This window comes from Aidingimonas lacisalsi, from assembly GCF_008079445.1.
In the GTDB taxonomy this organism is placed as follows: Bacteria; Pseudomonadota; Gammaproteobacteria; order Pseudomonadales; family Halomonadaceae; genus Aidingimonas; species Aidingimonas lacisalsi.
On the sequence record NZ_VRYH01000001.1, the window covers coordinates 115344 to 230686 of the forward strand.

The 115343-nt window shown below is 60.0% G+C and carries 111 protein-coding genes and 1 CRISPR repeat array (2 of these 112 cut by a window edge); of the genes, 56 read left to right on the forward strand and 55 right to left on the reverse strand.

Annotated features, from left to right (window positions below):
* Positions 1–862 carry the 3' portion of a C45 family autoproteolytic acyltransferase/hydolase gene (locus FVV99_RS00515; protein ID WP_148252056.1) on the forward strand. It extends 188 nt beyond the left edge of the window, so the window shows 862 of its 1050 coding nt (coding positions 189–1050); its start codon lies beyond the left edge, outside the window; it ends in the stop codon at positions 860–862.
* On the opposite strand, the gene FVV99_RS00520 is transcribed toward FVV99_RS00515, so the two are convergent.
* Positions 837–1088 (reverse strand): hypothetical protein, encoded by a 252-nt coding sequence (locus tag FVV99_RS00520; RefSeq protein ID WP_148252057.1) that lies wholly within the window; start codon positions 1086–1088, stop codon positions 837–839. The two genes, FVV99_RS00515 and FVV99_RS00520, sit on opposite strands and share 26 nt — an antisense overlap.
* A 153-nt stretch (positions 1089–1241) precedes the next feature.
* Here FVV99_RS00520 and FVV99_RS00525 point away from each other — a divergent pair, with 153 nt between their 5' ends.
* Genes FVV99_RS00525 through FVV99_RS00545 form a run of 5 tightly spaced genes read left to right on the forward strand, consistent with a single transcriptional unit; the run spans position 1242 to position 5466 of the window.
* Positions 1242–1982, forward strand: coding sequence for a YdcF family protein (locus tag FVV99_RS00525; RefSeq protein ID WP_201744993.1), 741 nt, complete (start codon positions 1242–1244; stop codon positions 1980–1982).
* Positions 1983–2022: 40 nt separating this feature from the next.
* Complete coding sequence (locus FVV99_RS00530; protein ID WP_161598938.1) at positions 2023–2466, forward strand: GtrA family protein; 444 nt, start codon at positions 2023–2025, stop codon at positions 2464–2466.
* Entirely contained in the window at positions 2463–3641 is a 1179-nt protein-coding gene (locus FVV99_RS00535) for a sulfotransferase (protein WP_148252059.1), read from the forward strand. Before FVV99_RS00530 ends, FVV99_RS00535 begins: the two co-directional genes overlap by 4 nt.
* The gene (locus FVV99_RS00540) at positions 3638–4771 is read left to right on the forward strand and encodes a glycosyltransferase (RefSeq protein ID WP_148252060.1); all 1134 of its coding nucleotides are present in this window, start codon (positions 3638–3640) and stop codon (positions 4769–4771) included. The genes FVV99_RS00535 and FVV99_RS00540 overlap by 4 nt, the downstream gene beginning before the upstream one ends.
* Positions 4768–5466: a polysaccharide deacetylase family protein gene (locus FVV99_RS00545; protein WP_201744994.1), complete on the forward strand. Its 699-nt coding sequence runs from the start codon at positions 4768–4770 to the stop codon at positions 5464–5466. The genes FVV99_RS00540 and FVV99_RS00545 overlap by 4 nt, the downstream gene beginning before the upstream one ends.
* Here the strand turns inward: FVV99_RS00545 and FVV99_RS00550 are convergent.
* The 10 genes from FVV99_RS00550 to cas3 all read right to left on the reverse strand — a co-directional run bounded on the left by FVV99_RS00550 (position 5459) and on the right by cas3 (position 19615).
* Complete coding sequence (locus FVV99_RS00550; protein ID WP_148252062.1) at positions 5459–5932, reverse strand: TspO/MBR family protein; 474 nt, start codon at positions 5930–5932, stop codon at positions 5459–5461. The genes FVV99_RS00545 and FVV99_RS00550 overlap by 8 nt on opposite strands.
* Positions 5933–6008: 76 nt before the next feature.
* Positions 6009–7433 carry an APC family permease gene (locus FVV99_RS00555; protein WP_148252063.1) on the reverse strand — a complete coding sequence of 475 codons (1425 nt, stop codon included), beginning with the start codon at positions 7431–7433 and terminating at the stop codon, positions 6009–6011.
* A gap of 287 nt (positions 7434–7720) precedes the next feature.
* A CRISPR array of direct repeats spans positions 7721–10678; the repeat unit is 29 nt; unit sequence CGGTTGAGCCCCGCGTCTGCGGGGATCAG.
* A gap of 110 nt (positions 10679–10788) precedes the next feature.
* Positions 10789–11082, reverse strand: a complete 294-nt coding sequence (cas2e, locus tag FVV99_RS00560) for a type I-E CRISPR-associated endoribonuclease Cas2e (protein ID WP_148252064.1) — start codon at positions 11080–11082, stop codon at positions 10789–10791.
* 2 nt (positions 11083–11084) lie between these two features.
* Positions 11085–12005: a type I-E CRISPR-associated endonuclease Cas1e gene (gene cas1e / locus FVV99_RS00565; protein WP_148252065.1), complete on the reverse strand. Its 921-nt coding sequence runs from the start codon at positions 12003–12005 to the stop codon at positions 11085–11087.
* Positions 12006–12013: 8 nt separating this feature from the next.
* Positions 12014–12706, reverse strand: coding sequence for a type I-E CRISPR-associated protein Cas6/Cse3/CasE (cas6e, locus tag FVV99_RS00570; protein WP_148252066.1), 693 nt, complete (start codon positions 12704–12706; stop codon positions 12014–12016).
* Positions 12706–13458, reverse strand: coding sequence for a type I-E CRISPR-associated protein Cas5/CasD (cas5e, locus tag FVV99_RS00575; RefSeq protein WP_148252067.1), 753 nt, complete (start codon positions 13456–13458; stop codon positions 12706–12708). Before cas5e ends, cas6e begins: the two co-directional genes overlap by 1 nt.
* A 13-nt stretch (positions 13459–13471) precedes the next feature.
* Positions 13472–14542, reverse strand: coding sequence for a type I-E CRISPR-associated protein Cas7/Cse4/CasC (gene cas7e, locus FVV99_RS00580; RefSeq protein WP_148252068.1), 1071 nt, complete (start codon positions 14540–14542; stop codon positions 13472–13474).
* Positions 14543–14574: 32 nt separating this feature from the next.
* A complete protein-coding gene (gene casB / locus FVV99_RS00585; protein WP_148252069.1) occupies positions 14575–15234 on the reverse strand; it encodes a type I-E CRISPR-associated protein Cse2/CasB in 660 nt (219 codons plus the stop codon).
* Positions 15231–16919 carry a type I-E CRISPR-associated protein Cse1/CasA gene (gene casA / locus FVV99_RS00590; protein ID WP_148252070.1) on the reverse strand — a complete coding sequence of 563 codons (1689 nt, stop codon included), beginning with the start codon at positions 16917–16919 and terminating at the stop codon, positions 15231–15233. Before casA ends, casB begins: the two co-directional genes overlap by 4 nt.
* Positions 16920–16930: 11 nt before the next feature.
* Positions 16931–19615, reverse strand: coding sequence for a CRISPR-associated helicase Cas3' (cas3, locus tag FVV99_RS00595; RefSeq protein ID WP_148252071.1), 2685 nt, complete (start codon positions 19613–19615; stop codon positions 16931–16933).
* 145 nt (positions 19616–19760) lie between these two features.
* On the opposite strand from cas3, the gene FVV99_RS00600 reads away from it, so the two are divergent.
* The 3 genes from FVV99_RS00600 (at position 19761) to FVV99_RS00610 (ending at position 22408) form a co-directional block, all read left to right on the forward strand.
* On the forward strand, positions 19761–20627 hold the full coding sequence (locus FVV99_RS00600; RefSeq protein ID WP_148252072.1) for a WYL domain-containing protein: 867 nt from the start codon (positions 19761–19763) through the stop codon (positions 20625–20627).
* A 94-nt stretch (positions 20628–20721) separates the two neighbouring features.
* A complete protein-coding gene (locus FVV99_RS00605) occupies positions 20722–21669 on the forward strand; it encodes a glycerophosphodiester phosphodiesterase (protein ID WP_148252571.1) in 948 nt (315 codons plus the stop codon).
* A gap of 55 nt (positions 21670–21724) precedes the next feature.
* A complete protein-coding gene (locus tag FVV99_RS00610) occupies positions 21725–22408 on the forward strand; it encodes a hypothetical protein (protein WP_148252073.1) in 684 nt (227 codons plus the stop codon).
* A 79-nt stretch (positions 22409–22487) separates the two neighbouring features.
* Here the strand turns inward: FVV99_RS00610 and FVV99_RS00615 are convergent, their stop codons facing one another.
* Genes FVV99_RS00615 through FVV99_RS00625 form a run of 3 tightly spaced genes read right to left on the reverse strand, consistent with a single transcriptional unit; the run spans position 22488 to position 25085 of the window.
* Positions 22488–23441, reverse strand: a complete 954-nt coding sequence (locus tag FVV99_RS00615; protein WP_148252074.1) for a phosphoglycerate dehydrogenase — start codon at positions 23439–23441, stop codon at positions 22488–22490.
* A 41-nt stretch (positions 23442–23482) separates the two neighbouring features.
* Complete coding sequence (locus FVV99_RS00620; RefSeq protein WP_148252075.1) at positions 23483–24121, reverse strand: GntR family transcriptional regulator; 639 nt, start codon at positions 24119–24121, stop codon at positions 23483–23485.
* A 28-nt stretch (positions 24122–24149) separates the two neighbouring features.
* Complete coding sequence (locus FVV99_RS00625; protein WP_161598939.1) at positions 24150–25085, reverse strand: dihydrodipicolinate synthase family protein; 936 nt, start codon at positions 25083–25085, stop codon at positions 24150–24152.
* A 143-nt stretch (positions 25086–25228) separates the two neighbouring features.
* On the opposite strand from FVV99_RS00625, the gene FVV99_RS00630 reads away from it, so the two are divergent.
* From FVV99_RS00630 to FVV99_RS00675, 11 genes are all read left to right on the forward strand, one after another.
* Positions 25229–25750 (forward strand): TRAP transporter small permease, encoded by a 522-nt coding sequence (locus FVV99_RS00630; RefSeq protein WP_161598940.1) that lies wholly within the window; start codon positions 25229–25231, stop codon positions 25748–25750.
* Between the two features lie 12 nt (positions 25751–25762).
* Positions 25763–27040 (forward strand): TRAP transporter large permease, encoded by a 1278-nt coding sequence (locus FVV99_RS00635; RefSeq protein ID WP_148252078.1) that lies wholly within the window; start codon positions 25763–25765, stop codon positions 27038–27040.
* Positions 27041–27082: 42 nt separating this feature from the next.
* Positions 27083–28090 carry a TRAP transporter substrate-binding protein gene (locus tag FVV99_RS00640; protein WP_161598941.1) on the forward strand — a complete coding sequence of 336 codons (1008 nt, stop codon included), beginning with the start codon at positions 27083–27085 and terminating at the stop codon, positions 28088–28090.
* Between the two features lie 259 nt (positions 28091–28349).
* A complete protein-coding gene (locus FVV99_RS18610) occupies positions 28350–28499 on the forward strand; it encodes a hypothetical protein (protein WP_201744995.1) in 150 nt (49 codons plus the stop codon).
* Entirely contained in the window at positions 28499–29224 is a 726-nt protein-coding gene (locus FVV99_RS00645) for a metal ABC transporter ATP-binding protein (protein ID WP_148252080.1), read from the forward strand. Before FVV99_RS18610 ends, FVV99_RS00645 begins: the two co-directional genes overlap by 1 nt.
* The gene (locus FVV99_RS00650) at positions 29224–30114 is read left to right on the forward strand and encodes a metal ABC transporter permease (RefSeq protein WP_148252081.1); all 891 of its coding nucleotides are present in this window, start codon (positions 29224–29226) and stop codon (positions 30112–30114) included. Before FVV99_RS00645 ends, FVV99_RS00650 begins: the two co-directional genes overlap by 1 nt.
* Before the next feature lie 44 nt (positions 30115–30158).
* Positions 30159–31178, forward strand: coding sequence for a metal ABC transporter solute-binding protein, Zn/Mn family (locus FVV99_RS00655; protein ID WP_148252082.1), 1020 nt, complete (start codon positions 30159–30161; stop codon positions 31176–31178).
* A 130-nt stretch (positions 31179–31308) separates the two neighbouring features.
* Positions 31309–32415 (forward strand): SMP-30/gluconolactonase/LRE family protein, encoded by a 1107-nt coding sequence (locus FVV99_RS00660; protein ID WP_201744996.1) that lies wholly within the window; start codon positions 31309–31311, stop codon positions 32413–32415.
* A 112-nt stretch (positions 32416–32527) separates the two neighbouring features.
* Positions 32528–33193 (forward strand): ABC transporter ATP-binding protein, encoded by a 666-nt coding sequence (locus FVV99_RS00665; protein ID WP_148252083.1) that lies wholly within the window; start codon positions 32528–32530, stop codon positions 33191–33193.
* Positions 33190–35679 (forward strand): FtsX-like permease family protein, encoded by a 2490-nt coding sequence (locus FVV99_RS00670; protein ID WP_236645247.1) that lies wholly within the window; start codon positions 33190–33192, stop codon positions 35677–35679. The genes FVV99_RS00665 and FVV99_RS00670 overlap by 4 nt, the downstream gene beginning before the upstream one ends.
* A complete protein-coding gene (locus FVV99_RS00675) occupies positions 35676–36851 on the forward strand; it encodes a lipocalin-like domain-containing protein (RefSeq protein WP_236645248.1) in 1176 nt (391 codons plus the stop codon). Before FVV99_RS00670 ends, FVV99_RS00675 begins: the two co-directional genes overlap by 4 nt.
* A gap of 35 nt (positions 36852–36886) precedes the next feature.
* Here the strand turns inward: FVV99_RS00675 and FVV99_RS00680 are convergent, their stop codons facing one another.
* The 5 genes from FVV99_RS00680 to FVV99_RS00700 are packed head-to-tail and all read right to left on the reverse strand — an operon-like array spanning position 36887 to position 41386.
* On the reverse strand, positions 36887–37660 hold the full coding sequence (locus tag FVV99_RS00680; RefSeq protein WP_201744997.1) for an IucA/IucC family C-terminal-domain containing protein: 774 nt from the start codon (positions 37658–37660) through the stop codon (positions 36887–36889).
* Positions 37657–38448: an ABC transporter ATP-binding protein gene (locus tag FVV99_RS00685; protein WP_148252084.1), complete on the reverse strand. Its 792-nt coding sequence runs from the start codon at positions 38446–38448 to the stop codon at positions 37657–37659. Before FVV99_RS00685 ends, FVV99_RS00680 begins: the two co-directional genes overlap by 4 nt.
* Before the next feature lie 7 nt (positions 38449–38455).
* Positions 38456–39484: a FecCD family ABC transporter permease gene (locus tag FVV99_RS00690; RefSeq protein WP_148252085.1), complete on the reverse strand. Its 1029-nt coding sequence runs from the start codon at positions 39482–39484 to the stop codon at positions 38456–38458.
* Positions 39477–40463 carry a FecCD family ABC transporter permease gene (locus tag FVV99_RS00695; RefSeq protein WP_148252086.1) on the reverse strand — a complete coding sequence of 329 codons (987 nt, stop codon included), beginning with the start codon at positions 40461–40463 and terminating at the stop codon, positions 39477–39479. Before FVV99_RS00695 ends, FVV99_RS00690 begins: the two co-directional genes overlap by 8 nt.
* Positions 40460–41386: an ABC transporter substrate-binding protein gene (locus FVV99_RS00700; RefSeq protein WP_148252087.1), complete on the reverse strand. Its 927-nt coding sequence runs from the start codon at positions 41384–41386 to the stop codon at positions 40460–40462. Before FVV99_RS00700 ends, FVV99_RS00695 begins: the two co-directional genes overlap by 4 nt.
* Positions 41387–41602: 216 nt before the next feature.
* On the opposite strand from FVV99_RS00700, the gene FVV99_RS00705 reads away from it, so the two are divergent.
* Positions 41603–43741, forward strand: coding sequence for a TonB-dependent receptor (locus tag FVV99_RS00705; RefSeq protein WP_148252088.1), 2139 nt, complete (start codon positions 41603–41605; stop codon positions 43739–43741).
* Positions 43742–43915: 174 nt separating this feature from the next.
* Here the strand turns inward: FVV99_RS00705 and FVV99_RS00710 are convergent, their stop codons facing one another.
* Positions 43916–44722: a helix-turn-helix domain-containing protein gene (locus FVV99_RS00710; RefSeq protein ID WP_148252089.1), complete on the reverse strand. Its 807-nt coding sequence runs from the start codon at positions 44720–44722 to the stop codon at positions 43916–43918.
* A gap of 161 nt (positions 44723–44883) precedes the next feature.
* Between FVV99_RS00710 and FVV99_RS00715 the strand changes: the two genes are divergently transcribed.
* From FVV99_RS00715 to FVV99_RS00725, 3 genes are all read left to right on the forward strand, one after another.
* A complete protein-coding gene (locus FVV99_RS00715; RefSeq protein ID WP_148252090.1) occupies positions 44884–46359 on the forward strand; it encodes an alanine/glycine:cation symporter family protein in 1476 nt (491 codons plus the stop codon).
* Between the two features lie 79 nt (positions 46360–46438).
* Positions 46439–47839, forward strand: a complete 1401-nt coding sequence (locus tag FVV99_RS00720) for an aspartate ammonia-lyase (RefSeq protein WP_148252091.1) — start codon at positions 46439–46441, stop codon at positions 47837–47839.
* A gap of 2 nt (positions 47840–47841) precedes the next feature.
* Positions 47842–48873, forward strand: coding sequence for an asparaginase domain-containing protein (locus tag FVV99_RS00725; protein WP_148252092.1), 1032 nt, complete (start codon positions 47842–47844; stop codon positions 48871–48873).
* Positions 48874–48885: 12 nt separating this feature from the next.
* On the opposite strand, the gene gloA is transcribed toward FVV99_RS00725, so the two are convergent.
* The 3 genes from gloA to FVV99_RS00740 form a co-directional block, all read right to left on the reverse strand.
* Complete coding sequence (gloA, locus tag FVV99_RS00730) at positions 48886–49419, reverse strand: lactoylglutathione lyase (RefSeq protein WP_148252093.1); 534 nt, start codon at positions 49417–49419, stop codon at positions 48886–48888.
* A gap of 106 nt (positions 49420–49525) precedes the next feature.
* On the reverse strand, positions 49526–51106 hold the full coding sequence (locus tag FVV99_RS00735; protein WP_148252094.1) for a GMC family oxidoreductase: 1581 nt from the start codon (positions 51104–51106) through the stop codon (positions 49526–49528).
* Positions 51107–51135: 29 nt separating this feature from the next.
* Entirely contained in the window at positions 51136–51702 is a 567-nt protein-coding gene (locus FVV99_RS00740; protein WP_148252095.1) for a gluconate 2-dehydrogenase subunit 3 family protein, read from the reverse strand.
* Positions 51703–51958: 256 nt separating this feature from the next.
* Between FVV99_RS00740 and FVV99_RS00745 the strand changes: the two genes are divergently transcribed.
* On the forward strand, positions 51959–52279 hold the full coding sequence (locus tag FVV99_RS00745) for a ribbon-helix-helix domain-containing protein (RefSeq protein ID WP_148252096.1): 321 nt from the start codon (positions 51959–51961) through the stop codon (positions 52277–52279).
* The gene (locus FVV99_RS00750; RefSeq protein WP_236645249.1) at positions 52279–52791 is read left to right on the forward strand and encodes a C40 family peptidase; all 513 of its coding nucleotides are present in this window, start codon (positions 52279–52281) and stop codon (positions 52789–52791) included. Before FVV99_RS00745 ends, FVV99_RS00750 begins: the two co-directional genes overlap by 1 nt.
* A 6-nt stretch (positions 52792–52797) precedes the next feature.
* Here FVV99_RS00750 and FVV99_RS00755 read toward each other — a convergent pair whose 3' ends face one another.
* The 3 genes from FVV99_RS00755 to FVV99_RS00760 all read right to left on the reverse strand — a co-directional run bounded on the left by FVV99_RS00755 (position 52798) and on the right by FVV99_RS00760 (position 55308).
* Positions 52798–53673 (reverse strand): DMT family transporter, encoded by an 876-nt coding sequence (locus tag FVV99_RS00755; RefSeq protein WP_148252097.1) that lies wholly within the window; start codon positions 53671–53673, stop codon positions 52798–52800.
* Positions 53674–53793: 120 nt separating this feature from the next.
* Entirely contained in the window at positions 53794–53943 is a 150-nt protein-coding gene (locus FVV99_RS18485) for a hypothetical protein (protein ID WP_161598942.1), read from the reverse strand.
* A gap of 45 nt (positions 53944–53988) precedes the next feature.
* The gene (locus FVV99_RS00760; RefSeq protein WP_236645250.1) at positions 53989–55308 is read right to left on the reverse strand and encodes a D-alanyl-D-alanine carboxypeptidase; all 1320 of its coding nucleotides are present in this window, start codon (positions 55306–55308) and stop codon (positions 53989–53991) included.
* A 142-nt stretch (positions 55309–55450) separates the two neighbouring features.
* On the opposite strand from FVV99_RS00760, the gene FVV99_RS00765 reads away from it, so the two are divergent.
* Entirely contained in the window at positions 55451–56035 is a 585-nt protein-coding gene (locus FVV99_RS00765; RefSeq protein WP_148252098.1) for an NADPH-dependent FMN reductase, read from the forward strand.
* A 67-nt stretch (positions 56036–56102) separates the two neighbouring features.
* Here FVV99_RS00765 and FVV99_RS00770 read toward each other — a convergent pair whose 3' ends face one another.
* Together FVV99_RS00770 and rmuC are read right to left on the reverse strand one after the other, a co-directional pair.
* Entirely contained in the window at positions 56103–56576 is a 474-nt protein-coding gene (locus FVV99_RS00770; protein ID WP_148252099.1) for a hypothetical protein, read from the reverse strand.
* Between the two features lie 214 nt (positions 56577–56790).
* Positions 56791–58266: a DNA recombination protein RmuC gene (rmuC, locus tag FVV99_RS00775; protein WP_148252100.1), complete on the reverse strand. Its 1476-nt coding sequence runs from the start codon at positions 58264–58266 to the stop codon at positions 56791–56793.
* A 106-nt stretch (positions 58267–58372) separates the two neighbouring features.
* Between rmuC and FVV99_RS00780 the strand changes: the two genes are divergently transcribed.
* The 3 genes from FVV99_RS00780 to FVV99_RS00790 all read left to right on the forward strand — a co-directional run bounded on the left by FVV99_RS00780 (position 58373) and on the right by FVV99_RS00790 (position 60248).
* Positions 58373–58579, forward strand: a complete 207-nt coding sequence (locus tag FVV99_RS00780) for a hypothetical protein (protein ID WP_148252101.1) — start codon at positions 58373–58375, stop codon at positions 58577–58579.
* A 189-nt stretch (positions 58580–58768) separates the two neighbouring features.
* Positions 58769–59527: an ABC transporter ATP-binding protein gene (locus FVV99_RS00785; RefSeq protein WP_148252102.1), complete on the forward strand. Its 759-nt coding sequence runs from the start codon at positions 58769–58771 to the stop codon at positions 59525–59527.
* Positions 59520–60248: an ABC transporter ATP-binding protein gene (locus tag FVV99_RS00790; protein WP_148252103.1), complete on the forward strand. Its 729-nt coding sequence runs from the start codon at positions 59520–59522 to the stop codon at positions 60246–60248. The genes FVV99_RS00785 and FVV99_RS00790 overlap by 8 nt, the downstream gene beginning before the upstream one ends.
* 15 nt (positions 60249–60263) lie before the next feature.
* Here the strand turns inward: FVV99_RS00790 and FVV99_RS00795 are convergent, their stop codons facing one another.
* A complete protein-coding gene (locus FVV99_RS00795) occupies positions 60264–61109 on the reverse strand; it encodes a helix-turn-helix transcriptional regulator (protein ID WP_148252104.1) in 846 nt (281 codons plus the stop codon).
* 105 nt (positions 61110–61214) lie between these two features.
* On the opposite strand from FVV99_RS00795, the gene FVV99_RS00800 reads away from it, so the two are divergent.
* The 6 genes from FVV99_RS00800 (at position 61215) to FVV99_RS00825 (ending at position 66986) form a co-directional block, all read left to right on the forward strand.
* Entirely contained in the window at positions 61215–62444 is a 1230-nt protein-coding gene (locus FVV99_RS00800; protein WP_148252105.1) for an ABC transporter substrate-binding protein, read from the forward strand.
* Positions 62445–62525: 81 nt separating this feature from the next.
* Positions 62526–63413, forward strand: coding sequence for a branched-chain amino acid ABC transporter permease (locus FVV99_RS00805; RefSeq protein ID WP_148252106.1), 888 nt, complete (start codon positions 62526–62528; stop codon positions 63411–63413).
* A 2-nt stretch (positions 63414–63415) separates the two neighbouring features.
* Positions 63416–64396, forward strand: coding sequence for a branched-chain amino acid ABC transporter permease (locus FVV99_RS00810; protein ID WP_148252578.1), 981 nt, complete (start codon positions 63416–63418; stop codon positions 64394–64396).
* Between the two features lie 33 nt (positions 64397–64429).
* Complete coding sequence (locus FVV99_RS00815) at positions 64430–65257, forward strand: phosphoenolpyruvate hydrolase family protein (RefSeq protein WP_148252107.1); 828 nt, start codon at positions 64430–64432, stop codon at positions 65255–65257.
* Between the two features lie 19 nt (positions 65258–65276).
* Entirely contained in the window at positions 65277–65711 is a 435-nt protein-coding gene (locus FVV99_RS00820) for an SRPBCC family protein (RefSeq protein ID WP_148252108.1), read from the forward strand.
* A gap of 69 nt (positions 65712–65780) precedes the next feature.
* Positions 65781–66986, forward strand: coding sequence for a Tm-1-like ATP-binding domain-containing protein (locus FVV99_RS00825; protein ID WP_148252109.1), 1206 nt, complete (start codon positions 65781–65783; stop codon positions 66984–66986).
* A gap of 73 nt (positions 66987–67059) precedes the next feature.
* Here the strand turns inward: FVV99_RS00825 and FVV99_RS00830 are convergent, their stop codons facing one another.
* The 13 genes from FVV99_RS00830 to FVV99_RS00890 form a co-directional block, all read right to left on the reverse strand.
* Positions 67060–67470 carry a hypothetical protein gene (locus FVV99_RS00830; protein ID WP_148252110.1) on the reverse strand — a complete coding sequence of 137 codons (411 nt, stop codon included), beginning with the start codon at positions 67468–67470 and terminating at the stop codon, positions 67060–67062.
* Positions 67471–67782: 312 nt separating this feature from the next.
* Positions 67783–68676 (reverse strand): CopD family protein, encoded by an 894-nt coding sequence (locus tag FVV99_RS00835; protein ID WP_148252111.1) that lies wholly within the window; start codon positions 68674–68676, stop codon positions 67783–67785.
* 3 nt (positions 68677–68679) lie between these two features.
* Positions 68680–69075 carry a copper resistance CopC family protein gene (locus tag FVV99_RS00840; protein WP_148252112.1) on the reverse strand — a complete coding sequence of 132 codons (396 nt, stop codon included), beginning with the start codon at positions 69073–69075 and terminating at the stop codon, positions 68680–68682.
* Positions 69072–70337: a M20/M25/M40 family metallo-hydrolase gene (locus tag FVV99_RS00845; RefSeq protein ID WP_148252113.1), complete on the reverse strand. Its 1266-nt coding sequence runs from the start codon at positions 70335–70337 to the stop codon at positions 69072–69074. Before FVV99_RS00845 ends, FVV99_RS00840 begins: the two co-directional genes overlap by 4 nt.
* Before the next feature lie 71 nt (positions 70338–70408).
* Positions 70409–70756: a hypothetical protein gene (locus FVV99_RS00850; protein ID WP_148252579.1), complete on the reverse strand. Its 348-nt coding sequence runs from the start codon at positions 70754–70756 to the stop codon at positions 70409–70411.
* Positions 70757–70844: 88 nt separating this feature from the next.
* Positions 70845–71471, reverse strand: a complete 627-nt coding sequence (locus tag FVV99_RS00855) for a hypothetical protein (protein ID WP_148252114.1) — start codon at positions 71469–71471, stop codon at positions 70845–70847.
* A gap of 165 nt (positions 71472–71636) precedes the next feature.
* Positions 71637–72410 carry a M15 family metallopeptidase gene (locus FVV99_RS00860; RefSeq protein WP_148252115.1) on the reverse strand — a complete coding sequence of 258 codons (774 nt, stop codon included), beginning with the start codon at positions 72408–72410 and terminating at the stop codon, positions 71637–71639.
* A 23-nt stretch (positions 72411–72433) separates the two neighbouring features.
* On the reverse strand, positions 72434–73711 hold the full coding sequence (locus FVV99_RS00865) for a TRAP transporter large permease (protein WP_148252116.1): 1278 nt from the start codon (positions 73709–73711) through the stop codon (positions 72434–72436).
* Positions 73708–74196, reverse strand: a complete 489-nt coding sequence (locus FVV99_RS00870; RefSeq protein ID WP_148252117.1) for a TRAP transporter small permease — start codon at positions 74194–74196, stop codon at positions 73708–73710. The genes FVV99_RS00865 and FVV99_RS00870 overlap by 4 nt, the downstream gene beginning before the upstream one ends.
* A gap of 71 nt (positions 74197–74267) precedes the next feature.
* Positions 74268–75311, reverse strand: coding sequence for a TRAP transporter substrate-binding protein (locus FVV99_RS00875; protein ID WP_148252118.1), 1044 nt, complete (start codon positions 75309–75311; stop codon positions 74268–74270).
* 110 nt (positions 75312–75421) lie between these two features.
* A complete protein-coding gene (locus FVV99_RS00880) occupies positions 75422–76408 on the reverse strand; it encodes a LysR family transcriptional regulator (protein WP_148252119.1) in 987 nt (328 codons plus the stop codon).
* Between the two features lie 7 nt (positions 76409–76415).
* Complete coding sequence (locus tag FVV99_RS00885) at positions 76416–77156, reverse strand: ribonucleoside-diphosphate reductase (protein WP_148252120.1); 741 nt, start codon at positions 77154–77156, stop codon at positions 76416–76418.
* A gap of 18 nt (positions 77157–77174) precedes the next feature.
* Positions 77175–79286, reverse strand: coding sequence for an adenosylcobalamin-dependent ribonucleoside-diphosphate reductase (locus FVV99_RS00890; protein WP_148252121.1), 2112 nt, complete (start codon positions 79284–79286; stop codon positions 77175–77177).
* A 454-nt stretch (positions 79287–79740) separates the two neighbouring features.
* On the opposite strand from FVV99_RS00890, the gene FVV99_RS00895 reads away from it, so the two are divergent.
* The 7 genes from FVV99_RS00895 to FVV99_RS00925 all read left to right on the forward strand — a co-directional run bounded on the left by FVV99_RS00895 (position 79741) and on the right by FVV99_RS00925 (position 86469).
* Positions 79741–80769 carry an amino acid ABC transporter substrate-binding protein gene (locus FVV99_RS00895; RefSeq protein ID WP_148252122.1) on the forward strand — a complete coding sequence of 343 codons (1029 nt, stop codon included), beginning with the start codon at positions 79741–79743 and terminating at the stop codon, positions 80767–80769.
* A 121-nt stretch (positions 80770–80890) separates the two neighbouring features.
* Positions 80891–82081 carry an amino acid ABC transporter permease gene (locus tag FVV99_RS00900; protein WP_148252123.1) on the forward strand — a complete coding sequence of 397 codons (1191 nt, stop codon included), beginning with the start codon at positions 80891–80893 and terminating at the stop codon, positions 82079–82081.
* Between the two features lie 10 nt (positions 82082–82091).
* A complete protein-coding gene (locus FVV99_RS00905; RefSeq protein ID WP_148252124.1) occupies positions 82092–83186 on the forward strand; it encodes an amino acid ABC transporter permease in 1095 nt (364 codons plus the stop codon).
* 113 nt (positions 83187–83299) lie between these two features.
* Entirely contained in the window at positions 83300–84028 is a 729-nt protein-coding gene (locus FVV99_RS00910; protein WP_148252580.1) for an amino acid ABC transporter ATP-binding protein, read from the forward strand.
* Between the two features lie 234 nt (positions 84029–84262).
* Positions 84263–85021, forward strand: a complete 759-nt coding sequence (locus tag FVV99_RS00915) for an amino acid ABC transporter substrate-binding protein (RefSeq protein ID WP_148252125.1) — start codon at positions 84263–84265, stop codon at positions 85019–85021.
* 18 nt (positions 85022–85039) lie between these two features.
* On the forward strand, positions 85040–85714 hold the full coding sequence (locus tag FVV99_RS00920) for an amino acid ABC transporter permease (protein ID WP_148252126.1): 675 nt from the start codon (positions 85040–85042) through the stop codon (positions 85712–85714).
* Positions 85711–86469: an amino acid ABC transporter ATP-binding protein gene (locus FVV99_RS00925; protein ID WP_148252127.1), complete on the forward strand. Its 759-nt coding sequence runs from the start codon at positions 85711–85713 to the stop codon at positions 86467–86469. The genes FVV99_RS00920 and FVV99_RS00925 overlap by 4 nt, the downstream gene beginning before the upstream one ends.
* Before the next feature lie 13 nt (positions 86470–86482).
* On the opposite strand, the gene FVV99_RS00930 is transcribed toward FVV99_RS00925, so the two are convergent.
* Complete coding sequence (locus FVV99_RS00930; protein ID WP_148252128.1) at positions 86483–87235, reverse strand: 5-oxoprolinase subunit PxpA; 753 nt, start codon at positions 87233–87235, stop codon at positions 86483–86485.
* A gap of 238 nt (positions 87236–87473) precedes the next feature.
* Between FVV99_RS00930 and FVV99_RS00935 the strand changes: the two genes are divergently transcribed.
* From FVV99_RS00935 to FVV99_RS00945, 3 genes are read left to right on the forward strand one after another with little or no spacing between them, the layout of a single operon-like run.
* Positions 87474–88460: a TRAP transporter substrate-binding protein gene (locus FVV99_RS00935; RefSeq protein ID WP_148252129.1), complete on the forward strand. Its 987-nt coding sequence runs from the start codon at positions 87474–87476 to the stop codon at positions 88458–88460.
* A 30-nt stretch (positions 88461–88490) separates the two neighbouring features.
* Complete coding sequence (locus tag FVV99_RS00940; protein ID WP_148252130.1) at positions 88491–89060, forward strand: TRAP transporter small permease; 570 nt, start codon at positions 88491–88493, stop codon at positions 89058–89060.
* Positions 89061–89093: 33 nt separating this feature from the next.
* The gene (locus FVV99_RS00945; protein ID WP_148252131.1) at positions 89094–90392 is read left to right on the forward strand and encodes a TRAP transporter large permease; all 1299 of its coding nucleotides are present in this window, start codon (positions 89094–89096) and stop codon (positions 90390–90392) included.
* A gap of 40 nt (positions 90393–90432) precedes the next feature.
* Here the strand turns inward: FVV99_RS00945 and mntR are convergent, their stop codons facing one another.
* Positions 90433–90909: a manganese-binding transcriptional regulator MntR gene (gene mntR, locus FVV99_RS00950; protein ID WP_148252132.1), complete on the reverse strand. Its 477-nt coding sequence runs from the start codon at positions 90907–90909 to the stop codon at positions 90433–90435.
* Positions 90910–91282: 373 nt separating this feature from the next.
* On the opposite strand from mntR, the gene FVV99_RS00955 reads away from it, so the two are divergent.
* The 4 genes from FVV99_RS00955 to FVV99_RS00970 are packed head-to-tail and all read left to right on the forward strand — an operon-like array spanning position 91283 to position 94796.
* Positions 91283–92098: a metal ABC transporter substrate-binding protein gene (locus FVV99_RS00955; protein ID WP_407921327.1), complete on the forward strand. Its 816-nt coding sequence runs from the start codon at positions 91283–91285 to the stop codon at positions 92096–92098.
* A 38-nt stretch (positions 92099–92136) separates the two neighbouring features.
* The gene (locus FVV99_RS00960) at positions 92137–93042 is read left to right on the forward strand and encodes a manganese/iron ABC transporter ATP-binding protein (protein WP_148252134.1); all 906 of its coding nucleotides are present in this window, start codon (positions 92137–92139) and stop codon (positions 93040–93042) included.
* Positions 93039–93929 carry a metal ABC transporter permease gene (locus FVV99_RS00965; RefSeq protein ID WP_201744999.1) on the forward strand — a complete coding sequence of 297 codons (891 nt, stop codon included), beginning with the start codon at positions 93039–93041 and terminating at the stop codon, positions 93927–93929. Before FVV99_RS00960 ends, FVV99_RS00965 begins: the two co-directional genes overlap by 4 nt.
* An 18-nt stretch (positions 93930–93947) precedes the next feature.
* Positions 93948–94796 (forward strand): metal ABC transporter permease, encoded by an 849-nt coding sequence (locus FVV99_RS00970; protein WP_148252135.1) that lies wholly within the window; start codon positions 93948–93950, stop codon positions 94794–94796.
* A gap of 36 nt (positions 94797–94832) precedes the next feature.
* Here the strand turns inward: FVV99_RS00970 and hglS are convergent, their stop codons facing one another.
* The 3 genes from hglS to gcvA all read right to left on the reverse strand — a co-directional run bounded on the left by hglS (position 94833) and on the right by gcvA (position 98596).
* Positions 94833–96188, reverse strand: a complete 1356-nt coding sequence (hglS, locus tag FVV99_RS00975; protein ID WP_148252136.1) for a 2-oxoadipate dioxygenase/decarboxylase HglS — start codon at positions 96186–96188, stop codon at positions 94833–94835.
* The gene (locus tag FVV99_RS00980) at positions 96185–97483 is read right to left on the reverse strand and encodes a 2-aminoadipate transaminase (protein ID WP_092568629.1); all 1299 of its coding nucleotides are present in this window, start codon (positions 97481–97483) and stop codon (positions 96185–96187) included. The genes hglS and FVV99_RS00980 overlap by 4 nt, the downstream gene beginning before the upstream one ends.
* 183 nt (positions 97484–97666) lie before the next feature.
* The gene (gene gcvA, locus FVV99_RS00985) at positions 97667–98596 is read right to left on the reverse strand and encodes a transcriptional regulator GcvA (RefSeq protein ID WP_148252137.1); all 930 of its coding nucleotides are present in this window, start codon (positions 98594–98596) and stop codon (positions 97667–97669) included.
* A 124-nt stretch (positions 98597–98720) separates the two neighbouring features.
* Between gcvA and amaB the strand changes: the two genes are divergently transcribed.
* The 4 genes from amaB (at position 98721) to amaA (ending at position 103380) form a co-directional block, all read left to right on the forward strand.
* A complete protein-coding gene (gene amaB, locus FVV99_RS00990) occupies positions 98721–100214 on the forward strand; it encodes an L-piperidine-6-carboxylate dehydrogenase (protein WP_148252138.1) in 1494 nt (497 codons plus the stop codon).
* Between the two features lie 77 nt (positions 100215–100291).
* Entirely contained in the window at positions 100292–101743 is a 1452-nt protein-coding gene (locus tag FVV99_RS00995; protein ID WP_148252139.1) for a sodium-dependent transporter, read from the forward strand.
* Positions 101740–102042 (forward strand): hypothetical protein, encoded by a 303-nt coding sequence (locus FVV99_RS01000; RefSeq protein ID WP_148252140.1) that lies wholly within the window; start codon positions 101740–101742, stop codon positions 102040–102042. The genes FVV99_RS00995 and FVV99_RS01000 overlap by 4 nt, the downstream gene beginning before the upstream one ends.
* Before the next feature lie 57 nt (positions 102043–102099).
* Positions 102100–103380 carry an L-pipecolate oxidase gene (amaA, locus tag FVV99_RS01005; protein ID WP_148252141.1) on the forward strand — a complete coding sequence of 427 codons (1281 nt, stop codon included), beginning with the start codon at positions 102100–102102 and terminating at the stop codon, positions 103378–103380.
* A gap of 46 nt (positions 103381–103426) precedes the next feature.
* On the opposite strand, the gene FVV99_RS01010 is transcribed toward amaA, so the two are convergent.
* From FVV99_RS01010 to FVV99_RS01045, 8 genes are all read right to left on the reverse strand, one after another.
* Entirely contained in the window at positions 103427–103978 is a 552-nt protein-coding gene (locus FVV99_RS01010) for a gamma-glutamylcyclotransferase (protein ID WP_092568639.1), read from the reverse strand.
* Between the two features lie 91 nt (positions 103979–104069).
* Complete coding sequence (locus FVV99_RS01015; protein WP_148252142.1) at positions 104070–104891, reverse strand: peptidylprolyl isomerase; 822 nt, start codon at positions 104889–104891, stop codon at positions 104070–104072.
* Between the two features lie 162 nt (positions 104892–105053).
* Complete coding sequence (gene narI, locus FVV99_RS01020) at positions 105054–105737, reverse strand: respiratory nitrate reductase subunit gamma (RefSeq protein ID WP_148252143.1); 684 nt, start codon at positions 105735–105737, stop codon at positions 105054–105056.
* Between the two features lie 13 nt (positions 105738–105750).
* Positions 105751–106524: a nitrate reductase molybdenum cofactor assembly chaperone gene (gene narJ / locus FVV99_RS01025; protein WP_236645252.1), complete on the reverse strand. Its 774-nt coding sequence runs from the start codon at positions 106522–106524 to the stop codon at positions 105751–105753.
* The gene (gene narH, locus FVV99_RS01030; RefSeq protein WP_148252144.1) at positions 106517–108082 is read right to left on the reverse strand and encodes a nitrate reductase subunit beta; all 1566 of its coding nucleotides are present in this window, start codon (positions 108080–108082) and stop codon (positions 106517–106519) included. Before narH ends, narJ begins: the two co-directional genes overlap by 8 nt.
* Positions 108079–111846: a nitrate reductase subunit alpha gene (locus FVV99_RS01035; RefSeq protein ID WP_148252145.1), complete on the reverse strand. Its 3768-nt coding sequence runs from the start codon at positions 111844–111846 to the stop codon at positions 108079–108081. Before FVV99_RS01035 ends, narH begins: the two co-directional genes overlap by 4 nt.
* Positions 111847–112016: 170 nt before the next feature.
* The gene (locus FVV99_RS01040; RefSeq protein ID WP_148252146.1) at positions 112017–112619 is read right to left on the reverse strand and encodes a glutathione S-transferase N-terminal domain-containing protein; all 603 of its coding nucleotides are present in this window, start codon (positions 112617–112619) and stop codon (positions 112017–112019) included.
* Entirely contained in the window at positions 112619–113782 is a 1164-nt protein-coding gene (locus FVV99_RS01045) for a YbfB/YjiJ family MFS transporter (RefSeq protein ID WP_236645253.1), read from the reverse strand. The genes FVV99_RS01040 and FVV99_RS01045 overlap by 1 nt, the downstream gene beginning before the upstream one ends.
* Positions 113783–113985: 203 nt before the next feature.
* On the opposite strand from FVV99_RS01045, the gene FVV99_RS01050 reads away from it, so the two are divergent.
* Entirely contained in the window at positions 113986–114849 is an 864-nt protein-coding gene (locus FVV99_RS01050) for a LysR family transcriptional regulator (RefSeq protein ID WP_148252148.1), read from the forward strand.
* Between the two features lie 131 nt (positions 114850–114980).
* Positions 114981–115343: the 5' portion of a type IV pili methyl-accepting chemotaxis transducer N-terminal domain-containing protein gene (locus tag FVV99_RS01055; protein WP_148252149.1), read on the forward strand. The gene runs 1536 nt beyond the window's last position; 363 of the gene's 1899 nt are visible here — the first part of the coding sequence; its start codon is at positions 114981–114983; the stop codon falls past the right edge of the window.

The window sequence follows — 115343 nt, forward strand, 5'->3', positions numbered from 1 at the left end:
AGCCATTCTCGACGAAATCGTGGGGCTGGCGCATGGAGCCGGCGTCGACTTCGACGACATCCTGACGCTCAACTGCCGTAGCGAGATATCGTTGACCCAGGCCAATGGCGGCTGCTCGGCCTTCTCGCTTGCGCGCGGCAATCAGTGGCTTGCTCAGAACTGGGACTGGCGCGCCGACCAGCAGCACAATGTGGTCGCCTTGCGAATCGCGACCAATGACGCTCCGGCGCTGATCAGCCTTGGCGAGGCAGGCATGCTCGCCAAGATCGGCCTCAACGAGGTTGGCGTCGGTGTCGGGCTCAATGCCATTCGCTCACGAACCTGCGGCACCGGCCTCCCGATTCACGTGGCACTACGCAAGATACTGGAAAGTCCGGACTTTGCCGCTGCCAAGCGTGTGGCAACCGACGACAGGGTTGCCTCGCCTGCCCATTTCCTGCTCGCCGGGAGCGGCGGCGACGCTGTTGGCCTCGAAGTTCAGCCTGATCCCCCCGGAGAAATCTCACCGCACGACGGCATCGTGACCCACACCAACCACTTGTGCGCATCCCCTGGGCTAGCCGACTTCCCTCGCGCCGATTCCCATAGCCGTCTTGATCGACTGCAACGATGTCTAGATAACGCGTGCCTCAAGGACATGCGTACCGAGCCGGACGAGATCAACGTCGAGACTCTGTTTGCGATCCTGAGTGATCATGACAACTCGCCCGTCTCCATCTGCCGTCATCACAATCCGGCACAGCCCGAGTCCGAGCGCATGGAAACGCTGTTCTCGGTGGTCATGAATCTCGATCGACGCGAACTTCACGTCAGACTGGGCAAACCCTGCCGCCCCCTCAGCGCTCTTCGGGTATCGCTGTGACTTCGCCTTTCAGGTACTGCTCCGTCGTCAGCAAGAACAGCCGACGGAACAGTTCGTGGACCGCCTCGTCCTTGCGCAACGCCAGCAAGGCCTCATCGTCTGCGGACGAGAGCTCCGGTGATGCGCGTGGATATTCCCATGCCAGACGCACCGACCCCGAGGAGGCATCGCAGATTTGCACCACCGGGTTCCCCCCCTTGAGACGCGTTTCGATCTGATAAGACATCGTGACCTCCTTCGTGATAATGCCCAAGCCAAGACAATAAATAATAATAATTGTTATTTACATATGAGAAATTAGGCTGCATGCGACAATTTGTCAAGGCCACAAGCAACGCGTGATGTGGTCAGCCATCTCATGCATGCTGGAGACATGGATGTGACCTGGCTGAAATACCTCGCGTTACCGCCACTGGCCAATGTCTGTCTGACGCTGCTGGGCATGGCCCTATGGCGGGTACACCACGGGCTGGGAGGCTCTCTGGCCGCCTTGGCACTGGGCAGTCTGCTACTGCTGTCGACACCGATCGGCAGCCATTGGGTGCGCTCGGGCCTCGAAACCTACTCGCCCCCCGATGACGAGATCATCGCATCGGCGCAAGCCATCGTGATCCTGGGGGGAGGTCGCGATTACCGCGCTGCCGAATTCGACTGGGGCGATGCTCCCGCCAACCCTACCTGGCGCCGACTGGCCTATGGTGCCCTGCTCGCCCGCCACGCCGAACTGCCAATCCTGGTCAGTGGCGGCCGACCCCATGGAGAAACCCTCAGTGAAGCAACGTTGATGGCTAACGCCCTGAATGATGCGTTCGGACTCACCGCGACATGGCAGGAAGGCGACAGCCACAACACCATCGAGAATGCCATCAACAGTGCTGCGCTGCTCGAAGAGAACAATATCGAACGTATCCTGCTCGTTACCCAGGCATGGCACATGCCACGCGCTGTCGCCGCATTCGAGCGCACCAGCCTGACCGTCATTCCCGCCCCGACGGACATGGCGAGTCCGCCGCCCAAGGGCCCGTCAGGCTGGCTACCCCGAGCCTATTTCCTGCGACAGAGCACCCAGGCGCTGCATGAATGGCTGGGGCTACTGGTCAACGACGTCCAGGGTCGGTAGAGTGCCTCTGCATCGTTGCATCAACGGACAGCCTATCCTCATGTTGAGACGGTTTTTGCATTCCACCAGCCAACGTGCCACGTTCCTGCGCTTCGCTCTGGTCGGCGGCACGATCGCCTTGATCGATGCAGGTAGCCTTTATGGCCTGCACGACGGCTTCGATCTCAACCTCTATCTCTCGCGTGTGTTCTCGTACGGCTTGGCGATAACCGCAGGTTATTTCCTGAACCGCCATTTCACGTTCCACTATCACCAGCGGTTTCGCAGCATTCTCAGTGAGTTGATGCGTTTTTACGCCGTCCATGCGACCGGCGGCATGATCAATTACGGTCTCTTCGCGTTGGTGCTGTTGGCCGGCGGTGCCATCGGGTTGACGCCGGGAGCCGTCTACTGGCTGCCGTTGCTGGGGATCTGGTTAGGCGGCGTGGCCGGCATGTGCTTCAACTTCTTCGTGTCCCACAAACTGGTCTTCCACCGCCCATGACGACACTGCTCACGCTGCTGGAAAGCCTGGCTCTCTACCTTGGCTGGTGGGCACGCTCACTGCTGGCATGGCGAGACCCACGTGCTCCCATGCGCCCTCGCCGAGCCCTGCTACTGCTCTGTGGCATGCCGCTATTCCTGTTGATACAGGGCATCCATGCGATTTGCCTGTTGCTGGATGACGTACTGTTCCCGCGCTACCGGCGTGTCGATATCGGCAAGGCGGTATTCATCACCGGCATTCCGCGTAGCGGTACCACCTTCCTCCATCGCACCCTGGCCGTGGACAGGCAACGCTACACCACCCTGACCACCTGGGAAGCGCTACTGGCTCCCTCGATCACCCAACGCAAGCTCCTGAACGGGCTCGGCAAGCTCGACCGAGCCCTGGGCGGATGGGGACGACGCAACCTGGACGCCCTGACACGACGGATGACCGGCGACTTCGCCGCCATCCACGATGTCGGCCTCAACGCCGCGGAAGAGGATTACCTGACCCTGTTGCCCGCCGGTGGCTGCTTCATCCTGATGCTGGTTTTTCCCGGTAGCCCGGGCGTCCAGGACCTGGGGCATTTCGATCGCCGAATGCGCCCTGCCCGCCGACGACGGCTACTGCATTTCTATCGTGGCTGCCTGCAGCGTCATCTCTATGCCGACGGTGGCCACCGCCAGCTACTGTCGAAGAACGCCGCCTTCGGTTCCTGGCTAGCCGGGCTTCACAGCCAGTTTCCCGAAGCCCGGTTCATGATCTGCGTGCGCGACCCCGCCACCGCTCTCAGTTCACAGCTCAGTTCCGTCGCCAGTGCCGGGCCGTTGTTCGGTACCTCCGTGGATAACATCAAATTTCAACAATGTTTCCTTAATTTGTTCGCCGAGACGCTCGACCACCTGGGAGAAACCATGGCTAACTGGTCACTGTCGCAGGGGGTAGTCATCGACATGGACGACATGCGAGAGCAACCGTCCGTGATTATCATGCGAGCACTGGCTCGCATCGAGGAGCCCATGGGCCCCGAACTGGCGGATCACATCCAGCAGTTGCCGGCCGGCACCACCAGTCAGCACCGGCACACGGTCGAGTCACTGGCGATACCGCGTGATACGATGGAAGCCACCATGCGGCCGGGTTATCAACAAGTCATCGCACTACCACAGCGAATCAGGATCACCGAGTGAACGATATCGCCACACTAGTCCAGTCTGAACCGTCCATCGCCACTCATCGACTGCGCGTCGCGTTCTTCTCCGACTCCTTGGCCGAACGCAATGGCACCGGCGCCTACTATCACGACTTGATCGATCAGTTACGCTCGCGCATCGCCTGTGCCGGCATCATACAGCCACAACACCGAACCGGGTTTCATCCGTTGAGTTTCCCGTTACCGGGCGACACCACCCAGAAACTCTCGGCGCCCAATCTGCTCCATGTCCGCCGCGAGTTGGCACGCATTCGGCCTCATGTCATCGTCAGCGCCACACCGGGCCCCTTCGGACTGCTAGGCCCGTGGATGGCGCGTCGCTACCAATGCGGGTTCATCTCCGCCTATCACACCCACTTCGAAGGGCTTGCCGATATCTACTGGCGGCCGTTCAAGCGGCACCTCATTTCCGGCTGCCTGAATTCCGCCAACCGCTTCCTGTGCCAGCGCAGCGCCACCGTGCTGGTGAACAACCCCACCCTGGGCGATACCGTGATGGGGTTAGGCGCCAAACAGTATGACGTCATGGGCACGCCGCTGGAGCGCGGCTTTGTGGAAGCGGCGCCGCCACCGTTACCCGAGACGGTGACACAGATCTGCTTTGCCGGACGCCTGGCCGCCGAAAAAAACATCGACGCCATCCTGCAAGCCGCCCAGGACTGGCCGACACTTCGCTTCGTCATCGGCGGCGATGGCCCGCTGAAAGCCAAGGTCGAATCCTATGCCGCACGCTATGCCAATATCGACTACCGGGGCTGGCTGGACCGCCACACTCTGCGCGACCTGATCGATGAGTCGAGCCTGCTGGTGCTTCCTTCGCACCAGGAAACCTTCGGCTCCATCGCCCTGGAAGCGATGGCACGCGGGCGACCGGCACTGGTTTCCGAAAACGCCGGCATCCATGACTGGACACAACTGGCGGCCGGGCTTTACAAGATCAGAAGCCAGGAGTCGCTGAGTGATGCCATCGCCCGTCTGCAAGCCGACCCACCGGGCGCTCTGACCGCCGTTGCCGCGAAGGCGCGAACCGCCGCCTTGCAGCTCAATGAACATACGCTCGATCAATGGTTGACCGTACTGGCCGAACAAGCCAAAGGCGCACCATGAACGCCCTGGTGTCGATACATGATGTCATGCCGCACACCATGCCCCGAGTGGCGGCGCTCATCGACAGCCTGCGACACCAGGGACACGACGCCATTACCCTGTTGGTGGTCCCCGGGCTCGCATGGCAGGACGAACACATCGACACGCTCGCCCACTGGCAGCAATCGGGCATCGAACTGGCGGCCCATGGCTGGCGCCACCATGCCCCGCGCCTGGGCGGGCCCTATCACCGCCTGCATGCCGCCTTGATATCACGCCGGGCCGCCGAACACCTGGCCCTGGACGGCCGCGGCATCGACATGCTCATGCGACGCTCCGCCGCCTGGTTCAGCAAACAAGGGCTCGGGGCACCGAGCACCTATGTACCGCCCGCCTGGGCGTTGGGTGCGATTCCCAAGACCAAGCTCCAGACTCAGCCCTATCGACGCATCGAAGTGACCCGAGGCTTGCTCGATCCGCAGAGCGGGCGTCTCGACAGCCTGCCGTTGGTCGGATTCGAAGCCGATACCGCCTGGCGCGAACGCGTACTGCGGCAATGGAATCGGACACAGGTATGGCAAGCGCGACGCCGCAACCGCCCGCTACGCATTGGCATTCATCCCTACGACCCGGAGCTACGGCTCGCCGAGGACATGCAGCGGCTACTGGCAGGCGACTGGCAATCCCGGCGTTACGATCAACGACACCTCAATTGAGCCACCAGATCGCCGCGTTGAGATAACTCGCGAACACCACCCACAGCAGATACGGCACTAACAGCCAGAACGCCGTCACCGAGACGCGATGGAAACGCCGCAACGTCAGCACGAGCAGCCCCAGCAGCACGCCCAGGTCCAGTAGCGCCACCAGCATCCAGTGCAGGCCGAAGAACAGCAACGACCACAGGCCGTTGGCTGCCAACTGCGCGACGAAGGGCCACAGGAAATGCACACGCCCACCCGGCGGCGCCAGGCACGTCACCCGCCACGCCGCCACCGCCATCAGCAGATAGAGTAGTGTCCACGCCACCGGAAACAACAGATTCGGCGGCGTGAACGGCGGCTTCGTCAGGCCGGCATACCACTCACCCGGCGGTGTCGCGACCCCGCTCAGCGAGACCAACGCCACCAACAGCAACCAGCCCAGGAAGAACGTCAGCGATTGGCGAGCCGATACCGTCATGAGACCTCATCATCGTCAATGTCCTTCAGGGTGCCGCCAGTATGACAGCAACGCGATGACGATGACTTGTCAGGAATCAATTCTTGCCCGCCAGTTCGCGATTCATCATGCGATCGCTGAACTCGACACCGTAGCGATTGCGCGACCACGCATACATCGCCAGCCCCAGCAGCATCCAACCGGCGAACATGCCCCACTCCAGCGGCGCCAGTGCCGACGGGCTGCCCGGCATGTACAGCCCTATCATCCCCAGCGACAACAGGATCGACACCCAGCCAACCAGCTTGCCGTTGGATACTCTGAACGGCCGTTCCAGCTCTGGCTCGCGATGGCGCAGCACCAGAAACGACAACGCCACGAACAGATAGGCGATGACGATCCCCAAGCCGCCGGCGACCACCAGCCAAACCAGTGCCGGACGCCCCAGGAACGGGGCCAGGCACGACAGCGCCCCCATCAGGAAGATCGCATTGGTCGGCGTCTTGTGCTTCGGATGCAGCTTGCCCAGGAACGCCGGCAACATGCCCGCATGGGCCAGCGCATAAATCGCCCGCGAGCCACCGACATAAAAGGCATTCCAGCTCGTCACGATGCCGGCGACCCCCGCCAGCACCATCAGGTTACCGGCCCAGGGCGCCTGGAACACCGCCTGCATGGCATCCGGTACTGCCAGCGAGCTTTCGCCCAGCGCCGCTGGATCGAGCATCAGCGACGTTCCCAGAATGATCAAGGCATACCAGAACACGGCCAGTAACACCGACGCCATCAGCACTCGGCCGATTTCCCGGAACGGCAGGTTGATCTCTTCCGCCGCCTGCGGAATGACATCGAACCCGACGAACATGAACGGCACCATGATGATCACCGTCATGATGCCGCCCATCACGCCTTCCGAGGTGTTGAACAGCGGCTCCATCGTCGCCTGTTCTCCTTCGAACAGCGCGCCGGTGATGAACATCACGCCCACGACCATGATCAGCAGAGTCACCAGCTTCTGGACCAGTGCCACGGTGCGGATACCGACGTAATTGATCCACGTCATGATCAGCGAACCGACCACGCCGACGGCCACCCAGGACGCATTCACCTCCCAACCGGCCATCGTCCAGAGATAGCCCACCGAATAATCGGGGAACAAATGCTCGACCACGGTCGGCAACGCCACCGCCTCGAACGCCACGACGCTGACATAGCCCAGCGCAATCGCCCAGGTACACAGAAACGACGCAAAATGGCCCAGCGCCCGATAACTGTACACATGCTCGCCGCCGACCTGCGGCATCGCCGACGCCAGCTCCGCATACGTCAACCCGACCAGCAGGATGGCAATGCCGCCCACCACGAACGCGGTTATCGCCCCCGCACTCCCTGCCGACTGGATCCACTCGCCCGTCATCACGATCCAGCCCCAACCGATCATCGCACCGAACGCCAGCGCGAGAACATCCTTTCTGGCCAGCACGCGGGTCAACTTCCCGCCCTGGGATACATCCGTTGTCATCGTCTCCGCCCCTATTGTTGGTTCACATCAGGCCATCACATCAGTGAGTTCAGCCGACGGCATCGGTTTTATCAACACGGCGAGCAATATAATTGACGGCTTCTCCAGCAACAACCGGGTGATACCAACGGATGACACGTGTCAGCTAAACGTTTACCAGTGATTTTGAGCTGCGTGTGCGTAAGATAAACGCGAACGAAAGGAAGCATCACAAATTGAAATGTGACGATAAAGCCCCGCACCTGCGGGGATCGGGACGTAGTATTAGCGATCGAGATATTCCAGTACGCTTGAGCCCCGCGCCTGCGGGGATCGGCAGACCAGCCGTCAGCGTCAGCGCGGTGAAGTCGGTTGAGCCCCGCGTCTGCGGGGATCAGCGTCGAGAACGGTTTTTATGATGGCTCTGGACCGGTTGAGCCCCGCGTCTGCGGGGATCAGCTCGCGTACACTGTCGATCATGGCTTCCGCGTCGGTTGAGCCCCGCGTCTGCGGGGATCAGGTACTGCAGGAAGACCAGCCCCTCGAAATGGGCGGTTGAGCCCCGCGTCTGCGGGGATCAGGCAGCCATTCGGCAAGGAGCTGCGCCTGATTGCGGTTGAGCCCCGCGTCTGCGGGGATCAGCGCAAGGACACGGCTAAGAAAATGGGCATCGACGGTTGAGCCCCGCGTCTGCGGGGATCAGCGCCGAAATGCCGCCAGATACAGGCATCCAGACGGTTGAGCCCCGCGTCTGCGGGGATCAGACCGGGGCGTGTTCGTGAAGCAACGCGGCAACCGGTTGAGCCCCGCGTCTGCGGGGATCAGGGAAAACACCGATAAGCCCGGTGCCTGCGCGGCGGTTGAGCCCCGCGTCTGCGGGGATCAGACAAAGTCGGTATATCAGGTAGGTTTCGTCTACGGTTGAGCCCCGCGTCTGCGGGGATCAGTTTTTGACGTATCCCGGTGCCACCTGCTCTACCGGTTGAGCCCCGCGTCTGCGGGGATCAGGTGCATCGCCCGCACCTGGTCGACGCTATAGCCGGTTGAGCCCCGCGTCTGCGGGGATCAGCGTCGAGAACGGTTTTTATGATGGCTCTGGACCGGTTGAGCCCCGCGTCTGCGGGGATCAGGAAGACATGATCCAGCAGGAGTACTACTGTAGCGGTTGAGCCCCGCGTCTGCGGGGATCAGCAGCCCCAGATAGGGGCGCGCCGGAATGGTCACGGTTGAGCCCCGCGTCTGCGGGGATCAGCCACCTAACGCTGTCGCCACCGCTGGCGCTACCGGTTGAGCCCCGCGTCTGCGGGGATCAGAGACAGCCTAGACAGGCGGTTATTTCACCTGCCGGTTGAGCCCCGCGTCTGCGGGGATCAGTCCGTTGTCGGTGTGGCCGTGCTGATCGGCATCGGTTGAGCCCCGCGTCTGCGGGGATCAGTTCGGGGCCTCCATATCTGTGGTGGATCCATACGGTTGAGCCCCGCGTCTGCGGGGATCAGATGCCTTCAGGAAGATCGGATCCATCCGGAAGCGGTTGAGCCCCGCGTCTGCGGGGATCAGTGCTGTTTGATCGCCAGCTTCTTCACCTCGTACGGTTGAGCCCCGCGTCTGCGGGGATCAGGTTATCGGCACCCTACGCTTGGCAGCCGAGCGCGGTTGAGCCCCGCGTCTGCGGGGATCAGGTGATGTGCTAGAGGCGTAAAGAGGGTAGCCACGGTTGAGCCCCGCGTCTGCGGGGATCAGTGGCTGCAGAGCAATCGTGGTGATGTCGAGGACGGTTGAGCCCCGCGTCTGCGGGGATCAGGAGGTCATCTTGCGCGTCGAGCGCTCGACGTCCGGTTGAGCCCCGCGTCTGCGGGGATCAGTCCGACAAGTTCCTCGGAGTGTCCAAATGAGCCGGTTGAGCCCCGCGTCTGCGGGGATCAGCCTCCACCACTCAGCTTGTACAGGGCAATGAACGGTTGAGCCCCGCGTCTGCGGGGATCAGGCTATAGCCATCCGGCCACACGAAAAGGTCATCGGTTGAGCCCCGCGTCTGCGGGGATCAGATTTTCACCGCATCGGGAAACCGGCTCCGTCGCGGTTGAGCCCCGCGTCTGCGGGGATCAGAATCCAGTTGAAGTTCGCGTTGGCGTTGCCACCGGTTGAGCCCCGCGTCTGCGGGGATCAGGACTGGCGGGGCTCTTTACCTGCGCCGCTGTGCGGTTGAGCCCCGCGTCTGCGGGGATCAGGAGAGACTGAGGCCGCCGAAGTTATAGGCCGGCGGTTGAGCCCCGCGTCTGCGGGGATCAGACCGCCTGTTGAACCTTCGTATCCTGCAGTAGCGGTTGAGCCCCGCGTCTGCGGGGATCAGCACCGCGATGCCTGCGCACTGGCTATGGTTGACCGGTTGAGCCCCGCGTCTGCGGGGATCAGTGTTGGGTGGTGGTTTTTAGCTGGACGGCCACCGGTTGAGCCCCGCGTCTGCGGGGATCAGGACATCCATCGCATTCGAGAGCGTAGCCAGACCGGTTGAGCCCCGCGTCTGCGGGGATCAGAGGATGAGTACACATGGCAGATTCAATTCAGCCGGTTGAGCCCCGCGTCTGCGGGGATCAGCCGTTACGGGCGTCTTCGAGGATCTTGGATCGCGGTTGAGCCCCGCGTCTGCGGGGATCAGAACTATCTGATTAACTCTGACGGAAATGCAGACGGTTGAGCCCCGCGTCTGCGGGGATCAGTTATCAGGAAGTCTTCCCGGCGAACGCACTAGCGGTTGAGCCCCGCGTCTGCGGGGATCAGTTGTAAACACTTTCGATGAACTCAGGAGGATACGGTTGAGCCCCGCGTCTGCGGGGATCAGTCTACGCGCGGTTGTCCAGCGTTAGCGCCGTGCGGTTGAGCCCCGCGTCTGCGGGGATCAGGTCGACTTGGCAGGGCCATTGCAAGGCACTGACGGTTGAGCCCCGCGTCTGCGGGGATCAGGATATGGAGATGCATCCGACTCGCAATGGTGGCGGTTGAGCCCCGCGTCTGCGGGGATCAGGTGGCCGGAAACCAGTGCGGCATGATCAACATCGGTTGAGCCCCGCGTCTGCGGGGATCAGCTTCGAGAGCGGAACAATCTCGGCGGTCGTGACGGTTGAGCCCCGCGTCTGCGGGGATCAGAGACCCATCATCGATATACGTCTCAACAAACACGGTTGAGCCCCGCGTCTGCGGGGATCAGAGCGCCGGACACCGTGACGCGCCAGTAACGGGCGGTTGAGCCCCGCGTCTGCGGGGATCAGACTAATTGTAGATTATTGTTTATAAAGAACAAAATCGCCAGCAGAATTTCCACCAGCGATTTTGATCAAATTTCAATCAGCTTGATTTTTTAAAGAGCCTTCAAAAACAACTAGATACTTTCTTGCGGTAAAAACCTCACCAAACGCAACCCATCATGGTCAATCGGCACACGGCGATTGTCTCCATAAGTCTGGAATTCGAAGCCTGATTCATGGTTACTGGCCCAAGCCATAGCGACATTCCCCTCCTCCGCCAAAACTTCCACTTGTTCCCAAACCATTTCGCGGATACGTTTGCTGACATCTCCGACGTAAACACCGGCTCTGATTTCCAACAACCATACCGCAAGCCGTCCTCGAAGGCGCGGAGGCACTGCTTCAGTTACCACAACGAGCATTGCCATGATCACTGACTCCTGTGGCCTGCGTCGCCTACCGATTCGGGTTCAGGTATTGCCGGGGGGACTGCTTCCGAAGCAGGCGGCGGAGGCTCAATATCGCCTGCCGCCAGAACGTCTTCGATCATTGGAATCAGACGCTGCAGTAAACGCGTTTGTTTAAAGGCATCGCGACAGGCGATACGCACTTCCCGCTCAGGCTTTGGTGGGTTACGCGCGGCTACTCGGAACGCTGCTGGCACGACTGTCTCGAATTTAACGATGTCGGCAATGTCATAGACAAAGCTCAACGGCTTGCCGGTATGCAAAAAACCAATCGCGGGGGCGTAGCCCGCTGCCAGGATTGCGGCTTCGGTAATACCGTAGAGGCAAGCCGTGGCGGCCGACAGACATTGGTTGGCCACGTCGGAAGCGTCCCATTGAGTAGGGTCATAGCGACGCCCCTTCCATTTAACGCCATATTGCTTGGCCAATAGCTGATAGGTCTTGCGTACCCGAGCCCCTTCCATGCCACGCAATTGATCGACACTACGCCGCGAAGGAGGTTCTTCGCCAAAGCGCATTTCGAACATCTTCCTGACAACCTTGAGGCGCAGCTTGTCATCCAACGCCAATTGCGCTTGATAAAGAAGTTTGTCCGAACGCGCCCCGCCAGGCTGTCCTGCGCTGTATAACCGTACGCCGGCATCACCCACCCATATCAATAACGTGCCAACCACAGCCGCTAACTTAACAGCGGCATGGGACACACGGGTGCCGGGCTCGAGTAGCAAACAGGCCACCGACCCGACGGGAATGTGCATGCGTTCACCGTTCACCTCGTCGATGACGACGAAGGCACCATCGCGCACGTCGATCTGGCCCATCCCGACGAAGATCATCGACATGCGATCTTTCTCTGGAATGGGCTTCAAAGGAATGAAACCCATGGCGCCTCCTATGGCCTTCGCAACATTATCAGGCCACAGCCGAAGGCCTTGGCACGCCCGATCCCATGTGCCAACGTTTCGGTCAGGCGCCCTGGGTCAGTCACTTCCAGTAAACCTTCATAGTCGACGCTGGAAAAGCGAATGGGACGGCCCTTGCTTTTTGGCAAGGCATGCTGACGATAGGCCCCGACTTCGGGCTCGACCGGCAAACGGAATCCACAAGACTCGGCGCGCTCGACCAACCACCCTCGGGCGGCCTCATCCATCGCCTCAATACAGGCCTGGCTGGTCCGTTCCTTACCCGCCTCGAAGGGATACTTGGCCGCCATCAACACGTCAGCACGCTGACCACGCTTACCCGCCACTGACTTCGCCACAGTGGGGTTGGCACGCAACCGGAAAGCGAGTTGATCGCCCACTTCGAGCACTGGTGTGAACGATTTGCACTGAGCCTCAAGCAATCCAGGAAGAGGAGCCGGCCCCCGATCGGAGAGCACATAGAACAACGGCAGGCCGCGCGGTGCCCCACCATTCTCGGGATCTTCCATTTCCTGGCGAAACAGAAACGGCCTCGGTCCCTGATACTCCGGAAATAAACGCCAGAGTAGTTGGTGGGCAGCATAAGCACCACCGCCCATGATCTCGAACAAGGCTTCACGAGAGAGGCCGTTGAGATCGACCTTGACGCGAGATAGATACATCAGCGGCCCTCCTCTTGACCAACAATACGCCGGAACTCGGCACGTGGCCCGAATTGCCAACGCCGGCGATGGAGCGGTTCATCCCACACATCATTGGATTCGTTACCTTCCAAGGAGCCATCCAAATGTTTTGGATCGCCCTCCCAGGCGTACAACGTTTCGTCGGGGAGATTAAGCACGCGGCGCTCCTCATCCGCCGTTCCGCACAACGGGGGAAACGACGTATCCAAGGCATCAAGCAAGCATCCACATATTTCTCGTCGGGGCGCCAAGGGCGCGGCAGGTGGGCATGCCTTGCGCCCTAGATAGAGCGGAAAATATGGCGTTTTCAATGCCTGCTCCATCTCGCTCAGAGTGAGCTTGGCCTGCGAAGTCAGCCACACGGCAACGGTCCACAAACCGTCGCCACGGTAGTCTCGACTGGAAAGAATGGTATTGATGACTTTGCGTGGAGCATTCAGCTCATCGCGCCGGGTATGGTATGTCACTTTCGACTGCGCCGCTGGCACCTGCACCGTGTGGTAGTCGCGTAACAATGCTCCCGGCGAGCGCTGTTTGACCGCGATACAAACGCTTTCGCGCAATTGGCGCTGTCGCTCATCGTCGTCGCGCCGCACACCTAGCGCCGCCCCAAGTAACCCGATAATCGCACCTCGTCCCGGATACGTGGCAGAGGGTCGCGACTCGCCCACCGCTGCCTCGCCCCAACTCGCGAGCGGCGCATAAAGCCGGAAGACTAGATATTCCGTCATGACGGCCCCCTTATCAGTCGTCGCCAAGGAAATCGACCAACGCCGAGAAGCTGCCCGTCGCTACGTTGCCCGTCAGTTGGGGGGCCGAATAATCAGGCTCTGCCGTGACAATGAAGCGACGATCGGCGCCGACATCATATGCTTCGTCGAAAGCCTTGGCCTGACGCTCTAGTCGATTGATGGCATCCAATGATTGATCCTGACCCATGACAGGACGCAGGAAAGCAGTCGAGAGCGAGCGGGGTTGCTGGTCGCCCTTCTCGACCAGCACATAGCTGGCATGTGCACGGGAGCCGAAGCTGTTCTGCTTGCCCTTGGGCGAGGTCTTGACCGAGGCCTCCACCAATGCCGCGATGGCGCGGTCGGCAAGCTCTTCGTTGCCCTGCAAGTTCTCGATCAATTGCTGACGGTCAATGCAGATATAGCTGTAAAACAACCCTGCGCCGAATCCTGCTTCACCAACGTGTGCCGCACCGCGGTGCTCATCGCCCGCGTTCAAGTCGTCTACCGCCGTAAAGTAGTCATCCTCGACCTCGGCGGCATGCACGGTGATCGCATGCGCGACTTGGCAAGCAGCCTCGACGTTGAATTTTGGTTCCGCCGCCAGCATGCGACCGAACAGCGCGATATCAACGGCCGTGGGCTTCTCACGAAGCAGGGTGAGATCTTCCTTCTCAGGCGCACGATTTTCAGCGGCCAGCGTCTCGACCAACGCATCGACCTTGGCCTGTTCTTCGGGGGCGATGTGAACCAACTGGCTGGTTTCCACTTCACCCTTGGCGACATCACCGAATACCTTGGCAATTTCAGTGGCCCACTCACGCGCTTTTTTATCGCCGATACCTTTTGCGATTAACTGCTTTTCAGCTTCGAGCCCCACACGCTTGGTACGTTGCCCACGGTGCTGGCCCACCGCTTCTTCGAATAGAGAAGACGTGCGCCAGGTACGCTTCAGGCTTTGAGACGAGACACGTAGGCGTTTGGCACCGCCCATCAAGGCGGTTTTGGGCCGGCCGAGATCATCGCGATTGAGATTGGCGGGTGGGTAAGAGGTCAACAAGTGCAGTTGGATGAAATGGCTCATGATTCGCTCCCTAGCGTTATAAAAAAGCGGTCTTAGTCGTTGTCGTTTCGATAACCGGCCGTGGCACCGAAGTAATCGTTTGCCCAGATAAAACCCAGCCGTTGTGATGGCTGCGCTGATAACGCGCCTTGATGTTCGCGCCACCACAACGCGATATTGTCGGCCAGGCATACGGCACTGACCTCGCGTTTGTCGATGAGCGCCAGTGCGCGGCGCAAGCGTTGAATCAATTCTTCCGGCGTGCGACATGCCATCAGCTGCTGAAAGCGCAACTCACTCATATGCGGCTTACCGGTTTCTCGCTTCTGCTCCCCGAGGCAAGCGCCCAGTGGCCTCTTCGGTTGTTCGTCGCGAAGCTCGGCCACGACCAGTGCGACGCAGGCCCAGACCTGGAGCGATCTATCGCGCTGCCACTGATTGCTTTCGCTGTTCGACGGAAGCTGGTTCCACAAATGGCGAAAAGCCTCGGTCAACATGGCCGTTTCGATGGTGTCGCAACGTCGTAGGGTGGCGCGTACGCCCTTGGGCCAAGGGGGCACATCGGTATGCGCCTTCAATGCCTCGGCCGGTAACGTCAAACGCTGCCACCAACGCCGCAGCGCATCGGCCTCAGGACGTGTGATGGCAAACAACCGCTCGGGAACGCGCGGGGGCGCTTCTTGTTGTGCGGCTGTAGTCTCCGTTTCTGTCATGACATGCCCTCTTTATTGGCGACCGCTTCAGCGGCTGGCTGCTTCAATGCGAAGCCACCGTCTGCGGCAAATTGACGAATGACCTTGCTCCCCTTGCTATGCCCGCCCAGAAAGTTCAACAACTGGCGGTGTGCCGCCGTGGCACGCTGTAAGTCCATAGCTTCAAGCGCACCACTCAAGGCTTGCGTTTCAAACTGAGCCAGCGCTTGGCGCCTGAGCGTTCGAAACCAACGCTCGGCAACGCCAGAAGGCATATGCGCGGTAGGTTCAGGGCTCTGAAGCGCCTGCTGAAGCCCCAACAGCGCCTGATAAAATGCGCTCTGCGTGGCGTCATAGAACTGTTGGTCGATATGACTCATATCACCCTTGGCCTCGGAAGGACGAGCGAACCAGGCGTTCTTGACCTGAGTACGCACCATCCAGGCGACCTGACGTGCTAGTTCGGTGAAGCGCTGCACCCAGTCACGCAGCCGCTCCTGTTGCGCGGGCGGTACGGCCACCAATGGCATCTCGACGCTGTACCAGCCCCGGGGTTTCATGTTGTCCATGTCATAGCCGAAGGCCCATAGCCGGGCATGTTTGAGTAGCGCGGACAGGTCCTCTCCTGCACGACGCTCCTCATCAACCAACATCACTTTTTTAGCGAAGTCCTGCACTACCCCGGCAGGGAGTGCACCACTGGTATCGGGATCGTGGAGTACCAGGTTCGGCCAATGCTGATATCCCAAACCGCCCGGCTGCCCCTTGGTGGACAGCGGTGGCTCATTGGGTTTCTTGGGGTCACGGCGATACGGAGTCAGCGGATGCAGCCAGGGGCCATCATAATTAGCCCCCTGCTTCTTGGCGCGAATGCGGCGTACGGCGTGTGTCGTCTCTCGCCCACAGATGTCGCAGTGACACGAGCCATCCTCAAACAACAGCCGGAAGCGTCGCGGCATTGACCAGTAAGGATGCAGTGGATGCATGTCATCAGGCAGGACTTCCGTGCCCTTCTTATCGCTGACCCGGGTCTGAGCCATCCAGAGAAACAGGCTTTCGTCATCGCTACGCGGTGCTTGCCAGGTCTGGCCTGACCGCGTCAGCGCCTTGGACGTCAACACATTCAGCCATAGACGAGACCACAGACTGGCATCAGCTGCCTCCGGCAATACCAGTGTGGTCAACGGGCCGCCGCCTCGCAGACCGACGCGAATGCCCGCCCCACCGGCCGGGGCATTGATCTGCATGGTGAACAGAGCCAAGGCTGCGCAGTCTTCGCACATGGCTTCGGCACGCCCACGTTTGACGAAAAAGTCCGTATTGTTCTTGATCCCGTTCGCGCCAGGCGCATCAATCAACAGACCACTGACCGTCGCCTCCTTAACGTCGTCGAGTGGGTCCATATCCTGCATGAAGCGTGGACCATCACCTTCCAGCTCAAAGGCATCCTTGAAAGGCTTGAAGGCGCCCTCCAGCTCCTCGAGGCTTGGCGGCTCGATAAAGCGATCCAGCCACTCACCATGGTCCTGCGGCGGTAATGCGGTTTGAATCAAACCAAGCAGGAACTGGTAGGCGGCGCCTTGGAAATCCGCCCGAGGCAGCGAGAGATCGACAACCTCAGGATCGGCCACCGCGCAAGGTGGTCGGTAAACGGTGGCGCCTTCCCGGGTCAGGAAAGGCAGCCATGGCGCGCTGATTAAATTCACGTTTGTTCCCCCTAGTTATCTGTTGTCTTCGACGCAAACCGTAGGCCCCATTGGGCGTCATAGGCGCAGACGGTATCGGCCTCGATCAGCCAAGGCTGGGTGAAGCGCAGCGCCTTGTAACGCTCCTGAAGAGTTTCCCACTGAGACTGAAAAGCACACGGTAGCTCCGCCAGCTTTTGCGCCTGGCTCTGGCGCAGTTTGACCTGGCTGAGCATGTCGGCGTGGCGCTCATCCTCGGCCCATAGCGATAGCTCATCATCGGGCGTGTGCTTGAGTAGAACGACATTGACCGTCGGCTCATCTATCAAGCGCGTGCCGATTTCCTGCTCTTCTTGCCATTGGTCGAACTCAGGGTGCCGAAGGTAGCCCTGCGCCAGATCGAGTGCATTGAAGTTGGCCATCGAGACCGCTACGCCTTGCATTCCACGCTGCTCCCAACGTGCCTCTTGCAAGTCATCCGGCACTAGGTCGGCGACCTTCCCGTAAACGCTTTCGATCAGGGCACGTGCCTCGTCGGGCATCCGAATCGCGCCCAACTCACGTAATACACGCTGGGTCAGCCACAGTAGAGATGTATCGCGGTACACAGCCTGCGTACCTGGTAGCACACGCTTGAGCCATTGAGCATCCGGCGTTTCGCACCACTCAGGGGCAAGGATGGAAACCTCTGGTGTACGACGCACGCCCCGCTCATGACGCTGCAAACGGCCAGCACGCTGGATCAGCAGGTCGATGGGCGCCAGGTCGCTGACCATATGGTCAACATCACAATCGAGCGATTCCTGGAAGACTTGCGTACTGATCAACACCTGCCCCTGGCGCTGGCCGGCGGTGGAAGGTTTGCCCAGCCGCTCAATAACACTCGATTCAATGCGCTGACGGTCCGCCATGGCGAATCGGCTATGAAACAATAGGCACCGCTCGGGATCGGGATGGCGCTGACAGAGCTGCTCGTAGGCTCGGATGGCGTCATCCACGGTGTTTCGTACCCAGGCGACGCACTCGCCTGCCTCGACCGCTGACATCACGGTATCGAGCGCCTGATCTTCCGTGGTCAGCCAGTCGATGCCGACCTCCCGCGTTACCTCCGGGCGCGTGGCAAGCGGGACTTCGCGCTGGCCTTCCGGGCCAACTTGAGTCAGCAACGGGAACTTATCCGCCTGAAGCGACGCCAGCCCTTGTCCCAGCCCCTGGCTCCATGCCGTCGCGAGCTCTTCGCGCATGCCGCGTGGCAAGGTCGCTGTCAGCAAAATAGCGCTACCGCCCTGCCGGGCATGATGCGCCAGCAGTTGGCTGAGCAGCGTCTGCATGTAATGGTCGTAGGCATGCACTTCATCGACGATTAACACCTTGCGCGCCAAGCCATAAAGACGCAGCGTCTGATGGCGAAAAGGCAATAGTCCCATCAATGCCTGATCGATGGTGCCTACTCCAACATCGGCCAGCAGTGATTTTTTACGTGAGTCAGCCAACCAGCGATTGCAGCGCGTGGTAGCCGTCATGTCATCGGCCGCGTAGTCCTGATCCCCCGGCTGCTCCGCTGCCACGGCCTTCACGAAGGTATCGTTCAGTTCACGGGCGCCATGGGCCAGCACGAAGGAAGGCCGAGATACCTCGGCATAGAAGCGTTGATGCAAATTCCCCAATCGTTCATACATGGCATTGGAGGTCGCCATGGTCGGCAAGGCGAAGTACAGCCCCTCACCGTGCCCCGCTGCCAGTAACCGCTGGGCGAGGATGCAAGCCGCCTCGGTCTTGCCAGCGCCAGTCACGTCCTCGAGGATGAACAACTGGGGGCCATCACCGATGGGCAAGGTTTCGGCTTCCCGCTGAAGCGGGGTCGGCGTAATCGACTTTCCGTCAAACCAACTGGATAGACCCGCATACGCTACCGGCTCGGGAGGCTGCGCAAAGCCACTCTCCTGGAGCGCTTGCTGCGCACGCTCCAAGGCCATTGGCCAGTAGTCACCCAGCGGCATCTCATCTTGGCAATACGCGAAATGATCGCGATTCGACCCCAGCCAATCGCTGAGGGTAGCCCATCCCGCAATGGTCCAACTCAAGGCACGCAGAGTGTCACACCACGCTTCGGATACCAGTTTTTCCACTGGCCATGACGGAGGCATGAAAGCCGCCCAATCGTTGACGAATTGACGTGCGGCCTCGATATCATCGGCAACACCGTCATGACCAAAAAATGCTCGCACCTCACTATTACCGGCTTCCACCGGCTGGCCATGGTGGCCGAACATCGGCGCCAGCAATACACGCAAGGTCTCACTCAACTGGTGACGTTCACGACGTGGAGGAATATCGCCAGGCCATTGCAGCGTGTCATCACGCAACCATTCCAACCAGTGGGCTTGCCATAGTACGGCCCCCAACTGGTCATGGCGCGCGGTATACGCGTAGCGCTCAAGTGCAGGCACCAGACTGACGCCCTCTGGGCTAGCCAAACCTTGAAATGCCCGCGAAAACTTGCCGATATCATGCAAGCCGAGCAGGAAAACGAACAAACGCCGAAGTGTTTCGGGAGACAAATCGAGGCGAGCCGCCAGCAATTGCGTCAGTGGGCGCTCCGGTGCCAGAAGCAGCCAGCCCACAGCAGCCACGTCCAGACTGTGGTAAGGCAGCAAATGGCATTGTGCTCCCTCGCCTCCTGGTTTGGCTTTTGCCCAATACCGATATTGCAACATTTCACTTCCCTGCGGTTATTATTGATTAGAAACATATAAGCACTCTGTGTTGGATCCTGCCAACGATGTATATCAAACCAGCACAGTTTTCAGCCCGGCTCATGGGTCCGAGAGTGAATAATTCAGGTACGACGGGGAATCATATATGACGGAAACGACGTCGTTGCCATGGGACATACTGGCACGTTATCGACTGATAGAAATTCTGGCGTTATGGGAAGGACGTATCACGGCATCACAACTGGGGACTGCCTTTGACATAGGGCGACAGCAAGCCCAGAAGATGCTTCGCCAATATCGTAAGGAAGTGCCCGCTAACCTGATATACGACAATTCACGTAAAGGATTTATTCCCCTCGATACTTTTCAACCCTATTACACACTCGGCAAAGTCGAAGAGTATTTACACTTCCTGGGTTCCGATACACAACTCGATTCACCTTTTGCAGGCTTGGGGATCGGAATAGTCAATACGGAATCGCTACCATTACCGAGTCGTCAGTTATCGCCGGCCGTGGTTCGAGAGCTGGTCAAGGCATCCCGGCAGAATGAACGCCTAGAAGTGAACTATGCCTCTTTTCGCTCTCCCGATGGCGAAGATCGCATCATAGTTCCCCATACTCTGGTGTTTGCTGCAGGAAGATGGCATGTCCGCGCGTTTTGCGAAAAACATCAGGACTACCGGGATTTCGTACTCAGCCGTTTTCGTGACGTCCCCGACGTCTGCGGAGGGATGTTGGGTACCCACGACAAGTTCCATGATAACGACTGGCAAACCTATGTCGATGTCCGCTTGATACCTGACCAACGCTTGCCCGAAGCGGAACGGCGGCTCATCGAAGCGGATTATGGAATGAAAAACGGCAGCCTGGTGCTGAATTGTCGGGGTCCACTGATACTTTATGCGTTGCTGGAATTAGGCGTTAACCCCAAACACTCCGAGCCCGAGCCCCGCGCACAGCAGATCGAGATCGCCAACCGAACCGAACTCAACCAGTGGATTCATTGGTGAGCCGCTGCTATGCCGAGCCCATCCCCCATTTGCGTCTCCTCGCCACCCCGCGTAGGTTGTTGTATATCCATTCAATAAAAAGGAGGGTGTCATGATGATCCGCAACCCGCGTTTGTGTGGTATGTCGTCACTGGCGTTGCTGGGCGGTGCGGTGCTTTCCGCGCCGGTGGCGGCGGAATCCGATTCGATTCAGCAGCATCTGGACGATCTGCAGTCGTTCCAGGTGATCGCTCACCGGGGCGCCAGCGGTCATGCGCCGGAGGCGACCTGGTCGGCGTTCGAGCAGGCCGAGGCGATGAATGCCGATTATCTGGAGATGGATGTCCAGATGACCGCCGATGGTGAGCTGGTGGTGTTCCACGACGAAACCGTCGACCGTTCCACCGATGGCGAAGGAAAACTAAAGGATTTCACGCTGGACGAACTCAAGGCACTGGATGCCGGTTCCTGGTTCAACGAGGCATTTCCCGACTATGCCGACGATGACTATGCAGGCGCCCAGATACTGACCCTGGATGAAGTCATCGAGCGTTTCGGCACCGATGAGCGCTATTACCTCGAGACCAAGTCGCCGGAGCTGTATCCGGATCTCGAGGAGGCTTTGGTCGAGGCACTGGAGGATCACGGCCTGGTGGAATCCGGCTCGGTGATCATCCAGTCGTTCAGTGATGAAAGCCTGAAAACGGTCCATGAACTGAATGCCGATATCCCGCTGGTACAGTTGGTGTGGTACTACCCCGAAGACGAGGGCAGCGACACGCTGGTCGAGTGGACCGACGTGACGCCGGGGCCGGGTGAGATCGCCGACGCAGACTTCCAGGCGATTGGCGAATACGCGGTCGGCGTGGGCACCAACATGACCTACGGTGAAGAAGAGAGGCAGGTCATCGATGCCGACTTCGTCGAGCAGGCCCAGGCCAACGATCTGTTGGTGCATGTCTACACCATCAATGACGAGGAAACCATGCAGACGCTGCTGGATTGGGGCGTGGACGGCATCTTCACCAACTTCCCGGACCGCCTCAACGAGTTGGTGGAGTGAATCGCCGCTCAGGTGCTATCTTTTAGCGGATTGCCAATGCCGACAGGACGCGCCCATGCTCACTCCCCGCGCTTCATGGATTGCTCTGGTCGCCAGTCTCACGCTGGCGATGACGCCTCTCGCCATGGCGCAATCCGCCGAGCAGGAGTGGAACGCCTATCGCGATGCGCTGGAGCACGGCGAGCGCCATGCCGACTATTGGCAGACCGGCTGGACGACGTTCTATGCCGGCAGCCTGGCCTACAACGCCTGGCAATCCAGCGAGGGTAGCAGCAGCGACGACCGCTTCGATGCCCGGGTGGGGGCGGTGAAATCCGCCCTCGCCCTGGGCGGCATGTTACTGGACCGCCAGCCTCATCCCGAAGCCAGGCGCAAGCTGGAGCAAGTCAGCGGCCAGGCCCCTGACGACCGGCTGGCACGCGCCCGTGAAGTGATTCGCGAAACCGCCGAGGAAGAGCGCCGCCGCCGCGGCTGGCGAGCACGGCTGGGTTCGCTGGCGGTCAACACGGTGGGGGGCCTGGTGATCGGCGTAGGCGACGATCGGCCGGACGATGGCGCCATCAGTTTCGCCACCGGCATGCTCGTCAGCGAGTTGCAGTTATGGAGCCAGCCCGGTCAAGCCGGCCATGCCGTCAATCGCTTCCAGCCGGCGCAACTGTCGATCGGTGACATGCAGATCGATTACGAATACGCCTGGGTAATGGGGCCGGATCAGTTGGGTATGCACATTCGTTATTGAACGGTTCACCTGCCCCGAACACCACCAAGCATGGCGGCCAGTATCGTCGGCCTGTTGCTATGGACCAGTGCCGGCCCGCCTACAGGCGATTGACGGGTTCGGATCCTGAAAACAGGTCGACGATTGCCTGGGCGGTAACGGCACCCACGGCCTCGAAGGTTTCCCAGGTCTCGGCTGCGGTATGGGGCGTGGTGATGATGCGCTCGGTCGAGAATAAAGGATTATCGGCCGAAGCGGGTTCAACCTCATAGACGTCGATCGCGGCGCCACCGAGGTGGCCATTGTCCAGTACCTGCTTGAGCGCCGTCTCCTGAACGAGAGCTCCGCGAGCGGTATTCACGAAAATGGCCCCCTCTTTCATCTGCGCGAAACGGTAGTCATCCATGATCCCTTTTGTCTCAGGCAGGCTCGGTAGCAGCATGCAGAGCACATCAGCGCTTGAGATCACTTCATCCATGTCCTTCAGCGTCACATCAAGTGCACGAGCGGCATCTTCATCTGGGAACTTGTCGTAGGCCATGAGCGAAACGTCCAGACCCGATAGCTTGCGCGCTACCTTCCGGGCAATGTTGCCAAAACCCAGCAGGCCGACCGTTCGGCCGGTCAGTTCGTGGCCTACGGTCCGGTCCCATTCGACGCGCCGGACGGCATTATGGAGCTTAGGGATCGAACGCATCGAAGAGAGGATCAGTCCCAGGGTGAGCTCCGCTACGGCATTGGCATTGGCGCCGGGGGCATTGGTCACAGCCACACCATGGCGCTTCGCCGCATCGATATCGATATTATCCACACCGACGCCGAAACGGGCGATGATCCTGAGCCGAGGGGCAATGGAAAACACCGTCTCGTCCCAGGTATCCACACCCGCAATCACGGCATCGACCTCGCCTACCCGTTGAGCCAGCTCATCGAAGGTCATCGGCCGCCCGAAAGGATTCTCGACCACCTCGAAGCCCTCGGCCTCAAGCTGCATCTTGGCATCGGGGCAGTTGCGGGAATAGTCCGTTGCGGTAACGAGCACACGCTTTGTCATAGGGTCTCTCCCTGATTTCTGGAACACGGGCAGGCCATAGCCTAAATCCTGAGGACACGTTGTCTGGCGCTATCGATATGCATATCGAGGGCGTGTACTGCCGCCTGCGGATCGCGATTCGCCAAGGCGTCGATAATGGCTAGATGCTCATCCATGACCGCGACAAGCAGCTCAGGTAGCATTCGAGTATCCTCGCTGCGGATCAGCCGTATCTTGATAAGATTCGTCCTGTAGATCCCCGAGACCAACTCGTTACCCAACGCATCGACCATCCGCTGATGCATCCGCCAATCCATATCCTGTGCATGAGCGAGTAGCTCAGGGGTGACGCCTTCTACCCCCTGGGCGCGCACCTCTTCATGCGCTTTCCTCAGGCTCTCGATCTCCTCGGCAGGCGCATTGACCGCAAATTCAGCCACCGCTTCACGCTCGAGCATATGCCGTAGCTGAAAAGCGTTGCGTATGAAGCCCATATCCACCGGAGCGACCTGCAGGCCTCGATGCGGCATGGTGCGGATCAACCCGTCGGCTTCCAGCCGGGGAATCATCTCGCGTACGGCCCCCAGGGGAACGTCAAGAATCTGTGTCAGTTCACGCTGGGAAATGAACTGTCCCGGCAGAATCCTGCGGGATAACAGATGGGTCGTGAAGCTGTCGTAAGCCTGTTCGCGCAGTGACATCTCGTGTCGCTCCTAATGAAAACTGGGCTTACCCTACGAAGGAACGAACATAGGCAGCAAGCCGTTTCACCTGTTGCGGATCGGCCGGATCCAGCGGTGGCCGAGTTCGCTCCCAGCCTGGTTCATCGAAGAGTTCCCCGACCAGTGCCTTCACTAGCGGCGTTACTGGTGCCTGAACGATCTCATCGACGAGCGTATCGAGCTGACTATCCGATTCGCCCTCATGGACCAGGCGGGAAACTCGCTCCGGCAGGATATTGGCAATGCCGCTGATTGCACCGGCACCACCCAGAGGAGCGGCACGCGCCAGCAGGCGCTCGTCACCGACAAGAATCGCCATATCGTCCATTTTCAATAACTGTTCGGTATTCTCCCACACCCCGGCGCTATCCTTGACGCCGAAGACAAGATCGCCATGCGCCTGCTTCAGGCGACGAATGAGTGCATGAGAAAACGATACTTGGGTCACCTGCGGTATGTGATAGAGGATCACTTGCGGATTCGCGTGCTTGATTCGTTCAAAAAGTGCTTCGCACCAAGAGAACAAGGCGTCATCGCTAATGCTTTTGAAATAGAAGGGGGGAGTCAGCAACAGCTTGCGGATACCACGATCGAGCGCAAGGCTTGCCTGGTGCGCCGCTTCATCGACTGATGTCGCACACACGCAGAAGGTCACCGAATCGGGACTTACTCCCTCACCCAAGACACCATCGAGTAGCCGGGTACGTTCTTCGATACCGATGGAGGCCCCTTCTCCGGTGGTGCCACACAGCGTCACCCCGTCCGCCCCCCTGGCGATCAAGCGCGACGCATGCGCCGTGGCCCGCTCTATATCAATACTGCCATCGTCACGGAACGGGGTCACCATCGCCGGAAAGACGCCAAACATATGTCCCTTTGCCCCTCGCATCCGGGCATTTTCCGACATCTCTCCAGAGTGACCCGGCTGAATACAATCATTCATGAAGTAATCCCTCGATGGCATGCAATTAGCAAAATGTTGCATTGATATCGGTTATTTTTCAACTAACATGTTAGTCGTCTCACAGCATGATAACAATCTCTTCGATTGCTCGCCGATGCCATGACCGAAAGGAGGGGCGACCCATGCGACTACTGCGTGGCCTTGAGCGTAATTTTGAAAGATATTTGGTAGCCGCCATTCTGCTTGTCCTGGTTGTCACTCTCATCGCGCAGGTGTTCTTCCGCTATATCATCGGAGCACCGCTGGTCTGGTCGGAAGAGCTGGCACGGTACCTGCTGATCTGGTGCACCTTCCTCGGTGTCAGTCTTGCGGTAAGAGAAGGGCGCAATATATCGGTCGACCTCGCCCCAGCGATGCTTGGCCCACGAACTGCGAAGTTCTTCGTCCTGGTCGCATTGGTTGGTTCCGCTATGTTCTTCATTCTCATGGTCTGGTACGGCATTCCGCTGACCCGGCGCATCGCCATGATCGGTCAGAGTTCCCCAGGTTTAGGGCTGCAAATGTGGATGGTCTATGCGGCTGTGCCCGTAGGATTAGGTCTGGCTCTACTGCGCTCGTTGCAGGCCGCTTGGCTGTTGCTGCGCAACTGGAACGATGAAGACACGGTCGGCCACATCGACCCAGTGGACAGCCGTCAGATCTAGGGAGATCATCCGATGCTCGCCGTTTATACGCTCATTTTCTTCCTCGTCATCTTGGCGCTGACAGTGCCGGTTGCCTTTGCTCTCGGTTATGCTGCGTTGCTGCCAGGCTGGCTCGGTGCCGCTACCAATCCAGGGCAAGTGGTACGCTCCATCGTCACCGCGCTGGACAGTTTTCCTCTGCTGGCAGTACCACTATTCATTCTTGCCGGCGAGATCATGACGCAAGGAGGGCTGGCACGGCGCCTGTTCTCCTTCGCAGACGCCGTGTTCGGACGATTCCGAGGCGGGCTCGCCATGTCATCGGTGGCTGCATGCATGCTGTTCGGCGCCATCTCGGGCAGTTCACCAGCCACTGTAGCAGCGATCGGTTCCATGGCGATTCCTCTACTCAACGATCGCGGCTACGACCTCCGTTTCTCGACCGCGCTAGTCACCGCAGCGGGGACTCTGGGCGTGATCGTTCCGCCCTCGATACCGATGATCATCTACGGCATGGCGGCGAACGTATCGGTATCCGCCTTATTCATTGGTGGCATCCTGCCGGCCATACTGGTGGGCGGTCTTCTGATGGTACATGCCCACATATATGGACGACGTCACGCCGACACGATCACCTCGACCGCAGGCACCATCAGCTTTTTCACAGCGCTGAAGGATAGTTTCTGGGCACTGCTCGCTCCGGTCTTCGTTCTCGGGGGGATCTACACCGGGGCATTCACACCCACTGAAGCTGCCGCCATTGCCTGTCTCTACGGGACCGTGATCTCGATGTTCGTATTCCGCGAATTAAACGTCAGCGGTCTGGGGAGGGTGCTGGTAAGAAGCGCGCTGACCATTGCGCCGATTCTGATCATAGCCGGCACCGGCGCAGCACTAGGACGAGTCCTGACCCTACTGCAGGTACCGGCAGCGATCGGCGATTTCATTGGTGGCGCCATCGACGAAAAGATCATGCTGCTTTTGCTGGTCAACGTCATTCTGATCGGCGTAGGCATGGTCATGGAAACATTGTCGGCAATCATCGTCCTAACCCCTATCCTGTTGCCGGTGCTTGCCCCCTATGGAATCGATCCCACCCACTTCGGCCTGATCATGGTCACGAACCTGGCGATCGGCTTCGCTACACCGCCGGTCGGCGTGAACATTTATGTGGCCAGCGGTATTACACGGCTTTCGGTCATGCAGATCTGCCGTGGTCTCGTCATCCCTGTCGCACTACTGATCGTGGGATTACTGATCATTACCTACTGGCCCGGGCTCACGCTCTGGCTACCGAGTCTCGGCGGATAGTCAACCCGCCGGACAACAACAAAAGGAAAGGGAGTAATGCAAATGAGCTTCAAGACATTGGCAACTGGGTCACTTCTGACGCTTTTGACTGCCACACCAGCAATGGCTCAAGAGTACACGATGATACTGGCCCATGGGCTTTCGGATACATCACACCCTCTGTATCAAACCTTTGAGAAAATCGCCGACGACATCGAATCCAATTCCGATGGTCGCATCGATGTACAACATCAACCAGGCGGTGCACTTGGTGGGGACCGGGAACTCATGGAGTCGCTGCTGCTGGGTGATATCCAATTCGTCCCGGTATCGACCTCCGGCGCGGTACAGTTCATTCCCGAATTCGCCGTCTTCGAAATTCCCTATATATTTCCTACCCAAAGCGAACCACTCCAGACGATTCTCAACGATAGCGAGTTCACCGACCGGATGAAGACCATCCTCACTGACCGGGGTCTAAAGTTCGGTGGCTTTTACAATGGTGGGTTCCGACAATTAACGACTTCAAATACGCCGGTACGCACGCTCGAGGATATTAGTGACAACGATCTCAGGATCCGTGTGCCGGAAAACCCTTATTCCGTTGCAATCTGGGAGGCTCTTGGCGCGGCTCCGACGCCAATCTCTTTCCCCGAACTGTATGGAGCTCTACAACAAGGCGTCGTCGATGGACAGGAAAACCCGTACGGCCATATCCTTTCCCAGCGATTCTATGAGGTACAGAACTACTTGACGACGACGAGCCACATCTTCCTGGCTAACGTCAATCTCCTCAACAAACAATGGTTCGATTCGTTGCCCGACGATCTCCAGCAGGTCGTCGACGATGCCCTTGCAGAGGCCGAAACATTCCAGTGGGACCTTCAGGATGAGATGTTGTCCCAACAGCGTGCCGAGTTGGAGGAATCCATGGAGTTTATTGATCTGGATACCGATGCGCTGGACGCCTTTCGCGAAGCCACGGCACCGATCGAGGATCAAGTGCGTGAAGACATCGGCGACGACATCGTCGACAGTCTCATGACATCCATCGAGAACACGACAAACTAAACGACGACCTTGTTCCCCATCTGTACAAGAGGCATGCCCGCTGCAAGGTAGCAGCGGTTATCGCACTCCGCCGTTGGCGGGTTGGCCCCCTTTGTCATGGCCGCTCTCATGAGCGGCCTTTGCTTGCCGGCGCCTATGCGTCGATGACGCCTCACTCGCCACCGGTACGACCGGAAGTTTCCAGCGAGGCGACAGACCCGCTTGGCGGCACCCATTTTGTTATGTTATAACTTAGCCGCTTTATCGGAGATTCATCACCATGGTGCACCACAATCACCGGCATCGCCCCGAGGGGCCCTGCCATTTTTCACTGATGTCCCTGTCGGCACGCCGCCGGCTGTTGCTGGTGCTGGCGCCACTGGCACTGCTGTGGCTGGCCGTGGCGTGGGCAGCGGGATGGTTAGCCTGATGTCACATTTGCAGCTTCACGACCTGCAGTTGGCGCAAGGCGGTCGCACGGTACTCGAACACCTTGAGGGCACCTTCGAGGATGGCGCGATCACGGCGCTGATCGGCGCCAATGGCGCCGGCAAGAGCACACTGATCCAGGCGATCATGGGCATGCTGACGCCCATTGCCGGCCGAATCGACTGCGATATCCCTCGCGAACGTCGCGCCTGGCTGCCTCAGGAGTTGCCGCTGGACCTGACCTTCCCGATGAGCGTGGAAGAGTTGATCATGACCGGCACCTGGCCGAGCCACGGCGCGCTGAAGGGCTATTGCGGTCCGCATTACCGACAGGCACGGGAGGTGATGAACCGGTTAGGCATCTCGTCGCTGGCCCACCGCCCGCTGGGCGAGCTCTCCGGCGGCCAGCGCCAACGCGCCCTGATGGGACGGACTCTGATGCAGGAAGCGGAATTGCTGCTGCTGGACGAGCCGTTCGCCAACGTCGACCGCGAGACCGTCGAGGTCATCACCCAGGTACTGCGCGACATGGCCGCCAATGGCACCACCATCATCGTGGTACTGCATGACCTGGAACAGCTCGCCCGTCTGGCCGACTGTGCGCTGGTGCTGGCCGACGGCCATGGTCGTTGGAGCACACCCGCGGAGCTTATCGAGCGCCAGCATGGCCATCCCATGCCGCAGACCAAACCCATTCTGCCCTTTGCCTTTCCGGATCCGTCTTGATGCTGGCTTTTCTCGATACTGTCTTCCTGGTTCCCTTCGACTACGGCTTCATGAAACGCGCGCTGATCGCCAGCCTCGCGTTATCCCTGGCGGCCCCTCCGCTGGGGGTGTTCCTGATGATGCGCGGCATGAGCCTGATCGGCGATGCCATGGCACACGCCATTCTGCCGGGTGTGGCACTGGGGTTTCTGCTGGCCGGTTTCTCGTTGCCGATGATGAGCCTCGGTGGCGTATTGTCCGGGCTGCTGGTCGCCGGCCTGGCCGGCAGTGTGTCGCAGATGACCGGCCACCGGGAGGATTCGGCCATGGCCAGCTTCTTCCTGATCTCATTGGCGGCCGGAGTCATGCTGGTCTCGGTCGGCGGCAGCAGCGTGGATCTCACCCATGTGCTGTTCGGCTCGATCCTTGCGGTCGATACCACCGCGCTGGTGCTGATCGCCGGTATGAGCAGTCTGATCGTGATGCTCATCGCGGTCATGTTCCGGGCGCTGGTGGTCGAGTGTCTCGATCCGTTGTTCCTGCGTGGCCAGGGCATCCGGAGCGGCTGGGTACATGGCCTTTTTCTCGGCCTGGTGGTACTCAACCTGACGGCCGGTTTCCAGACGTTGGGCACGCTGATGGCCGTCGGCCTGATGATGTTGCCCGCCACCACGGCGCGTTTCTGGAGCAAGCGGCTGGAAGGGCTGATCGGTATTGCCGTCATCCTGGCGCTCGCTGCCAGTGTGGGTGGGCTATTGCTCTCCTATCACCTGTCGCTGCCGTCCGGCCCCGCGATCATCCTGCTGGCCGGCGTCGGCTATGTCGTGTCGGCGCTGTTGGGACGTCACCACAGTCTACTGGCCAAGCACCGCCACACGGCCACCCCGCTCGATACCGGCGAGGCCGGTTGAGTCGTCACCCGCTTTGTCCAACACGCTTGCAAGGAGTCCCGATCATGTCGCACCGTTTCTCTCCAACCCAGCTTCTCGGCGCCGGGCTGCTTGCCATGACACCGGCACTGGCCCAGGCGGACATCAAGGTCACCGCCAGCTTCAGCATTCTGGCCGACATGGTCAGTAACGTCGGCGGCGAGCATGTCGAGGTCGACCCGCTGGTGGGCGCCAATGGCGATACCCACGTCTTCTCGCCCAGCCCCAAGCATGTCCAGGCGTTGGCCGACGCTGATCTGGTCGTGTTCAACGGCCTGCAATTCGAGGGCTGGATGGAGCGCCTGATCAAATCCAGCGATTACGATGGCGTATTGACCACGGCCACCGACGGCATCGAGGCGCTGGATTACAGCGACGGCGGTCACGATCACGACCATAGCCAGGGACATGACGATCATGATGGCCATGCCGCTCATGGCGATGCCGATCCTCACGCCTGGCAGGATCTATCGCTGGCGGTGACCTATGTCGAAAACATCCGGGATGGCTTGATCGAGGCCGATCCGGATCACGCCAGCGACTATCGCGATAACGCCGAACACTACATCGGCGAGATCAAAGCGCTGGACGACGAGCTCCAGACACGACTCGGCGACCTTCCCGCAGGCAGCAGCGTCGTTACCGGACACGACTCCTTCGGCTATTTCTCCGATGCCTACGGCATACGCTTCCTCTCCCCGTCAGGACTGTCCACCGAGGTCGATCCCTCCGCCTCGGACATGGCCGAGTTGATCGACCTCATTCGGGAACAGAACATCCAGGCCCTTTTTCACGAGAGCATGACCAACCCATCCACCCTGAACCAGGTCGCCGAAGAGGCCGACCTGACCATTGCCGGTACTCTCTACGCCGATGCCCTGGCCGAAACGGGAGACGCCAGCACCTATCTCGGCATGATGCGCCACAATGCCGACCTGCTGCATGCAGCCCTGGCCGATGCCGAGCCCGCCCCGGAGCATGCGGATCACCACGACGCTCATGACCACGGCGGCGACCACACACATGATCACGACCACGAACATTGAGCAAACCTCGCCGATTACAACTACGCTTCTAAACGGCTCGCATCACAAGCAGCCTAACTCGTCTCCTCGCATCAGCCGTGCCCGGCGTACCTCACCGGGCCATGACGACCAATGACAGGAGGAAATAATAATGACGGATGCACCTCGGCTCGCCATGCTCAAAGCCCATTTGAGTCGCCGTAACTTTCTCGGTGCCGCCGCAGCGACAGGCGCTGCCGCCGCGCTCAAGCCAACCGGCCTGCTCGCCCAGGACGACAGGCCGTGGGATGGCTCACTGGTCTCCTACCCCGATCCAGCCATCGAGGTGATCGATGACCGCTTTGCGCCCTACCGGCTGGCCAATGCGGCTGTCGAACGGCTCGCCACCGGTTTCCGCTGGGCGGAAGGGCCGGTCTATTTCGGCGACGGCGGTTACCTTGTCTGGAGCGATATCCCCAACAACCGTCAGATGCGCTGGCTCGAAGCCACTGGCGAGGTCAGTGTCTTCCGCGAACCGTCGAACTTCTCCAACGGCAACAACCGCGACCGCGAAGGCCGGTTGTTGACCTGTGAACACGATACTCGGCGCGTCACCCGTACCGAGCACGACGGTAGCGTCACGGTGATTGCCGACGAGTACGACGGCAAACCGTTCAATGCGCCCAACGATGTCATCGTCCACCCCGATGGCGGTATCTGGTTCACCGACCCGGGCTACGGCATCCTCATGAACTATGAAGGGCATGTCGACGAGTTCGAACTACCGGAAGCCGTCTACCGGATCGATCCGGACAGTGGCAAGGTGGAAAAAATGGCGGAAGTCGAAAAGCCCAACGGTATCGGCTTCTCCCCCGACTACTCCACGCTTTACGTCTCCGACACCGGCGGCACTCATACCGAGGGACATCCCCACCAGATCCTGATGTGGGACGTTGTCGACGATGGCACCCGCATCACGAATGAAAGGCAATTCACCGATGTCGGCGCCGGTTTCGTCGATGGGTTGGCCGTCGACGTGGATGGCAATCTCTGGTGCGGTGCCATCTTCGGTGGTCTGTTCGATGCCGACGATCACGATGGTGTGCACATCTACGCCCCCGACGGCGATCTGATCGGCAAGATTCACCTACCCGAGCCCTGCGCCAACCTGTGCTTCGGCGGCAAGCGCCGTAACCGGCTGTTCATCACCGGCAGCCAGTCGCTCTATTCGGTCTACGTCGAGACACAGGGCGTGGCAGTGTGGGCCAACGATAATTGAGCGGCCCCCTCACTCCTTGATCGACACGTGACAGGCGCCATCTTCGGATGGCGCCTATTTTATGGGACGATGCCTGGCATGATCGGAGCGCCTGGATACGCGAGGCAAGGCCATGCTCGAACTGTGTGATGTCAGCAAGTCTTACGCGACACCTCAGGGGCCGTTGTCGGTACTCGCCGGTATCAGCTTGCGCCTGCCCGCTGGAGATAGCCTGGCGTTGATGGGGGAATCCGGCTGTGGCAAGTCGACGCTACTGCACCTGGCAGCCGGCCTCGATGTACCGGACAGCGGCCGGGTGATACTGGCCGGCCAGGCCCTGGACACCCTGAGCGAGTCACGGCGTTCGGCGTTGCGTCGTCATCGCCTGGGGCTGGTATTCCAGGCATTCCATTTGGTGCCCAGCCTCTCGGTGAGCGACAACCTGCGCCTGCAAGCGCGTCTCGCCGACCGCGAAGATTCCGCCTGGACCGACGAATTGCTGGGCCGCCTGGGGCTTATCGGAATGCGCGACCGCTATCCCGAGCAACTCTCCGGCGGGCAGCAGCAACGTCTGGCCATCGGCCGGGCGCTGGCGGTACGTCCCGACTTGTTACTGGCCGATGAACCCACCGGCAATCTCGATGAACGCAGTGCCGACGAGGTGTTGACCTTGTTGCTGGCGCTGGTCGCCGACAGTGGTTGTGCGCTGCTGATGGTGACCCACAGCCCACGCGTGGCTGCACCGCTGAACCATTGCCTGCGCCTCAGTCACGGGCAATTGATGGAGGCCACACCGTGAGCCTGGCCGCCTATCGCACCGCTCTGCTCACGTTACTCTCGCACTATCGCCGTCATCCCGGGCAACTTGTCATGCTGCTCGTCGGCTTGTGGGTGGCAAGCGCGCTCTGGAGTGGCGTACAAGCGATCAATGCCTCGGCACGTGACAGCTATGCCCGGGCCGAAGCGCTGTTCAGCCAACAACTCGACCGTATCGAGCGGCGCGATGGGCAGCCATTGCGTTACGAGGACTTCCTGACATTGCGGCGCGACGGCGCGCCCGTTTCCCCGATGGTCGAAGGGGAGGTCGAACTGGCGGATGGCACCCGGCTGCCGGTACTGGGTATCGACCCGCTGACACTGCCCGAAGGCGGCGGCCTCGGTGCCGCGCAAGCGAGCGAAACGCTGCTCCGCTTCCTGCGTCCGCCCTACCGTACCCGTGTCGCCCCCGAAACCCTGGCGACGTTATCCGCCGAACCTGGTGCCACCCCGACACTCGCGTCTGGCGGCACGATGCCGCCACTGGCGACCGACCGGACGCTGCCCCCCGAGCTTGCCGTCATGGATATCGCCGCCGCCGTGGTGCTGCTCGAAGCGTCCGGACCGAGCCATCTCGTCATTGCGCCAGAGGCGACACTCAGCCTTCCCGATGAATGGATCCGGCACTCGGCCGACAACCTGACAGCCCCTGGCCAATTGACCGACAGCTTCCACCTGAACCTGACCGCCATGGGGCTACTGGCACTGGTCGTGGGCTTGTTCATCGTCCATGCGGCCCTCAGCCTGACCCTGGAACAGCGGCTGGGCTTGATGCGAACCCTTCGGGCCCTGGGGCTGCCGGGACGCCCCTTGGTCGCGCTACTCGCCACCGAATTGCTGATTCTGGGACTGGTCGGTGCGATGGCTGGGATTGCCAGCGGCGTCTGGCTGGCACAATGGCTGCTGCCCGATGTCGCCGCCAGTCTACAAGCCCTTTACGGGGAACGCCTGGGTGATGAACTGTCGCTGCCCTGGTATTACTGGGCAGGAGGACTGACCGTCACACTAGGCGGGCTCCTGACCGCCGGAGCCAGTTCACTGTGGCACGCGGCGCGGCTCGACATCCTGGCCATGGGACGCAGTCAGGCATGGCATGGGCGCTTCCAGCGGCAACTCACCGGCATGGCAGTGGCGGGTGGCCTGCTATGGTTGCTCGCCATAGGACTCGGGGGATGGCTTCACCAGCTGCCACCGCGGGCAGGGTTGACGCTGGGGTTCACCATGATCGCCGCCGCGCTGTTGGGTAGTGCGTTATGGCTGCCACCGTTGCTGGCCAGTCTCCTGGCTGTGCTGGCGAGAACCCTCCGGCACCGGCCCCTGGCACAGTGGGCATTCGCCGATGTGAACTTGCAGTTGCCGCGTTTGTCAGTCGCGATGATGGCGTTACTCATTGCACTGTCGGCAAACCTTGGCGTGAGCAGCATGGTCGACGGTTTCCGTTTGACGTTTCTTGACTGGCTGGATCAGCGCCTGGTGGCTGACCTGTACCTGCGCCCGCCCGCGGATCGCTACGAAGCAGTCGCCGATTGGCTGCGCGAACGCGACGGTATCGACGCCCTGTTACCGACACGAGACAGCGAGACCCGACTGATCGACACGCCAATGCAGTCAACCGCTCAGCCCGTCGGCCTATACGGTGTCACTCCCCATCCGCGTCTGCGGGAGCGTTGGCCGTTGCTCGACGCCATAAGCAACGACCCTTGGCCGGCCTTTCAGCAAGGCGCGGTGATGATCAACGAACAGTTGGCTTTGTCCTCTGCCCTGTCACCGGGTGAGACGCTGACTCTGCGTACGCCTCAGGGCCCCCGGGCCTTCCAGGTGGCCGCCGTGTATGCCGATTACGGTAACCCGCGTGGCGAGGTCATGCTGACGACAGAGCGATTGATCGAGCGATTCCAGGCGCCGCCAGGCTCGATCGGCCTCGTGCTTCCTCCTGGCCGGGCCACCGATATCAGCGCGCTACGTGACGAGCTGAGCCAGCATTTCGGCATCAGCCGCGACAGCCTGATCGACCAGGCAACACTCAAGCAGCAGTCGCGAACGATCTTCGAACGGACTTTCGCCATTACGCGTGCCCTGAATGGCCTCACACTGGGCGTCGCCGGTATCGCGCTGCTGACGAGCCTGCTGGCACAGGCACCACAGCGGCGCCGACAGTTGGCCCCACTCTGGGCTCAGGGGGTGTCACGCCGTCGCTTGACCGGTATCGGATTATGCCAGCTCGGCGGCACAGCTCTGATCACGGCGTGCCTGGCCGTTCCCCTCGGTTTGGCGCTAGCCTGGAGTTTAGTGGCCAAGATCAATGTCGCGGCTTTTGGTTGGCGTCTGCCGTTGCATGTATTCCCGGAACACATCGCCACGACCCTGGTCCTGGCAGTCGCTGTCACCCTGCTGGCGGCCCTGCTGCCGGCCTGGCGATTGTGGCGCCTGCCCCCCGGACATCTACTGAGAGAGTTCGACGCCTCATGAGGTTCACACGATTGCGCAGGCTGGTTACCTCGCGCCGGGTATGGCTCACGATCGGCTTGCTCGTCATGCTCGCATTGGTCCTGCTGCTCCAGCAGCGAAGTGATGATTCGCCCCCGGAAAGTTTCGCCGGTCTCGGGGAAGAAACGGAGACGTTCGCCAGGGCCGAGCCCAGTCATCAATTGCGTTTCCCGGACGATCACGGCCCGCATCCGAATTATCGAATCGAATGGTGGTATCTCACCGCCAACCTGCACGACACCCAGGGCGAGCCGCTGGGCATACAGTGGACGCTATTCCGCCAGGCACTGGCCTCCCCCAACGACGAGACGGCAGGCGATAACGGCGATTCACCATGGACGACCGACCAGCTATGGATGGCACATGCGGCTCTTTCCACCCCGGATTCGCATTGGCTCGACGAACGTTTCGCCCGCGGCAAGCCGGCCCCGGACCAGCAGGGCCAGGCAGGTGTCGAGGCCCAGCCGTTCGCGGCCTGGCTGGATAACTGGCAACTCAGAAGCCGCGCACCAAATGGCGATGGCCTCGATGCGCTGACCGTGTCCGCCCGCGGTATCGATGACGACAGTACCTTCGGCTACCGCCTTGATCTCACGGCAGAAGGTCCACTCGTGCTGCATGGCGACAATGGCTTCAGTCAAAAGACCGCCGATGGCCAGGGCTCCTTCTACTACAGCCAGCCTTTTTACCGAGTCGAGGGACAGGTGGAGATCGATGGCGAGATACGCAACGTCAGCGGGCAGGCGTGGCTCGATCGCGAATGGAGCAGCCAGATCATGGGACCGACTCAGCAAGGATGGGACTGGTTCTCGCTGCATCTGAACGATGGCCACAAGCTGATGGCCTTCCGTATGCGCGGAGGCGGCGACGACGGCGAGGATTATCTCTCCGGCAGTTGGATAAGCCCCGATGGCGATGTAACCGACCTGGCCAATGACACCATCGAACTGATCCCGACGGAACATAGTTCGGTAGCCAAACGCGAGATACCCACCCAATGGCAACTACGCCTGCCCGGCCAGGACCTGGACGTAACCGTGGAGGCACGCAACCCCGAGCGCTGGATGGACACCGTCTTCCCCTACTGGGAAGGCGATGTCACCGTGGAAGGGAGCCACTCGGGAGTCGGCTATCTCGAGATGACTGGCTACTGAATGGGCGCACAGACGTGAAACGGCTTACCCGTTGCTCAGGCGGATTGCTCGGTGCGAAGCAATGGGCAGGTTTGGCAGTATGAGGCTGGACAAGTGGCCTGGAAGTACAGGCAACACGTCCTTCGAAAACGTACGGCTCGCCCATCGCATAACCGGGTGCGTGGAAACAGGAAATCCTGTAACGGATTGAAGGCGAGTCCCAGTTGCGATGGCGCGGCCTCGACCAGGAAGGAAAAATCACTCTCGCATCGCGCCTGCGCTGCACGATCCTCGAGGGTCGTCAGACGTCGCTCATAGAGCGAGTAGACACGTACCGCGGTGTTTTCCCATAGCATGCGACGAGGCACACCGCTTACCTGGTGGAGGATGCTCCAAAGCGGCGCTAATAGGTCGGCAAACAGTGTGCGGACGATTGCCTGGCGGGCGCCCTCGCGATTCGCATCGCCCAATGGATAGCCCGTCGTATCGTGAAGCGGTAATACCGACGTCCAGCGAGTTCCATCATGTGAGCAATCTATCAGACAGTTCGCCGGCGACAGATCCAACCCTCGATTGCAGGCCGACAAAGCATACAAGCAGACTCCCGTCGTCAAAAAGGAAAGCCGCTTGCAGAGGAGCGAGGCGGTCACTCGGCGAGTCGGCGAGCCGATGAGAGGCCCCAGTTCATCCAACAATGACCGACAATATGCCGGTGTCGTAAAGGCCTCGACAGCCAAGGCACACCCATTGGAGGGAGCCTTATCTTGCAATCCCAGGGTTCCGGTCAGAAACGCCCACTGCGCCTCACTGAAGTGCATGACGTTACTCACCCCGGGACGTCCTTGCCGAAAGGAATGCATAGTGGCGTATTGAAAAACGGATCATCAATGATCCGACATGTCAGGTTGAATACCTCCTTGACCCGCTCTTTGGTAATCACCTCTTTAGGGGCTCCCTGGACATGTACGCCCCCCTGGCGCACGGCTACGATGTGATCGGCGTAGCGACATGCCAGGTTCAGATCATGCAGTACCATCACGATCGTTTTGCCTTCGCGACGGTTGAGATCCCGCAATAGATCCAGCACTTCCATTTGATGGGTCAGATCCAGGAAGGAGGTCGGTTCATCCAGGAGCATCAACGGTGTGTCCTGTGCAATGGCCATCGCAATCCAGGCACGCTGACGCTGACCGCCGGAGAGCGTATCGACTGCGCGTTCGGATAATGTGTTCAACCCCGTGTGTAACAGGGCTCGCTGCACCATGGCCTCATCCGCCTCGGACCACTGTTCGAACCAGTTCTGATGAGGGTGACGCCCGAGCCCGACCAATTGCCGGACGGTGATGCCTTCTGGAGCCTCGGGCTGCTGTGGCAACAGTGATAACGACTTCGCCACCGTGCGCGTTGGCTGACGATTGATCGCTTTCCCGTCAAGACAGACCCTGCCTTCCCACGGTTCGATCAGTCGAGCCAATGCCTTGAGCAAGGTGCTTTTGCCACAGCCATTACTGCCCACCAGAACCGAGATGGCACGCTCAGGCAGCGTCAACTCGAGTCGATCCAGAATCACCTGACGCTGGTACCCTAGCGTCAAGGCGTGTGCAGACACTGTCGTCATGTTCGGATTAACGCCTCTGCCGTATGAGTAATGTCAGGAAGAAAGGCGCACCGATGGCAGCGACGAAAATTCCTGCCGGTAAATCCAGCGGCAGAAACAAGGTACGCCCCAGCAGGTCCGCCAGCATGACCATGCACGCCCCGAACAGCACGGCCATCACAGCCTGTGCGGTGCCAGTGGTTCGCGAGATCATGCGCGCCATATGAGGAGCCACCAAACCAACGAACGCGAAGGCACCGCCCCAGGCGACAGCCACGCCAGCCAACATCGACGCCACCACCAGAAGCAGTGCTCGCGTCCACTGCACCCGAACACCGATCCCGGTCGCCAGGGCATCATCGAGCGGGGCCAGTAACGTCAGCCGCATCAGCGGTATCAACGCCGCTCCCAGCAACGCACACCAACCAGCCAACGCCGTCACTTCCGACCAGTTAGCGGCATAGACGCTGCCGGTCAACCACACATAGGCCGAAAGGGTCGTCGTCAACGGGCTAGCTACGAGGATGAATGTCGTCACGGCTCCCAACAATGCCGAGACGCCAATGCCGATCAATACGAGTCGTAACGGGGCCACTCCCCGCTGCCAGGCCAGCAGATAGATCGCGAATGCGGTGGATAGCGCGCCCAGGATCGCCGCCAGCGGTAACCAGGCCATGCCCCAGTTGGTCGCCAACAAGGAAAAATATCCTACGGCCGCAGCACTCGCCCCACTGGTGACGCCCACGATGTCAGGTGAAGCCAGGGGGTTACGCATCACTTGTTGAAACAGCCATCCCGACATCCCCAGAGCACCACCCACCAGCGCGCCCAAAAGAGCACGCGGCAATCGCAACTGTATGACGATCAACCCATTCTCGCTCGTGGGGGTGGTCAGTGCCACACCGAGCTGTGATAGCGAGAGAGGTACCCTGCCTACCGCAAGCGATACTCCCAGCACCACCAGTGACAGCAACAGGATGGCCCCCACCCTGCGCCAAGGCTCGGGTGTCACAATGCGTGAAAACCCCGGTAGCCTGATCACCCAATGCTCAGGCATGCCTCACTCCCTGACGACGAATCAACGCGACGAATACCGGCGCACCGATCAATGCCGTCATCACGCCGACGGGCACTTCGCCAGGCAGTATCACCACTCGACCGACGACATCGGCCAACAGCAACAGCGTTGCGCCCAGCAAGGCACAGCCCGGGATCCAGGCGCGATGATCGACCGGCAACCATCCTTTGGCGATATGCGGCACGATCAAACCCACGAAAGCGATATTTCCAGCCATTGCCACCGAAGTACCAGCCAGCAACACGATCAGGATCACCATCATCGCCTGCAGACGATACACTCGCAGCCCCACCCCTTTCGCCACGGCCTCTCCAGCAGCCAGTACATTCATACTGCGTGCCAGCGGCCAGACACAAAGCATGGCTATCAAAGCCAGCGATATGAGCGGCCAGATAGTGGCCAGAGGCCGACCGGCAACAGACCCGGCCAGCCAGAACAACACCGTATCCAGCCCCTGTTGATCGATGACGAGCAGTGCCTGACTAAACGCATTGCAAAGCGCCGTCAGGGCGGCACCCGCCAGCACCAGATGCAACGGACCTGACAGTGAACGCCCGCGCATTGCAACCCACCAGACGATCCCCGCTGCCAGAGTGGCTCCGAGCAATGCACCGGCATACCAAGCCCAGGGCGACATCACCGTCCACACCGACACCAACGAGACGATGACCAATAACGCCCCGGCATTGATCCCTAACAGCCCGGGAGACGCCAGCGGATTGCGTGTCAGGGTCTGGATCATGCAACCCGCCACTGCCAGACTCGCGCCGACGACCATGGCCACCAGGGTACGTGGTAGTCGGGTGGTACGAATCAGCAGATCCGCCACGTCGGTGGGTGATGGCGACCACAGCGCTTGCCAGATGGTCAAGGGGCCGAACCAGTACGCACCCGACATCAGGCTGAGCAGAGAGGCCCCCAGCATCGCCACCGCAAACAGCCATAACCGTCTTCTCATGACAGCGCCTCACGAGCATCCAGCCAGTGCTCGATATCATCGAGCATTCGCTGCGCTCCGAGGATGCCGCCTGCCAAGACCCAAGCAACAGGATCGACGTCAATGACCCGACCTTCACGAGGCGCGGCCATACGCTGCCATAACGGATGACGTGTCAATCGCTTATAGTGAGCCTCGACCGCTGGACTATCGCTATGCCGTATCACGAAGAAAACATCGGCATCGACCTTCGGCAAACTCTCCACGCCGCCAATCCGCAGCGAAATACCGGAAGCTTCCTGACTGGCCTGATTCCACACGAAACCCAACGCACGCAATACTGACCCGCCAAAGCTGTCGGGCAGGTAGCTGCGCAACTCATCGGCGCGAATGTCCAGCAGCGATACCGTGACGGGCCAGCGCGCTGCGAAATGCGCGGCCAAGCGCGACCGCAGTACGTGCATATGGGCCTCGAACCCCGTGAGAAGCAACGAGGCTTCCCGCTGGTGTGCCAGCGCACGCCCCATCACTTCCAAGGTCGTCCTGAACCGGAAGATGTCATCTAGCATCACGACGGGGGCGATGCGTGACAGCAATGGAGCAATCCGAGCGTGGCGGAACCGTGACGCGATGATTACATCGGGCGCCAGCAGAACGATGTCCTCCAGGCTAGGCTGCGTTTCAAGACCCACCAGCGACACGTCAGCAAGGGCCTCTCTCAGGTAGGGATAAACCGGTTTATCTTGCCAGGATTCCACGACGCCGACGGGGATCACCCCCAAGGCAACGGCCGTATCGGTCGCTCCCTGAAACAGGGTAACGACCCTGGGCATGACATTCGCTGCATTGGCGTGGCCCAGCACCGGACTCATCCCCAACGCGGCCATCGCCATCAATAGCGTACGCCGGGACAGCCCCCGGGAACGGGCCGGTGAGCATGCCATTTCCTGCCCCCGGCCCTCGCTACCGCATTGCTGACATCTAACCACCGACCGATCCGAGTAACGATATTGCACGTCTATATAATAACAAGTGTCATTTCCATCGACATATGAGATGAATTATCATAAACAAATGATAAACATGCACTTGCTTGACGGCAACCTGCAATGCGTTCGACACGACATTAGATCGTAAACCAACAAGGGACATTACAGATCATGCGAAACAACCAGTCACCCGACAAGCGCCGGCTGCTACCGGCCACACTGGGAGCTCTCATTCCTTTGGCGGCACCGACATCTGCTCTCGGCCAGGACACGACCGTCACCGATCATGGTCAACTCGACCCACAGGTCATCACTGCGACACGTAACAAGAGCTTTGCCGATGACACGCCCCAGAAGACGACCATCATCACTCGGGAGCAAATCGAGCAACAGTTGACCATCACGCAGGACTTCGGTGAAGTCCTTAGCCAATTGATTCCTTCCTATTCGCCGAGTCGACAGAAACTCTCCAGCGCCGGCGAAACCTTTCGCGGACGCTCGCCGCTTTTCCTGATCGATGGCGTGCCACAATCCAATCCACTGCGAGACGGTGCGCGTGATAGCTACACCATCGATCTCGCCATGGTCGAGCGCATCGAGGTGATTCATGGGGCCAGCGCCGAGCATGGCCTGGGCGCCACCGGCGGTATCATCAATTTCGTGACCAAACGTGCCGATGCCGGTCGCTTCAATCAGCATGCCGGCGTTCAACTGACCAGCGACGACGATTTCGAGTCAGAGGGGTTCGGACACAAACTGGACTACCGAGTCAGCGGCCAAGACGGCGACTGGGATTATCTGGCAGCCGCGACCCAGCAACAACGCGGCGTGTTCTATGACGGCAACGATGAGCTTGTCGGCATCGCCTACCCAGGGGAATCGCAGAATTCCGAAAGCTACGACCTGATGGCCAAACTCGGTTATTGGATCGACGACAACCAGAACCTCGAGTTCTCCGTCAATCACTTCGACCTGGAGGGAGAGGGGGATTATGTACCGGAATCCGGAGATCGAGACGAGGGACACCCGACGACCGCACGCAAGGGCGATCCTATCGGTGACCCCGGTTACAACGAAGTCACCAAAGCCCACCTCAATTATTCACACGATGATTGGCTGGGGAATGAGATCGATGCTCAGTTGTATACTCAGCGCTTCCGTGCCCAATTCGGCATCACGCCCTACTTTCCCTACCAGGACGCTAACGGTGACACCCGCTACGACCAGACTCGCACCGAGTCCGACAAGATCGGCGCCAAGTTCACCGTCAGCCGAGACGGCCTCCTCGATGATCGGTTACGCCTGACATCCGGCCTGGATCTGTTACAGGACGAGACGCGTCAGATGCTGGTTCACACCGGACGCACTTACGTACCGGAAATGCAGTTGCGCAATTACGCGCTTTTCCTGCAGGGCGATTATCAACTGACCGATGCCTTGAGCCTGCATGCCGGTGCACGTCATGAGGAAGCCGAGCTCAACGTCGACGACTTCTCGACCATCGATCGCAGCAATGTCACCCAGGATCAAGTGGCCGTAGACGGCGGTAGTCCCAGCTTTGACGAGACACTGCTCAATGCCGGTGTGGTTTACCAGGCGACCGACCGGGTTCAACTCTACGCCAATTACTCGGAAGGCTTCGGTATGCCGGATGCCGGCCGCGTACTACGCGGTATCGATGATGCCGGCCAGGATGTCGATACGCTACTGCAACTGCAGCCCATCGTCACCGACAACCGCGAAATCGGTGCTCGATTCGACTGGGAACGCTATGGGCTGGAAGTCAGCTACTATGAATCCAACTCCGAGTTCGGTGAGCGACTCGCCTTCGAGAACGGCACGTGGGTGGGCAGTCGGGAGAAAACCGAGATTCAAGGCCTGGAGATTACCGGTGATGCCCGGATCAATGAGGCCCATAAACTGAAGCTCTCCTATACCCACGCCGAAGGAGAATCGGATACCGACGGTGACGGCGATGTGGACACTGAGTTGACCGGCATCAATATCGCTCCCGATACGCTGCGCTTGGGCTGGAGCGCCTCCTGGAACGATAGACTCTCCTCACACCTGCAATACAGCCACTATTTCGATCGTAGCATCGACGATCCTGAGCTCGAATTCGACGGTTATGGTCTAGTGGATGCTTCACTGACCTATCGGCTCCCCGTGGGTCGTACCAGTCTGGGTATAGCGAACCTGACCGACGAGGATTACTTCACTTACTATTCCCAAGCCGCCCGAGCAAGCGACGACTATTACTTCAAGGGGCGAGGTAGAACTCTGACATTGGGATATCAAGTCGATTTCTGAACGCGACAACGTCATGCTCCATGAGCACTGAAGGGACATCGTCTTCCCCTATGGGGTGGGCGATGTCCCGGTCGCCGCCAGGCTCGACGCTTGCATCACAGTGTGGAGCATGGGGTGCTGGCAATGGACGTCTACGCTTTCTACTGATTTGCACGGCGACGCCCGTGCGTCGCCTTAGTGACGTGCACGAAAGTGCTGCTCCCCGGGTGCAATGTCGTTACGGAGCCTATCGCACAAGTCCGAATCGAGTTCAGGGTCGTCCGGGGACAACAACCCACATGTCTTGAGCGCTCGCCGCACGCTCATCTTTTCATCCAGACGTTCATAAACGACGCGCACGCAGCTAGGCATACGCTCGCTATTATCGGCAACTCCGAGTTTGAGTCCCGTCAAACGATGCACCTGGCTTCGGAAGCTGGGGAACAGGATGGTCTGGGTCACTTCGTTACCGTTGAGCGTCTCGTGATCGATCAGGAAAAGACGGTCCGCCAGGCGGAAAGCGAGACCGTGATAGCGGTTGTGGCAGGTGCGCGCACCAGGACGCACCCGCATGCGCTCGGTTCGTTGGTAGACCACGCCATGCTCGCGGGCCTCCAGGCAGACCAGCGTACGGATCAGGTGACCGGGCCGGGACATCGAGTGGTAGTACTCGAAGTAGCACCCCAGATAGCGCCCCATGTCGTTCTGACCTCGGGTCAACAGCTCACTCGGCCACTCCGGGGGCACCCCGGAGGCCGCCGCACGGGCATCGCGGCCCGCCTGGACCAGTGTACGAAATTCCGAATGGGGCAGGTAGAGCTCGTGCTCCTCGACGCCGAACAGGGCGCAGATGCGCTGCATGACGACGTGACGCGGGCGGTAGCGACCGCTGAGGTAGCGGTTGAACTGGGAACGATTGATATGCAGGCGCCGGCAGACCTCGGCAATGGAGGGATAGTAACCACACAGCAGGCGCAGGTTCGCCACGAAATCGTCTTGCATGCCATTGGCTCCGGGCCACTACACCAACCGGTATGGTGCAGTCTGATGCACTTTGGTATGCCAAGTATGCACCGCTATGCATCAGTGCGCCAAGTTTCCTCAATACGATCAACTGTTTCAATCAAGGAGCGCTATCACTAATACAATATCGGAGACCCATAATGCTTGAACTGCTCAACGAGCTCCTCTGGGGCAAAATCCTTCTCGTCCTGCTGGTCAGCGTGGGCATCGGCTTCACCGTAGCCTCGCGCTTCGTCCAGTTTCGCTACTTCGGCCGCATGTTCCAGATCCTCGGCTCTCGCCAGGCCTTCCGTCATGACAAGCATGGCCATCTCAGCAGCTTTCAGGCGCTGGTGCTGTCCGTGGCCGGCCGCGTAGGCGGCGGCAACATCGCCGGCGTCGCCGTGGCCATCACCCTGGGCGGCCCGGGAGCGGTGTTCTGGATGTGGCTGGTCGGCCTGATGGGCATGGCCACGAGCTTCCTGGAATGCACCCTGGCCCAGACATTCAAGCAGCCTCAAAGTGACGGCACCTATCGCGGTGGCCCGGCCTACTACATCGTCAAGGGCCTTGGTCGCAACTGGCGCTGGCTGGCCGGTTTCTATTCCGTGCTTCTCCTACTGACCTTCGGTTTCGCCTTCACCGCTCTGCAGTCCTATGCTGTCTCAACCTCCTTCAACGACGCCTTCGGTGTGCCGGTCTTTTACAGCGGCATCGCTCTGGCCATGCTGGTTGGCCTGATCATCTTCGGCGGTATCAAGCGAATCGCTCGCATCTCCGAGGTGCTGGTGCCATTCATGGCCGTAGGCTATCTGGCGATCGCGCTGATCGTCATCGGCATGAATATCGACCGCGTACCCGAGGTCGTGACTCTGATCGTCAAGAGCGCCTTCGGCCTCGAGCCGGCCATCGGTGGCGGTATTGGCGCGGCCATCATGATGGGTCTCAAGCGCGGCCTGTTCTCCAACGAGGCCGGCCTGGGCAGCGCCCCGAACGTGGCCGCCGTAGCCTATGTGCCGCACCCAGCCAACCAGGGCATCGTGCAAGCCTTCTCGGTGTTCATCGACACCGTGATCATCTGTTCCTCCACCGCCTTCTTGATCCTGCTCAGCGGTGCCTATGAACCGGGAGCCAGCGGCAATGTCGAGGGAATTGCCCTGACCCAGGCGGCATTGGCCGACCATGTCGGCGAGTGGGGACGCTCCTTCGTCAGCGTGGCGCTGCTGCTGTTTGCCTTCAGCACCATCCTCTATAACTACTACCTGGGCGAAAACAGCCTGAACTTCTTCAGCCGCAACAACCAGAACCTTTTCAACGCCTTCCGCGTGGCAATCGTACTACTGGTGTGCTGGGGTGCCACCACCGACCTGGACTCAGTATTCGGCTTTGCCGATGTGACCATGGGCTTGCTGGCGGTCACCAACTTGGTTGCACTGATTCTGCTGTTCAAGAAGGGCCTGCGCATCCTCAAGGACTACGACGATCAGCGTCGCCAGGGCGTGGCCCAGCCGATCTTCGACGCCAACCAGCACCCGGACCTGAACCTCTACCCGCAGGCCTGGGATCTCGAGCCAGAGGACCTGGAGCGCCTGCATGCCAGCAGCGCCAAGGCGACCCGTGCCCCCATCGCTGAATGATCTACGCCTGTCCTGCTACCGCGCCGGTCCGACCCTTGGAAGGGCCGGCGTACTTATCTGACGCAAGAGCGCTTACGCCATGACTACACGCATCGAACACGACCTGCTGGGAGAACGTGCCCTGCCGGCGGACGCTTGGTACGGCATCCAGACCCAGCGCGCACTGGATAACTTCCGCACCACCGGTATCCCGATCAGCCACTTTCCCGAACTGGTACAGGCGCTGGCCATGGTCAAATCGGCCGCGGCCCGTGCCAATCAGGAGCTCGGCGTGCTCGAGCTCCGCAAGGCCGAGGCGATTCAGGCCGCCTGCTCCGACATCAGGGCCGGCGCGCTGAACGACCAGTTCGTGGTCGACCTGATCCAGGGCGGCGCGGGAACCTCCACCAACATGAACGCCAACGAGGTGATCGCCAACCTGGCGCTAGCCAAGCTGGGCCATCCCAAAGGAGCCTATAAACACCTGCACCCCAACGACGACGTCAATCGCTCCCAGTCGACCAACGACGCCTACCTCACCGCCGCCTGCCTGAGCCTACAATTCGCCGCACAGCCACTGACCGAGGCCATCGGCACACTAGGTGATGCCCTGCAGGAGAAGGCCGTGACCTTCACGGACGTGATCAAGATGGGGCGCACCCAGTTGCAGGACGCCGTCCCCATGACCCTGGGCCAGGAGTTCGAGGCTTTTGCGGTGAATCTTGGCGAGGACATCGACCGCCTGCGAGAGGCCCAGCAACTACTGTGCGAAATTAACCTCGGTGGTACTGCCATCGGCACTGGTCTCAACGCACCGGCACACTACCAGGCGCTTGCCGTCGAACACCTGGCACAGCTGTCCGGACGTCCGCTGGTGCCGGCATCGCACCTCATCGAGGCCACCTCGGACATGGGGGCCTTCGTCTTCCTGTCGGGGGTTCTCAAGCGCTTCGCCATCAAACTGGGCAAGCTGTGCAACGACCTACGCCTGCTCTCCAGTGGGCCGCGTACCGGGCTCGGGGAAATCACACTGCCCCCAGTGCAACCCGGTTCCTCGATCATGCCCGGCAAGGTCAACCCAGTGATCCCCGAAGCGGTGAACCAGACCGCCTATCAGGTGATCGCCAGCGATCTCGCAGTGACCATGGCCGCCGAGGCAGGGCAGCTGCAGCTCAATGCCATGGAGCCGATGATCGTATACAACCTGCTCAATGCCATGCGCATGCTGGAGGAAGCCTGCCACATGCTGTGCAGCCGTTGCATCAAGGGCATCGAAGCCAATCGTGAGACCTGCGCCCGGCACGTCGAGCGTAGTATCGGGGTGGTCACCGCTCTGGTTCCGCACATCGGCTACGCCAACGCTACGCGCATTGCCCGACAAGCCCTGCAAAGCAATGCCACGATCCGCGAGCTGGTGATTGCCGAAGAGTTACTGGATCCCCAACGACTCGATGCGCTGCTGACCCCACAGGCGATGCTGGCCCCCATGACCGAGGCGTAATCATGGCAAGAATTCTACTCCTGTACACCGGTGGCACGTTGGGAATGCAACTCTCGGCGACGGGCTATGTGCCCTCGGCTGACTTCGCCGAGCGCCTGGACGCGGCCCTGTCTGTCTATCCGGCCGATCTCCTGCCTGACTACGAGCTGCAGACCCTACAGCCACTGATCGACAGCGCCGATCTCACCCCTGCGAGCTGGAACCAGTTGATCGCCACCCTGGCCGACGTGTGGACGACCTATGACGGCTACGTGATTCTGCACGGCACCGACACCATGGCCTACACCGCCTCGGCGCTCTCCTTCCTGCTCGGGGCGCTAGACAAGCCGGTAGTGCTCACCGGCGCCCAGATCCCAATGGGCGAGCCGCGCAGCGATGCCCTGAACAACGTCATCCTGGCCATGCAGGCGGCTGGACACCCGCGTGCGCCCTGCGAGGTGTGTATCGCCTTCCACGACCGCCTGCTACGCGGAAACCGTGCGCGCAAGTGCCGAACTCAAGGCATGGATGCCTTCGACTCGCCCAATTTCCCCTGGCTTGGTGAGGCAGGCATTCACCTGCAGTTCTCCGATATTCCGACACTGTCAGTCGGCTCTCCCGATCTGAGTCCAGCAACCTTCGAGGCCGGACACATCGGCGTAATGCACTGCCATCCAGGGATGTCTCCACGCCAGGTGGTACACCAACTCGACGAGCCTGAACTACGGGGTTTGGTACTGCTGACTTATGGCGTCGGCAACCCCCCCGGCCTGGCTGGCCAGTTGCTAACCAGCCTACGTCAAGCCACCGAACGCGGCGTGGCTGTACTCAACGTGAGCCAGTGCGGTCAAGGTACCGTGCAGCAAAGCACCTACGTGACTGGTGCACGACTCACTGATATCGGCGTCATCGCCGGCCAGGACATCACACTCGAGGCAGCGATCGCCAAGCTGGCGGTACTCCTGGCCCGTGGGCAGCACGGTCAAGCGCTACGCGACGCCCTGTCCCACCCGTTACGCGGCGAGATGCGCGCACTAGCCGTCGATTCTGAGTAACCGCACGGTGCGTCAATCACCCATGTGGCCCAACAAGTCCGCCTGGACGACCTCGATCCAATAGCCATCGACGTCCTTGACGAACACGACGTTTTTCATCTTGCCCTGATCGGAGCGTTTGATGAATTCGACGTCATTGGCATCGAACCAGGCTTCGGCCGCTTTCAGGTCCGGCACCGAGAAGCAGATGTGCCCGAAGCCCTGGGGTTCGGCATTACCGTCATGGTATTGCAGATCCGGATCGTCCTCGCTGCCCCAGTTGTGGGTCAGCTCCAGCAGGCCCTTCTGGCTGAAGGTCCAGACGGTGCGCTGGGCGTCATCGTCAGGGACATTGTCGTCGGCTTCCAGTCTGGCCAGGAAGTAGAGGGTGAACTGCATCTCCTCGAAATCCAGGCGGCGCACCACGCTCATGCCGAACACCCGGCTGTAGAAGGCCAATGCCTTCTCCGGGTCCTTGATGCGCAGCATGGTGTGATTGAGGCGGAAGCCTTGCGATTCGGCAGTCGGCTGCTTCACGCCGGGATGCTGTTCTCCATTGAAGCTCATTCGGGCTCTCCTCATGTCAGTTGAACGGTGATGCCATCAGCGACGACTCGCCAGGAAGATGGGGATGATACCTGCCGGTTACCACCCCTATCATCGTGCTACCGATCTATACCGTGCCCTCCTTCATCAGTTCACCGATATGCTCGGCCTGACGAATCGCCAACGAGACGATGGTCAGCGTCGGGTTTTCCGCGGCCGAGGTGGTGAACTGGCTGCCATCAGAGATGAACAGATTGGGAATTTCGTGGCTCTGGCCATAGCTGTTGCATACCCCCTCCTCGGCCTTCTCGCTCATCCGGCAGGTGCCCAGATTGTGGGTCGAGGGATAGGGCGGCACTTCGTAGACGTCGTGGGCGCCCACCGCCTTGTAGAGATTGCTGCCCTGGCGGTAGGCATGTTCACGCATGGCGACGTCGTTGGGATGATCGTCATAGTGCACATTGGCCACCGGCAGGCCATGCGAATCCTTGGTCTCGCTGAGCGTGATGCGATTGGTCTCGCGCGGCATGTCCTCGCCCACCAGCCACATGCCCGCCATATGATCGTATTGATCCAGTGCGTTGGTGAACTTGTGCCCCCAAGCACCGGGGTCGAGGAAGGCAGCCATGAAAGGCAGGCCCAGGGACAGCGTCTCCATCTCATAGCCGCCGACGAAACCACGCGCGGGATCATGACCGGATTCGTCGGCGATGATGCCGGCCATGGTCGTCCCGCGATACATGTGCACCGGTTCGTCGAAGGTCGCGTAGACCGAGCCGGTCATGTGGCGCATGTAATTGCGACCCACCTGGCCGGAGCCATTGGCCAAGCCATCCGGGAACATCGCGCTCTCGGAGTTGAGCAGTAGCCGTGGCGTCTCGATGGAGTTGCCGGCCACCGCCACGATTCTGGCTTGCTGTCGCTGTTCATTGCCGTCGGCATCGAAGTAGACCACCGCCGTCACCTTGCCGCTGTCATCGTGCTCGATTCTGGCCACCTGCGATTCCGGTCGCAATTCCATATGGCCGGTCTCGATGGCGGCCGGCAGCTCGGTATAAAGCGTCGACCACTTGGCGCCGGTGGAGCAGCCCTGGAAGCAGAATCCCCGCTGCTGACAGGCCGCACGGCCATTGCCGCTGACCGTGTTGATCGCCATATGCCCGGTATTGCAGGAATAGCCGAGCTTCTGGGCGCCTGCATACATGACCTTGAAGTTATTGTTGCCGGGCAATCCCTTGTTGCCATGGGTACGGGTCACGCCCATGCGCTTCTCGGCGTTGTCATAATACGGAGCAAGATCGTCATAGCTGAGCGGCCAATCCTGCAGGTTGGCGTCGGCCACTTCACCATAGTGCGACAAGGCTTCGAATTCGTGCGGCTGGATGCGCAGGCTGGCGCCGGCCCAATGCACGGTGGTCCCGCCCACGGACTTGACGATCCAGGCCGGCAGATTGGGGAAGTCCCTGGCCAACCGAAAGCTGCCCGAGGTGGTGCGACCATCCAGCCAGGAAAGCTGGCTGAAGGCGGCCCACTCGTCGGCGACGAAATCCCCTCGCGTGTGGATCGCCCCGGCTTCCAGAACCACCACATCGATGCCCTGCTGGGCCAGTTCGTTGGCCAGGGTGCCGCCACCGGCTCCCGAGCCGATGATCACGACGACACTCTCGTCATCATGATCGAACGTTGCTTGATTGTCTGTCATGGCCATGATGGCTGCTCCTCGAACGGTTCCAGGATTCAGGTGTCTTCGCCCGGCAGGTATCCCCCTTCCGGCTGCGGCGGATCAGGCAGCCATGTCAGGTCATTGAAGCCGTTTCTCAGGTAACCGGCGTCGCCCTCCTCGCCCTGATAGCCGAAGTGAGCAAAGGCCAGGTCGTTGTCGTAGAGCGACACCACGGCATTCGCTCGAATCTGCTCGAAGAAGTCGCTTTCGGCCATCGGTTCGAGGACGGCCATACGCGCATCATCATCGAGCGCTAGCCAATCGCCATCGGCCTGGTCATCCAGTGATGCAACACCGTCACTCAACAGGGCGTGGACAGCGTCGTCTTCGCTGGCCATGCGATCGAGATCCTTGACCACATAGGCGTAGACGGCATCTTCTAGGTCAGAGTGCGGGAAGATCTGCCTGGCCACGGCCAGCAGCATCTCGCCTTGATGTGAATCGAGGGTATCCAGCGACATTGCCCAGCTCCGCGTTGGCGCAATCAGCGCAATCGGGCCGGTGGCAAAGGCCAGAGTTCCGACAATGACGCCACCGCTACTCTTGAGAAAGACACGGCGGGAAAGCGTTGTTGACAGCATGGCGGGTTTCTCCCATCTCGACACGCATCATCGGCGTGCCGATTATTGTTGTCTTGATGGATGCCGCCCTTCGGGCCAGCATCTGATCAAAGCGTAGGCCCGGGACGATCCCCGCGGGTAACATCGGGTTACTACTTAGCCTAAGGTCTGATAACGGATCGCAAGGAGCACCAATGGATGCGCCGAATCGCTGGCCCACGCCAGTGGATGAAGCTAATGTAATAAGATGCCCTTTGCGTATCGATGAGTGTTCGCCATGTGCCATGTATATGCTTCTACCGATCCCAGCCGCTATGAAAGCACGACGCGTTCCGTACGCTTGCAAGGCTGCGTCACCAGCGTGCGGCTGGAAAACGAATTCTGGGAGATCCTCGACGGCCTGGCCGCCGAACAGGGGATGTCCGCCGGCCGCTTCATCAGTAAACTCTACGGAGAGGTGATCGAGGACAAGGGCGAAGTACCGAACCTCGCCTCGATGTTGCGCGTTGCCTGTGCCGTTCATTTGCACCTGCGAGCCGGTTCATCGCCCGAATCGGACACGGCTGGCTCTCAATCGCTTGACCAACGACTCGCTTGATGTCGCACCCAGCGGACGATATCAGTATGGCCAGGGACTGGCGGCCATGGATAGTGGCCTTGCTCCTCATGCTGCTTACCGGGTGTGCCGGCCAGGCCACCATTCCACGCGATGACAGCCGCCAGGCCGAGGACCTTTCCATCGAGCGGGCACTGATTCTGTCGCGCGCCAAACGGGCCATGGGTACTCCCTACCGCTGGGGTGGCACGAGCGAGTCGGGATTGGACTGTTCCGGCCTGGTCCAGATGAGCTACCAGGCCGCCGGCATTGCCGTACCGCGCTCCTCCGACGCGCAGTACCGTGAATTACCGAGTGTCGAGACGGCACGGCCGGGCGACCTATTGTTCTTCGCGACCGGGAAAGGACGCGGCAAAGCCAACCACGTTGGTATCTATCTCGGTGATGGGCGCATGATCCATGCGCCGGGGAGAGGGAGAACGGTCACGACCACCTCGCTGAATCTCGACTACTGGCAGGATCGTTACCTGGGTGCTGCCGGACCGGCCCCCTGATCGGGACTACGCCGTCGGGCGGCGTTTGAGGGTCGTACGCCGCTCATGATAAGCGATTGCCAGACCGCTGCCGATGATGACCAGGGTGCCCACATACACCCACAGATCCGGCATTTCTCCCCATAGCCACCAACCGAGCAGCACCGCCCAGACCATGGCGGTGTAATCGAATGGCGCTGCCAGGGCCGCCGGAGCATAACGGAATGCCAGGGTGATGCACGCCATCGCACTGACGCCAAAGATGCCGGCTCCCAGGAACCCCAACCAGTGAACGGGCCAGGGCGTGGTCCAGGCCCAGGGGAGCAGCACGGCCGTGATGATCAATGGCACCAGCGTCACGTAGAACACCATCGCCCAGAGAGACTCCCGTACCCCGTACCGACGGGCCGTGATCATCAACAACGCATAGCACAGCGCTGCCCCGATCACGACGAAGGCACCAGGATGAAATCCGGCTGCTCCCGGCCGCACCACGATCAGCACGCCCAGGAAGCCCACGATAGCGGCGATCAAGGGCAGGCGATCGACCTTTTCTCCCAGCAAGGGCACGGATAGCAGGGTCACGAACAGCGGTGCCGCAAACGCGATGGCCGTGGTTTCCGCCAACGGCAACATCGTCAGACCGAATACGAAACAGAACATGGTGCCGGTCGCGATCAGGCCTCGGATCAGATGCACGCCGGGGCGACGCGTCGTGAGCTTGCGCAGCCCACCATTGAAGTGCGCAATCAAGGCAATCAGAGGTATCGATACCAACGTACGGAAAAAGATGATCTGAACCGGTGAATGCACCTCTCCCAACCACTTGGAGATGGCATCGCCCACCGACAGGCAGAACACCCCGGCACACATCCACAGGATGCCCTGTAGCGACGACGTCATCGATACCTCCTGCTGCACGAATGGTGAATGAAACCTCGCCTAACATAACCGACCCGGTCGGCCATGGCGATGGATGCAGACAGAAGTGAAAATAGGGAAGCCGATGCTCCCCTGACCGTCTTATGACGACGCGCTGCAGGACGCAATGTTGTCGGCAAGCCGTTCGATCAGTTGGGGATACAGATCCGGCCCCAAGGGCAGATCCACACCCAGCGGATCGATGACTTCGGAGGTGCTGACGTCACTGTCGCCGAAGACCGTCTCGACCATTCCCGTGCACTCCTTCGGGGCAGTCGGGTCGTTACCGGCCGGCCATTATCTCACGACCATGCAGTCGATGCCCTGCTGGAAAAGCTGTTCGCAGGCCTGACGCGCTTCGCCCTCTTCCATATCGACCAAACGAGCCCGAAACACCGTCTGTTGAGTGGATGGCTTCTGCGTGACGTCCACCTTCGGCTGCAGCCTCTCTTCCAGGTGATTGGCCGCCTGGGAGGCCAAGTAACGCGCTTGGTCGGCGTCGCTGAAGGCACCGACCTGGATAGCCCAGTCACCGCCGACCATGGTCTGGCTTTCCGCCTGAGCGATCAACGCCATGATCGGATCATCGGACAATCGGGTATCGACACTCGTCATATCCTCGGACGGCGGAGACGGGGACGATTGGCTCTCGGTGGCAGCGACCTCGATCGGATCATCCGCATCGATCAACTCAGCCATACGGACAGGCGCCGATACCGGTAATGGGTCGACATTGCCCGAGACATCGGCACTGGCGACCCAGTCATTGCCCGTTGCCAATGAGGCTCTTACGAAGCCGCGGTCCAGTAACTTCGCCATGTGCTGATCACGCGATTTGGCAGTAAAGCCTCCCATGACGACGGCGATCAGACGACGACCTTCGCGCACTGCCGAGGTGGCGACATTGAACCCCGAGGCATTGATATAACCAGTCTTGAGGCCATCGGCACCGGCATAGTTATCCAGCAGGCGATTGTGCCCGTTATGGGTCTTGCCTCGGTAGACGAACTGAGTCTTGGAAAAATGATGGTAATACTGCGGGAAATCGTGCATCAGGCGTACCGATAGAATCGCCATGTCACGCGCCGTGCTCACCTGGTCGCGATCGGGGAGACCGGAAGGGTTACGAAAATGCGTGGACATCATGTCCAGTTCTCGGGCCTTGGCGTTCATCTGGCGGGCGAACCCCGATTCACTCCCGCCCAGCGCTTCCGCCACGACGGTGGCGACATCATTGGCGGAACGCACCACCAGCGCGGGAATCGCCTCGCGCACCGTAATGCTGCTACCCGCCTTGAGCCACAACTTGGACGCGGGTTTGGATGCCGCATGGCTCGACACCGGCAGCGGCTGGTCCGGATTGACGCGCCCCTCTTCCAGCGCCTCGAACAGTAGATACAGCGTCATCATCTTGGTCAACGAGGCGGGATAACGCCTCGCATTGGCGTTCTCGGCGTGCAATACTTCACCACTGGCGGCATCGACCACGATGGATGCATAACGCGGATTCGCTGCCTGTGCCGATGAGGCCAGACCCAGCATCAGCGTCGCCATCATCATTAGCATGAAGGGTAGTGAGATCAGGTACCCAACGCGCGAACGGGGTGGTTCTCTCATCTATTGTTATCTCCCGATCGTTCCCTGCTACATAAGCACCACAATGCATAATAGAAGCATTATGGGCATGTATGGCAATCTGTCCAGCGAAAGACCGCCATATTAGCCCTCCAATTCCTCGCTTTGAACAAGGAGTCATGCCATGAGCGATGCCCCACGTCTGATCTGTTTCGCTGGTAGCGCACGCCGTCAATCATTCAACAAGCGTCTGGCCCGTTTGGCGGCTTCAAACCTGGAAGCACACGGTGCCGACGTCACCCTCATCGACCTGGCCGATTACCCCATGCCGATCTATGACGGTGACCTGGAAAACGAGCAGGGCGTCCCGGAACCCGCCCAAACCCTCAAGGCGCAGTTTCGTGACAGTGATGGCTTCCTGATCGCAGCGCCTGAATATAACAGTAGCCTGGCGCCACTTCTCAAGAACACCCTCGACTGGATCTCGCGGCGAGAATCGGCCGATGAACCGCCCCTGGCGGCATTCAACGGCAAGGTGGCCGCACTCTGTGCGACCTCGCCAGGGGGCTTTGGTGGCCTGCGCGGCCTGGTTCCATTGCGGATGATGCTAGGTAATATCGGCGTCCACGTCCTGCCTCAACAACTGGCTGTGGCCCATGCCAATCAGGCGTTCGACGACCGGGAACAACTCGTCGACGAACAGCAGCGGCAAACCCTGGATACTCTGTCTGGCGAACTGGTTAAAGTGTCACGCCAACTCACTCGGTGACCCACCGACCCTCGCCTCCAGGTGTCGATCATGGATTCATGCGAATCGCGCTGGCCGCGACGAGGCGTTACGGCGCATTCTTCACGGTCAGTGTCACGCCATAGTCCCGGTCGACATCCATGCAGCGCAACTCGGAACCACAGCCAAGGCCGTCATTGACCCGCAGGTACCAGGTGCCTGCAGGCAACATTGTCTCGATCCGGAAATTGCGCCCCTCGCCACCATGCCAATCACGCGCCACGACGTTCCCCTGACTGTCGAGCAACTGACCATTGGGTACCACCGACACCATGCGGCCAAGCGGAATGTGACTTTCCAGCACGATTCGGGCTGGTGTATCCAGCGTAAAGGTGAAAGTGTCGTAGCCCGGCCCCAACATGCCCTCATAAGGCTCGCCAAGCATCAACGGGATCGCGCGTTCCTCCAATGAGGCAGTGGCACATCCCGTGAGCCACAGCGCGACCAGGACAACGAGCCCACACCGAGTCATCGACCATCGATCGGCGAACGTCAGTGACGACGTTTCGAACAGACGTGGCATAACGTACTCCCCACTCAATGACTCCGATCCCCATGAGACCACGAGGAGCGACCATCAACTCCCCACCAATCCCCTTGAACGGCATCCCACTGGGACTTGCGTACGACGGCTTCGCCGCCCTGTTTCACACCGACGTAGCGCTTTAACACAACTAGCCAATGACTCGACAGGCCACCGCAATACCACCCAATGCTTGTACAGTCGATCGACTGCTTCACTCACGGGTGGCATCGTCGTCGCTGGATTCGGGGTTCAACTCCAAATTGGCCCGTTCTACCAGGTCATGCGGTAGCTCCTTCTTGACCGCCACGCCCAGGTCCTTGAATTCAGCGGTTTGCTTGATCAGGTTGCCGCGACCGTTGACGAGTTGGCCCATGGCCTTGTCATAACTGGTACGCGCACCATCGAGTTTCTTGCCGACATCCTCCATGCTGCCCAGGAAGGCGGTCAGCTTGTTGTAGAACTTTTCAGCCCGGCTGGCGAGCTCGGCAGTGTGCTTGCTCTGATCCTCGAACCGCCATAGCTGGCGAACGATGTTTAGGCTGGTCAACAGCGTCGTCGGCGTCGCCACCAGCACATTGTTTTCGATCGCGCGCTGGTAAAGGCTCTCATCGTGTTTGAGCGCTTCGACATAGGCCGACTCCACGGGGATGAACATGATCACCACTTCCGGCGAATTCAGACCCGGCAGGTCATAATAGTGGCGGTCCGAGAGCTCACGAATACGGTCCGATACGGCCTGGCAGTGCTCCGCCAGCGCCTGACGTCGCTCCTGCTCGTCTTCACTGTTCACATAGCGAGTGTAGGCCGCCAGGGAGGTCTTGGCATCGATCACCATATGCTTGTCCTGGGGTAGATAGACGATGGCATCCGGACGCTGGCGCCCGTCCTCGGTCGCGAAGTTGACCTCGCGTTGGTAATCCTTGCCCAGGCGCAACCCGGCCCCATCAAGGACGTTTTCCAGCATCAACTCGCCCCAGTTGCCTTGCAGTTTTTTCTGCCCTTGCAAGGCCTTGGTCAGCTTGTCAGCCTGATCGGTGATCTCGCGGTTGAGCGACTGGAGGTTCTTGAGCTCGGTCCGCAAGGCCACCCGCTGCTCGGTCTCCTGATGATGAATCGACTCGACTTTTTCGCGAAAGCCTTTCATCTCACTCTGGATCGGCTGCAACAAGCCATTGAGATTCTTCTGCGATAACTCCGAAAACGCTTTGCCCTTGCGTTCGAGAATGTCGTTGGCGAGATTCTCGAATTCCTGCTTGAGCTGCTCCCGGTTGCGTTCGAGTAACGTCAATTGTTCCTGGAAATGCGCCTGCTTCAATTCCAGTGTCTCCGCTAGCCGCGTTTTCTCCTGCAATACCTCCTGGGCACGCTTCTGCTCGGCAGTCAATTGCGACTGCAGCGACTCCCGTTCATGGCGAACCTGGCCCAGTGACTGCTCCCGCGCCTCGAGCTCGGACTCCAGCCTGGCAATGCGCACCCGGTCATCCGATTGGGCGGTCTCAGCTGCTTTCAGTGCTTCACCGAGTCGAGCCACTTCCCCGCGTTGGTATTCAAGCTGTTCCCGCAGTACCGCAGCGTCTGACTCCAGCGCCTGGCGTCGTCGCGCCGCTTGCCAACTGGCCAGGGCCCAGGCCGCCATGCCTGTCAGCATCATGGCAACGAGCGAATAGATAAGCGGGTCGAATGGCATGCAGAATGTCCTTGTCGATCAGAAGTGATAACGCTGCCATCAATGGTATCCTGATGACATGTAGCCCATCCATCTGGGGTGACATTTCTGGTTTCCGGGAGCTCTCATGAACGCACCTACTTCCTTGGCCATAGCCGGCCTGACAGCCGTGATTCTCGCCACGACCGGACTGACGGGCTGCACCGTCAACACCTATCCTGACGGCAGCCGCGAAGCTGTCTGGGGAACCCCTCAGGACGATGACCCGAATCGTGCCGGCACCATCCGCGACGAAACCGGCGAGACTCGCCCACAGAACGACGCTCCGGACTGAGGCAGTTCGCCCCCGGGCATAGCCTGCACGCCCTCTGCGCCCAACTCATGTGGTTTTTGGACAGGGCTTGGTGTGCTCCAGCCATGGCATACCCCCCGCCTTTGTCGCATAACTAGGCATCTCGTTCATGAATCTCACGAGCACCGGCAAGTCACCCGCACGATAACTACAATCCTTGCGGAGCACGCGATGGCAGAGGCAATCATCGAAACATCCCACCTCAGCAAGCACTTTAAAGGCTTCAAAGCGGTGGATGATATTTCCATTCATATCGAACCGGACACGATTCATGCGTTGATCGGTGCCAACGGCGCCGGCAAGACCACCTGTTTCAACCTGCTGACCAAGTTTCTGACACCCACGACCGGTTCCATCCGGTTCAAGGGACAGGATATCACCGGACTCAAACCCGACCAGGTCGCCCGTCTAGGCATGGTGCGCTCTTTCCAGATATCCGCCGTCTTCGGTCACCTGAGCGTACTGGAGAACGTCAAGCTGGCACTGCAACGGCATCGCGGCGAATCCTATGATTTCTGGGCTTCGCGCCGGCGTCTCGATCACCAGCGCGAGCGTGCCTTGACGCTGCTGGATGATGTCGGGTTATTGGATGTTGCCGAGACCCCTGCTGCCGAGCTGCCCTATGGTCGCAAGCGGGCGCTGGAGTTAGCGACCACCCTGGCCCTGGACCCCGAAGTCATGCTGCTCGACGAGCCTCTGGCCGGCATGGGTACGGAGGATGTCGGCCGTACGGCAGAGCTCATCCGCTCGGTGGCACGAGGGCGTACCGTGCTGATGGTGGAACACAATCTCGGCGTCGTCGCCGAACTGTGCGACCGGATTACCGTCCTGGCACGTGGCGAAGTGCTGGTGGAGGGCGACTATGACAGCGTGTCCCGCGATGAACGGGTCATCGAGTCCTATATCGGAGGAGCACAACAGCATGCCTGATACCGCCAGAAATTTCGTCGGTGAACCGTTACTGGCGATTCACGACCTGCATGCCTGGTATGGAGAAAGCCATGTTCTGCATGGCATCGATATCACCGTCCCTCAAGGCACGGTAGTGACACTGCTGGGCCGCAATGGCGCAGGCAAGTCCACCACGCTGAAGTCGATCATGGGGATCGTGCCCAAACGGCAAGGCTCCATTCGACTCCAGGACCACGAAATCATCGAACTCGCGCCTTATGCAATCGCCCCGCACGGTGTCGCATTCTGTCCCGAGGACCGTGGTATCTATGCCACGCTCGATGTCAAGGAGAACCTCGAATTACCACCGCGCATCGACCAGCATGGACTGAGCACCGAACAGATCCTCGACTTGTTTCCCCAACTCCGCGAACGTCTCCATAGTCCGGGTTCCAAGCTCTCCGGCGGCGAACAGCAGATGCTGGCGATCGGACGCATCCTGCGAACCGGTGCGCGCCTGCTACTGCTGGATGAGCCCACCGAGGGGCTGGCGCCCAGTATCGTCGAACAGATCGGCGACACCATCGCCCGGCTCAAGCAGCAGGGCTACACGATCCTGCTGGTGGAACAGAACCTGCGTTTCGCCATGTCGGTCGCCGATTACCATTACCTGATAGACCATGGCCAAGTGGTGGCCAGCTACGATCGCCAGACCATCGAGCAGCATACCGATACCCTGCTCGAACGACTCGGCGTATGAAACGCCATACACGATTCATGCGCGTGAATGCTGACGAAAATGGGACGGGGACACCCCCTTCATGCGCTTGAAGGTCTTGGAGAAGGCAAACGGGCTCTGGTACCCCACCCGTCCGGCGATTTCCTCCACCGGTACATCGGTCGTCGCCAGCAAATGCGCGGCGTGTTGCATGCGTAGCTGAGTGAGCTGTTGCATCGGACTGCGCCCGAACACCTTGAGGCTGATGCGGCGTAGATGTTCCGTGCTGACATGTGCCAGCTCCGCCATCTCCTCGATGGTCCAGTGCTGTTCGAGGGTCGGCATCACCGCATCGAAGACCGCCACGATTCGCGGGTCGCGACGCCAGGGATCGGCAAAGCGGGAAATATAACGCTCGATGGTATCCACCCACATCACGCAACTGGCGGTATCCCCCTGCCCCTGAAACACCTCGCTGTGCAGCCCCAGAATGGCGTGCTTCATCGGCTCTGGATCGAAGTGCTGCATGATGGGCGCGATCGTACCCACCACCGAACGCGGTGCACTGGGCAAGTAGCGCAACCAGCAATATTGCCAGCGGCTTTCCGGCACGGCATGAAACGCGTGCAGCCCGTGAGCCGGTGCGAACGACATCATGTTCCGTCGCATGGTTCGCCAGCGTCCATCCAGCAGCATGCGTCCCTCACCACCCAGAGCACCATGTATGTAAGCGCCACTGAGACGCGTGCGAACGATGCGATAGGGAACTGCCGCATCGCCGACACCCACATGGGAAATATGCCGCTGTTCAAGCGCCGGACAGTCATCCACACGCACGATCCATTGCTGGGTATCTTCCCCCACAATGTGGGTTTCGGATAGGTGGTCGTGCTCTGAAGCCATGGCGAAAATGCCTCATTTGGCCCTAACTAGTACAGGCGACATAAACACAAAGACTCCAAAGACGCCAATGATAACAATGGCTCATAAAACGAGCAGGAGAGAATCATGCCAGCCAAGAACACATTGAAAACAATCGCATTGTCTTCCGCCGTACTGAGCATCGGTAGTGTTTCCAGCGCCATGGCGAATGACGACTACAGTGATGATCTAGTGCGTATCGGCGTGCTGACCGACATGTCGGGTATCTACTCCGACCTTTCGGGTGAAGCAGCCGTGACGGCCGTCGAAATGGCCGTGGAAGACTTCGGCGGTGAGGTCAACGGCGTGCCGATCGAGGTCATTCATGGCGATCACCGTAACGAAGCCGACACCGGCGCCAGCCGTGCCCGCGAGTGGTACGACAGCGAAGGGGTGGATATGATCAACGACTTGTCCAACTCCGGAGTCGCCCTCGCGGTGGCAGCCGTTGCCGATGAGCGCGAGCGCCATGCCATCGTCAACTCATCATCCAACGTGGATCTGACCAACGAGTACTGTTCGCCGTACGTCACACACTACACCTACGATGCTCATTCGCTGGCGCATGGCACCGGCAAGTCGATCGTCGAGGACGGCGGTGATTCCTGGTTCTTCCTGACCGTGGATTTCGCCTTCGGCATCGGCCTCGAGGAGCAGGTATCCGAGGTCGTGCGGGATGCCGGCGGCCAGGTCGTGGGGGCTGCCCGCCACCCGCTGGACACCAGTGACTTCTCATCCTACGCCCTTCAGGCACAAGCATCCCAGGCAGATATCATCGGCATCGCCTCGACAGGAGCGGATGCCATCAACGCCATCAATGCGTTGGCCGAGTTCGGTGTCACTCCCGACCAGCAACCAGCCGCCCTGCTGTTGTGGTACGACGATATCCACAGCCTGGGACTGGAAACCGCTCAGGAACTGCTGCTGACCAATGCCTTCTACTGGGATGCGGATGACGACACCCGTGAGTTCTCCGAGCGCTTCCACGAACGCACCGGCCGCATGCCGAACATGGCGCATGCCGGCAATTATTCATCGACCATGCACTACCTGAACGCCATCGAAGCCGCCGGCACGGACGACTCCGCAGCCGTCTCGGAAAAGATGCGCGAAATGGAGATCAACGACTTCTTCGCCGAGGACGGCTATATCCGCCCCAACGGCCGCATGGTGCATGACCAGTACCTGTGGGAGGTGAAATCTCCCGATGAGTCCGAATACGACTATGACTACCTGGACCTGGTGACCACCATTCCTGGTGAGGAAGCCTTCCAACCGCTGGAAGAAAGCACCTGCCACTTGCTCGACGATGAATGATAGCTGCCGCGCTACCGCTACTCCGCAATGGGCGGAGTAGCGGTCTCTCACTGACTTCGTTCTCGTTGTGTGCAGGTGACCATGATTATCTTCGGTATTCCGATTCAAGCCCTGTTGGGGCAACTCATGCTGGGCATCGTCAACGGCGCTTTCTACGCCGTCTTGAGCCTGGGATTGGCGATCATCTTCGGTGTGCTCAAGATCGTCAATTTCGCCCATGGCGCCTTCTTCATGCTGGGCGCGTTCACAGCGTTCCTGCTTGCCCAGCATCTTGATGCCAACTACTGGGTCGTACTCTTCCTCGCCCCTTTGCTCGTGGCGTTGGTGGGCATGGTCTTCGAATGGCTGTTCCTGCGCCGCCTCTATGGACTCGACCCTATCTATGGCCTGTTATTGACCTTCAGCCTGGTGTTGGTACTGGAAGGCGGGTTCCGGGTCGCGTTCGGTTCATCCGGCCAGCCTTTCGCCACCCCTGAGTGGCTGAGCGGCACCATCGATCTCGGTTTCATGATCCTACCGACATATCGTGGCTTCGTGATCGTCGCCGCCCTGCTCGCCTGCTTTGCCACCTGGTACGTCATCGAGCGAACGTCGCTCGGCGCCAGCCTGCGGGCGGCAACGGAACGCCCCGAACTGACCCAGGCATTCGGCATCAATGTGCCGCGTCTGGTCACCCTGACTTACGGTGCTGGCGTCGGTCTGGCGGCGTTTGCCGGTGTATTGGCCGCGCCGATCTTCCATGTCAATCCCTCGATGGGCTCCAGTCTGGTCATCACGATATTCGCCATCGTGGTCATCGGCGGGCTCGGTTCGATCAAGGGGGCGATCATCACCGGCCTCGGGCTAGGCGTCGTGGAAGGGTTCACGCGGGTTTTCTATTCGGAGTTCTCGTCCACCATCGTCTTCCTGATCATGGTGCTAGTCCTCATGTTGCGGCCGGCCGGCCTGTTCGGCAGAGAGGAGGGCTGATGATGCGCACATTGTTCCTGGCGCTTTCCGCCGTCGGCCTGTTGGCACTATTGATCGTGCCCTTCGTGCCGGCACTGGTCTATGACATCTTTGTCATGAAGACACTTTGCTTCGTGCTTTTCGCCTGCGCTTTCAACCTATTGCTGGGCCACACCGGCATCCTTTCCTTCGGCCACGCCGCCTTCTTCGGTACCGGCGCCTACGTTACCGGCCATCTGGTCAAGGTCTATGGTGTCCCGACCGATCTCGGCATTCTGGCCGGCGGTGTGGTGGCAGCATTGCTGGGCACGATCATCGGTGCCCTGGCCATCCGTCGCAGCGGCATCTATCTGGCGATGATCACCCTGGCCATGTCACAACTGGTGTTCTTCTTCTTTCTGCAAGCGCCGTTCACCGGCGCCGAAGACGGCCTTCAGAGGATTCCTCGCGGCACGTTCCTGGGAATCATCGATCTCGCTAGCGACACCGCTCTCTACTATGTCGTGCTGTGCATCATCGGTGCCGGCCTATGGGTCGTGTGGCGTACGGTCAATTCGCCTTTTGGTCATGTATTGCGCGCCATTCGCGAGCATGAGCCACGCGCCATTTCCTTGGGCTATCCAGTGGCTCGCTACAAGATCATTGTCTTCACGCTCTCCGCGGGGCTGTCCGGTATCGCCGGATCGCTCAAGGCCATCATCTTTCAGTTGGCGGCCCTCAGCGACGTGCATTGGCACACATCGGGCGACGTCATTCTGATGACGCTACTGGGCGGCATGAATACGGTATTCGGCCCCGCCGTGGGTGCTGCCATCATCTCGACCCTGAGCCACTATCTGGATCCCTTCGGAGCCTGGGTCACGGTGATCACTGGTGTCGTCTTCATGACCTGCATCCTGGTATTCAGGCGTGGCGTGCTAGGACAGCTTCAACAACGCCTGAAACGTCGTCCGTCGCCAACCGCATCAACTCCAATCGACACAAAACCCAAACCCCATCACTGACCACTCACTCATCATCAACCTCGGGAGATTGCTATGACCCATTTCGACAGAGCCGGCCTGATGGCCAAGTTTCAGGACATGGCCAGACGCGGACAGCCCATCATCGGCGGCGGTGCCGGTACCGGCATATCCGCCAAGTGTGAAGAAGCCGGTGAGATCGACCTGATCGTCATCTACAACTCCGGGCGGTACCGCATGGCGGGACGTGCTTCATCGGCCGGCCTGCTCGCCTACGGCAATGCCAACCAGATCGTCCAGGAGATGGCGCTGGAAGTGCTGCCGGTGGTCAAGCACACCCCGGTGCTGGCCGGCGTCAACGGCACCGACCCGTTCGTGATCATGCCCAAGTTGCTGCGCGAACTGAAGGATCTGGGCTTCGCAGGTGTTCAGAACTTCCCGACCGTGGGACTCATCGACGGCACCTTCCGTATCAGTCTGGAAGAGACGGGTATCTGCTACGCGTCCGAAGTGGACATGATCGGCCAGGCGCATGCGCTGGACATGCTGACCACGCCGTATGTCTTCAGTGCCGACGAAGCCGTGGCCATGACCGAGGCCGGCGCCGACATCATCGTACCGCATATGGGCGTTACCGTCGGCGGCACCATCGGCGCCGAATCGGCCAAGAGCCTGGATGAATCCGTTCGACTGATCGACGAATGGGCCGAGGCAGCGCGCCGTGTACGCAAGGATGTCCTGGTAATCTGTCACGGTGGCCCCATCGCCACGCCCGAAGATGCCGCCTACGTGGTCCGCAACAGCGAGCACTGCAACGGCTTTTACGGTGCCAGCAGCATGGAACGTCTGCCTACCGAGCTGGCACTGACGCACCAGATCCGTCAATTCAAGGCCATTCAATAATCAACAAGGGAGGCACGTCATGGCCAGGGTCTATATCAGCGCCGTCATGCCCGTCACGCTCGAGCGGGCCTGGAGTGTCCTGCGCGACTTCAACGGTTTGCCGACTTACCACCCGTTCTTCGCCACCAGCTATATCGAAGATGGCAAACCCGCCGATCAGATCGGTTGTGTCCGACACTTCCACGATCATGACGGCAATGCCATCCGTGAAGAACTGCTGTCACTCTCGGACCGCGAGCATCTATGTTGCTATCGCATCCTCGAGGCTCCGGCACTGCCCGTAAGGCACTATGTGTCCGAGATGCAACTGAAACCCGTGACGACCACTAACCAGTGCTTCGGCGAGTGGTGGGCGGAATTCGAGGTCGACGATGCCAATTATCAAGACGTGATGCAGCGAGTCTCGGATACCTTCCGACTGGCCTTCGAAGGTGTCACCGAGCATCTGTCGTAATCCGGCACGCAAGAAACACGATAGACAACAACAAGGCCCTGCCTGACAGGGACCGCCAAGGAGCACGCCATGGCACACATTGCCTACCTCATCGGCACCTGCGACACGAAGGCCACCGAACTCGGCTACGTGCGCGATCTGCTACAAGCTGCCGGCCTGGATACCCTGATCGTGGATGTCAGCACCAGTGGTGCCCCTCCGACGGGTGCCGACATTTCCGCCCGAGTGGTCGCCGAGTGTCACCCTGATGGCGCCGAGCGAGTCTTTACCAATGACCGCGGCAGCGCGATCGCCGCCATGGCCGACGCACTCGAGCGGTTCATCAAGGGCCGAGCTGACATCGGCGGCATCCTCGGTCTCGGCGGCTCCGGCGGTACGGCTCTGGTCACGCCCGCCATGCGCTCGCTGGATATCGGCGTGCCCAAGGTCATGGTCTCGACGGTTGCCTCCGGCAACGTCGGTTCCTATGTCGGCCCCAGCGATATCGCCATGATCTACTCGGTCACCGATGTCGCCGGGCTCAACCGCATCTCCCGCAACGTGCTGGGCAACGCCGCCCATGCGCTGGCCGGGATGATGAACGGTAATCGACGCGACATCAGCGACGACAAACCCGCCATCGGTCTGAGCATGTTCGGTGTCACGACCGATTGCGTGACTCAGGTGAAGGAAGCACTGGACAGCGATTACGACTGCCTGATCTTCCATGCCACCGGCACCGGTGGCCAATCGATGGAAAAGCTCGCCGATTGCGGCATGGTCAGTGGCCTGCTCGATATCACCACCACCGAGGTCTGCGATCTGTTCATGGGCGGTATCTTCAGCGCCGGCGATACACGTCTGGACACACTGACCCACCATGACATTCCCTATGTCGGCTCCTGCGGTGCCCTGGACATGGTCAACTTCGGCCCCAGCGATACTCTGCCTGAGACATACCGCCAGCGCCTGATCCATGCCCATAACCCACATGTCACACTGATGCGGACTACCGTCGACGAAAACCGACAAATGGGGCGGTGGATCGGGGAGAAGCTCAACCGCAGCCAAGGGCCGGTCCGCTTCCTGCTGCCCGAAAAGGGCATCTCCGCCCTCGATGCCCCAGGCCAACCGTTTCACGACCCCGAGGCCGACGCCGCGCTATTCGACGCTCTCGAAGCTACGGTCGCACAGACGAAGCAACGACGTATCATCCGCTATCCATACCACATCAATGATCCGGAGTTTGCGGCGATGCTGGTGAAGCACTTTCGGGAAGTGATGGGGGAGGAATGAGAATACGACCGGCGGCTATCGGTCTGAGCGGACCACCCCTGAGGGTGGCCCGGTAGGTCATTTGGCGACTGGATTACAACTGCGTCTCAAGCACGTAGCTATTCATGCCTTCACGTGTACCGCCCAGAGACTGGCCGTTCACTTCGAACACATAAGCGCCGGGCTGTACCGAGTGGTTCAACGCAATCTGGCCACCTACCTGCTCGGCGGTTGCGACTACGTTCTGATCATCATCCAGCAAGACACCGCTCAAGCGGAAATGCGCTGATTCACCGTGCGCCACGCTCTGGCTACGAATTTCCAGTTGTGTCGGCTGATCCACCTGAAGGGTATAGCGCTGCGTACCGGCTACCTGCTGCGAGCTCGATGTACCCGGCTCCAGAGTATGGGTACTCGCTCCCCCCATGGCTGCGGCCTGACCGATCAAGCCCAGCGCCAGGGCACCACCAGTAATTGCTTTCATCATGACTGTTGCGTATTTCACAGATCTCTCTCCTTCGCTCTACGCCCCTTGGGTCCAAGGGGCTTCCGATGGTTTGTAAGCTACCATAATATTAGTTTCCTAACAAAATAGTTGGCTTATATACCGGGCATAGTCAGTATTTATCACCATGGAAAACACATAGAACGAAATTATCTCTGGCCAAAGCGAAGATACGCGCGATGCCAGGCGCCCTGCACCAGAGAAGGAGCACGGATGCTTTGGTCAGATCCGGTAGTGGAATAGTCAGTCAGTGAGATGGGTCTTGCAGCAGGAGCGTGGGCAGTGACCAGATTCATGGCCAAGCCATTCCAGCTATGTCATCGGTGCCCCGGCATTCATCAACAACGCCGCGGCGAACAACACCAGTGCCATCACGACGCCTTCGCCAGCGATGCTCAGGCGCAAGTGCCGACGGGCGTGACGTTCGCCCCGGGCGAGGGCAGGCACCAGGCGCCAACGGTTGAGCCCACCCAGTGCCAGCAGCAGCGCGACCAGGGCCAATTTGAGTGACAGTACCTGGCCGTATGCCGAGAGCCAGAGCGCAGAGACTCGACCGCCCAGCAGCCAGGCAGCGAGGACGCCACCGGCGATGAGCAACACCGCGATCATGCCCGCGCCGAGGTAGCTGAAACGCTGCAACTGACGCGCCGGTAACGACCCCTGCGGGGCACGCAGCAGACGATACAACGGTAGCAGGGCCGCCAGCCAGAATGCCGCCATGGCCAGGTGAGCGATCAGCAGTCCGCTAAGCATGGGCTTGCCACGCGTATGTCCCACCAATGCAAAAGCCACCAGCACCAGAACGATACCCAGGCTGCCGACGACATGGCGCAGGAGGGGAAGCCGACCCCCGATCAAGGCTACCTGCAGCAATAGCAGGCCGACCACCGCCAGACACAGCCGCTCACCTTGAGCGCTGTGCAGCACGATCCACAACAGCGTCGAGTCGTATGCCGCTGATAGCGAACCACCGCCAAGATAGGCTGCATGCAGCGGGCAGAGTAACAAGGCCAGCCCTATCCCCATCCAGGCTGCAACCTGGCTGACTCTCACCAATCGTTCCTGCTGAACGACCGGCAACGCAGGAAAGGCGGCGCGAAACAGTACCCCACCCACTGCCATGAGAACGGCGGCGTAAAAACCGACCGTAGCCAGTTCACGGGCAACCACCCAGACATCCCAACCGTTCAGCAGCGTGTCGATCATCTTCTAGTCGTCGATCGTGAAGCCAAAGTCGCCCGACATGCTATGGCCATCGTCGGTAAGCCCCCGCCACTCGACCCGGTACTTGCCCGGCGCAAGGGGGGCGACCGGCACACCTTCGTGCTGCTCGGCCATTGCGCCGATCGTGTCCTCGTTCAACTCGACCGTCCCTCGGGGATCGGTAACCTCGAACCGGGTCATCCGTAGTGGCGAGTCGAACTCGACCGCGATGCGTTCCGGCGGCTCCTGCAGCACATCGCCATCGGCCGGGTGCGTCGCGATGACATGCGTATGCGACCACGCCAGGGAACTGACGGTCACCAAGCCGACCGTCGCAGCCAAGCGCCAACACCTTCTTATACGGCCGGCTTGTTTGCCGGCTGTGCAATCAATGATCGTCATGTGTCCCCTTCATCATGTTGCTCGTTCTCGGGTTTATCCGAGCCCTGATGCGTCAGCGGGCCGGCCTGGTCGAGACGTGGATGGTTGTCGAGAAACTCCCGGTGGAGATCCGATAAGCCATCCAGCGTCTGAAGGGCCCGTGTCAGGGCATGGATCGCAGCCAGGACATCCTGGGTGTTACCGGTTTCCGAGATGGTATGCATGTTGCGGATCGGAAAGCCGATGGAGGTAGCGGCGCAGTCCACTGCAGCCAACACACCGGCCATGCCGTCGGTACCGGTATCGATCCCGACGATATCGCGCTGCATGGGAATCGCGTGCTCTCTGGCCGTGGTTTCGATAACGCGATTGAGTTGTTCGCTGGCAATGGAGCCGACCGACATTGTGAAGCCCTTGCCCATTTCCAGCGCTTGCATGCGCTGATCACCGATGCCCGGGGCCGCCACGTAGTCGTGATTCACATCCACGCCGATGAGCACATCCGGCTCGAGTTCGCCGGCCAGCACCCGGCTACCGAAACGGCCGATCTCTTCGTAGCTGGCAATGGCGAACAGCACACGCACCTGCTTGGTACCGCCCGCTTCGGCAATCAGACGCGCGATCTCGGCGGTCACGAAACACCCCAGTCCGTTATCGAGGTAGGCGCCGTAGAACGTATCGGGGCTGAAGCCGGGACGGATGGGGCGGTCGAGCAGGATGGAGTCCCCGGGGCGCACCCCGAGATTCTTGACCTGCTGCTTCTTGTTTTCGCCATGGATCTGCAGATCCAGATAGATCTGCTCCTTCTTGATCCCCTTGTCGCCCGTCCGCACCGACGGGTCGGAAAAATGGATGGCGCCCAGCGCCTCGACCGTGCCGCCCTGGATCACGCGGTAGCTACCGGGGTTCTCAGGGTCCTCGCTGAACAGCTTGACCTCGTGACCGATCAGCACGGTGGGCAGGAAGGAGTCGGTATTGATCCAGATCTTGCCGTCCTCGCCGATGGAACGCACCTGCATGCGGATCTTGTCGGCATGGCCGATGATCATCACCTTGAACATGTCATCATGGCCCGGATGCGTGTCCAGCACGACACCGGCATGGCCCTTGAACTGATGCACGTGCCAGTCCTTGGGGGCGAAGCTCTCGAAATGTGGCTTGAGCACACCGTAGGTCATGGCGCCCTCCAGCCCCACCGGACTCGGGGCATCCAGAATGCGGCGCATCAGAGAGAATTGCTGTTCCGGCATCGGCTGGGTCCAGGGGTGATTCGCGTCGCTCATGTCGCTCCCTCTTTATGGCATCAGAATGGATACTCCCAGTCTGCCAGATTTTGCGACTGACGGCTTGCCGACTACCGTGCCTGCAACGCTCGATGGTACTCGGTGCGGTAGGCGTCGTCATGCTGTGCCGGGTCGGACGGAAAGCGTCCCAGTTCGACGGCAAGATCGAAGAACCCTTGGGCTGGCAGGGGGTCTCGGCGGCTGATCACCAGGGTCGCGATGAAAGGTCGCTCCTGGGCGGCATCCTCGCGCATCAGGGTCTCCAATGCCTGGGCAACACGCTGAATGGTACGCGGCGGCTGTAGACCCAGCGCTTCGGCGAGTTGTTGGTAAGTCATCGGCAACGCCGCCTCGGGCGCTGTCTCGAGAATCCGCCGCGCGCGGGTCGCCAGGGAAGTCTCGGAGTCATACGCCGGCATCGGTTCGCTCCTTTTACGCCATCGAGCCACCAGTAACGTGCTTGGAGTGAGTAGCATGTCGGTGACTCGTGACTACACCTCTGGCTTATCAGTGCGATTGACGCAATGCGTCATTGAGTTTTCCCACTTGATAGATGTCATACATGTATATATCAAGTCTATAAACGATATGCGTCACCACTATCAAGGCATAGATCAAAAGCATTAAGACGAGTTCATCATTGAGCCACACGAGATAATCCACCGGGACTTCATAACCTACAGTGTAAACACTCAATCCGCCTAAAAAAATCACCAAGAAACAATTAATCACAATTACCGCAAGCATGACTCCTCTAAGATCCTTTGAAGGAGGATCGGTCTTCCAATAAGGCATGTGCATAATACTTACCTTATCGCCACAAACAATCTTATGCTTTCGACGTAACAGTGATTCTACGTTGATTTCTTCCTTACCCTCCACAAAGGCAGCCAGCGCAATTCTATGGTCAAAGTTACCGCCAAAAATTCGTTCTACCGACTGAATGAAGTTCGATGCATCGCCCGTTTCTTCATACTGCCTCGCCTTGAGACACAATTCCTTGTACTCTTGGCTCTTGGCAGTTCGCCTCTTGTCATAGTCTCCGAAATTTTGATTATAGTGAGCCTGATACACTTGATAGATGGATATCGTAATTCCGGCATAAATCATCAAAAAAATAAAATAATCAAACACGCCAACTCACCCTGCTGACTTTGACAGACCGTCAACGATCAAGCACTTGATCATCGATATAGTGCACCGATAGTGCTCCCCTGTATTGCCAAAATCAACCATCACTACACCAAGTGCGGTCTTTTACCGCACCTAAGTTTGTTATCTCAAAAATTGGCGAGCAATCTACAATTGCCGCCGCCAACGGTTTTCGATGGTCTCGGGTTCGGACGGGCCATAGAGGGCGCGGTCATGCCCCCCGTAGCTCGCCCATAGCTGATCGCCGTAATCGAAATGCCACCACTCGCTGGGCAGATTGGTGAAACCTTCGGCGTGCATGGCGTGATAAAGCAAACGCCGGCGATCGCGTGCCTGTCGCTGGCGTGCATCGAGCGTCGTGAGGGTCTCGAAATAATCGGCGTGGGAGGCGGGTATCGCTTCGTCGAAAGCGGTCCCCATATCGAGCATCAGGCCATCGGCGTCACATAACGTCACGTCCACGGCACCGCCGGTGAGGTGGGGGCTGGGCGCCAGGGGGTCACGACTGGGCAACGACACGAATTCCCGGGTACGCCGCATCAGTTCCTGTTCATCGAGTTCGTCGTGCTTGGACTGAATCGTCGAGTAGAGCGTATCGAAGAGGTATTGCTGAACCCGCCAGGGCCGCCAGCCATCCAGCACGACCAGGCCCAGCCTCGGTGGCAAGGCGCGAGCGGCATGTAGCAGCCGCCGGTAGACCCCCTCACGCAGATAGCATTCCGCCACCGCACCCGGCAGACCCTCGCGAGCGTAGATGGGAAAGACCTTGACCGGCTCAGGGGCGAGACTGACCGGCACCAGCGGTTCGTCGCTGGCGTCAATCGGGATGTGGGAAACCACCGACCAGTCCGGGTGCGCCCGGGAAGGAATGGCCGGGCGGGTCGACGAGGCGGCGTTCTTGCTGTCGCTATGGTCCGTCATGTCACGACTCCATCTCTGTTTTGCTATCCGAGGACGCCTGGTAACCAGAGTGTCAGTGGCGGGAAGACGATCAGCAGTACCAGCACCAGCAGTGCCGTGAGCACGAAAGGCCAGATCGTGCGGAACAGAGAAACGATTTCCAGCCGACTGACAGCCGCCGCCACGAAGACACAGGCCCCCATGGGCGGCGTGATCAAGGCGATAGTAATGTTCAACGTGATGATGATCCCCAGGTGAACCGGATCGATACCGGCCATCATCGCGACCGGCGAGAAGATCGGCGTCAGCAGCATCAACGCCGAGACTTCTTCCATGAACATGCCAGTGGCGAATGTCACCAGGCTGAGCATCAACAAGACCATGATCTGCTGATCGGCGAAGGGCTCCAGCAAGGCCACGAACGTCTCCGGGACTTCAGCATAGCCAAGCAGCCAACTGACGACCGAGGACGCCGCCATGATCAGGAAAATGGCCGATGTCAGCCGCGCCGTCTCGACGATCGCCGAGCGCAGCTCCGTCAACCCCAACTGCCCCAGCAGACGACCGCACAGGGCCACATACAGCACTGTCAGGGCACCGGATTCGGTCGGCGTGACGAAGCCCATGACGATACCGGCCACGATGATGAAAGGCGCGATCAGTGCCGGCAGCGCTCCCACCGCTGCGACACCCAGTTCACGCAGTGTGGGTAGCGTACTGCGCTTGGCCAACCCATGGCGCCAGGCGTACCAGACATTCATGGCCATGAAGGCCATCCCCAGGACCAGCCCCGGAATGACACCGGCCAGGAACAGGTCACCTACCGACGTATTGGTCAGCGATGCATAGAGGATCATGAAAATGCTGGGCGGAATGATCGGGCCGATCAGAGAACTGCCGGCGGTCAGCCCGGCAGCGAAGGCCGTGGAATACCCCTCCTTGCGCATCGCCGGTACCAGCAGTGACCCTAGTGCCGACGTATCCGCTACCGCGGAGCCATTGACACCGGCGAAGAAGACGCTGGATACCACGTTGACGTGCCCCATGCCTCCGCGTAGATGACCGACCAGTAGCCGTGCCAACCCCATCAGCCGTTCGGTCAGACTGCTGGCATTCATCAGGTTACCGGCGAGGATGAACAGTGGAATCGCCATCAGCGAAAAGGCATTGATGCCACCAAAGAATTGCTGCGGCACCATACGCGGGATCATGCCGGGATCGACGAACAGGAATCCGACCATCGCCGTGGTCAACAGCGAGATGAATAGCGGCAGCCCCAGCATGACGTGAACCAGGAAGACCGCGAGCATGGTTAGCGTCATGCCGAGTCCTCCACGGTGGGCAACGGCGCCGGACCGTACCAGAGCGCATGCCAGGCGAGCAGAGCGAAGCCGATCGGCAATGAGAGCATCGGGATGGTACGGCTGATGCCCAGCCCCGATGAGGTAAACATCGATACCGACAGGGCGTAGCGATAACTGATGATGGCTCCGCCCACGGCCAACGTCACCGTCAGCAGCCACTGATACAGATTCAAGAACCGCGACAATCGCATCGGCAACAACCGCTCCGCCAGCGCCACACGCATGTGGCCACCTTCCACCCACACGGCACCGGCAGCCAGCATCACGCAACCGATGATCAGAAAGCGCGCCAGTTCGTCGGTCCAGATCGGTGCGCCACCCAGCAGATAACGCGTGAAGACGCCATACAGAATCACGGCCAGATCGATGAACAACAGGGTGCCGGCAATGGACAGCGACACAGGTCGACTGATCGCCAGCACGCGGGAACGCAGCGACATCATGGTATTTCCTTGAAGACAGCGGAGGCCGGCAAGGGCTCATCCTTGCCGGTCAATCAAACACGATGGGCGTATCAGTCGTCCAGCAGGTGCGTCATGCCGGCATCTTCCAGTGCCATCTCGATCCAGCGCTGGTCGATTCCCTGCTCCTCGGTCAACCACTCCAGATACGCCGGCTGCCCGGCTTCACGGAAGGCTTCCAGGTCCGCCTCGTCGGGACGCACGATCTCCATGCCCTCCTCTTCGAGGTAGGCGATGCGTTCGTCGACCCGCTCTTCATTGTGCTCCCGAGCCATCTCGGTCGCCTCATCGACGGCCTCCATGAACGCCGCGCGAAGATCCTCGTCCCAGCTATCGATCATGTCACCGTTACCGACCAGAAACTGGTCCGAATACTGGATATTGGCCAGGGTCAGGTGATCCTGCACCTCATAGAGGCTGCCCATGATGATATACATCGGCGGATTCATCTGGCCATCGGCGACACCGCTACGCAAGGCGGTATAGACTTCGGTCCAGGGAATCGGCGTGCCCGACGCCCCGAACGATTCATAGAGCGCCACCTGGCTGGGGTCCATGGCACGGAAGCGCAAGCCTTCGAAATCATCCGGTGAATGGATCGGCCGTTCGTCGTTGGTGAAGGCCAGGAAACCACCCTCCTCGACCACGGCCAGCATCTCGATACCGGTCCGTTCATGCAGTGCCGCTTCCAACTCCTGCCAGTACTCCCCCTCATCGAAGAACTCGCGCGCGTCCCCGAAATCATCGAACAGGAAGGGAATGGCACTGACGAAAATTTCGGGCACCAACGGTGACATCCCCGCAAACGACGCGATGTTGAGGCTCGGGGAGTTCATGGTCTGCTCCATGCGCTCCTGTTCCTCACCCAACTGACTATTGGGATAGAGATTCAATTCAATCTCGCCGTCGGTTTTTTCCTCCACCAGCGTCTTGAGATTGGTCGCGAATACATGCACGGCATTCTTCTCGGGGTCCGGTGCCCCGTTATATCCCAGATCCACGGTCGTAGCGGCCTGTGCCGTACCCACCAACGTCATGCTGCCCAGCAGGCAAGCGCTAGCCAGCGCGGTAAGGGGAAAGCGCGGTGTGACTGTCATAGATAGAGTCTCCTTGTTGTTGTCACTCGATGTCATGCAAGCCGGAACCCATTGGCAACACCGGTCGTCACTTACATGGAAGAGCGTTGTGCCAACGCTGTACCGGCAGCCTAGGTATTGATCTGTTGACTATGCAATGCCGATTGCGTTGTCTTTTTTGCAACATCAAGCGCATCCAACAGACGCGGAGCATCGGCATTGAAGAAGCGCATGCCACGACGCAGGTGCGCGACACAGGCATCGGCCGCAACCGTCAACTCGTGTCCCGTGCGGCTGACGATCTGGGCCCGGGCACCACTCAAGGCCGGATGCGACATCGGCAGCACCCGCATATCGCCGTTGCGCAACTCTTCCATGACGGTGAGTTCCGGCATGAATGTCACCCCCATTCCCGAACGAACGAAGTTCTTCAGCACGGCGACCGAGTTGGTATGCAGGCGCGACTTCAGGTGCACACGCTCCTGCTGCGCGACCATGTTGACCATCTGGCGCATGCCGAAGGGGTTGTCCATCAGGCCCAACGGCCAGTCGACCAGATCCGCCAGCGCGATGGGCCGCTCGAGGGCCAGCAGGGGATGATCGGGCGGTACGATCAAGTCGAGTGGCTGCCGGGTTTCCACGTGGCAATCCAGTAGCGGGTCGACGGGCGGGGCATACAACAATGCCAGGTCGACCTCTCGGTCCTTGACCAGTGACATGGCCTCATTGACGCCCGCCATGCGCACTTCGAGCTCGATGCCCTGGAACGCAGACATGAAGGTTTGCAGTGGTGCGGAGATCAGGTCGGCGATGAACCCCTCGCCCACGGCGATCCTTACCTCACCGCCTTCCAGCGACTGGATCGCCATCAACCGTGACAGCACGGCTTCTTCTGCGGCACGCTGGGTATGGTGATACTCGATCAGCAGCTTGCCCGCCTCGGTGGCGCGCATGCCACTACCATCGCGCTCGCACAGGGTCACACCGAGCGTCTCTTCCAGCGCCTTGATCTGACGGCTGACCGCTGACGCATCGACATCGAGATGAACCGCAGCGCGCCGTAACGAACCGCGCCGGATGACTTCGTTGAGATATCGCAGGCCACGCTGATTGATCATTCCGGACTCATCCGCATTTCGACCAACCGCACCCCGAGTAGCAAGTCGGGCAGCCATCCATCATGATCAGCTCACCATTGCACTCCGGACAATATCCGACGACAGCGGGGCCGCCGGCCGCCGCTTCGGCCTGCTGCTCCTGACGTGCCACTTCTTCCGGCTCGGGAGCCTGCCAGGGAGTCCCGTGCGTGAGCCGGTGCGCATAGCGCCTGACCAGTTCCGCCACCGGTACCTGATTGCCATCGATATCGACGAAGCCGCGACGATAGAGAATCTGTTGAATGGACCAGGCAATCGCCGCCACCTCGGAGTCGTGAAACATCGGCTTGCCCCAGCGGTTAACGCCGCAGCGCACCAGCCCCTTGTCCCAGGCCACCTTGCGCAGATCAGCCAGTGCCTGGGTGACGTATCCGCCCCGCGCTGCCAACGACAGGCTGCGCATGGTGGCGGTGATCCACTGATGCTCGCTGGAAAGCTGGCCAGAGGGAAAGAAGAATTCCACCGGCCGCTCGATTACCACACGCTGGCCATCCAATACACCCTCCACCGGCATGAACGAGACCAGGACATAGACCTTCTTGCGTCCCTCGGCACCGATATAGGCGATTTTCTCCGAGACGGCTTCCAGCGTGCCTTCCGGGCGGGAAGGAATACGCACCGTCAAAGGGTCCTCGTCTGCCAGCGGCGGCGTTGCCGCGGGCTGCCTGACGCGGTAGGAGACGATCTTCGATTGGATCTCGACGGCCATCAGACTGCTCCTCGTCTATTACCATTTACCATAGGTGCCCTCCTTCAACGCATCGTAGAGATTGGCAGCGGTGTGCTCTTCCCCGTCATAGATCACTTTTTCATCGCCCTTGAGTTCCAGCGTCTCGCCGTTTTCCAGTTCGAAGACATAAGTGGTGTTCTGCAAGTCCGTCTCGCGAACCAGCACCCCCTGGAAGGCCTCGGGATTGAAGCGGAAGGTCGTGCACCCCTTGAGGCGTTTCTCATAGGCCTGCAGATAAAGATCCTTGAACTGCTCATAAGGAAAGTCGGTGGGCACATTGACGGTCTTGGAGATCGCCGAATCGATCCAGGTCTGTGCCGCCGCCTGCACTGCCACGTGCTGTTCGGGAGTGACCGCCGCGGCCGTCACGAAATAGTCGGGCAGGTCGCTCTCCACGGCGTCCGGCGCGACGAAATGGCGATAGGCCGCCAGCTCGAAGGACACGACTTCTACCTGGTCCTTGGTCTTCTTCCCCGAGCGGATGACGTTGCGGAAATAGCGATGCGAGAAAGACGGCTCGATGCCGTTGGACGCGTTATTACCCATCGACAGGCTGATGGTACCGGTCGGTGCAATCGATGAGTGATGGGTAAACCGTGCCCCCTGCTCGGCCAGGGCGGCCACCAGCTCGGGCTCGACCTCGGCAATCTGGCGCATGTACTCGCTATAGCGGGCATGCAGGATGCGCCCGGGCACCCGGTCGCCGACTTCATACCCGTCCGTCTTGAGCTGCGGCCGATCACGCAGCATCTTCGGCGTGATCGCGAACGACTCCGCCAGCACCGGTGCCATGCCTTTCTCACGTGCCAGCTCCAGTGCCTGACGCCAGCCTTCGACTGCCAGCACACGGCCCAGCTCGTCGGTGAACGTGAGCGATTCCGGCGATCCATACGGCATCCTGAGCATGGTCAGCGTCGACCCCAACCCCAGGAAGCCCATGCCGTGACGACGCTTGGCCTCCAGTTCACGCCGCTGCCCTTCCAGCGGCAAGCCGGCGATCTCCACCACGTTGTCGAGCATGCGCGTGAAGATCGCCACGACCTGGCGATAGCGATCCCAATCGAAACGCGCCCGGTCGCTGAACGGCTCCAGCACGAACCGCGTCAGATTGACCGACCCCAGCAGGCAGGCGCCCTCGGGAGGCAATGGCTGCTCACCGCAGGGATTGGTCGCGCGTATCTCCTCGCAGAACCAGTTGTTGTTCATGCGGTTGACCTGATCGATCAGGATGAAGCCCGGCTCGGCATAGTCGTAGGTCGCGCGCATGATGGTATCCCACAACGCCCTGGCCTTGACGGTGCTGACGATTCGGCACGCCACCCGGCCCTCGTCATCGACGGTATAGCCCTCTTCAACGACAGGCCAGTCACGGTAGATGATGTCGTCGTCGGTGACGTCCGGTTTTTCGGCGGGGTGCAGGGGGAACGCCAGGTGCCAGTCGGTATCCTGCTTGACCGCTTCGATGAATTCATCGGTGATCAACAGACTCAGATTGAATTGGCGCAACCTGCCGGGTTCGCGCTTGGCCTGGATGAAGTCCTCGACATCGGGATGGCCGACATCGAACGTCGCCATCTGGGCGCCACGCCGGCCACCTGCAGAGGCCACCGTGAAGCACATCTTGTCGTGTACATCCATGAACGCCAGCGGCCCATTGGTACCGGCGCCGGCCCCGAACACGAAGGCTCCCTTGTGCCGCAGGGTGGAAAAGTCATAACCGATGCCGGCGCCACTCTTCAGCGTCATGCCGGCATCCACCACCGAATCCAGGATATCGTGCATGTTGTCGTGGATGGTGCGCGACACGGTACAGTTGATCAGGCTAACCGCTGGCTTGTAGTCATCGGCCCCGGCATTGGACAGGATCCGACCGGCGGGGATCGCACCATTTTCCAGGGCCCAGCGAAACCGGGGCAGCCAGATATCGGCCTGATCGCCTTCGACGGCGGCCAGCGCCCGCGCCACCCGTTCATAGGTATCGGTCACGTTCTGCTCGACCGGCCGTTGATGGCGGTCCTTGAGGCGGTATTTGCTGTCCCAGATCTCGCGCGAAGGCGCCTGGAGCGGCACCTGATCGGCGGAGTCGAGCCCTCTAGTCGACGTATCCATGCAACACTCTCCGATTGAGCGGGAACTCGCATCGACCCATGGGCGGTCGGTCGACATGACAAGCGCCACACTGGCGGTACCCGGCATTGTCAGGATAGCCCATTCTGCCGTCACACCATATATGGCGATCGGTTACCCGATGACTACCATATATGGTCGAACTATCTCGTTGATCGACGCCAAGGATCGCCAGCATCGCCGTGGCGACTTGTCGCAAGGACGTCAATTGCACTGCTGCCGGGCGTTTTTGGTGCAAGGTGGTTCGCAACACGGCTATCACCGCTCATTCATGAGAAACCAGTCATCCTTCGCTTGGCGTACTCATGGGCCAGCGTAGCCTCAGTAACAAAGCATCGCTGATTTTAGGAACGGTTTTTGCTAGGGCCAGGGTACATGCTTCAACGGCATGCAACTCGTCAACCAACAATAACTCCATCAATCGCGAGGGACTCCAATGCGATACGACAAGAATGCCTTGGTACTTATGACCTCGGCCGCCGCCCTCAGTCTGGGCATGGTCGGCCAAGCTCAAGCCGACACCCTCGAGGATACCCGAGAGCGAGGCGAAGTCCGGTGTGGTGTGAGCGACGGTCTCCCAGGCTTTTCAGCTCCCGACGACGAAGGCAATTGGCAAGGCATTGACGTCGATGTCTGCCGAGCCGTCGCTGCGGCGGTCTTGGGGGATTCCGAGGCGGTTAGCTACACCTCATTGACCGCTCAGGAACGTTTTACGGCACTGCAGTCCGGAGAAGTCGACGTTCTGTCGCGCAACACTACCTGGACCACCACCCGAGACACGACATTAGGCCTCAATTTTACCGGGGTCACCTTCTACGACGGTCAGGGCTTCCTGATCTCCAAGGATCTAGGTATCTCCAGTGCCAAGGAGTTGGATGGCGCCTCCGTCTGCGTGCAATCCGGCACCACCACCGAACTCAATCTCGCCGATTACTTCGATGCCAACGACATGGAGTTCAACCCGATCGTATTCGATACCTCCGAGCAGACCGTCGGTGGGTTCGAGTCCGGGCGCTGTGACGTACTGACCTCGGATACCTCACAACTGGCAGCCCTTCGCATCCAGCTTGACGATCCGGAAAGCGCCGAAGTACTGCCTGAAGTCATATCCAAGGAGCCACTGGGACCGGTAGTCCGCCAGGGCGACGATACCTGGTTCAATATCGTCAAGTGGTCGTTGTTCGCGATGCTCAATGCCGAAGAGTATGGGGTCAACAGCGAGAATGTCGATGACATGCTGGATTCCGAAAACCCCAGTATCGCCCGTCTGCTGGGTGAAGACGGCAACTATGGCGAAGAAATGGGGCTAGAAGCCGACTGGGCCTACAACATCATTGACCAAGTCGGTAACTACGCCGAAAGCTATGATCGCAATGTAGGCATGGATTCACCTCTCGAAATCGAACGTGGCGTGAATCGACTATGGACCGATGGTGGCATTCATTACGCACCACCGATCCGCTGATCACTCCGCATCAGACGTCCGACGACGTCTCTGATCCCTATCGTCATGCGCTCGTCGACCTGGCCACCCCCGGGTCGACGGCCACGCCCCCTGCTTGACGGATCCAAGCGGAGAACAATGCATGTCCATTCGCCCTCAGACACAGCCAACGGGACCTAAACCACCGTTCTGGCGTGATCGCGCCAAGCGCGCCTTGTTGGCTCAATGCCTGTTATTGGCAGCGCTCGCTGCCATTGTGCTGTTCATCATCGACAATACCCAGGACAATCTAGCCTCTCGCGGCATCACTACCGGCCTAGGTTTCCTGGACGATACCGCTGGCTTCGGAATCGGCCAGACTCTGATCGACTACTCATCCGATAGCACCTATGGCCGCACATTCATCGTCGGCTTGCTCAATACGTTGCTGGTATCCGGTCTGGGCGTATTGGCCGCGACCCTCGTCGGTTTCACCGTAGGCATAGCACGGTTGTCTTCCAACTGGCTGGTCGCCCGGCTGGCTAGCGGATATATAGAAGTATTCCGCAACATTCCGTTATTGCTGCAGATATTCTTCTGGTACTTCGCCGTCCTGCAATCGTTGCCTTCGACACGAGAGAGCATGTCTTTGGGGGAGGCGATTTTCCTCAACATACGAGGTCTCTATTTACCGAAACCGCAGTTCCTGTCCGGCTTCGGTTCGATTCCCATCGCCATCGTCGTAGCCATTGCCGCCAGCATCGGTCTGATCATCTGGAATAGACGTCGTCATGCCGCCACCGGAAAACGCCTACCCGCTATCTGGCTGTCACTGGCCATCATCATCGGCTTACCTCTGCTGGTACTGGTGATTACCGGTATCCCCGTCACTTGGGAACTGCCCGAACTGGGTGGATTCAACTTCAGTGGAGGGATCACCATCATCCCCGAGCTCCTGGCACTGTGGTTGGCACTATCGATCTACACGGCCTCATTCATCGCCGAGATCGTACGGTCGGGCATCCAGGCAATATCCCACGGCCAGACCGAAGCGGCACTGGCACTGAGTATTCCCAAGAAACTAGTACTTCGTCTGGTCATCATTCCCCAGGCCATGCGCGTAATCGTTCCGCCACTGACCAGCCAATACCTCAACCTGACCAAGAACTCATCATTGGCCACGGCGATCGGGTACCCGGATCTCGTATCGGTATTCGCCGGAACCACACTGAATCAGACCGGGCAGGCCATTGAGGTCATCGCCATGACCATGGCGGTCTATCTGACCATCAGCTTACTGATCTCGATGTTCATGAACTGGTTCAACGCCCGGATGGCGTTGGTGGAACGCTAGGAGACGCGCGATGATCCACAACCGTGAAATGCTGCCCTCGCAACCGGCACCGCGCCGTTCCATCGGTCCTTTCGCATGGCTTAAAGCCAATCTATTCAGTGGTCCCGTCAATACCCTGGTCACGCTGGCTGGTTTGTACCTTCTTTATTGGCTGCTGACACCGACGATCCAGTGGGCATTCATCGAGGCCGACTGGCAAGGGGCTTCCCCTGATGACTGCACCAGCGCTGGCGCCTGCTGGGTGTTCGTCAATGCCCGGCTCGATCAGTTCATTTATGGTCTCTATCCAAGCGAGGAAACCTGGCGTATCAACATCGTATTCGCACTGTTCACAGCGCTCATCGCCTGGTTGGCGATTCCCAGGCTCCCCTACAAACGATGGATCGCCATCATCACTCTGTTCGTCTTTCCCGTTATTGCCTATGTTCTCATGCATGGTGGCTATTTCGGTCTACCCAGGGTATCCACTCAGCGCTGGGGCGGGCTGACACTCACGCTGGTCCTGGCAGTGGTCGGCATGGTGGCAGCATTACCGATCGGGGTGATACTGGCATTGGGACGACGATCAACGATGCCGATCATCAGAAGCGTTTGTGTCATTTTCATCGAATTCTGGCGTGGCGCTCCCTTGATCACCATTCTGTTCATGGCATCGGTCATGTTGCCGTTGTTCATGCCGACCGGGGTAGATATTGACCGACTGATCCGCGCGCTTGTCGGTATCACGCTATTTCAGAGTGCCTATATGGCGGAAGTCGTACGCGGCGGTTTGCAGGCCATTCCCAACGGTCAGGACGAAGCGGCTGCGGCATTGGGCATGAGCTACTGGAAACGCATGGGACTGATCGTTCTGCCGCAAGCCTTGAAAATGATGATTCCCGGTATCGTCAACACCTTCATCTCACTCTTCAAGGACACCACGCTGGTAATGATCATCGGGCTATTCGATCTGCTCGGCATCGTTCAGGCGGCGCTTTCCGATTCCCGCTGGCTGGGATTCGACGTCGAAGGTTACGTCTTCACGGCCTTCGTCTTCTGGATATTCTGTTTCAGCATGTCGCGCTACAGCCAGTATCTGGAGCGCCGACTGCACACCGGCCATTGACACGTCAGACGTCTCGACACTCGAGCAGCAAATACGACATCGACACAATCACAACAGGACACCAGGAAATGAATGAGCAGGCTACGACTGCCGCGAACGCCGACGACGCCCTGATGGTCGAAATGCGCGGCCTCAATAAGTGGTTCGGGGATTTCCATGTATTGCGCGAGATATATCTGGAGGTCGAACGCGGCGAGCGTATCGTCATTTGCGGCCCCTCCGGCTCGGGCAAATCGACTCTGATCCGCTGCATCAATCATCTCGAAGAATTTCAGAAGGGGGATCTATCGGTTGGTGGTTTACCGATGACCCAGGACGTGAAGCGAATCGAACAGATTCGTCGTCGTGTCGGCATGGTCTTCCAACACTTCAACCTGTTCCCTCACCTGACGGTGCTGGAGAACTGCTGCCTTTCTCCCATCTGGGTGCAGAAAAAGCCTCGGAAGGAAGCAGAAGCCCAGGCAATGAACTACCTGGAACGTGTACAGATCGCCGAGCAGGCACTCAAATATCCCGGTCAGCTCTCCGGGGGTCAACAACAACGGGTTGCCATTGCACGCTCGCTCTGCATGCATCCGGAAGTGATGCTATTCGACGAACCTACCTCGGCTCTCGACCCGGAGATGATCAAGGAGGTGCTCGACGTCATGGTGGAGTTGGCTCATGAGGGCATGACCATGCTCTGCGTCACTCACGAAATGGGCTTCGCCAAAACGGTAGCCGATAGAGTCATATTCATGGATCAGGGACAAATCATCGAGGAAAACGCTCCAGAGGCCTTTTTCAACGACCCTCAATCGGAGCGCACCCAGCTCTTTCTTAGTCAGATCCTCGGCCATTGAGCCCATCTTCCCTCGGCTTGAGTCTGTCGGGGAATCAGCCATGGGTCGATCCTGAATCATGTGTCGACGCTTCCAGCGGCCTCATGAGCCTGTCATTGTTTAATGTCACACTCTCTAATAACCAATAGCTATTTGTCAGACTGCTTAATATTCCTTAACGTGTGATTTCATCACTTGAGCTATGCTCTCTGGAGGGCGCTCGAGTCCTTTTCATGGCACGTCAGGAGATATCCCATGTTACGCCGTTTCACGCTGGCCGCGCTGGCCACAGGACTCATGGCAGTCGGCGGGTTGACACACGCCGATGAAGACACGATCAAGGTCGGTATGTCCGGCGGTTATTTCCCCTTCACTTTCGTTGAGCAGGACACCCTGAAGGGGTTCGAGGTCGACGTCATGGAGGCGGTTGCCGATGAGCTGGATAGAGACGTGGAGTTCGTCACCGCCAATTTCTCCGGGCTGTTCGGAATGCTCGAATCAGGCCGTGTCGATACCATCGCCAACCAGATCACCATTACCGAAGAACGGTCCGATAAGTACGTGTTCACCGAGCCCTATGTCTATGACGGAGCCCAGGTCGTAGTCAAGGAGGGCAGCGATGCCATCCAGGGCGTCGAGGATCTGCGCGGCAAGAGCGTAGCCGTCAACCTGGGCTCCAATTACGAAGAGCTCTTGCGCGAACTACCGTACGCCGACGAGATCGACATCCGTACCTACGAGAGCAACATCGAGCAGGATACCGCCCTGGGCCGAGTCGATGCGTTCGTGATGGACAGGGTCAGCGCCAGCCAGGTCATCAAGGAGAAACCACTGCCGCTGCAGTTGGCCGGTCAACCGTTCTCCGAGATCCGCAACGCCCTGCCATTCCGCGATACCGAAGCCGATCGTGAGTTGCGCGACCAGGTCGATGGAGCATTGAGTTCGCTCCGCGAAGACGGCACCCTCGCCGCAATCTCCGAGCGCTGGTTCGGTACCGACATCACTCGTCCCTGACGCATCGAGACGTTGTCCATGAACGTTCTCGACGTCGACTACATGGTCGGGCTAGTCCCCGTCCTGATCCGTTACCTGCCGCTGACTCTGGCCATGGCAGTGGCAGGCATGGCACTGGCTCTGGTGCTGGCCTGCGGCCTAGCCGTTATCCGGGTGCTGCGGATTCCGGGGCTGAACGGTGCAACGCTGCTGTTCATCTCGTTCTTCCGCGGCACGCCCCTGCTGGTCCAGCTATTTCTGTTTTACTACGGGCTGCCACAGGTTCTCGCCTTTCTGACGCAGATCAACGGCGTTACGGCCACCATCATGGGCCTGACCCTGCACTTTTCAGCCTACATGGCGGAATCGATACGCGCCGCCATCGTCGGTGTGGATCGCAGCCAGACGGAAGCCGCCCTATCCATCGGCATGACCAATGGCCAGCTGATGCGCCGGATCGTGTTGCCACAGGCGACACGCGTGGCGGTGCCAACACTCATGAACTACTTCATCGACATGATCAAGGCGACGTCACTGGCGTTCACGCTGGGGGTCACCGAGCTGATGGGAGCGACCCAGAAGGAGGCCGCCGGCAGCTTCCTCTATTTCGAGGCGTTCATTACCGTGGCGATCATCTATTGGCTGATCGTCGAGGGTCTGGCCTGGTTCCAACGCCGACTGGAAACGCGACTCAACGAGGCCTATCGGCGATGATCAAGATCGAGAAACTCGTCAAGCGCTTCAATGGAGCGCCCGTACTGGATGGTATCGACCTCGAAATCGAACAGGGCGAGATCATTGTGGTCATCGGGCCATCGGGAACCGGCAAATCGACGCTGCTACGCTGCCTCAATTTCCTCGAGCGTCCCGATGCCGGCCATCTGACCCTCGGGGACCTGGACGTGGATGTTACCCGAGCCACTCGCGCCGACATTCTAGAGGCAAGGCGGCGCACCGCGTTCGTTTTCCAGAATTACGCTCTGTTCGCCAACAAGACGGCACTCGAGAACATCGCCGAAGGTCTGATTGTCGTTAACCGCTGGCCCAAGGTGAAAGCCCATGCGCGTGCCCGGGAGATACTCGAGCGCATCGGCCTGGCCGATAAGGCGGATGCCTACCCGGCATCGCTGTCAGGCGGGCAACAGCAGCGGGTCGGGATCGGCAGGGCCATGGCCGCCCAAGCCGAAATCATCCTGTTCGATGAACCCACATCCTCTCTGGATCCGGAGTGGGTCGAAGAAGTCCTGGGACTCATGAAACAACTGGCAAGCGAACGCCAGACCATGCTCGTGGTGACGCACGAAATGGGGTTTGCTCAAGATGTGGCCGATCGAGTGGTCTTCATGGACAGCGGCCACATCGTCGAACAAGGCCCACCTGCGCGACTCTTTCGCGAGCCCCGGGATCCTCGCACCCGAGATTTCCTGCGCAAAGTACTCGCTAACCAGGTCGACCCGCTGGCTACCTGACGTGGGTTGCCATTCACGCCGATGCCGACTCCCGGAACGCGGCCCGGATCGCCTTGACCGCAGCGATGGATTCGGGATTGTCACCGTGCACGCACAGCGTGTCGGCAGGCAGCACCAGAGCCGTACCATCATTGGCTGTCAGGGCCTCACCCCGCGCCAGTGCCACGGCCTGGGAGACGATCGTCGCCTGATCATGATGCACCGCTCCCGGTTCGCGGCGGGATACCAGACGACCACGGCCGTCGTAGGCACGATCGGCAAAGGTCTCGAACCAGAGCGTGATGCCCATGCGCTCGGCCAGTTCACGAATCGGGCCAGGATCGGCGGTCGACATCACCATCAACGGTAGCCGGACATCGTAGCCGGCGACCGCCCGCATCACCCCTTCAAGCAACGCGAGGTCGGTCGTCATGTCGTTGTAAAGCGCGCCGTGAGGCTTGATGTAACTCAACGACGTGCCGGCGGCCTGGCAGAAACCGGCCAGTGCCCCGACCTGATATAGCACCATGTCTTCGATTTCTGCCGGCGAACACGCCATCGAGCGACGCCCGAAGCCCATCAGATCGGGATAGCCGGGATGCGCACCGATACGAACGCCATGTTCGACGGCGAGCCCCACGGTTGTCCGCATGACATGCGGATCGGACGCATGAAAGCCACAGGCGATATTGGCGCAATCGACATGCGGCATCACGTCTGCATCCAGCCCGAGCTTCCAGTTTCCGAAACTCTCACCCATATCGCAGTTCAACAACGGTATCGTCATATGGCCTCCTGATGCTGTCCGGAACCGCAGTGAATATCCCCATTCCCGTCATCTTGCCCTAGCCAAGGATATGACAATACCCGCGCGTCAACGCAAAACGTCTTGCCGAGCGTTGACTGGCTAATTAGCCTATGAGGCAGTGTCTCGATGACGTCATGGCTGACACGACAATGACAATAACCTGGATACCCGCCCGCTCCTCACTATGATTTTCACAACATTACCGAGGATCTCGATCATGCGTAAAACGCTTTTACTGGCCGCTACCACCACGTGTTCCGCACTCGCCTTGACGACGGCACAAGCCGCGGAGTGGAACCTGGCAACGCCATACGGTGACGCCAGTTTCCACACCCAGAACACCAAGCAATTTGCCGAGGATGTCGCCGCAGCGACCGATGGCGAACTGACCATCAACGTCCATAGTGGCGGCTCGTTGGTCGAGCATGGCGAGATCAAGTCCTCCGTGCGCCGAGGCACCATCCAAGCCGGCGAAATCTTCTTGTCGACGCTCTCCAACGAATCGCCGATCTATGAGGTCGACACCCTGCCCGGCGTCGCCGGCAGCTATGAGGATGCCTACCGGTTATGGGAAGTCACCAAACCAGTGATTAGCGATCTCTTCGCCCAGGAAGGCTTGATGCCGCTCTACGCCGTGGCCTGGCCGGCACAAGGCATCTATACCGATTTCGAGCTGACCGATCCCGATGAGTTCGAGGGCTTGCGCGTACGTGCCCCCAATATCAACACGCAACGTTTCATTGAAAACCTGGGAGGCAGTCCCACCGAAACCGAAGAGTCGGACATCCCCAACGCCTTCAGCACAGGTCGTGTCGATGCCATGATCACCTCGAGCTCGACCGGTAACGCCATGACCGCCTGGGACTATGTGTCCCATTACACTGACGCCAACCTGTGGCTACCCAAGAATATCGTCTTTGTCAGTCGCGATGCCTACCAACAACTCGATAGTGAAACGCAGCAGGCCCTGATGGACGCTGTCGCCCAGGCGGAAGAACGCGGTTGGGAAATGAGTCGTGAAGACAATGAAGCCAGCCTGCAGGCTTTGCAGGACAATGGCATTACGGTCTCGCAACCTAACGACGCCGTTGCCGACGCCCTGCAATCTGCCGGTGATACGTTGTATGACTCGTGGCTGGAACGCGCCGATCAACGCGCCGAACAGGTGCTGGAGAACTATCGCCAGCAGACCGATAATGAATGAATTGTCCTGCAGCAATAGTCTGAGTCAGTCATGACCTTCAAGCTGGCAAGACTCTACGACCTGGGGGCTTGGGGCGCCGCCGGCTGCATGATCTCGATCTGCGGTCTGGTGGCTCTCCAGGTCATGCTACGCTGTATCGATGGCCTGCTGGTGTTCTTCGGCCTATCACGGTTGGGACTCGGCATTACCGGCGTTTCGGAAATTGCCGCCTACTTACTGGTCGGTGCGACCGGGCTCGGCCTGGCGTATACCTTCGTGCACCAGGCCCATATTCGAGTGACACTGCTCGTCGCGCGGCTACCCTCCGCCATCCGTGCCTGGACAGAGGCGTTCTGCCTGGCGGTTGCCCTGGCATTGACAGTGGCGCTGACGGCCGGCCTGATCCAACTCATCGGTGAGAGCATCGAGTTCCAGGATGTCTCGTCAGGCTTTCTATCGATCCCATTGTGGATTCCCCAGACCGTCCTGGTGGTCGGTGTCGGACTATTGTGCCTGGCCTTGCTCGAGGCACTCGCCGTTACGCTCAAGACAGCCGTCGTGGCCCCGTCCAGTTACCGTGCTGAAGACAGCAATGAGACCGGCGAGGATGACCGTGCCTGATTCATCGATGCCCGCCTCGCGGAGAGCCCTGACATGCTGACATTGAGCCTGGTGACCGCGCTGATCCTGTTCGTGCTGCTCGGCAGTGGTGTCTGGATCGCCTTTGCGCTGATCGGCACGGCTTGGATGTCCCTGGCGTTATTCACCGCCTTTGAGCCGGGTCCGATTCTGGCTTCGGATTTCTGGGGTTCCAGCTATGGCTGGGACCTGACCGCATTGCCGATGTTCATCTGGATGGGGGAGATCCTGTTCCGCTCTGGACTGGCGGACAATATGTTCCGCGGCCTGTCGCCTTGGCTCAATCGGCTACCCGGTCGCCTGCTCCATACCAATATCATTGGCAGTGGGATGTTCGCCGCTGTCTGCGGTTCTTCGGCAGCTACCTGCGCCACCGTCGGCAAGATGACGGTTCCCGAGCTCGAAAAGCGTGGCTATGACAGCAACATGGCGATCGGTACCCTGGCGAGCGCCTCGACGCTGGGGCTACTGATTCCACCGTCCATCATGCTGATCGTCTACGGCGTCGTGATGGAGCAGTCGATCTCGCGGCTATTCATGGCAGGCATCGGTCCAGGCGCACTGATCCTGGCCCTGTTCATGGGTTTCCTGATCGGCTGGGCACTGTTGATCGGCAACCGCAGTGGCGGGACCGGCGTCGCCGCTCCCTCAATGTCGCTGAGGGACAAGGTTCGCAACAGTTGGCAACTATTGCCGATCGTGGCCTTGATCGGCGGTATCATCGGCAGCATCTATGGCGGCTTGGCCTCACCGACCGAAGCGGCGGCCGTGGGTGTCGTCCTGGCCATGCTCATTGCCCGTGTCAATGGTCACTTCGATCGTACGATCTTCCGCGATTCATTGTTCGCCGCGGTGCGCACGGCCACCATGATCGCCTTCATCATCGCCGGTGCCTCGTTCCTGACCTCAGCCATGGGCTTTACCCAGATCCCGTCGCAACTGGCCCAGGCCATCGCCGAGATGGGATTGTCGCCTACCGCCTTACTGGTGGCCCTGACGCTGCTGCTGCTGGTATTGGGTTGCTTCCTCGACGGAATCTCTCTGATCCTGCTGGTGACCTCGATCATCATGCCGATGATCGAAGCCGCCGGTTTCGATCTGATCTGGTTCGGTATCTACCTGGTGATCGTGGTCGAGATGTCCCAGATCACCCCGCCCGTGGGCTTCAACCTGTTCGTGATCCAGGGCCTGACCGGCAAGGATATTCTCACCATCACCAAGGCGACCATCCCCTTCTTCCTGCTGATGCTGTTCGCCATCGCGCTGATGTATCGCTTTCCCGCCATTGCGTTGTATCTGCCGCAGGCGATGTGATGCGAGGTGTGTCTAGACAGGAGTCGCTGGAAGGTGCCCGTTACTTGGCATTCTCTTCGATGAAACGCTGCATGATAGCCAGCGTTTCATCGCTGACATGGTGTTCCATGCCTTCGGCATCGATGCGCGCCGTGCTATCACGCACTCCCAACGCCCGGAGAAACTGCAATACGATATCGTGTCGAGCACGCGAATTTTCCGCCATGCTCTGACCCGCTTCCGTCAGGAAGAGTGACCGATAGGGTTGACTCTTCACCAACCCCAACTCATTCAGTCGACGCACCATCTTCGATACGGTCGCCTGGCGTACCCCCATGCGACTGGCCAGGTCGGTGGCTCGAGCCTCGCCTCGATGCCGTATCAGATCGCCGATCAACTCCACGTAATCCTCGATCAACTCCGTTTCATGCGCATTTCTCACTGTCTCGTACTGCCGCGCATGCTGCGTGACGGGTGGCAACGCGTCGCGACTGGAGTCACCGGTTGGTGGCGCATTGTCTTGTTCGTAGTCGTTCATTCGTTAGCCGGAGATGCCAAGATAATTCCTAGCTATGGTAACGCACATTGGTGAAAAGCGGTAAGTCGCATTCTCATTCACGGTGACGACGCGCCCTGCACGCTTCTGAATACTGGTTTGTCATTGGAACGTTGACAACGAACAATAGTCAAGACTATAAAATATAGCAAAAGCTAACTAATTACCCATGCGCCAACTTAATTGGGCTACATCAGTGAATACGCATGAGCCAACCAAGGGGCTTATCCCGACACAGAGAGATTCATACATGTCATATCGCCGAGACCTCATGTTTGCCACATGTCTCGCAGGACTCATTGCCATGACCGGTAATGCCAACGCGCAAAGTGAAGCCCAACAGGAACCATTCAAGGTGGTCACCACGTTTACGGTGCTTGCCGACATGGCCTCCAACGTCGCAGGAGATACGGCCAAGGTGGTGTCCGTCACGAAACCCGGAGCAGAGATTCACAACTACGAGCCCACGCCGCAAGACATCGTACGCGCCCAGGATGCCGATTTGATTTTGTGGAACGGCCTCAATCTCGAGCTCTGGTTCAAACAGTTCCTGACCAATCTCGGCGATGTCCCATCCGTGACGCTCACTGATGGCATCGAGCCGATCCCGATCACCGAGGGGGACTATGAAGGCACGCCCAATCCTCACGCGTGGATGGGCCTGGATAATGCCATGATCTATATCGACAACATTCGCGATGCGTTTGTCGAGCACAATCCGGACAATGCCGATAGCTATCGGCAGAATGCCGAGGCGTACAAGCAGGAAATCCGGGAGACGATTCATCCCTTGCGTGACCAGGTGCAGCAGATCCCGGCCGATCGACGCTGGTTGACCACCTGTGAGGGCGCCTTCAGCTATCTGGCCGAGGATTTCGATATGCAGGAACTCTATCTATGGCCGATGAACACCGACCAGGTCGGTAAACCGCAGCAGGTACGCGCCGTCATCAATGGGATCCGTGAGAACGATATCCCCGTGGTTTTCTGCGAAAGTACCGTGAATACCGATCCAGCCAAACAAGTAGCTCGTGAAACCAGTGCCGAATATGGCGGTGTCCTCTATGTGGACTCTCTCACTGAAGCCGACGGCCCCGTGCCCACGTATCTCGACTTGCTGCGGGTAACATCTCGGACGGTCGCCGACGGATTGTCGTCCCACACCGACTAAGCACCCTGCGAACAGACTTCGCATGAGAGGACAGTGTCATGCTTAAAACATCTCGTCAGCGTGTCGAACAACCGAGCGAAGAGGCCGATGCCGGGATACTCGCCAAGGATCTCACCGTCACGTATCGCAACGGCCATACCGCGCTGCACGATGCCAGCTTTGCGATCCCACGCGGCACGGTCACCGCGCTAGTGGGCGTCAACGGTGCCGGAAAATCCACCCTTTTCAAGGCCATCATGGGGTTTCTACCGGCCGGCAAAGGCGATATCCGACTGCTGGGCTATAGCGTTAGAGAGGCATTGCGATCGAATCTCGTGGCCTATGTCCCGCAATCCGAAGACGTCGATTGGGCGTTCCCCGTCCTCGTCGAGGATGTGGTGATGATGGGCCGTTACGGGCGCATGAACTTTCTCCGCCATCCACGTCGCATTGATCACGAGGCCGTCAATCGAGCGCTCGAACGTGTAAACATGAGCGCGTTTCGACAGCGACAGATCGGCGAGCTGTCCGGAGGACAACGTAAACGCGTGTTTCTGGCCAGAGCGATTGCCCAGGAAAGTCGTATCATCCTGCTCGACGAACCCTTTACCGGGGTCGATGCGACGACTGAGACGCAGATCATTGCCCTGTTGCGAGAACTTCGCGACGAGGGCTGCGTCATGCTCGTTTCGACACACAATCTCGGCTCGGTGCCCGAGTTCTGTGATCGCACCATCTTGATCAGGGGAACAGTACTCGCCGAGGGCCCGACTGATACCGTGTTCACGCGCCGGAATCTCGAGAGCGCCTTTGGCGGCGTACTGCGCCACTTCACCCTCGGCGGAGAAGCACTGCATGACGACGAAGACCACCGCGAGCTCAGTATCATCACCGACGAGGAGCGGCCCTTCGTACAGTATGGCGGAGAAACCCAGACGCGAGCGCGCGAGGGCAACGACTCATGATCGAACTGCTGCTGCAACCTTTCGACTACGGCTACATGGTTAATGCCATGTGGGTATCCGCGCTCGTTGGTGGGGTTTGCGGTTTCCTGTCATCGTATTTGATGCTCAAGGGGTGGTCACTGATCGGTGATGCGCTCTCACACTCGGTCGTTCCCGGCGTCGCCGGCGCCTACATGCTGGGTCTCCCTTTTGCCTTGGGGGCGTTTATCGCCGGCGCGCTGGCATCCGCCTCCATGCTCTTCCTCAGTGACAGGTCGGGGCTCAAGGTCGACGTCATCATCGGCATCATTTTCACCTCGTTCTTCGGGATCGGTCTGTTTCTGGTCTCGATCAACCCCATGTCGGTCAGCATTCAGACGATCATCATGGGCAACATCCTGGCCATCACGCCGCAAGACACACTGCAACTGGCGATCATCGGCGTCGTGTCGCTAGCCATCCTGCTCATGAAATGGAAGGATCTCATGGTGACCTTCTTCGACGAAGATCACGCACGCTCGATCGGTCTGCGCCCCGACCTCATGAAAGCACTGTTCTTCCTGCTGCTCTCCGTCTCGGTGGTGGCGGCAATGATGACGGTGGGCGCGTTTCTCGTCATCGCCATGGTAGTGACGCCGGGCGCCACGGCGTATCTGCTATGTGACAGGTTTCCGAGGCTGATCGGCCTGTCAGTCGCTATCGGCGGGGTAACGAGTTGCCTCGGTGCCTATGCCAGCTATTTCCTGAATGGGGCGACCGGCGGCATCATCGTGATACTCCAGACGCTGATTTTCCTGGCCACGTTCCTGTTGGCACCCAAGCACGGGCTACTCGCGGCACGTCGTAAAGCGGCCAAGGCATTACGTACCTCGCTTGATGACCCGTTACCCGAAACGCCCCCTCAGTAACCAGCCAGGACACCGACGATGCTCGACACGCTGCTACTGCCATTTCAGTTCCCGTTCATGCAGAACGCGTTCCTGATCGCCATGATGGCGGCCGTACCTACGGCACTGTTGTCCTGCTTTCTGGTACTCAAGGGTTGGGCACTGATGGGCGATGCCGTCAGTCACTCCGTGCTGCCCGGCATCGTCATTGCCTGGCTGCTCGGGCTACCACTCATCGTCGGTGCGTTCACTGCCGGCATGGTGTGTGCGGTCGCGACCGGCTATCTCTCGCATAACAGCCGGGTCAAGCAGGATACCGTCATGGGCGTGGTATTTTCGGGCATGTTCGGGCTGGGTATCGTGATGTACGTCTCGATCAACACGGATCAGCACCTCGATCACATCCTGTTCGGCAACATGCTGGGGGTCGGCACGAAAGACCTATGGACGACGGGACTCATCGCCCTTGGCACGTCGTCAATCGTGCTGCTGAAATGGAAAGACTGGCTCCTGCATGCATTCGATCCCGCCCAGGCACAAGCTTGCGGATTGCGTACCGGCTGGCTGCACTATGGGCTCCTCGCCATCATGTCATTGACGATCGTGGCAACGCTCTCGGCGACGGGGCTGATTCTGGCCGTAGCCCTGCTGGTGACGCCGGGCGCGATCGCCTTCCTCCTGGTCCGGAGCTTTGCGCACATGCTGATCGTCTCGGTGGTCATGTGTGTCGTCAGCATGCTTGCCGGAACATATCTGAGCTTTTTCCTGGATAGCGCGCCCGCCCCCACGATCGTACTGATACTGACGGCCCTGTTCATAGTTGCCTTAGTGCGGCGGCTTTATCTCACGCGGCGAGCATCACAGCATGAAGCCTCATCACCGACGTGATGAGGCCGGGTACTGCCAGGACGGGTGCGCTCCGAATCACCCCCCTAGTGCTTCGCACACCGCCTGCCTGGATGCTCGCTCACGCTCGGCGTAGAGTGCCAGTTCATCGGTCACCTCGGCACCCAGCGCGGCTTCGAAGGCGTTCCGGTTGGCATTGCCGGCATACGCCGCGTTCTGATCACCGCCCAGATTCGACTGGAAGATGCCGGCGGCGCTGACCGGCAGGAAATCCTCGTAGGTGATCGGCCGGCACTCTACCAATCCGCGCTCGATCAGCGTTTCCAGATCGGCCTCTGCCATGCTACCCGCTTCGTGGCCTGCGTCAGTGAGCCGGTACTCGAAGAACGCCAGTCCCTGACGTCGCAGTTCGCGCTCGGTATCCGGGAAGTCGGCAAACACCTCCGCCAATACACGCTGATGCTCGGTATTGGTCATCCCCGCGGAACGTCGGCGTGACTCGCTGAGCAGTCGGTCGTAGAGCGCCCGTCCGGCGGGCGTCAAGGCAACGCCGCGCTGTTCGATTTCACCGAAGCGGGCGGTGTGGGTGCCCTGCTGCTCACCGGCAAAGCGGATCGATTCTTCCAACGCCTTGAAACTGGTCTGACGCAGCAGGATCGGACAGTCACGACGAGGCGGCCCCTCGATCACTTCCTTGGGATTCATCCCCACTGCCGGCATGCGTCGCTGAACCTCGTCGATATCGAGAGTGCGGGGCGTCAAGTGATTGATATGCGGCCCGCGGAAACAGACCACATCGGCGATCAACCGGTGTTCGGCGTGCAGCGCCTCGTAGGTATCCCAGTCGACGGTGGCGTCATGATGCCAACGGAAGGTCTCCAGAGCCTCGGCGACGAAACGCTCGGCCTGCTCGTCGGTCAATCCACCCTGACGCTCGTGGCAGTCGATCAACTCCCGGGCAGAGGGCGTGAAAATGTCGCGCTCGGCGAGGATCGTGGCAGCGCGTTCACGCAGTTCAACGCTATCGATCAGTCCCAGGCGCAGCAATGACGTGAAGACGCGAAAGGGATTGCGTGCCAGTGCGTCATCGTCGATGGGTCGGAAAGCCGTCGAGTGGACCGGCACACCGGCCTCGGAGAGATCGTAATAGCCGACCGGAAACATGCCCATTACCGCGAAGAGCCGACGCAGCATGGACAATTCGTCGGCGGTGCCGACACGAATCGCGCCATGGCGTTCCACGCTCAGTCGATCCAGCTCATCATGCGCCGCGAGCTGTCTGGCCATTGCCGGACTGTGCTCCAGTACCTCGCGGTTCACCTCCTCCACGAGCTCGAGCAGGGTGCCGTACTGGGGAACCTCGGCCTGGTACATGGCCGACATGGCCTTGGAGAAACGATCGCGAATGTCATGTGAAGTGACAAAGGATGTCATGTCATCGACCTCGTGGTGTCTGTCGTCGAATGTTCCGAGATGGCGCCGGGCAAAGTCTCCAGCGCCCGTTCGAGTCTGGCGAGGCCTTCCCGCATTATCTCGGGTTCCGTGGTCAATGGCGGCAGCAGCCGCAACACATTGCGATACCGACCGCTGGGCATCAACAGCAGCCCCGCTTGCCGAGCGGCACGCAATAGCGCCGCCAGATGTTCTTTACCGCTGGCGTCGGGTGTGTCGTCGAAGACGATGCCGCGCATGGCACCCACACCGGTCAGTTCGCCAAGCATCGGGAAACGACCGCATGTGCGCCATTGGCGATACGACTCGAGGATCAGGACTTCCTGACGTTCACCCCATTGATGCAGGTCATCTTCGCTCATCAACTCCATGACCACCCTGGCCGCCGCGCAAGCCACGGCATTACCCGAGTAGGTACCGCCCAGCCCGCCTTTGGGAACGGCATCCATGAGCGCCTCCCGGCCGGCCACCGCTGCCAGCGGTAGCCCCGCCGCCATGCTCTTGCCCATCAGCAGCAGGTCCGGCTCGATGCCGAGTCGAGGAAAGGCAAAACGCTGACCCGTGCGGCCGAATCCGGACTGGATCTCGTCGATGATCAAGACGATGCCATGCCGGTCGCAGAGATCACGCAGGCGGCGCGCAAAGTCCGCATCGAGCCGGCGGAAGCCGCCTTCGCCCTGTACCGGCTCGACGATGATACAGGCCACCTCATCGACCGGCACGTCCACCTCGAAAAGGCGCTCCAACGCCGCCATGGCCTGGTTCGCATCGATATCGCCATCGCGGCTCGGAAAAGGCAGATGATGTACCGGCCCGGGCAAGGCACCGAGCCGGTTCTTATAGGGCTGGACCTTGCCATTGAGATTCAGGGCGGCGAGCGTACGACCATGAAAACCGTCATCAAAGGCTATCACCGTCTGACGCCCGGTCGCCGCACGCGCTACCTTGAGCGCATTTTCGGTGGCCTCGGCACCGCTGTTGGTCAGCATGCATGACAGCGGGTAGGCCACCGGCACGAAGGCGTCCAGCGCCCTGGCCACCTCAAGATAGCCGCGATGCGGCACGGCGTTGAAGGCGGAGTGCATCAAGGTTCCGACCTGTTGCGTGACCGCCTCGACCACCACAGGGTGACAATGCCCCAGGTTGAGAACGCCAATACCTCCGATGAAATCGATATAGTGGTTGCCGTCCTCGTCCCAGACCTCGGCATTGCGGCCTCGCGCAATACAGAGGGGGTGAACGACACCGATGGAGTCACTGATATGTGGAAAGGCCATGCAGGGATCCTGTCGATTCATCGCGTGCGTTTGATGACACGATCAAAGCAGACCCCAAGGGCGGCTTCAAACGAAAAAAACTTGGCAAAGCATTCCAAAAAATAATGAACTACCAGAGCACCCGAGCCCTCCTATCGAGAAGGCATCGCCACAATGAAGCCACCCCGATTCAGTATCATGAGCTCAAGGCATGGACTGGCTGGTGTGCTGATCGAGGGTGATCGGTTTATCCCGATACTCGAGTATCCAATCGATGAAGCCCTTGACCTTGCCGACATCGCCCTTGTGCTCCGGATAGGCCAGATAGTAGGCGTTGTGACTGATCAACGAGAACTCCCAGGGAATCACCAGTTGCCCCGCCCCGAGTTCTTCTTCGGCCAGGAAACGCGGTACCAATGTGACACCACAGCCGGCCCGTGCCGCCTGCAGGGCCATGTAGAACGTATCGAAGCGCGGGCCATGGTAACTATGGGGCGTGTAACAACCCTGGGCCTCGAACCAGTCATGCCAGACTTCAGGGCGTGTCGCGCTTTGCAACAGCACCAGTTGCGTCAGATCCAGCGGATCCTGGATGCCTTCCGCAGGCAGGACATGCGGTGAACACACCGCCACCACTTCTTCGTCGAGCAGCTTGATGCACTCGGCTTTCGGCCAGGCACCATGACCGAAGAAAAAGGCGACATCGACGCGCTCCTCCTCGAGATCGAACGGCTCCACCCGATTGCTGATATTCAGATAGATATTGGGGTGGCGAAAACGAAACCCATTGAGCCTGGGTACCAGCCATCGCGAACCGAAGGTCGGGAGCGTAGTGACATGCAATACCTCGCTCTGCCCTCCGTATGACTGCATATAACGCGTCGACATCTCGACCTGCGACAGTATCTTGCGGACTTCCGTCAGGTATAGCGACCCCTCAGGTGTCACCTGGAGACGCTTGCGCACACGGCGAAACAGCGGATGTTCCAGAATCGACTCGAGTTGAGCGACCTGCTTGCTGACGGCGCTCTGGGTCAGGTTCAGTTCGTCTGCCGCACGAGTGAAACTCAAGTGGCGTGCCGACGCCTCGAAGCATTGCATGGCAGTGAAGGTAGGTAGATGGCGACGACTCATGCTGACACCCTTTTCACGAAAAAATGGAATGACGTCTGTATAAAACGTCGTTTGAGCCAGGTCAATTGCCGCGGCAATACTGCGGATGGTTTTTATCCATCCTGTGTCAGCAGTAGGAGGAAGAATGATCGACACTGTCATGCAGCGCCTCGGCGTGGCCGAGTCCCTATACCGGGACGGCGACTATCCCGTGACCTCCCCCTCCGATGGGGCCGAGATCGGTCGGGTCCGGCTGGAGGACGGAAAGGCGGTAGACGCTCGCATTGCCCGCGCCCGGCAGGCGTTCGAGCAGTGGAGCCGGGTCCCCGCCCCCCGACGCGGTGAGTTGGTGAGGCTGTTCGGCGAGCAACTGCGTCGCCACAAGGAGGATCTCGGCACGCTGGTCACCCTGGAGTGCGGCAAGATCTACCAGGAAGGTCTTGGCGAAGTGCAGGAAATGATCGATATCTGCGATCTCGCCGTTGGTCAGTCGCGTCAGCTCTATGGCCTGACCATCGCCTCGGAGCGGCCAGGCCACCACATGCGTGAAAGCTGGCATCCGCTGGGGCCGATCGGCCTGATTACCGCCTTCAACTTCCCGGTGGCGCCCTGGGCCTGGAATGCCGCTCTGGCCCTGGTATGTGGCAATAGCCTGCTGTGGAAACCCTCCGAGAAGACCCCATTGACCGCTCTGGCCTGCCAGGCCCTGCTCGAGCGTGCCATGGCCGAGTTCGGCGACGAGGCCCCACAGGATCTCAGCCAGGTCATCATCGGTGATCGCGAGGCCGGCGAGCGCCTGACCGATGATCCCAGCGTGCCACTGATCAGTGCCACCGGCAGCACGCGAATGGGGCGCGAAGTCGCACCGCGCGTCGCCGCCCGTTTCGGCCGCAGCATCCTGGAACTCGGCGGCAACAACGGCATGATCCTAGCCCCCAGTGCCGATCTGGACATGGCCGTGCGCGCCATTCTGTTCTCCGCCGTCGGTACCGCCGGCCAGCGCTGCACCACGCTGCGCCGCCTGATCGTCCATGAATCCATCCGCGATAATGTCCTCGAACGGCTGAAGAAAGCCTATACGGGCATCAGCATCGGCGATCCGATGGAAGGCAACCTGGTCGGTCCGCTGATCGATTCCCAGGCCTATGACCAGATGCAATCCGTGCTGGACAGGGCTCGCCGGCAAGGCGCCACGGTATTCGGTGGAGAGCGCCAGCTGGCTGACGCTTACCCCAATGCCTATTACGTCAGCCCTGCCATCGTCGAGGTCGAACATCAGGACGAACTGGTCAAGAACGAAACCTTTGCTCCGATCCTCTACGTCATGAGCTACCGCGACTTCGATGAAGCAATGATATTGCACAACGATGTGCCACAGGGGTTGTCGTCGTGCATTTTCACCAGCGACGTGCGAGAGGCCGAAACCTTCGTCTCCGATCAGGGCAGCGACTGTGGTATCGCCAACGTCAACATCGGTCCCAGCGGCGCCGAGATCGGTGGAGCCTTCGGCGGCGAAAAGGAGACCGGCGGCGGTCGTGAATCCGGATCGGATATCTGGAAGAGCTACATGCGCCGACAAACCAACACCGTCAATTACTCCCGCGAACTGCCGCTGGCACAAGGCATCAAGTTCGACTGATCACGACCATCGCCATGTCGGTCTCGAGACATGGCGGTAAGTGGGCAGGCATTCCAACAACGGTTTTGGAGTCAACGATGACAACAACAATCTCGAGAGAACAATGGGGTAGCCGTTTCGGCTACCTGATGGCCGTGGTCGGTGCCATGGTCGGTGCCGGCAATATCTGGCGCATGCCCTATGTCACGGGTGAAAACGGGGGCGGGGCGTTCCTGATCGCCTATTTCCTGCTGCTCTACCTGATCGCCGTGCCCGGTCTGATGGGCGAGACCAGTCTCGGCCGCCATACCCGACAAGGTCTGATCGGCACCTTCCGCAAGCTCTACGGCAACAATCGCTTCGTCGGTCTGGGGCTGGTGATCCTGATCTTCAATATCGTGCTGATGTCGTACTATTCATCGATCGTCGGCTGGTCAATCTACTATGCCTTTCATGCCCTGATCGGTACGTTCACGCAAACCGAGTTCGACACGGCCGTACTCTGGCAGAACTTCAGTGGCAACACCGCCTTGAACGTCGGCATGCACAGCATCGCCATGCTGATGGTCACCGGTATCCTACTGCTTGGAATCAAGGGCGGCATTGAACGTCTGGCCAAATGGATGATGCCGATCCTGACGATCGCCCTGATCGCCATCGCCATCCGGGGGCTGACCTTGCCGGGCGCCATGGCCGGCCTGGAGTTCAGTTTCTCGCCCAATTGGGAATACCTCGCACGGGGCGAGACCTGGCTGGCGGCATTGGGGCAAGCCCTGTTCTCCACCGGCCTCGGCTGGGGCATTGCCCTGACCTACGGCAGTTACCTGGGACGCAACGACGATATTCCCCTCGGTGGCGGCATCTTCACGGCCATCGGCAATACCAGTTTCGGGCTACTGGCCATCTTCGCCGTTTTCCCCATCGTTTTCGCCTTCGGCATCTCGCCGACCTCGGGCGCCGAACTGGCCTTCGTGGCCCTGGCCAGTGCCTTCGGCAGCATGACAGGCGGTTATCTCTGGGCGCTTTTGTTCTTCATGGGCTTCTTCTTCGCCAACCTGACCACCGCCATTGCCATTACGGAGGTCGGTGTCACGACGTATCGGGAAGAGAAGTCCACCGGACGCAGCAAAGCCGTGCTGACCATCTGCGGAATCATCTGGTTGCTCGGCATTCCCAGCGCCATGAATGCCGATATCCTTGGCTATCTGGACTTCGTCGTCGGCAACTGGGGACTGCCTCTGGCCACCTTCATCATCATGATCGCCATCGGCTGGAAATTCGATGCCAGCCGCCTGCGGGTGCTGAGTCTCAACCGGGGGGCCGATCTCTACGTACCCAAGCTGTGGGAGCCCATCGTTCGCTTCCAGATTCCCGCCATCATGCTGGGAATCATGGCTTATTTCCTCTACAGCAATCTTAGCCAGACCCCCTGGAAAACCGTCAGTGGCCTTGCATTGCTGACGCTGTTGATTCCGCTTTGCATGTGGATCATGAGCCGTCGTCGCGACACATCCTATGTCACTACGCCCGCCGGAGGTCAGCCCTCATGAGCCTTTCCGCCATCATCGTCATGACCGCATCCATCATCGCCCTGTGGGGTGTCGCCACCGTCGCCTTGAGTTATTCATTGCGACAAGAGGAGCGCAAACTGGCACTGATCCAGTCTCAGGGTGACTTTGAACCGCTGTCCCCACGGGCACAACGCGACCTGGAAACGTGGCTTGCCCGTCATCCGGAGGAAGAACCGGCCAGAGAAGTGCGGGAACTGCTCGAGCTTCAGCAACAAGCCATGCAGCATAACCCACAACGTTTCTATGACTGGTCGACTATCGACGAGGCTCGTCAATAACGACAAGACCCATCGACCAATGTGCGATCAGTATCAACCAGTCTAGCGGGAGGCATCATGCAGGAACGCTGCCTATGGTATGCCACGTCGCCCGAGCCACCCTTGAGCCTCGAGGCCCTGGAAGGCGATCACCGTGCCGATGTTGCCGTCATTGGTGGCGGCATCACAGGGCTGAGCACCGCGCTTCATCTTGCCGAAGCCGGTATCAGCGTCTCCCTCATCGAGGCGGGGGACATCCCCAATGGTGGATCCGGACGCAATGTCGGCCTCGTCAACGCCGGGCTGTGGATCCCCCCGGACGACATCGCAGAGACCCTGGGGGAGGTCGACGGCGAGCGCGTCAATGCGATACTCGGTGCTGCGCCTACCGAGGTATTTTCGCTTATCGAACGGCATCGCATCGATTGCCATGCCACCCGTACCGGAACGCTACATCTGGCCCACAATGGCAAGGGGGAGCAGGAACTGGCACGACGCGCGGCACAGTTTCAGCACCGAGGCACCCCGGTGGAGTTACTCGAAGGCGAGTCATGCTGGCGTCGTCTTGGCTCGCAACGAATCAACAGGGCCCTCCTCGACCATCGGGCCGGCACGCTGAATCCTGCGGCCTATACCCGTGGGTTGGCACGGGCGGCTCACACCCATGGTGCACGACTCTATACCCACAGTGCCGCCACGGGGATGGAACGCGCAGGTGATGGCTGGCGCGTTACCACGGATCGCGGCAGTATCGCGGCGTCGCGGCTGGTACTGGCCACGAACGCCTATACCGAGGACCAGTGGAACCACGTACGCCACCACTTCTTTGCCGGCCATTTCTACCAGGTGGCTTCCGAACCACTTTCCGACACCCAGGCTGAAGACATCCTTCCCGATCGTCAGGGAGCCTGGGATACGCGTATGGTCTTGAGCAGCATTCGCCGTGATGCCGACGGCCGATTGATACTGGGAAGCCTGGGCAAAGGGGATAGCAAACCCGCCTCATTCCTGCGCTGCTGGGCCGATCGCATACAGCAGTATTATTTTCCCCAACTCGACACCGTCAACTGGGAATGCGCCTGGACCGGGCGAATCGCTTTCACGCCCGATCATACCCTGCGGCTGTTCGAACCGGCGCCAGGTATCCTGGCGGTCACCGGATACAATGGCCGCGGCATTACCACCGGCACCGTCGTCGGTAGAGGGTTCGCTCACTATCTCATGCACGATGACGACAGTTTGCTGCCACTACCGATACGTCCGGCAACACCGATCAAGGCGGCCTCGCTATGGCGCTCCGCCTACGAAAGTGGATTCACGCTGTACCATGCAGGCCAGTGTCTGAGGCTAATTGCATGAGATCACTCTTGGGTCGTCCCCGTCAGCGTCGAACGCCGCCACCGGCTTACACGGGACGAGGGTCATCGGCGATACGGGCTTCCAGGGTTTCCGCCAGCGTGAAGACGTGAACATCCTCGACACCCATGGCGCGTAGCGCATCGGCGAGATTCAGCAGGTAGTCGCTGTTGGGGCCGCTCGGGCCATGGGAATCCGCAATGTGGCGGGCCATGGCATCGTACGATGCCGCGCCCAGGAAGGCGGGGTTGGCGTCGGTGGCGATATAGACCAGGCCCTCGGCCTGCTCACCATCCGTAAAGTGCAACGGCGTAACCTCGCGGAGATAGCCGTTCTTTTCGCGCACATCCAGCGGACCCAGCGTCTCGGCCGAGATACGGTATGCCATGCCATGGCAGACGGCACCGGGCTCGCGTATCAGGGTAACGACACGCCCCGGTGACTCGGGCGTACCGCGATGATCATGAGAGCCTTGCCAGAAACGACGCGTCCAGCCATGGATATATGCCGGCCGCCGCTCGTGGTAAGGGAAATCCGCTTTCCAGATCAGTGACCCATAGCCGAATACCCAGACATCGTTTTCATTTGCGACGTCGTGCATTGCGTGACTGCTCTATTACTGGGGCATCTGTGATAATCAATCACGCAATATGCCAGAAAACGACGGTGGGCGGAAAGCGCAACACGCCGTCTCACTGCATCAGCATGCCGCCGGCATCGTCATCGAGTGAAACGCCTTCGACGCCGATATCCGCTTCAAGCGCCAGCAGATAATGACGCAGGGCGCGCCGGGTCGCTTGCTCGCGAAGTGTATGACGCACATGAACGGCCACCGTTTCATAGGTCGGCAATTCTCCCTCGATGCGTTCATCGATACTGACGACATGCCAGCCATAGCGTGATGCCAGCGGGCGACCGTGCAATCCTGTCGGCAAGTGCTGCAAGGCACGATCCAGTTCACCGACCGTCTGCCCCGGTACCAGCCAGCCAAGTTCACCCCCCTCGTCTTTCGAGGGGCAGGCCGAATAACGCTGGGCCAGTTCGGTAAATCGTGCGGGTGCCTCGTGCAGCGACTGGATCAACGCTTCACCCTGCCGGTAGCCGGCATCCCGCGCCTCGGCATCATCCGGCGCCGCCGCCAGCAGGATATGGCGGACGCGCAGTTGCGTGGGCTCGCTGAAGCGCTCGGGATGCGAGCGATAGAATCGGTGGCAATCCGCTTCGGAGGGCTCGGGAACGTCCAGCTCCCGGTCCAGTAGGGCGGCGATCGCCGTGTCTTCGTCATCGATACGCTCATCGGGCAAGTCAGTCCCTCTCAGGGCCTCGATGCGCTGGCGCAGCAGCTCGCGAACCACCAGGGCGCGCGCCGCCTTGAGCTGGGCACTGCCGGCGGAATCCGCCGGGTGATACTGCATCTCACGAGCGATGGCGTCCTCCCCGATGGTGGCCTCGCCGACTCGGATGGGCGGTGGCGTGGCACCACCAGGAATCTGTTCTATCTCGATCATTTGCATGATGATAGCTCCTTGGAGCGCATGCGCTGTTTCCTGAGGGCGCCGGGGACAGGACGGAGAGGGGGTCCGATGCCATGGATGGCATCGGTAGCGCCCATGGAAGGGTTTATAGCGCCCCCTCGTAGGCCTGTCGCCGGGAAAGCCCGAGTCCCTGCCACATTCTCAGCCCCGCTTGCGTACCAGTTGGTAGCGCCGGGTCACATACCCCAACGGGGCACTCCACACATGCACCAGACGCGTAAAGGGAAACAGCAGGATGATGGTCAACCCCAGGAAGATATGGAGCTTGTAGATCCACGACACCTCGGTCATGTAATCCGCGGCTCCCCCACCGAAGAACACGATGGCCTGCGCCCAGGATGCCAGCGTCAGCATCATCTCACCGTCGAGATGCCCCAGGGAGAAGAACACCGTCACCAGCCCCAGCCCTGCCTGGAAGACCAGGATCGCCAGAATCAGGGTGTCCATGAAGCCTGAGGAGGCCCGGACCCGCGGGTTGAACAGGCGGCGGTACAACAACATGGCACCTCCCACGACACACAACACGCCGGCAATACCACCGATGACGATCGCCAGAATCTGCTTGGCACCCGGCGACAGGAAGGGGGCATAGACCCAATGGGGTGTCAGCATGCCGAACAAGTGGCCGAAGAAAATCACGATGATACCGATATGGAAGAGGTTGCTGGCCAGCCGCATGTGCTTCGAGGACAGCATCTGGCTGGAACCGGTTTTCCAGGTGTACTGGCCGTGATCGAAACGCAACAGACTACCGACCAGAAAGACGGTGCCGGCCAGATAGGGGTAGTAACCATAGATCAGGTGTTGCAGATACTCGGCAAACATGTGGTGTCTCCCATCAATGAGTGGCCGTGGACGATGCATCTTCGCCGGGAGGCATGATATGCACGGCCTGACTGGGTACGTCGCGCTTGCGCTCAGCCAGCCGCCGTCCCTCGGCGGACTGCAGGGCGCAATCCTGATCGGAGTCGGCGGAAAAGCGTACCGCTTCTTCTTCCCAGACAGCATCCAGCGCTTCAGGGGTATGGTCGGGAGTCTCCTCCTGCACCTCGGGGCGGTGGGCATCGATATCGCCCTCGGCGCCGATCAGTGCCAGCAACGCCACGATCATCCGGGCATAACCGGCATCCCGCTCTTCCAGGCGCGCGGCAAGCAACGCCAGGATATGACGGATCTCGCCCAGCCAGCGGCCGATCTCGTCCTCCGGGCGCGTCGACAAGTATTCCAGGAACAACGGCAGGTAATCCGGCAACTCATGGGCGTCGAGTTCAAACCCGGCGGCGCTGTACTCGGCCATCAGATCGACCATCGCCTGGCCGCGGTCGCGGGATTCGCCGTGTACATGTTCGAAAAGCAGCAACGACGTGCTGCGACCGCGATCGAACAGCGCCACGTAGTCGGCCTGCCAGTCCAGCAGGTCCGCCGTGCCCAGCCGCCGGCACCAGTCGATGAGCGTGGTGCGCAATGGTGTCGTCCAGCGACGTTCCGTCCCGAGAATATCGATCATCTCGGGCACGGCTTCCTGCAACTCTGCGGTGGGATAATCCAGCAATCGAGCCAGCACACGCAGGCTGAGCATGCCGGGAATGCTGGGGCGGTTCACGTCATCCATGACGCACCTCCCCGGATTCGGCACGCGGGTCATAGACATCGACGGGCTGGACCAGCGTCGAGGTCTGGCTGCGGCCGCCGAACAGGCTCGCGGCACTGTCGCCACCGTGACAGCCATCACCGAAACTGAAACCGCAGCCGCCGCGCTCGGGGAAGGCATCGGTGGCCAATTCACGGTGGCTGGTGGGAATCACGAAGCGATCCTCGTAGTTGGCGATGGCCAGGTAGCGATACATCGCTTCCACCTGCGACTCTGTCAGGCCCACTTGCGCCAGCACATCGGTGTCGGTCTGCCCCTCCACATGCTTGCCACGCATGTAGACCCGCATCGCCATGAGACGCTTGAGTGCCAGCACGACAGGGGCTTCCTCGCCGGCCGTGAGCATATTGGCCAGATAGCGCACCGGAATACGCAGCGACTCGATCTTCGGCAGGATGCCGTCGTACTCGATATGGCCGGCCTCGGCCGCGGACTGGATCGGCGACAGCGGCGGCACGTACCAGACCATCGGCAAGGTGCGGTATTCGGGGTGCAGCGGCAGCGCCAGGCCCCAGTCCATGGCCAGCTTGTAAACCGGGCTTTCCTGGGCAGCGACGATCACGTTCTCCTCGATCCCGTCTTTTCTGGCCTGGGCGATGATCTCCGGATCATTGGGGTCGAGAAAGATTTCGCGCTGACGATGATAGAGGTCCTGCTCATCGGGTGACGCAGCCACTTCCTCGATACGGTCGGCATCATAGAGCAGCACGCCAAGATAGCGGATGCGCCCCACACAGGTTTCCGAGCAGATGGTCGGCTGGCCCGACTCGATCCGCGGGTAGCAGAAGATGCACTTCTCGGATTTGCCGGTCTTCCAGTTGTAGTAGATCTTCTTGTACGGGCAGCCGGAGATGCACATCCGCCAGCCGCGGCACTTGTCCTGGTCGATCAGAACGATGCCGTCCTCCTCGCGCTTGTAGATCGCCCCGCTCGGGCAGCTCGCCACGCAGGTGGGATTCAGGCAGTGCTCGCACAGCCGTGGTAGGTACATCATGAAGGTGTTCTCGAACTGGCCGTAGATATCGGCCTGGATCTGCTCGAAATTCGAGTCCTTGCGCCGTTTGGCGAACTCGGTACCGAGGATCTCCTCCCAGTTGGGGCCCCACTCGATCTTGTTCATGCGCTGTCCGGAGATCAGCGAGCGCGGCCGCGCCGTGGGCTGGTGCTCGCCCTGCCTGGCGGTGTGCAGGTGCTCATAGTCGAAGGTGAACGGCTCGTAGTAGTCGTCGATCTCCGGCAGGTCCGGGTTGGCGAAGATGTTCGCCAGCACCCGCCACTTGCCGCCGATGCGCGGCTCGATCCGGCCATCCTTGCGACGCAGCCAGCCGCCCTTCCACTTCTGCTGGTTCTCCCACTCCTTGGGATAGCCGATGCCGGGTTTGGTCTCGACGTTATTGAACCAGGCGTACTCCATGCCTTCACGGCTGGTCCAGACGTTCTTGCAGGTCACCGAGCAGGTGTGACACCCGATGCACTTGTCGAGATTGAGGACCATCCCGACCTGGGAACGAATCTTCATTTGACGGCCTCCTGCTCGTAGTCATTGCCCTCGCCATCCAGCCAGTCGATATGCCGCATCTTGCGCACGATGACGAATTCGTCGCGATTGGAGCCGACGGTGCCGTAGTAATTGAAGCTGTAGGCCAGCTGCGCGTAACCACCGATCATGTGGGTCGGCTTGGGGCACACCCGGGTCACCGAGTTGTGAATGCCACCCCGGGTGCCGGTGATCTCGGAGCCCGGCATGTTCAGAATCCGCTCCTGGGCGTGGTACATCATCACCATGCCGTTCTTGACCCGCTGGCTGACCACCGCGCGAGCCGCGATGGCGCCGTTGGCGTTATACAGCTCGATCCAGTCGTTGTCCTCGACACCAATGGAGCGGGCATCCTCCTCGGAGAGCCAGACGATGGGGCCGCCCCGCGACAGGGTCTGCATCAGTTGATTGTCGCTGTAGGTGGAGTGGATACCCCATTTCTGGTGCGGCGTGATCCAGTTGAGCGCGATCTCCGGATTGCCGTTACCCTTGGGCGCCGCGATGCTGGCCACCGCCTTGGTATCGATCGGGGGTCGATAGACCAGCAGGCTCTCACCGAAGGCGCGCATCCAGGGGTGATCCTGATAGAACTGCTGACGACCGCTGACGGTGCGCCACGGAATCAGCTCGTGGACGTTGGTATAGCCGGCGTTGTAGGAGACATGTTCATCCTCGAGACCGGACCAGGTCGGACTGGAGATGATCTTGCGCGGCTGGGCGACGATATCGCGGAAGCGGATCTTCTCCTCTTCCTTGGGATGCGCCAGATGAGTGTGCTCGCGTCCGGTGATCCTGCCCAACGCCCCCCAGGCCTTCACCGCCACCTGGCCGTTGGTCTCCGGCGCCAGGGTGAGAATGGTCTCGGCGGCGTCGATGGCGCTCTCGATGCACGGACGCCCCTTGGCCGGACCCTCGGTCTTGCGGTAGTTGAGCTTGCCGAGCAGTTCGACTTCGCTGTCGGTATTCCAACTGATGCCCTTGCCGCCGTTGCCGAGCGCCTCCAACGCCGGGCCCAGAGAGCTGAAGCGCTCATAGGTGGCCGGGTAGTCGCGCTGGATTTCGATGAAATTGGGCATCGTCTTGCCGGGGATCGGTTCGCACTCGCCCTTCTTCCAGTCCTTGACCTCGACCTGGGCCAGTTCGGCGGGGGAGTCGTGCTGGTGCGGCAGGGTGACCAGGTCGGTCTCTTCGCCCAGATGGCCCACACAGACCTTCGAGAAGGCCTTGGCGATGCCCTTGTAGATCGCCCAGTCGCTGCGTGACTCCCAGGCCGGGTCGGTGGCCGCGGTCAGCGGATGGATGAAGGGGTGCATGTCGGAGGTATTGAGGTCGTCCTTCTCGTACCAGGTCGCCGTGGGCAGCACGATGTCCGAATAGAGGCACGTCGTGGACATGCGGAAGTCCAGGGTCACCAGCAGGTCGAGCTTGCCCTCCGGTGCCTCGTCGTGCCACTCGACCTCCTGCGGCTTGCTGCCACCCTCCTCACCCAGATCCTTGCCCTGGATGCCGTGACGCGTCCCCAGCAGGTACTTGAGCATGTACTCATGTCCCTTGCCGGAGCTGCCCAGCAGATTGGAACGCCAGATGAACATGTTGCGCGGGAAGTTCTGCGGAGCGTCCGGATCTTCCGCGGCGAAGCGCAGTTCCCCCCGCTTGAGTGCGTCGACGACATAATCGCCAGTGGACATGCCGGCACTCTTGGCCGCTTCCGCCAGGCGCAGCGGGTTGGTATCGAGCTGCGGCGCGGAAGGCAGCCAGCCCATCCGCTCGGCACGCACGTTGAAGTCGATCAGACTCCCGGCGTAGTCAGCCGGGTTGGCCAGTGGCGACAGCAGTTCCTTGACGTCGAGCTTCTCGTAGCGCCACTGGCTGGAATGGTTGTAGAAGAACGACGTGGAGTTCATGTGCCGCGGCGGACGGGTCCAGTCGAGGCCGAACGCCAGCGGCAGCCAGCCGGTCTGCGGGCGCAGCTTTTCCTGGCCCACGTAGTGGGCCCAGCCGCCGCCGCTCTGGCCGATACAGCCGCACATGACCAGCATGTTGATCAGGCCACGGTAATTCATGTCCATGTGGTACCAGTGGTTCATCCCGGCACCGACGATGATCATGCTGCGACCCTGGGTCTTGTCGGCGTTGTCGGCGAACTCACGCGCGATGCGGGCACATTGTTCGGCGGGCACACCGGTGATCTTTTCCTGCCAGGCCGGGGTATAGGGTTTGACCTGGTCGTAGGCGGTGGCACCGTCATCCTCGCCAAGCCCACGATCGATGCCGTAGTTGGCGCACATCAGATCGAAGACGGTCACCGCCAGCACCTCGCTGCCATCAGCCTTCTTGAGGCGCTTGACCGGCAGGCTGTGGAACAGCAGCTCGTCGCTGGCCCCGTCGTTCTCCACATGGTCGAAGTGTTGGTGCTTGAGCCCACCGAAGTAGGGGAAAGCCACCTTCGCTATCGTGTCGTGTTGCTCGACGAACGACAGCAGCGGCCTGATCTCGGTACCATCGGCATCGAGGGATTCGAGATTCCACTTGCCCTGGTTGCCTTCCTGCTCGCCCCAGCGAAAGCCGATGGAGCCGCGCGGCACGACCAGTTGATCGCGGGTTTCGTCCCACGCCAGCGTCTTCCACTCGGGGTTGTTATCCTGGCCCAGATTGTCAGCGAAGTCGCTGGCCCGTAGCTGGCGGCCGGGTGCATAGCTGCCGTCCTCGCGGTATTCCAGCTCGACCAGACACGGCATGTCGGTGTAGCGGCGCACATAGTCAGTGAAGTAGGCGCTGGGCTTGTCGAGGTGGAACTCCTTGAGAATCACGTGACCCATGGCGATACCCAGGGCGGCGTCAGTCCCCTGCTTGGCGGAAAGCCACTCATCGGTGAGCTTGGACACTTCGGCGTAGTCCGGCGTGATCGATACCGTCTTGGTGCCCTTGTAGCGCACTTCGGTGAAGAAGTGGGCGTCGGGCGTGCGGGTCTGGGGCACGTTGGAGCCCCAGGCGATGATGTAGCCGGAGTTGTACCAGTCGGCGGACTCGGGTACATCGGTCTGCTCGCCCCAGGTCATCGGCGAGGCCGGTGGCAAATCGCAGTACCAGTCGTAGAAGCTCATGCACACGCCGCCGATCAGTGACAGATAGCGACTGCCGGCGGCATAGCTGACCATCGACATGGCGGGGATCGGCGAGAAACCGATGATGCGGTCCGGGCCATACTGCTTGGCGGTATAGACGTTCGACGCCGCGACCAGTTCGTTGAGTTCGTCCCAGTCGGCCCGCACGAAACCGCCCATGCCGCGGGCGCGCTTGTACTGCCTGGTCTTCTCCGGATCTTCGACGATCGAGGCCCAGGCCTCGACCGGGTCGCCATGCGTTTCGAGCGCCTCGCGCCACAGAGTGAGCAGCGGCTTGCGGATCAGTGGATACTTGAGACGATTGGCGCTATAGATGTACCAGGAGTAGCTGGCCCCGCGCGGGCATCCCCGCGGCTCGTGGTTGGGCAGGTCGGGCCGGGTGCGCGGATAGTCGGTCTGCTGGGTTTCCCAGGTGACCAGGCCGTTCTTGACGTAGATTTTCCAACTGCATGAGCCGGTACAGTTCACCCCATGGGTGGAGCGTACGACCTTGTCGTGCTGCCAGCGTTGGCGATAACCGTCCTCCCAGCCACGCGCTTCTTCACGCATTTCACCGTGTTCATTGGCGAAAGGCTCACGGGCTCTGCGGAAGAAATTCAGCCGGTCGATGAAGTGACTCATGGTCGCTCTCCAGGCTCCTCATCAAATAGGTGACCGCTTGGCGCGGCTTCTGCATGAGGAGTCTGGGGGATCGACCGGTGAATGGCTGCCCGGTTACCTCCATATACCCGGGGTCTACCTACAAGGAGGTAGCTGCCAGTATCACGAGGGCCAAGGGCGCATATACCCCCTCACATGAACGCCGTCCGTTGGAAGCTTTCCCGGCGCGCCACATGGTCGTGCCACTCGCGAAGCTGGGAGCGAGACCATGACCAATCGAGGTCCGGAAGGCGAAACGACAGGTAATCGAGTGCCACGGTCACGACGATTTCACCCAGAGCAGTGGCACCGGGTAAGGCGGTGTCATCCACCTCCCGCTCGAGTTGGTCGAGGGTGCGCTCGATGGCGCGCCGCCGCCTCCGGCCCAGGACTGTGTCATCCGCTTCATTGCCCTGATGCTTGCGGGCGATTACCGTCGTGAAGGCAGCATCCATCAAGCCCTGTCCCAATCCCGCCAGATGCAGGGTCTCGCTCAGCCTGGATGGTGGCAGCAAGGAGTCACCGTTACCGACGCTATCCAGGTATTGAGCAATCAACGACGATTCACTCAAGGTGACTCCCTCATCGGTTACCAGTGCCGGCACCCGCCCAACAGGATTGACGGCCAGCAGTGGGGCGTCATCAGCCCAAGGATCGCAACAGCGCAGGGTGACGGCATGCGAAAGACCTTTCTCCAGCACGACGATTCGCACTACGCGTGCATAGGGTGAGGTGGCATTCAGAAAGAGTTCCATCAGTGTCTCCGGGGCAATGGGGAAGGTCGAACCTTGCGTTCTTGCACGCTCCGGCTCAGCAACACGAGAACCAGGCCACAGGCCAGCGTACAGCCGCCGATAGCGAATAGTGAAAGATACGAGCCCAGCGCATCGTACAGTGCGGACATGCCATAGCCGGCGATGGCCTGTGCTGCGGCGAACGCCGCCGTGGCCAGGCCCCAAAGACGCTTATGAGCGGCCGGGCCGACCAGCTCCGCCAGTCTTCCCGACGTCAGTGCCACGATGCCGGGGATCATGGCACCAACGACGAATGAGGATATCGAGCGGCTTGCAATGGCTATGGAGGCCAGCGGTATGGCGACTGCCACTGCCTTGGCGAGAAAGGCCAGAGCCAGGCCGTTATGCCAGCCCAAACGCCGTGCCAGGCAAGCGGCTATCAGCGGCCCGCATACCGCCCCGATGCCGAATATGGCCCATTGCAGAGAAGCGGCATGGGTGCCTAACCCTTGCTCACGCGCCAGGTAATCGACCCAGAATACGGTATGGGGAACGAACCCCACGGCATCCAGGGCATACGCCACGATCACCAGCAATACGACCAGCGCCGGCCCTGCCCGGGGCCGAGCTTGTCCCGCTTCACCTGCAGGAGCCACCGGCCCCACCGGCAACGCGACTAGCCCCCGGTCACAGACGATACCCGCCACCAGCGAGAGCAACCCCAAGGCCAGCCAGGTCACCGTCAGGCTGACTTCCAGGAGGACCGGCACCAGCGTGGCTGAAAGCAGGGCGCCCAGGCCGATGCCGGTAAAGACCAGGGCACCGACGCTCGTCCGACGCGCAGCGGGAGTCACCGACAGCGCCAGCGAGGGGCCGACGACCATGAGGACGGCACCGGCAAGCCCCGAGACCAACCGCCAGAGGAAGAACCATGCGAAGCTGGCCGGGCTTGCACAGAACAAGAAGCTCAGCGCAATTCCCGCAAAGCTCACGCCAATCACGCTACGCGCGGGGAAACGTTCAGAAAGCGCATGACCCGACAAGGCACCAAGCAAGTAGCCGAGCAGGTTGGCCGCCCCCAGATAGGCCGCCTGACTGGTGCTGAACCATTCCTGCTGGATCAACGCGGGCAACAATGGGGTGTAGGCAAAACGGGCCACACCGATACCGGCAAGCGTAGCCATGATTCCAGTAAGTAATGCGGGCCAATCCCTGACGTTCGTCATGCGATGCAGCGCTATACCTCCAGGGCAAGTTCGGACGTTGTCCTGCCAGTGCGACCTGACATAACCATAGGTTACGCAACTCGAACATTTCGTTGGAAACGATTTATAGTGATATTGGTTATCTCTTATCGAGATGAATCATCTGACGACCGGGATGAATCATGCAATTGAAATCGTTACGCCTGTTCATGGCAGTGGCAGATACCGGTAGTTTCATGGCCGCGGCTGACCGCCTGCACACGGTGCAGTCGAATGTGACCGCCCATATCAAGAAGCTCGAAGAGGAACTGGGTGCGCAACTCATTCATCGCAACGGCCGTACCCGCCCGACGACAGCCGGCCTGGCTCTGGTGGAGTACGCCGAACGGATACTGACGGCTCACGATGACGCCCTGGCCCTGTTCAAGGGGAATGAGACAGCATGCGGACGATTGCGCATCGGCGCGATGGAAACCACCACCGCACTAAGGCTGCCGCCACTGTTGACCGCCTTCCACGCGCACCATCCCGAGGTCGACATCCAGTTGCAAACCGGGCCGACCGCCGACCTGGTGACACGGCTCCTGGAGGGACACGTGGACTGCATCTTCGTCGCTGGCCAGGTGGAACATCCCCGTCTTCATAGGCTGAAGGCATTCAGTGAGCAACTGGTACTGGTCGGTCCCGAGCCGCTCAACGATATGCCGACGACTCAACAATTTCTGGCATCAACGTTCCTCGCCTTCCGCCAGGGGTGTAGTTACCGCCAACGCATCGAGTTGCTGCTTTCCTCTTATGGAGTCTCGGCCGTCCGGATGTTTGAGTTCGGCAGCCTGGACGCCATGCTGGGCTGCGTGTCGGCCGGGATGGGATACACCGTGCTGCCGCGAGCCACCGTAGAAGCGCACCAGTATCGCTTCGACATCCACTATCTGGAACTCCCCCCATCCATCGCTGAAATCGATACCTACTTCGTGGCCGCCAAACCCGAGACCTGGACACCGGCGCTGTCCCGTTTTGCCGACACCCTGCCGCGGGCGTTGTGATGGCGCCCCCGAGTCACCACGTACTGAGGTTCGCCATCCCCTATCTTTGAGCGTGCAGCCTCCACCTACTAGGGTATAATCAGCCGGTACAGCCCTCGAGGCCGTTTATCTCTGCGCAGGAGCGTCCAACGATGAAACCCCTGAAACGCTCCCTGGTGGCTCGCATCATGGCGTCGATACTCGCTATCAGCGCCCTGGCGCTGATCAGCATCGTCGTCACCATCATGGTCGCCGATGACAGCCGGGGCGATGCCGCCGCGATCAATATCGCCGGCTCCCTGCGCATGAACACCACTCAGATCGAATCCGCCCTCATGCAGTATCGGCAACGCCCGGATACCGACTCGCGTGAGCAGGTGGAGAATCTGCTGAATCGCTTCGAGGAGCGTCTCGGACACACAGCGCTCGTGGCCGCCCTCCCTGCCTCGGAGGAGCATCGTCTGCAGCAACAGTATCGTCACATCCAGACCCACTGGCATGAGGCGCTGCGTCCC

Bases quoted from the DNA above. Each gene is read 5' to 3' on its own strand.
- FVV99_RS00520 (WP_148252057.1), bottom strand. From the start codon at position 1,088: ATGTCTTATCAGATCGAAACGCGTCTCAAGGGGGGGAACCCGGTGGTG.
- FVV99_RS00530 (WP_161598938.1), top strand. From the start codon at position 2,023: ATGTTGAGACGGTTTTTGCATTCCACCAGCCAACGTGCCACGTTCCTG.
- FVV99_RS00535 (WP_148252059.1), top strand. From the start codon at position 2,463: ATGACGACACTGCTCACGCTGCTGGAAAGCCTGGCTCTCTACCTTGGC.
- FVV99_RS00545 (WP_201744994.1), top strand. From the start codon at position 4,768: ATGAACGCCCTGGTGTCGATACATGATGTCATGCCGCACACCATGCCC.
- FVV99_RS00550 (WP_148252062.1), bottom strand. From the start codon at position 5,932: ATGACGGTATCGGCTCGCCAATCGCTGACGTTCTTCCTGGGCTGGTTG.
- FVV99_RS00555 (WP_148252063.1), bottom strand. From the start codon at position 7,433: ATGACAACGGATGTATCCCAGGGCGGGAAGTTGACCCGCGTGCTGGCC.
- cas2e (WP_148252064.1), bottom strand. From the start codon at position 11,082: ATGGCAATGCTCGTTGTGGTAACTGAAGCAGTGCCTCCGCGCCTTCGA.
- cas1e (WP_148252065.1), bottom strand. From the start codon at position 12,005: ATGGGTTTCATTCCTTTGAAGCCCATTCCAGAGAAAGATCGCATGTCG.
- cas6e (WP_148252066.1), bottom strand. From the start codon at position 12,706: ATGTATCTATCTCGCGTCAAGGTCGATCTCAACGGCCTCTCTCGTGAA.
- cas5e (WP_148252067.1), bottom strand. From the start codon at position 13,458: ATGACGGAATATCTAGTCTTCCGGCTTTATGCGCCGCTCGCGAGTTGG.
- cas7e (WP_148252068.1), bottom strand. From the start codon at position 14,542: ATGAGCCATTTCATCCAACTGCACTTGTTGACCTCTTACCCACCCGCC.
- casB (WP_148252069.1), bottom strand. From the start codon at position 15,234: ATGACAGAAACGGAGACTACAGCCGCACAACAAGAAGCGCCCCCGCGC.
- cas3 (WP_148252071.1), bottom strand. From the start codon at position 19,615: ATGTTGCAATATCGGTATTGGGCAAAAGCCAAACCAGGAGGCGAGGGA.
- FVV99_RS00600 (WP_148252072.1), top strand. From the start codon at position 19,761: ATGACGGAAACGACGTCGTTGCCATGGGACATACTGGCACGTTATCGA.
- FVV99_RS00605 (WP_148252571.1), top strand. From the start codon at position 20,722: ATGATCCGCAACCCGCGTTTGTGTGGTATGTCGTCACTGGCGTTGCTG.
- FVV99_RS00610 (WP_148252073.1), top strand. From the start codon at position 21,725: ATGCTCACTCCCCGCGCTTCATGGATTGCTCTGGTCGCCAGTCTCACG.
- FVV99_RS00615 (WP_148252074.1), bottom strand. From the start codon at position 23,441: ATGACAAAGCGTGTGCTCGTTACCGCAACGGACTATTCCCGCAACTGC.
- FVV99_RS00620 (WP_148252075.1), bottom strand. From the start codon at position 24,121: ATGTCACTGCGCGAACAGGCTTACGACAGCTTCACGACCCATCTGTTA.
- FVV99_RS00625 (WP_161598939.1), bottom strand. From the start codon at position 25,085: ATGAATGATTGTATTCAGCCGGGTCACTCTGGAGAGATGTCGGAAAAT.
- FVV99_RS00630 (WP_161598940.1), top strand. From the start codon at position 25,229: ATGCGACTACTGCGTGGCCTTGAGCGTAATTTTGAAAGATATTTGGTA.
- FVV99_RS00635 (WP_148252078.1), top strand. From the start codon at position 25,763: ATGCTCGCCGTTTATACGCTCATTTTCTTCCTCGTCATCTTGGCGCTG.
- FVV99_RS00640 (WP_161598941.1), top strand. From the start codon at position 27,083: ATGAGCTTCAAGACATTGGCAACTGGGTCACTTCTGACGCTTTTGACT.
- FVV99_RS18610 (WP_201744995.1), top strand. From the start codon at position 28,350: ATGGTGCACCACAATCACCGGCATCGCCCCGAGGGGCCCTGCCATTTT.
- FVV99_RS00645 (WP_148252080.1), top strand. From the start codon at position 28,499: ATGTCACATTTGCAGCTTCACGACCTGCAGTTGGCGCAAGGCGGTCGC.
- FVV99_RS00650 (WP_148252081.1), top strand. From the start codon at position 29,224: ATGCTGGCTTTTCTCGATACTGTCTTCCTGGTTCCCTTCGACTACGGC.
- FVV99_RS00655 (WP_148252082.1), top strand. From the start codon at position 30,159: ATGTCGCACCGTTTCTCTCCAACCCAGCTTCTCGGCGCCGGGCTGCTT.
- FVV99_RS00660 (WP_201744996.1), top strand. From the start codon at position 31,309: ATGACGGATGCACCTCGGCTCGCCATGCTCAAAGCCCATTTGAGTCGC.
- FVV99_RS00665 (WP_148252083.1), top strand. From the start codon at position 32,528: ATGCTCGAACTGTGTGATGTCAGCAAGTCTTACGCGACACCTCAGGGG.
- FVV99_RS00675 (WP_236645248.1), top strand. From the start codon at position 35,676: ATGAGGTTCACACGATTGCGCAGGCTGGTTACCTCGCGCCGGGTATGG.
- FVV99_RS00685 (WP_148252084.1), bottom strand. From the start codon at position 38,448: ATGACGACAGTGTCTGCACACGCCTTGACGCTAGGGTACCAGCGTCAG.
- FVV99_RS00690 (WP_148252085.1), bottom strand. From the start codon at position 39,484: ATGCCTGAGCATTGGGTGATCAGGCTACCGGGGTTTTCACGCATTGTG.
- FVV99_RS00695 (WP_148252086.1), bottom strand. From the start codon at position 40,463: ATGAGAAGACGGTTATGGCTGTTTGCGGTGGCGATGCTGGGGGCCTCT.
- FVV99_RS00700 (WP_148252087.1), bottom strand. From the start codon at position 41,386: ATGGCATGCTCACCGGCCCGTTCCCGGGGGCTGTCCCGGCGTACGCTA.
- FVV99_RS00705 (WP_148252088.1), top strand. From the start codon at position 41,603: ATGCGAAACAACCAGTCACCCGACAAGCGCCGGCTGCTACCGGCCACA.
- FVV99_RS00710 (WP_148252089.1), bottom strand. From the start codon at position 44,722: ATGCAAGACGATTTCGTGGCGAACCTGCGCCTGCTGTGTGGTTACTAT.
- FVV99_RS00715 (WP_148252090.1), top strand. From the start codon at position 44,884: ATGCTTGAACTGCTCAACGAGCTCCTCTGGGGCAAAATCCTTCTCGTC.
- FVV99_RS00720 (WP_148252091.1), top strand. From the start codon at position 46,439: ATGACTACACGCATCGAACACGACCTGCTGGGAGAACGTGCCCTGCCG.
- FVV99_RS00725 (WP_148252092.1), top strand. From the start codon at position 47,842: ATGGCAAGAATTCTACTCCTGTACACCGGTGGCACGTTGGGAATGCAA.
- gloA (WP_148252093.1), bottom strand. From the start codon at position 49,419: ATGAGCTTCAATGGAGAACAGCATCCCGGCGTGAAGCAGCCGACTGCC.
- FVV99_RS00735 (WP_148252094.1), bottom strand. From the start codon at position 51,106: ATGGCCATGACAGACAATCAAGCAACGTTCGATCATGATGACGAGAGT.
- FVV99_RS00740 (WP_148252095.1), bottom strand. From the start codon at position 51,702: ATGCTGTCAACAACGCTTTCCCGCCGTGTCTTTCTCAAGAGTAGCGGT.
- FVV99_RS00745 (WP_148252096.1), top strand. From the start codon at position 51,959: ATGTGCCATGTATATGCTTCTACCGATCCCAGCCGCTATGAAAGCACG.
- FVV99_RS00750 (WP_236645249.1), top strand. From the start codon at position 52,279: ATGTCGCACCCAGCGGACGATATCAGTATGGCCAGGGACTGGCGGCCA.
- FVV99_RS00755 (WP_148252097.1), bottom strand. From the start codon at position 53,673: ATGACGTCGTCGCTACAGGGCATCCTGTGGATGTGTGCCGGGGTGTTC.
- FVV99_RS18485 (WP_161598942.1), bottom strand. From the start codon at position 53,943: ATGGTCGAGACGGTCTTCGGCGACAGTGACGTCAGCACCTCCGAAGTC.
- FVV99_RS00760 (WP_236645250.1), bottom strand. From the start codon at position 55,308: ATGAGAGAACCACCCCGTTCGCGCGTTGGGTACCTGATCTCACTACCC.
- FVV99_RS00765 (WP_148252098.1), top strand. From the start codon at position 55,451: ATGAGCGATGCCCCACGTCTGATCTGTTTCGCTGGTAGCGCACGCCGT.
- FVV99_RS00770 (WP_148252099.1), bottom strand. From the start codon at position 56,576: ATGCCACGTCTGTTCGAAACGTCGTCACTGACGTTCGCCGATCGATGG.
- rmuC (WP_148252100.1), bottom strand. From the start codon at position 58,266: ATGCCATTCGACCCGCTTATCTATTCGCTCGTTGCCATGATGCTGACA.
- FVV99_RS00780 (WP_148252101.1), top strand. From the start codon at position 58,373: ATGAACGCACCTACTTCCTTGGCCATAGCCGGCCTGACAGCCGTGATT.
- FVV99_RS00785 (WP_148252102.1), top strand. From the start codon at position 58,769: ATGGCAGAGGCAATCATCGAAACATCCCACCTCAGCAAGCACTTTAAA.
- FVV99_RS00790 (WP_148252103.1), top strand. From the start codon at position 59,520: ATGCCTGATACCGCCAGAAATTTCGTCGGTGAACCGTTACTGGCGATT.
- FVV99_RS00795 (WP_148252104.1), bottom strand. From the start codon at position 61,109: ATGGCTTCAGAGCACGACCACCTATCCGAAACCCACATTGTGGGGGAA.
- FVV99_RS00800 (WP_148252105.1), top strand. From the start codon at position 61,215: ATGCCAGCCAAGAACACATTGAAAACAATCGCATTGTCTTCCGCCGTA.
- FVV99_RS00805 (WP_148252106.1), top strand. From the start codon at position 62,526: ATGATTATCTTCGGTATTCCGATTCAAGCCCTGTTGGGGCAACTCATG.
- FVV99_RS00810 (WP_148252578.1), top strand. From the start codon at position 63,416: ATGCGCACATTGTTCCTGGCGCTTTCCGCCGTCGGCCTGTTGGCACTA.
- FVV99_RS00815 (WP_148252107.1), top strand. From the start codon at position 64,430: ATGACCCATTTCGACAGAGCCGGCCTGATGGCCAAGTTTCAGGACATG.
- FVV99_RS00820 (WP_148252108.1), top strand. From the start codon at position 65,277: ATGGCCAGGGTCTATATCAGCGCCGTCATGCCCGTCACGCTCGAGCGG.
- FVV99_RS00825 (WP_148252109.1), top strand. From the start codon at position 65,781: ATGGCACACATTGCCTACCTCATCGGCACCTGCGACACGAAGGCCACC.
- FVV99_RS00835 (WP_148252111.1), bottom strand. From the start codon at position 68,676: ATGATCGACACGCTGCTGAACGGTTGGGATGTCTGGGTGGTTGCCCGT.
- FVV99_RS00840 (WP_148252112.1), bottom strand. From the start codon at position 69,075: ATGACGATCATTGATTGCACAGCCGGCAAACAAGCCGGCCGTATAAGA.
- FVV99_RS00845 (WP_148252113.1), bottom strand. From the start codon at position 70,337: ATGAGCGACGCGAATCACCCCTGGACCCAGCCGATGCCGGAACAGCAA.
- FVV99_RS00850 (WP_148252579.1), bottom strand. From the start codon at position 70,756: ATGCCGGCGTATGACTCCGAGACTTCCCTGGCGACCCGCGCGCGGCGG.
- FVV99_RS00860 (WP_148252115.1), bottom strand. From the start codon at position 72,410: ATGACGGACCATAGCGACAGCAAGAACGCCGCCTCGTCGACCCGCCCG.
- FVV99_RS00865 (WP_148252116.1), bottom strand. From the start codon at position 73,711: ATGACGCTAACCATGCTCGCGGTCTTCCTGGTTCACGTCATGCTGGGG.
- FVV99_RS00870 (WP_148252117.1), bottom strand. From the start codon at position 74,196: ATGATGTCGCTGCGTTCCCGCGTGCTGGCGATCAGTCGACCTGTGTCG.
- FVV99_RS00875 (WP_148252118.1), bottom strand. From the start codon at position 75,311: ATGACAGTCACACCGCGCTTTCCCCTTACCGCGCTGGCTAGCGCTTGC.
- FVV99_RS00880 (WP_148252119.1), bottom strand. From the start codon at position 76,408: ATGATCAATCAGCGTGGCCTGCGATATCTCAACGAAGTCATCCGGCGC.
- FVV99_RS00885 (WP_148252120.1), bottom strand. From the start codon at position 77,156: ATGGCCGTCGAGATCCAATCGAAGATCGTCTCCTACCGCGTCAGGCAG.
- FVV99_RS00890 (WP_148252121.1), bottom strand. From the start codon at position 79,286: ATGGATACGTCGACTAGAGGGCTCGACTCCGCCGATCAGGTGCCGCTC.
- FVV99_RS00895 (WP_148252122.1), top strand. From the start codon at position 79,741: ATGCGATACGACAAGAATGCCTTGGTACTTATGACCTCGGCCGCCGCC.
- FVV99_RS00900 (WP_148252123.1), top strand. From the start codon at position 80,891: ATGTCCATTCGCCCTCAGACACAGCCAACGGGACCTAAACCACCGTTC.
- FVV99_RS00905 (WP_148252124.1), top strand. From the start codon at position 82,092: ATGATCCACAACCGTGAAATGCTGCCCTCGCAACCGGCACCGCGCCGT.
- FVV99_RS00910 (WP_148252580.1), top strand. From the start codon at position 83,300: ATGGTCGAAATGCGCGGCCTCAATAAGTGGTTCGGGGATTTCCATGTA.
- FVV99_RS00915 (WP_148252125.1), top strand. From the start codon at position 84,263: ATGTTACGCCGTTTCACGCTGGCCGCGCTGGCCACAGGACTCATGGCA.
- FVV99_RS00920 (WP_148252126.1), top strand. From the start codon at position 85,040: ATGAACGTTCTCGACGTCGACTACATGGTCGGGCTAGTCCCCGTCCTG.
- FVV99_RS00925 (WP_148252127.1), top strand. From the start codon at position 85,711: ATGATCAAGATCGAGAAACTCGTCAAGCGCTTCAATGGAGCGCCCGTA.
- FVV99_RS00930 (WP_148252128.1), bottom strand. From the start codon at position 87,235: ATGACGATACCGTTGTTGAACTGCGATATGGGTGAGAGTTTCGGAAAC.
- FVV99_RS00935 (WP_148252129.1), top strand. From the start codon at position 87,474: ATGCGTAAAACGCTTTTACTGGCCGCTACCACCACGTGTTCCGCACTC.
- FVV99_RS00940 (WP_148252130.1), top strand. From the start codon at position 88,491: ATGACCTTCAAGCTGGCAAGACTCTACGACCTGGGGGCTTGGGGCGCC.
- FVV99_RS00945 (WP_148252131.1), top strand. From the start codon at position 89,094: ATGCTGACATTGAGCCTGGTGACCGCGCTGATCCTGTTCGTGCTGCTC.
- mntR (WP_148252132.1), bottom strand. From the start codon at position 90,909: ATGAACGACTACGAACAAGACAATGCGCCACCAACCGGTGACTCCAGT.
- FVV99_RS00960 (WP_148252134.1), top strand. From the start codon at position 92,137: ATGCTTAAAACATCTCGTCAGCGTGTCGAACAACCGAGCGAAGAGGCC.
- FVV99_RS00965 (WP_201744999.1), top strand. From the start codon at position 93,039: ATGATCGAACTGCTGCTGCAACCTTTCGACTACGGCTACATGGTTAAT.
- FVV99_RS00970 (WP_148252135.1), top strand. From the start codon at position 93,948: ATGCTCGACACGCTGCTACTGCCATTTCAGTTCCCGTTCATGCAGAAC.
- hglS (WP_148252136.1), bottom strand. From the start codon at position 96,188: ATGACATCCTTTGTCACTTCACATGACATTCGCGATCGTTTCTCCAAG.
- FVV99_RS00980 (WP_092568629.1), bottom strand. From the start codon at position 97,483: ATGGCCTTTCCACATATCAGTGACTCCATCGGTGTCGTTCACCCCCTC.
- gcvA (WP_148252137.1), bottom strand. From the start codon at position 98,596: ATGAGTCGTCGCCATCTACCTACCTTCACTGCCATGCAATGCTTCGAG.
- amaB (WP_148252138.1), top strand. From the start codon at position 98,721: ATGATCGACACTGTCATGCAGCGCCTCGGCGTGGCCGAGTCCCTATAC.
- FVV99_RS00995 (WP_148252139.1), top strand. From the start codon at position 100,292: ATGACAACAACAATCTCGAGAGAACAATGGGGTAGCCGTTTCGGCTAC.
- FVV99_RS01000 (WP_148252140.1), top strand. From the start codon at position 101,740: ATGAGCCTTTCCGCCATCATCGTCATGACCGCATCCATCATCGCCCTG.
- amaA (WP_148252141.1), top strand. From the start codon at position 102,100: ATGCAGGAACGCTGCCTATGGTATGCCACGTCGCCCGAGCCACCCTTG.
- FVV99_RS01010 (WP_092568639.1), bottom strand. From the start codon at position 103,978: ATGCACGACGTCGCAAATGAAAACGATGTCTGGGTATTCGGCTATGGG.
- FVV99_RS01015 (WP_148252142.1), bottom strand. From the start codon at position 104,891: ATGCAAATGATCGAGATAGAACAGATTCCTGGTGGTGCCACGCCACCG.
- narI (WP_148252143.1), bottom strand. From the start codon at position 105,737: ATGTTTGCCGAGTATCTGCAACACCTGATCTATGGTTACTACCCCTAT.
- narJ (WP_236645252.1), bottom strand. From the start codon at position 106,524: ATGGATGACGTGAACCGCCCCAGCATTCCCGGCATGCTCAGCCTGCGT.
- narH (WP_148252144.1), bottom strand. From the start codon at position 108,082: ATGAAGATTCGTTCCCAGGTCGGGATGGTCCTCAATCTCGACAAGTGC.
- FVV99_RS01035 (WP_148252145.1), bottom strand. From the start codon at position 111,846: ATGAGTCACTTCATCGACCGGCTGAATTTCTTCCGCAGAGCCCGTGAG.
- FVV99_RS01040 (WP_148252146.1), bottom strand. From the start codon at position 112,619: ATGGAACTCTTTCTGAATGCCACCTCACCCTATGCACGCGTAGTGCGA.
- FVV99_RS01045 (WP_236645253.1), bottom strand. From the start codon at position 113,782: ATGGCTACGCTTGCCGGTATCGGTGTGGCCCGTTTTGCCTACACCCCA.
- FVV99_RS01050 (WP_148252148.1), top strand. From the start codon at position 113,986: ATGCAATTGAAATCGTTACGCCTGTTCATGGCAGTGGCAGATACCGGT.